The organism is Chryseobacterium gregarium DSM 19109, assembly GCF_000430845.1.
GTDB classification, from domain to species: Bacteria; Bacteroidota; Bacteroidia; order Flavobacteriales; family Weeksellaceae; genus Chryseobacterium; species Chryseobacterium gregarium.
Genome location: NZ_AUMU01000016.1, coordinates 1 through 115,343, shown reverse-complemented (window position 1 = coordinate 115,343; position 115,343 = coordinate 1). Strand labels below are relative to the sequence as shown.

The following is a 115,343-nucleotide window of genomic DNA, read 5'->3' as shown; positions in this document are numbered from 1 at the left end:
TCTCCTGCAGTTCCTTTCCGTTGTACTTATAGTTCTTATAAGCCGACGGACTGAAGAAAGCAAACCCGGTCTTCAGGTGGTTCATCCCGAATGGATAATAATCATTGCTGTCCGTGATTTCAAGAGCGCCTGCGCTACTTCTGCTAAAGCTCACTCGTATGTTTCCTAAGTGATCCTTGTACTGGTAAATATACTGATCTTTTATGTAATCGTAAAACCCTTCTTCTGTAGGAAAAAACTGGAGGTCACGGGTCTTCGATGCCAGTGTCGCTGTAGTAGCCATAGGTTCCACAGAAAATGCCTGCATTTCCAAAGCCCTGGAGGTTTCCAGGTTAGACATCATTTCAGCGCTCATCCCGATGATCCCGATATTTTCCGTTTTCAGGTACTGGAAGCCATCGAGGTAATCCGTTGTTTTTATAAGGGTGGAAGATCCCGAGCTCCCGTCTGCTTTGGTGGTATTTTGTTTCTGCAGTTTGCTGCCGTCCGATCCGTATTTGGTGTTAACGGTAACCGTTTCAATTCCTTTGGCGTAATTCAGTTGATCGGGAAGGTTTAGGTAATTGTATGCAATCTTACTGATTCCCTTGTCCGGCATATCGGTCATATTCCCGTTAAGGTCATATTTTATTTCCTGCCCGCCGCCTTCGTAACCTGTAGGGTTGTTCTGGATATCCACAATGTTGGTTAATCTATTGCTCTTGTTTCCTGAAGCATAAGTATATTCCAGGCGGTCAATGGCCGTTGCCGTATTGCCGGCTTCCATAATGGAAGTCCTGTACAGGTTGGTGATGTTCCCGTTCAGGTCATAGTCGATGGATTCGGTATTTTCCTTGCTGTTCGGGTTATTCGGGTTCTGGTAATAGCCTGCGCGCAGACGGTTCAGCGGGTCATAGGCATAGCCGTACCTTTTGGGAGTTAAGGAGGGGCTCTGGCCCAAAGTCTCTACCGCACGCCAGTCCACTTCCGCAATATTCCCGTTGTATTTTGCCGCTACGTTTTTTCCCGCGAACAAGACAGGGTCAGGATTGGCGATCCCTTCTTTCTGATTATATTTTATCGTATAGGCAAAGAGCTTCCCGTTCAGATTGGATACCGTCATCTCGGCTTTATTGATATCGGTAAGCCAGCCCCGGATATTGTAGGCATAATCAATGCTCTGAAGATTGTTCCCGACTTTTTTATTGCTCAGCTGGGAAAGTTCGTTGTAGGTATTTTCTGTCAGCAGCTCTTCGGGATTGCCGTCTACCTGGTGGAAGTGCTGTTTCAGCCGGTTCTGGTTGTCATACACAAAACGTTCCTGTACGCTCACCCCGACTTCGCCCGTCTTCCGCATGTGATAGGTATTGATCTTTTTAGGGACTCCCGCAAAATCCAGCAGGGATTCCGTTTTGGTATAGCCTCCCAGGTGGTTGATGGAATATGATCCTATCGACCTCCCTCTTTTATCATAATACGTATAATTCTTGGTCCAGTTGTCATTTTCAATATTTTTAACCAGGCTCATTACGGGAAGCCCTTTGGTACTTAAACCATCAGCAGTGGAAGTATCCGTCAGCGTGGTCTCTCCAAGAACATCAGCAGGGAAAGGGGGATTGAACCCATAACCCGGATACGTATCGTAATAATTGACGCTTAATACCTGAAGTATTGCCGTAGGAAAAGCATTGTTCCCGTAATAAATATCCATTCCGTTTTTTGTAAAACCAACAGAGGCTGTCCTTTCTTCTGTGAGAGAAGTTGCGGTAACAGAATGAAAGTTAACAGCGTCCTGAATATCCTTTCTTGTATAGGTATTTCCCAGACCTGCTATTGCCGTATAGACAACCCGTGATAACCTATCATACCTGGTCAGCAGCCAGTTTCCTAAAGGTCTTATATTAGCATCCTGTGTCAGAACTAACCGGTCTGCTTTATCATACACCAAGTACTCCCAGCCTTTCCCGGGTACTTTCTTTTCAACCAAACGATTTCTCCCGTCATATTTGTACTGGTAGCAAAGATCCGAAAGTACCGTATTGACATCCGCTACAGGAGCCGCCAACGGGGGAATCACAAAAGCCAGCTGGTTGTATTCATTGTACACATAATAGGTGTCCGCATTTTGTGTATCATTTAAAACTTTTCTTACTAATATGATCTGACCTTCATCATTTTTAAACTCGATCGTCTTATTGCCATCTTCATCCACAATAGTATTTTTATACAGCTCGCCATTACCGTAGTTAATACTCTGGCTGATCTCGCTTTTCGTCGCTTCCTGTTCCCAGGTGGTTACTGTACCGTATTTCTTAACAGCATCACCCGGTATATTGGCATTATAGCCAAACTGTACAGGCTTGTCGCTCCACGCAGTGCCCACCTGTTTCTGCTGAACAATACGGTCTAAAGGTGAGTTCTCCAATACCTTTTCAGCATAAATCTTTTCAGATCCGTACACCGTAGGCTGCGTGGCATTACCCAGAGGGGAAGTATAAATGCTCCCGTTCTGCGTTCCCTGTTGGGGAACGGGCAAAAAGTCTTTTGTCTGTCTTCCGAATCCGTCGTATTCTATATGAGTCACTACATCTTTTCCGGTTGGGGAAGCCTTCACATTCACCACCTGCTTGGGCCTGCCCAATCCATCAAAATAATTAACCGTGTTGAACTGTTTGGCATTAGGACTTGATATTGCTACAGGCTCCAAATAAGTCCGGATCTGGATGTAGTTTTCACCACTGCTTGGCCCAGTACTCTGCGCGTAAAAAAACACTGAAGTAAACAAGACACTAATAGGAATTACTATTTTTTTCATGATTATTAGATATTTGGAAACTGGAACGTAAAATTCAATGGATTGTAAGAGTTGTTACCTACAGAGCCTGATAATAATTTGGCAGATACAATTCCGGCTGTATCGATTCTTATTTGCCATGTCCTGTTGGCAGGAGTATTTCCAAAGGCTCCTCCTGGTGGTTCTTCAAAAGTAAACTCTACTATTCTGCCAGGCTTACAGTCTCCAACTATTGTCCCTACTGTGTGACCATTATTCCACCAACCCGAAGAAACAGGATAATTTCTAATACTTGCTTTGAAATGTGTATAAAAACCAGTTTTATATATTACCGGCCCAGAAGTTGTTAATGGTGCCATAACATTAAACGGACATTGAGAAGCAATACATTCTAAATTTTGATTGGCTATATTCTGACCATTTGCATTAATATCGTCTAACGCTTTTTGATTTGCATCAGATATATTTATCGTAGATGAATACACTTCTGCGGGAACAATATACAGGTATGTTCCGCTATCATAGCCTGTACCACAATTGTTTCTTACAAATGATTTGCTTTGTTCCTCATTATAGAATGTAAGAGAAACTGGTAATGGAGCATAGTTATATTTAAATTCTTTGATTATATTGTTATCTTTATCCAGGATTTTTTCTAGCCTGTTTAAAGAATCATATTTATATTTTTCTATAATTCCTGAGGATTGAAAAATCGTTTTTATACCTATTAAAGGATCATATACATATGATGTGACTTTAAAATCTTTTAATTCGTCTTTATTTCTAAAATTATTCAGTTCAGAAATAAAAATATTTTCAGATGAATCATCTTTATCTAAGTCTGACTTTTTGACAATCTCCAGTTGTAAATATGAGTTAGGATCATTAGGATCTAGGTTAAAAGCCTGCATAACCTGTGAATAAGAAGCACCTTCAATTATAGCTATAGGCTTGGTTTGATGATAACCCCAGATCGTAGTTATTGGAATACCTGATTTTGGAGTTGCCTGAATTAAATTTTCTTTATTATCATAAACTTCAAATTTTTCGGTTTCGAAAACATCAGTATCTTCAAAATTAAATTCATCAAAAGAAGAGTTAATTTTGTTTGCTCTTCTTGATGCTAATCTATACTTATTAGAATTTCCAAACTTATTATAAACACTTTCCGAAAGAGAATATTTATTATAACTATTTTTATCAATTACCAATAATGGAAAATTTATATTATCATCAATCATTTGCTTATAGGTGAGCAGCTGCTTGCCTGGTTTATCTATATTCGTGAAGCTGCAATTCCAACTGTAGCAGTTTGAGGCTTTTAACAGATCACCTGGATAAAATATATTTTTAACATTACTTTTACCTAAACTACTAGTCGTTACTCTTATAGGATTCAAATGCCGGTATAAATATTTATCATTATATTCAATCGTTTTTGTGGTTTCCAAAAAAGTTGAATTATCGGAAGTCCGTTCCTTTGTCACTATTTTGGAAGGAAGATATGGCATAACTGGCTGAGCAGTATAATAACCTGCATATGTTTGCGGATTAAGTATGTCTGTAAGTCGATTAGCTTTAATGTAAAATTGATAATCAGTTATTTTACAGTCTAAGCAGTTATCTGCAATTTCCTTTTTAGGATGAGCATTATTTAAAAAGTTTTTATATTTAATATTTTCCTGAAAAACCAAATCATTATTTGAGTTAAACCTATTGGTTTGATATAGTTTACCTCTTTCAATATTTTTATTAATATATTGTGCTTTAAGACCTAAAAAGCTTGCAGAACTATTAGATGCGTAGCTATTTACATTTAAAGAATCCGGATTTGTAACAAGATCTGTAAAGTAAAATATATTCTTCTCTTTGTTGGTTATTTCCTCCGATACTCTACTATATCGAACATCAGCATTGTACAAAGTTTCATAATATCCTCCATCACTTGAATAATATACAGCTAAAGGATCAGAAGCACTTCCCATAGGAGTTATTCGGTCAGCAGGTGTTATACCCGTAGACTTTCCATTGTCATAGCTATAAGAATATTTCTTTTTAAGAAAATTCGGACTGTTTGTATCGTATGTTGTAATTTCCTTTAGTCTTTGACCGGGAATTGTCTTATTCTGAATGTCCGCTAAGTAATAATCATTATTGCCATTATATCCATAAACTTTTGAAGCAGTATTTTGTTCATATCTAAAAAAATCAAAACCTCTGGTAGGATATATTATTTTACGGATCAAGCCCCCCAGACTGTTAATTCTGTCTTGACTATTTAAGTAAGTATAATAATCAAAAGAATATTCTTCCTGATTAACCATTGTTTTATCCAAAAATACCCGGCCATCTTTTATATTATAATTGAAATCAATATTTTTAATCGTTTTATCGCCAGATTTTATTTGGATTTTTTTAAGGAATGGTTTAGTGAGCTGATTATTTATGTCCTGATATAAAAAGTTAACACTCCCATAGTCGGAAATTTTAATTGAATCTAAGATTGCAATTTTATAATATGTGTCTGTCTTGTTGTCACTATTACCATTACTATTCGAAGTATTCCAATGGTTGGTGGAATTATAGTTATTAATTATATCCTTACCTACGAATAAATTATTACTCGCTAATGTAGCTTTTGAGGGAAATGTATAAGAATAATCGTTACCAAAATAGTATCCTCCATTGGTAAAAGGATCTAATATGTTCCTGTTTCCATTTCTGTAAAAAGCCTCGATAATTCTACCATTATTTAATTGTACTTTTTTTAAATAAAAGGCATTCACATAGTTAATATTCCTATAAGCAGTATATGATGTGGAATAAGTAGCTCCGTTACTATCAGACATGTTATCATATTGATATCTGTTTTTAACATAGTTAATATCAACAGAATTATAATCTCCGCCAAAATAGAATTTATTACCTTTGGTATCTTCCATAATTATTTCTGGAATTGTTGATCCTATTGGTGAATATATATTATAACATTTTTGACCATTAAAGGTTATTCTGAAATCTTCATTTTCAGACTGTATTAAAATATTGCCTATGTTATCTGATAAAAAAGTCCCATTATGCCCTAAAAATTCAAAATAAAATTCATTTGGATAGTAATTGTTAATATTAACATTAGGATTATCAAGCATTTGTTTTTTTGTCAGAGAAGTATTTTGCTCTTTAAGAAAACATGTATTTGAATTTGTTGTGTAGAAACCATTATTTTGCTTATTAGTGATAGGTCTTAAATGTGAAAATGGCTCTTTTACAATAATTTTACCAAATAGATTAATATTCCAGTTAGTGCCAACTATAGAGGGCTCTCCAAGCATTAAACCATTAGAGTAGTTCAATGAAGATGTTACATCAATATTTCCCGACTCAATCTTATATAGTGGAATATTTATATTGGGTTGTCCTGTATTATAATTATTAGAAACATTTACTTTTTTTGCAATAGAATAATCTTCCATAGGTCTGTCTTGAGAAGAAAATGTTTGAATGAATATTACTGAAAATAACAGTAATATATTTTTTAAAGTTCTTTTTAAAATCATTTTTTAATCACTTTTGCGTTAGCTGTTTTGTTATCATTTGTTTTAGTTTTTATCGTATTCGAAATATAATGTTGTTCCGCCTGATGGTGATGCCCCGCCGGTAGAAGTTAAGAAAACCATTCCTGTATTTGACATTGATACAAGCCATGAACCGCCTCCTGAAGCAGTTACATAAATATTTTTATAGGAGCTCGGTATGCATAAAGTACCCAGAGTTCCTATAAAAACCCCATTAGACCAGTTAGGCGCAGCCCCTCCACTTGTATTGGTTAGAGGCAGGCTTAAAATTGCTTTAATATGACCAACAGAAATCTCCTGGAATGAAGAATAATAGATATCAGCAAGAGAAGATGGCGTAATGGTACAAACATAAGAGTTGCAGGTACCGTTAGCATTGGCATAGTTCTGCCCGTTTAGAGCAATATCATCCAGTGCTTTCTGATTTGCATCTTCCACACTTATTATTGATGTATAAGTTGAAGGTGGGACAGTGTAAGTAATCGGAGGACCGGGAGTGGTTCCGGGCGGGCAGTTATTTTTTGTAAATGGTTTACTTTGAACTGCATTGAAATGCTGTGTATAAGGAATATTATATTTGTACTCTTTCAAAATATTCCCCTCAGTATCCAGCATTTTTTCTAACCTGTTTAAAGAATCGTAGGTATAATTGTCCTTAACCCCTGAAGGATGTATAACTGTTTTCACCCCTATTAAAGGATCGTAAACATAGGAGGTAATCTCAAAACCTTTTAATTCTGCCTTATTCCTGAAATTATTCAGTTCAGAAATAAAATTATTCTCCGATACATTATCCTTGTCTAAATCAGATTTCTTGACAATCTCCAGTTGTAAGTAGGAATTCGGATCATTAGGGGCTAAATTAAAAGCCTGCATGTTTTGTCCGTAAGTCATCCCCTTAATGGTGACAATAGGCAGACTTTGTTTATATCCATACAATGTTGTACTAGATATTTCTGTATTGTTCTTCGATTGCAGAAGATTACCCGCATTATCGTAGAGCTGGTAGGTCTCCTTTTCCTCAACCACTGCAGATGAAGGGGTGTTTAAGGTAAAAACTGAATTCAATAAAGATTTTCTTACGCTGCCTAATTGCAGTAAATTACTGGAAGAAGCATTTTTAACATACTGATATTCTAAAAGTTTAGATTTGCCTTTAGCATTGGTTTCAGCAGTAATAATTGGAGTCAGGATATTATTGTCTGCCATATATTTATAAATAGAGAATTTTCCACCTACAGCATCCGTATCCGGCGGGCAAGTTCCTGACACACAGTAAGTATTCCTTATTAAATCCTGAGCATAATACGTCTTTGTAAGTATCTTCCTACCTGTATACTGTGGCCCGCTACCCAAAAGATCCCATGGATAGGGCAAGTACTCTGTCGTCTCTATTACATTCGGGTGCCAGTATAATGCAGACGTATTATACTTCATGAATTTTTGAGATTCGAAAAAAGCGGGTGTACTACCCGGTATATTAGGGTTGAAATCAAGAATCTCCCTTGTAATTATAGAAGACGGTAAATATGGCAATACAGGCTGGTACTGATAAAAACCTAAGTAATAAGGTGTTGATCCACCTATACTCGGCTCATATTGAACCTTACTTGCCTGCACATAATATTTGTCATCTGTAATTTTACAGTCATTACAGTTGGGAGTAAAGATTTTTATAGGATTTGCATTATTTAAGAAATTGGTGTATTTTATCTCCTGAATAAAAACAACCATATTACCTGAATTAGATCTTTTTATCCTGTATATTTTACCCCTTTCAGTACTTTTTGAAACTTTTATCGGAAGTTTATTATTTAAGGCCTGATTTAAATTTACATTAGGGTTATCTGTATACTTTTTAGTAGCAATTGAGTCCGGATTGGTAATAATGTCGGTGAAGTAATATTCAGTCTTTTCTTTACCTTCTATTTCTTCCGTAACTTTACTATATTGTACAGAAGTAGATGATTTGACTCCTGAAGATAGCCCATTATCTCCATCATAATTATAACTCTTTATTAAGGCCAAAGTATTCGCATTATTATAAGTAATAATGCGTTTTATTCGATCTCCTATAACAGAAGTAGGAGGGTCATAATTAACTATTGCCTCAGATTCATTATAACCAATATAAGTTTTATATTCCTTTGAGGCATTATGTCCTTCATACATAAACTCATCCCATCCTTTTGTAGGGTAAATAATTTTTTTAAGTAATCCCCCTTTGTCATCATCAGGGTTGTAGCTGTAATATTCAAAGCTATATAACTGATCATTAGTAGTAAAAGCACGTAAAAAAACATGTTTATTATTAACTAAATAATCAAAATTTACTTTTTTTATTATTTTATTATTACTTTTAAGTTCTATTTTTTTTAAAAAAGGTTTTGTACTGGTACTGCTTAATTGATCATATGAAAAGTTTACTGTTGCGACATCTGATACTTTAATAGAATCTAGTACGGCAAATTTCGTATATGTATTAGTGGAAGTAGAAGTGTGAGTCCAGTTTGTGGTGCCCCCTGTATCTGTACTTGAAGAACCTCCTACACCTTCTAGGAATATATTATTATTAATTAATACAGTATTTGATGGTATATTAGCGTTAGCATTATAATCAGCATTTACATAAAATCCTCCGTTGGTAAAGGAATCTAAGGCTGATTTATTACTGTTTTTATAAAAAAAATCTATGGTTTTATTATTGGCTAATTTTATTTTTTTTAAGTAGAGTGTAGAAAGATAGTTTACATGTTTATTTGTAAAGAACTGCTCATTCTGTACAAATGTTCCATTATCATAAGATCTATTATAATCATATCTTGTCTTAAAAAAATTTATATTAATTGAATTATAATCTCCTCCAAAATAAAATTGGTTTCCTTTGCTATCTTTCATAATAATTTCAGGAAATTCGTTGATCGGGGAGAAAACATTATGGCATTTACTGCCATTATAAATAATTTGGAAAACATCACTTTCAGAATTCACTAAAAAGTTCCCGACATTATCATAAACAAAATATCCTTTGTTGCCCATAAAATCAAAGTAAAAGATATTTGGCTCAAAGGTTGTTAAGTTTGAATTTGGATTTTCTAAAATTTGTTTCTTAGAAACAGAACTTATTGTTTGTGGTATTAAGCAATTATCATATTGCTCTGAAAAAAAACCATTTGGAGTAAGATTAAGTCTTTGAGGTGATGTAACATTTTGCAAGCTTGCATTGGAAATTACTATTTTTCCCATTAAATTTAAGTTCCAGTTGGATCCCGCAATCGTAGTTTCTAATTTCTGAGGTTCACTTATAAGTCTATTTTGCAAATACTCTAAAGAAGCCGAAAATGAATAACCTGGAGCAGTGATATCATATAAGGGAATACTTAAATCAACTTTTCCTATATTGTTTGAATTTGATGTTTGTACTTTTTTTTGTAATATATTATCTTCTAATGTTTGACTCTTGAATATAATAGAAATCAGTAATAATATAATAGTAATAAGTTTTAATTTTTTCATTACTATTTTTTAATCAATTTAGCACTTGCTGTTTTATTGTCATTAGTTTTTATAGTGATCAGATAAGCTCCCTGAATAAGTGCCTGCGTATTGATCTTCGTCACCTTATTCTTAGTTTTCAGGCTCTGCAACTGCCTTCCGCCCATATCATATAAAGTAATATCAGCTTCCTTGAACTCAAACCCAATCTCAACATACGCGTAATCACTTACCGGGTTCGGGTAAATCTTAATATCCTGCTTCTCGATCAATTGGTCAATTTGTTTATCCCCAAGCTTTACGATCTTCCAGTTCTCTTTCCCGAGCTCTTCGGCACTGGTCCCGGCTAAAATGATCGAGCCGTCCCGGTTGAGCTTAATATCTGACAGCCGCTCCTCTTTTTGTCTCTTTTCCCCCTTCACATGCTTCCGCCACTGCTCATTCCCATTCTGGTCAAGGTACAGCATCCAGAACGTCTCGTCATCCGTCTCCATCCTGCCTTCCGCCTGCGTATACCCGCCAATCAAAATTCCTGTGGTAACGTCTTGGCTCTTGGCTCCTGACTCTTGACTCTTGATTCTTGTATCCTGCCTCTTCGTCACCACACTCATCCCCATCAGCACATCCCGGTTCTTAAAGCTGTATGACTTCTGCCACATCTCTTCACCCCTTTCATCCAGTGAAATCAGCCACAAGTCAGTCCTTTCTTCTATGCCTACCGTTTTATTGCCCGATCTTTCCGACCTGGATTCCCCGCCGATGAGATATCCGGTGGAAGTCAATGCTAAAGTCCGCAGATGGTCATCGCCTTTGCCGCCGAAATTCTTTTCCCATTCTACCTTGCCGTCTTTATTGAGCTTAATGATCCAATAGTCTCCCTCTCCATAGTTCTCGGTTTTCTTTGATACGCCGGCACTGCTTCTTGAATAGACGCCCAGTAAAGCCCCGCCGTCTTTGGTAGGAACCATCTTTTCCACTTCATCCAGGCCTTTTCCTCCTAAAATGAGCTGTGAGAGTTCCTTCCCGTCTTTATCGAGTCTTACGATCAGGACATCTTTTGAACCGTAGCCTTTCGGTGAATTCTGTACATTCCCTGCTGCAAAGAACCCGAAGTCCGTGGTCTGGATCACGGCTCTTGCCTCTTCATCAGAAGCGCCGCCGATGGTTTTCTGCCACAGCTCGTCGCCGAACTCGTTGATCCGGATCAGCCAGAGGTCTGAGCCGCCTTTGGAATCCTCCTTTTTATCAAGACCTTTATTGCTGTACGAAGTGCCTGACAGAAGGAAACCACCCTCCTGGGTATTGACGGTGGCGGATAAGAAATCATGATTTTGTCCGGAAAAGTATTTTTCCCAGACTTCTTCGCCCTGCGGGTTCAATTTTATCAAATGAAAATCATAACCATTGTTCTGCTGCCCGTTGCCGGCTGCCGTTTTTTGGCCTGACTGAATGGAGCTTCCGGTAATTAAATATTGCTGGTCAATGGTGGTGGTCACCTGCGAAAGGAAGTCCTGGGTAGAGGATTTGAGGTCCTTCTGCCAGACTATATCCTGGGCATACGTCCCCAGGACGGCACACACGGTAAGTGCACTCATGTAGAGTTTTTTCATGCTTGGTATAATTTGAGTAATTGTTGTTATTGATTTTTAAATCGCTGCAAAAGTATTGTTTTTAATTCACTATAAGGAAAGGTAAAACGTCAATTTAATGTGAATAATATCAGCTGTAAATTTTACATTATTCTTATTTATTTTTCTGAAGCAAAAGTATACGTGCCATGCGACAGAACGTGTCGTGTTAAAATGAAATCATTCTTGTCTGTTTAAAAGAACATATCTCCGTATTGATTTTTGATTTGCAGGAATTTATATTTTGGTATTACCGGTCATCTGATTCGCACTTAATCAGCTCATTATCAAACCATACAGGGATTCCACACCCTGCCTTCACACCCGCAGTCATATTGCCCCTGTTGATCTTACTGGCTCAGGCAAACAATCTGTATATTTGTCTCTCCTGAGGGATTGATGCCGGCAATCCGATAAACCTGATGAATCGGAGCCAAAATATCGGCAGTAAACCTCCTGAACCTCAGCTGACAGAATATGAGCGAAGAAAAACATACCGAAGCACCCGTCATCAACGGCCTGGTCCTGGCCGGCGGGAAGAGCACCCGGATGGGGACATCCAAAGAGGCCATCCGCTGGCACGGAAAGGAACAGCGGTATTGGGCTGCAGACCTCCTGGCGACGTTCTGCGATCAGGTGTTTATTTCCTGCCGGGCGGATCAGGCGGAACAGGCAGATCCCGCCTACCGCATGCTTCCCGACAGTTTCCCGGATTGGGGCCCGCTCGGCGGCATCCTGTCGGCTTTCCGTTTCCGGAAAGATGCCGCGTGGCTGGTGGTAGCCTGCGACCTGCCCCTCCTGGATCAGGAATCCCTGGACTTCCTGGTCCGGTCACGGAACCCTGATAAAGTAGCGACCGTCTATGAAAGCCCTGCCGGCGGGTTTCCGGAACCTTTGGTAACGGTCTGGGAACCTGCAAGCTACCCGCTCCTGCTGGAATTTGTCCGTTCCGGGAAACGGTCGCCGAGAAAGTTCCTGATGGAGAATGATATCGTGATCGTAAAGCCGGAAAATCCCCTGGCCCTGATGAATGTGAATACGCCTGAAGAGGCTGAAGCAATACGGGAGATCCTGAAACGGAATCCAAAAACCAAGTAGAGTTTTTGAAAGTTATTCGCTTATCTCATACCCCATTAAAATCTTACGATCCGGTATTCGCTGGCTGAGCGAAACCGGAGTTCCCCATGCTCAGTCCACACTTCTTGTAATGGATCGCAGATTTTACTTATTATGTAGATTGATCTCTGTGACAGGATAAACCGAAGGTTTTTTATGCTTACAGGTCCTTCTTTTCAAACCGGTTGCCTTCAGCATTTTTAATTATTGAAACTTTTCTACCTTTTGGCTCCGCCGGACCTTGGGACCGGGGTTACCGGTCCGGATCATTCACCGGACCGATTTATACAGCATAAGATGGCAAAGCGTGAATCTGCAACGCTGACTTGATTAATCATAGGTTTACAAACCTTTGAGCAGCTGTACGGCAAAGCCCTGCTTCGGTCCACGCATTCAGGTTCTACTATGCCGGACTGGTTCCGGCAGCGGCAACGATAGGACGATCAAGTTTCTGAAGGGCCTCAGGGTTGTGCTTCCTGATTTTGATGCGGACGTATTTGGACGCCGGCATATTGGCACCGTCAACGACATTGTTGATGGATACCAGGACATTGGTTTCAGGGAAATAGGTCATGGTGCTTTTCTGCGGAATCCGGTACTTGACCACGATGAACAGCGGAGCCACACGCTCGATACCGTCATCGTAATTGAACAGGTCCACTTGATCGCCCTCTTTAAGTCCGGCTTTTTCAATATCGGCTTCATTCATCATAACGATCCTCCGTTCGTTGAAAATACCGCGGTAGCGGTCATCCAGGCCGTAGACTACGGTATTGAACTGGTCGTGGGTGCGCGTGGTCCCCATCAGGTATTCGTCATCCGCGAGGGAATTGTCGGGGACCGGCGTGATGTTGAACGCCGCCTTTCCCGGGAAATGCTCGCTAGTGAACTTCCCGTCCCTGGGAGGGTTCGGGAGATAGAAGCCGCCTTTCTGCACCACCCTTTCATTGTAGTTTTCAAACCCGGGCATGCATTGGGCCACGTCATCGCGGATGGCGTCGTAGCTGTTGATGAACCGGTCCCAGTCGATAACGGAACGTTCACCGAGCACGGCTTTCGCCATTCTGCATGCCACATGGGTTTCGTTGATCAGGTGTTCCGAAACGGGTTCGAGGACCCCTCTTGACCATTCCACCACGCCCATGGAATTCTCCGTGCTGATGTGCTGGAGCTGCCCGTTGACGATGTCTTTTTCGCTCCGGGTAATCACCGGCAGGATCAGGGCCTCTTTCCCGTGGATCAGGTGGCCGCGGTTAAGCTTGACGGATACCATCACCGACATCTCCAGCTTTCGCATCGCCTCTGCCGTATAGGTGGTATCCGGAGCCGCAGACAGGAGGTTCCCGCCCATGCAGAACATGAATTTCACTTTCCCTTCATGCATTGCTTTGATGGCTTTTACCACATCATACCCGCCCTGCCTCGGCACTTTGAATCCGTAAAACCGTTCCAGCGCATCCAGCTGTTCTTCGGTGGGCTTATGGTTCACCAGCAGCGTCCTGTTTCCCTGCACGTTGCTGTGGCCGCGGACCGGGCATACGCCGCCGCCCCTGATCCCGATGCTTCCTTTCATCAGGAGCAGGTTGACGATATTGTAGATCATGTCTACCCCGTTGTGCTGCTGCGTAATGCCCATCCCCCAGCAGACGATAATCCGTTTCCCGGAGGCCACCATAAGGGCCGCTTCCCTCAGTTTTTCAACAGGGATGCCGCATTCCGCAGCGAGAAAATCAAGGTCGTACCGTTTGAGTTCTTCCGCCAATGCTTCAAAGCCGGCGGTTTTTTCATTGATAAAATCACGGTCGATCACCGTGCCCGGATGCTTTTCCTCTTCTTCCAGGACCAGCATCTGCAGGGCTTTTAACAAAGCCATATCCCCATTGATCTTCACGGGAAGGTAAAGGTCAGACAGTTCAAACGGCTTGCTTATGGCCGCAAGGGGCTTCTGCGGATCTCTGAACCCCATCAGTCCGGCTTCCGGAAGCGGGTTGATGGCCATGATTTTCGCGCCGTTTTTCTTTCCTTTGGTCAGGGCCGAAAGCATCCTCGGGGAATTGGTGCCCGGGTTCTGGCCCATAATGATGATCAGGTCGGTATCATACAGGTCTTCCAGCTTCACCGATCCCTTTCCGAAGCCGATGCTCCTGGTAAGGGCGTAACCGGAGGTTTCATGGCACATATTGGAACAGTCCGGGAAATTATTGGTCCCGAATTCCCGCCCGAAGAGCTGGTACACCCAGGTCGCCTCATTGCTGGTTCTCCCCGAAGTGTAGAATATCGCTTCATCAGGGGTCTCCAGGCCGTTCAGCTGTACGGAAATTCTGGCAAAGGCATCATCCCAGCTGATGGGCTGGTAATGGGTTCCGCCTGCCGGAAGGTACACCGGTTCCGAAATCCGTCCCAGCTGGCTGATCTGGTGGTCGTTCATCTTAGCGAGGTCATACACCGAGTGCTCCCTGAAAAATTCGGCGCCGATCTTTTTGGCCGTTGCCTCTTCGGCAAGCGCCTTGGCCCCGCTCTCGCAGTATTCTGCAACGGGTGAGCGGTCGCGGTCAGGGTCCGGCCAGGCACAGCTCGGGCAGTCGAAGCCGCCGAACTGGTTCATGCTGAACAGGGCCCGCCCGCCGCGGAGCACCGAGGCATCCTTAACCAGCTGTTCCAGGGAGTGCATCACCGCCGGAATACCGGCAGCCCATTGTTTCGGGACGGCCAGTTTCAGGTTCATCAGCCGGTACGGCGATTCTGCTGAAGGCAACCGGCCGGGAACCGTATCTTTCATTTTATTCAAACCTTTGTTTTCCATACTCTTGTTATTTGGCGTGCCTCAGCATTTTGCGTTCGGGTTCGGGTACTGGTCGCTCTGGTCTTCCAGGGTATTGTCCAGGCAGACAAAATCCTTTTCCACCAGAAGGCTGATCTTCCCGGACTGCCCTTTGAAGCCTACCGCCTGGGTAGATACCCATTCCTCTACCATGGCAGCCGGCATTTTAAGCACCATCCGGTTATCTGTGAATGCAGCGGAAAGCGTTTCCTCTTCCGTCCTTTCAATGGCATATACAAAAGTCTGACCCGGAAATTCCGTAGACCCGGAAACGGTTCCGTTTGTCCCTAAGTCTGCTACTTCGGATTGGGTGAGACGCAACCGTAAGCTGTTGTCTTTAATTCTTATTTTCATGACTGTAAATCCTCAGCAATTTTAATAATATCCATGATATCGTGTTTGTTACTTTTAAGCAAAGTTCTGTTTTTTTTATGCTTCTTTTTTTAACGCAAAATGAAAGCAAAGCGTGAACCGGCAAAGTTATTTATAAAACTGCGGTTGGCTTCAGTCCTTTTCATGATGCGGCTATACGTTTATTTCATTCTTGTCAGCCCGTTTTTATCTCCAGGCGGCGGCTCTTAGCATAGATATTGAACCTGTTGTCCCGGAGAAAGCCCAGTAAAGTCATGTCAGATTCCTTCGCCAGGTCTACTGCCAGGCTGGACGGCGCCCCTATGGCTGCCACTATGGAAATGCCTGCCATAGCGGCTTTCTGGATCAGTTCAAAACTGGCTCTGCCGCTGAGCAGCAGGATATGGCTGCTCAGCGGCAGCTGCCCGGCCATGAAAGCATTCCCGATCAGCTTATCCAGTGCATTGTGCCGCCCCACATCTTCACGCAGGGCCAGCAGGTTCCCGTTCAGGTCAAAGATCCCTGAAGCATGGATGCCGCCGGTCGCACTGAAATTGCTCTGGAACGTCCGGAGTTTTTCAGGCAGGTGGCACAAGGTTTCAGCAGCTATGGAATGCGGTTCTTTTTCGAGGTCCCGGAACATGCTGACCGTCCTGATGGATTCGATAGACCCTTTCCCGCACACCCCGCAGCTCGACGTGGTATAAAAATTACGGTCGGCATTCATCAGTTCCGGCATATGGCCTCCCGCCAGCTCAACCATGACGGTATTTTCACCCGTCCTTGAACATGCGGCCTGCGGATGGCAGACCGTTTTTACCTGTTCCGGGGCTGAAATAATGCCTTCGGTAAACAGGAAACCCACCGCAAGTTCGGGGTCATTCCCGGGGGTCCGCATGGTGACGGAGATGTTCCGGCTCACTTTCCGGGATTCCGCCTCATAGGAAATCCTGATTTCCAGCGGTTCTTCTACGGAAACCTCATCGGTACACGCAAAGCTCAGGCGGTCCTTTACTTTCACTATCTCTATTTTTTGTACGGAATTGTTTTGCACGGTGCCGGCTTTCATGTCTTACAGGATTTTATCAGATAAGGGCTGTGCCCGTCTCAGGAGCACTGTGAACTATCAATCTTGATACCACATCAGGTAAAGATACAAAATTTTATGCGTTGAATGACAGAGGCAACCGGGAACATGCCTGACTGAGGGTCTATTTTAAATATGCCGGCCTACGCCCCGCTTTATCAGAAAACCTTAAGCTGTCAGCACTTTTACCTTGTACAGGTCACCAAAATAAATTTTAATTCCTTTTTTTATGATACCTGTACCAACTTATTTTCCAACTGTCTCCGGAAAAACGAAAAGAAATTCAGCCTGAGTGGCAGCCCGTATCGTTTATCCGGGCCTGCGGTTACGGATAGACAATGATCTTCCCTAAAACGGAAATGAATATTGAATTACCCCCCGGATAGGGCAAAAACCGGGGTAATTTATTCCGTTTGTTGTAAATAATACATTAGATTTCTATACATTCGTATGATAATTACAACACCTAACCACTAAACAAATGAAAAAATATGCTTTTGTGCTGGCTTGTGTCATGCTCACGTTTTGTATCTCGTGCCGGAATATCGGCAAGCCGGTTGACCGGCAAAAATCAGGCTCCTATTTTATCGATTCAAAAGGAAAAATATCCTATTGCCAGAACGGCAACTGGTTCAGCCTCGGGATATTGCCGATGCAGGCTGATGCACAATCATTCGAGGTGCTGGCAGAGGATATCGCCCGGGATAAAGACGCGGTGTACTTTCGAAGTACGGAACAAAAGCTGGCAGACCGGAATTCCTTTTATGTGGAAAACCAGATCCCCAAAGACCGCTTTCATGCCTATTATATCGACCAGGCCCTGGGCTTTAACATCATCAAAGGGGCAGACCCCAGGACCTATGAACCGGTAAAAGGACATATGAACTGGACCAGGGACAAAGACCATTACTTCTACGCTTATGATAGGGTGCCTGCCGACCGGAAAACTTTTGCATTTGTCAATGGCTTTTTTATGAAAGACAAGGACTCTGTTTACACCGTCACTGATACCGGGAAATTTAAGTCCATCCTGCCTAACCCGGGACCTGTTGAAGCCGTTAACCCGTATTATATGAGAATCGGGAATACTCTGTACTACCCTTCTTTCCGCGCAGATTCAGAGGTGGTCGCCAGGTCTTTCGATGCCATCGATACCATCCGGGTGCTCGATCAGCATATTATTTGTGTCAATAACAAAACCCTTCTGGTGCAGGGTAAAAATTTCAGGGATGCGAATGTTGATGCCGCTACCTTTCAGCTGCTGACGGTGGATGATAAAGATGACCTCTATGCGGGCAATTTTTATGCAAAAGATAAAAGCCATGTATACTATGACCAGGAAATCATTCCGGGTGCAGATACAAAGACCTTTATCCTGATCGGCCGTGATTTCGGGAAAGATGCAAAAAATGTGTATTACCGTAAACAGAAGCTGAAAGGCGTGGATGCGGCCAGCTTTAAGAAAAAAGGCAATTATTACCAGGACAGATCGGGCAATAAATTCAGTGTCCTGACCGGAAATAAAGTTTAGTTTTTATTTTTGCCGGTGAATTCAGGTTATGGAGAGAGCGTCCCGCCATCAATTATACAGGGCAAACAAATTATGTATGGCATATTAATTGCATCCACGATACTACCAATCACTTTATTATTTTGAAAATAAAATCCTTGACTTTCCGGTTGAGGATTTTTATTTTACATGTGATGGCAAACGCTTTGGTACACGACAAAATAAGTACGTTTATTATCTCCTTATTGAAAGGATGAGGGCAGCAAATAAGATCCGTTTTTAAAACTTTATCAGATCATTTTTATTGATTTTAACGGATTCATCCTGAAATAACAGGGAATATCATGACTATTAAAACGGTGTCCAAAAATCGTATTTCTCTGCTGTCCGCTTCAGCTAGGTATGGAATTTGAAGGTCTTGAAAACAACGCAACAGCGCTTACAGCAGCATGCCTGTTGCTGACAGTTTCATCTAAAAAAATAAATTATGAAAATACTGAACAATTTTTGGGGAATCCTTAAGGGCACCTATAAAGACTGGAGCGCGCGGGATTTAGGTACGGAGGCAGCCAGCCTGGCGTACAGCGCTATTTTTTCAATTCCGGGACTTCTCATTATCGTGATTTGGATCACCGGGATTTTCTTCGGCGAGGAAGCGGTACGGGGCGAGATAACCAAACTCATCGGGAGCATGATGGGGAAAGATGTCGGGAAGAGCCTTGAAGAGATGGTGGTAGGAGGCATGGTGGATAAAAAGAACGTCGTGATGAAGATTATAGGGATTGTCACGCTGGTGTTCGGGGCCACTTCCTTGTTTTTTCAGTTCCAGAAATCCCTTAACAAACTTTGGGACGTGACGGCAGCTCCGAAAAAAGCTTGGGAAAAATATCTTCTCGACCGGGCGAATTCCCTGGGAATGATCGTTGTCATCGCATTTCTTTTGCTGATTACGCTGCTTTTAAGTTCTTTTATCGGCCTCGCCAATGATTGGGTCATCCGCCGTTTCGGGCTCGAGACGCTGATCTTAGTGAACATCATCAATATTGTCGTGGGCCTGCTGGTGACGCTGTTCCTGTTCGCAGCCATGTTTAAAATTCTGCCGGATGTTGAGCTGCAGTGGAAATCGGTTTGGGTAGGGGCCGCCGTAACAGCAGTGCTCTTCACGCTCGGGAAATACATCCTGACTTTTTATTTCGAGACCTTCAACCCCAGTTCTTCTTTCGGTACGGCAGGAACCATTATTTTACTGCTCCTCTGGATCAATTACAGCTTTCAGATTATTTTTTTCGGGGCGGAATTTACCAAAGTATATACGAAAACCATGGGACATACACTCAAGCCCTCAAAACATGCAAAATGGAGCCCGCAGGTCGTCCCGGCTGAAGATGCCAAAGAGGTCGTCGCCGGTGCCGAGCCGGTGAACAAACGTACCGGACCGACAAACACATCGGCAAACGAAACCATGATTTAACAGTTCTGCCCTTTCCTGCCGGCAGCACTTTGCCCTTGTGTTCATTGAATATTCAGGCAGCACCGGATTCATGCAGGGTATTGCAAAAAAAGGAAATCCGGCTTATCCATTAGATATTGTAAAACAGGTAACCCATTTACTTATAGGAATTAAAATCCCCGGTTTTCAGCACTGGGGATTTTTATCGTATGCCCAATAGCGGGCTCTGTTCCGGGAATGGATGCTTGTCTTATAGGGAAACAAAAGGTTTCGCCGGCTTGCTTCCATGGACAGTTCAGATTAAAACAGGGCCTTCGGTTTCCGGGCTTTAGCCTCATTCCTGAACGGTATTCCGATTCAAAGTATTCCTTTTAAAATCTTCTGCAAATTTTTCAATACTGTTTTGGCATGCATTTGGTTCAGAAGGAAAAAAAACAATACGTATTATGATTAAAAAATTCTTTACCCTGGTGTGGTCTTTAGGCTTGTTAAGCTGTATCTCTTTGGTAAGCTGTGACAAAGATGATATCGAAGTCCCCGTCCCTTTCGATATCCCGTTAACCGTTGAGCAGGAGCTGCCCTTTGCGACCGTGCCTACCACGTCTTACCTGCGCTACCCTGAAATTGCCCTGGATCTGGATCTTGATGCCATTATCAAGGAGAAATACTCCAAGCTGTCCGTCAATAACCTGAAGAGCGCAAAGCTTACCGGTTTTTCCATCGACTACATCAGCTCTGATCTCGGAAACAAGCTGGACATTATCAGCGGTGCGAAGATCTATATCAAGGCCCCTAACTTGCCGGAAGTCCTGGTCGGTACCGTTGAAAACAACACCAATCCGAACCAGCTGGTGATCAATACCGTCGATACTGAACTGATCGATTACCTGAAGTCTAAACAGAATTCACTGATCCTGGAGGTAAAAGGGTCAACCGTAAGCCTGGATAAGCTGAAAGTCAACCTGAAGCCTGTTTTTAAAATTACCCTGGGATTATAAGCCTTTTATTAAATCTCCCGATTTGATATATATGCAGGACGACAGTCCTGCATTTTTTGTGGCCGGAAAGGCCTGTTTCCGTATCCTTTGGCCTGCCTTTTGCCGGAAACTGTAAACGGAAACCGCTTTTGTCAACAGCCCACCGCTTTTACAAACCCGGTAATTCTATGATCTATGTGTAACCTTTAAAATCATCAGCTATGGGAATAAAACCGGGACCAAAGAAAACGGCAGCCACTACCGGTGAAACGGATAAGCGCCAGAGAGACAACAAGGAAACGCCTGAAAACAATCTGTCACTAAAGCCCCACAAACATAAGAAGGGCGACTGATAGGATTAACGATGGTATCTGATCCAGGATCATCCGGAAAACCATGGGACCGTGATATGATCCTGCTTTTTTCATCATCATAAGATGATACACCCAAACAATACCTCCTGATTGATATCAATCAGGAGGTATTGTTTTAGCAGCGAGGCAGCGGCAGAACCGGTATGGGAAAGGGCATTGCGCAATCCATTGACTGAACATGGAGAAGGCCGCAATATTCCTGCCCGTACTTGCAGCAGAATTTCTTTTATTCCTGTAAAAACAGAAGTTGGGACCCATACAGCGGATTTTTTAAACGGCATCTTTCATAAGAAACTACCGGATATTCCGTTTAATTCTTAAATTTGGCCCATGCAAAAGAATCTTTATCTCATCATCATATTATTTTCTCTCAGCAGCTGCTATACGTACCAGGTAAAAAAGCAGGCAGATCCCGAGGCCGGCAGCCAGCAGGATTCCAAAAAAGGCACCGCTCCCGGTCAGGCCGCACCTGCAGCGGTGAATCCACCGCAAACCCCTGTTCCGGTCAACATTCAGGAGAAACTTGCCCCGAATAAAAATTATAAGATCAATGCTGAAGGCAGGTCATATAAAATAATAGTTGACCGGTGGGAAAACGACAGCCTGGTCGCCCACCCGGTCCGTCATCCTGAAAAAATCCTGAAATTCCATAAGAACCAGATCAATGGCGAGAAAATTGCGGAAAAACGCTTTTCACAACCCATTGCCGATATTATTACCGTAATTGCCTATGCCGGAATCGGGGTGGTCATCTATTCTCTGGTCCGATGATTTTTTAAAGGTTCCCGGTCATTATACTGTATTTTTATTCTTTACCATATTGTCGGGAAATTAGGGACACCTCCTCCTGAAAGAATTTATCCGTAAAGGATGGATGGCAAAAGAAAAACCTGATGCCCAATATTTTTATATGACTGAAGAGGGCGTGAAGGGATTTACAACACTGGGTATTGACCTTTCGCAAATACCGTCAGAAGAAACCCAAGCGTCATAACTGCTTACTACATCATGAGTACCTTAACCCTGGTCTTTAAAGATTGTTAAAATAAGACCGGCCGGAGCCGGGGTTATCCCCTTCTCAGTTCACCGATTTCCCTGACCAGCTTCGGGTACATCGCCTGCAGGTCAGCGCCGCCTTTGGGTTCACGGTTCATCTGCCGCTCCGGGCTGTCATAATGATGATGCGGATAGCGCTCGTCAACCGTATCCCGTATTTCTGATTCATCTTCATTGTCATGGTATTCGGAATAGGCTTCATCCGATACATATAGGAGCCCTTCTGCCCAGCAGTCGCCGATGTTGAAACTGTATTTCCCGCTGACGAATGACTGGATGTCTTTCTGAATGTCCTCAAAAAATTCCTTTCCCTTTAACAGAAGCCAGCACCGGAAATAAATAAACCCGTCATCAGAAAGGGAATCGTTAAAAACATAGATTCCGTTATCCCGTGTAAATTCACATTCCAGAATAATGGAAAGCTCAGCGATTTCTGCAGTGTACAGGGCACTCAGTTTTTCCTGCAGGGTCTTTTCAAAAAGAACCAGCCTTTCCTTCCCGGATCCTGAAAGGTAAGCCGTCAGATTTTCCAGATGCTCTTCCGCATCATATTCGCTCCAGTGGGCTTTTTTTTGTTTATTGGATTTTTCAATGGCTTCCCAGAAAAAAATATCCGCTTTTTCATGTTCAGAAAGTTCTTTTTTCTGCGGCGTTTCGTCATCTTCCCGGATTTCGGTATAGCCTTTTTTTATCTTCTGGCTGATCAGCTTTTCAGACTCGCGGATACATTCTTCTTCATCGGTAAATTCTTTGACGGTTTCCCGGCCTGTGGTTCCGGTCTTGCCGAACAGGATGGTCTGGGTGGTGCCCCTGTATTCTATAGTCCAGAATTTATCGGAAAGCGCATTTTGGTTGATCAGGTACTTTTTCATAAAGTAAATAAAATGGAATGGGTGTTTTCAGTGGTTAAACTACGAAAAAAATAAAGAATCCGCCGGCCTTCTCTACCCGTTATTTTCTGATTTCGGCTGCCTGAAACCCATGACAGCAGATTATAGAGGCCGGTAATAAGGTTTTTGTCGACCGTTATCACAGCGTATTTTTAATCCGAAACATTATTCAATTTTTCCGGGTGATTTGAATGATAAAAAGATATGGTCTTAATTTTTTCATCGGAATCCTTTAGGATTGCTGTAATGGTATCCGTTGTAATTTTTTTTAAGGTTTTATCCCTGCTTTCCCATTCCATATCCTTCAGATACAGATGATCAGCCTTACCGGTAAAGCTTTTATTAGGATAAGGTTCTAACTTCCCGTATATTTTTGACTGTACACTGATGACCTCTATATGCCTTGATACCTGATGTTTATCATGAACATAAAAAACCAGACAGGATCCCGGTAATTCATTTATTTTTGGTTTGTGATTGACTAAATACCCCACCTGGAAATAATAGTCAGCTATCTCAAGACTACGGCTTTTATACCCTACAATGCCATATTGTGTACAGCCATATAGGGAACAACAAAGGATCAGGTACGCTATTATTTTCATCATCATGAAATTTAATCAATCAAAATTAACAATTTAATAAAAGCCTGGGGTTTTTTAAATGTTTATTTATTTAATAATCTATATTTATAAGTACTTGACAACCAATTGCGCGATCCAAAGCCTCCCTGCTTTGAAGTTTGGCATTACTGCCAGTTATGATATTTACAATAGGTTACAGCCCATGGAGAAGGATATCTCAGCATTCCTGTTCACAGATGAAGACACGGTAAACCTGGAACTTGGGATGCCCGGGTGAGTGGTGACCTGGACGGTTTCATTCTCCTGGACAGCCGGCAAAACCCGTAACCATTCATTTAAAACCCGAAACAGTATTTCCGGAGAACCTAACCAACATTGTTGTTGAAAAGAGATTTTATTGAGCTTATCCTATCGGAAGATCTTCTGTGCAAACTGATACAGGCAGCGTCTCCAGGTGAGCCATTCGTGGTACGTGCCCTCTGATGGGTACTGAACGTATGGATACCGGTGTTGGTCAAGATAATGGGTGATGAGGGTATGGTAATCCTGGAACCGCTGGTCTTCCTTGGTTCCGATGCCGATAAATAAAAAAGGTGTCTTCTTCGATTTCAACAGGTTATCCAGGGGAAGCTCTTTAAAAGGCTGAAGCGCTGTCCCTTCATAAATGACAGGACTGAAAGCCCCGATCGCCGAAAACAAATCCGGATGCCGGGCCCCGATCAGCATGGCTTGGTAACTTCCTCTCGAAAGTCCGGCAACCGCCCTTTTCCCGTCGGTTTTATACTTCTTTTCGATGTAGGGAATCAGTTCATGAACCATGATTTGGTCCAGGTTCCGGGATGAAAGTACCGTTCTCGCATAATCGTCCGGCAGTTTTTCTTCTTCAGCAGTCAGGGCCACGCCGTAATCCATCACCACGATCATTTCTCTGGATTTTTTCTCTGCAAAAAGATTGTCAAGGATATTATTCAGATAGCCTTGTTTTTCCCAGCCTGTAATATCTTCGCCCGTTCCGTGGTAGAGGTATAAAACCGGGAATTTTTTGGTGGCATAGCCCGGCGGCAGGTATACTTTGAGGTTTCGCTGGCCTCCGGTAATTTCGGAATGTAGGCGGTCATTGATGATTTTCCCGTGTTTCACCTTCTTTTCAAAGAAGAAATCTTCGCCGGAACCGATCTCGATCGCGCTTGTGGGCTGGCCGTAGCCGAAGTACAGCTCTGTATTCGGGTCATTGGTCCGTTGGCCATCCACCTTGAACCAGTAGTAATGAAAACCGGGTTCCAACGGTGAAGTGGAAACGTTCCAGAAGCCATCCCGGTCTTTAACCGTCGTTGATGTGATATTCTGCATGCCGTCCCCGCCTTCCAGAACTACAGATTTAGCACCTGGAAAATAAACTCTGAATTCCGCTTTTCCTCCGGCATCTGCTTTTGGGAATTCCTTCCCCTCTTTTGCGGTGACAGAGGTTTTAAAATCCTGTGAAAATACAAAGGACGAGCATAGTATAAAAACAGCTGATATTCTTATAAGGTTCTGCATGGGTTTCAATTTAAAAGCCTGGATCATGGTGTAATTTAAGAATTCTTTTGGAACTGTTCACCAGACAGAATGGACTTTTAAACTAAGACTTTCATTATACTCCATCTAATTTTTAAACCGTATTCATGCTCCGCTGATGTTAGTCACATCAAACACATTATTATTTAATTCCTTCTCCTGATAATAGCCTCGCTAGACAAGAAGCCGTTTTTTATTTTGAATTGAAAAATTTTACGGTTCTAGCAGGAGGTTTTTGCTTTTCAGCCTTTACCATTTCTTGAACACTCTATTTATTAATAGCCCTGATTTAGATGAAGTTTAATACTTCGATGATGAACCATGTATATTTATGAAAATCAGGCGATGTCATTTTTATGAAAAAATGAACAATATCTTAAAAATCAATTTCAAAAAAAATAGTCAAATGATCGGCTTTGAAATTATTGTTAAACGAAATTGAAACGGGCACCGATAAAAATGACTTTGATATCAATTAAATTACATTCTAAAAGCCAACTAACAAACATAGTCTTCTCTCTGATATTTTTTATCTCAAGTCGTTTTATGAAAGGAGCCGGAGGTCAGTCTGACCAATTCAGTATGGTCGACAGGAAAATAATCTGATAAAGATATAGAAAAGTAGAAGGTTACTTTGGGATTTCTTTCCATGACTGAGTCAAAGCCAATATTTTTGATATGCAAATCTTTAAACGGAGCCAAATGAGCATATACTTCATCTGTAAGTATCGGCTGAAAACTATCCAATATCCATTTTAATGTCGGTTTGGATGGAAATGAGAGATAAATTTCACGTACGCTGTCTTTATTTTCCTGAACCCAGTTTCCGAATAAACGATTGTACTCTTTCCCATTTTTTAATGCATGATAGAACTCTTTCAGGTCAGGGTGTATAAAACTGCTATTTTGCTCCACCTTATTATTTAAACCAAATCGATAAAAATATCGATCGAAATTTTCTTCATCTTTCCAGCGATAGGAATGAATATAAGAATGATCTTCTTCATGTATATAAAGGCACTTATAATCTCCTTCGGATTCAGGGATCCGGATTCCTTGGTACATTGCCGTTAAAATACTTTCTTCCTGGATCTTTACCAGCCTCTTCGATGTCCCGACTGATTTCAACAGCTTGCTTAAGCTTTTAAAAGTTTCTTTTTGTCCGTCCGGATAAAGATATATTGTAGGCTTATAACGGGAGATAAACTCATCTCTGCTAAATTGTATTGACCATTCCATCAGCTGTTTTATATCCTTGCGATGTAAGGTTCTGAGCAGTTCATACGTATTTTTCATAATTCAACGGATAAAAGAGACTGTCTGATAAAGACAGTCTCTGAATGTTAATGTTATGACCAATGATCCCAGTGTGAAACGGCATGCCAGATACTGGATGCTGCAGAAGCAAAAGCTCCTCCAATGGATTCAAACGCAGATTTTATGGCATCATCTGCATATCCTACTCCCAACATAATATCACGGACTGCCTCAGGTGCCAGCCCGAAAACGGTATTCAGCGCCTGTGCTGTCTGCTCTGCTCCGATGCCGATTTCCTGAAAGGCTTCCGCCACTACCTGGCTGGTTGCACCATACCCTTCTTCCATCGCTTGTGCCACCTGTGTCGCAGAATATGAAAATGCATTCCCTATCTGGCTTGCAATGGTGCTCGCTTCATATCCTGCGGCATTCATAATATCAGCCGTTTCTGCCGCTGTTTTATTATAAGCCTGTTTCAATCCCTGGGCAACATCTGAAACGCCGTTTACCACAGCATTTTTTACATATCCTGCCCATTTTTCCGCATCATTGATAATATCCCGGAAGATTGCCGATGCATTCTGGACAATATAGGTTTCAATAGTGCTTAATAAGGCTGAAATACTGGAAATATTAATGTCTGCCTCAAACGGTCCGAAATTCAGGCTTAAACCTTCAAAATTAAATCCTCCTGACACCTGAAATGAGATTTCAGAAGCTGAGGTATTCAGAGCTACACTTACTGCGCAGCCCGCATCTAAATGAATGGATCCTAAAGAGAAGCCTGCAATGGACGGCAATGAAACATCAAAATCCAATCCGTATGAAAAGGCTCCTGAAAAATTGTGGTAGTCGGCCAGTTTGCAGGACATTCTGGTTTCAAGTACCGCGCCGTAATCCATCTCAAAACTTATTCCGTCATTAGCGACGACAGCATCTATTTTATCATTCACCAATCCGAAGAGGCTGGCTGCTGCGTCCAGGGTAAAATACGGTGAAGAAGAGGTGCTGACACTCATTTCCGGCCCGCCCGCAGATACAACTGTTTTATCTGTTGCTTCTTTAATGGTTTGCTGATCCTGTTTTGTTTTCGGTACTGCATTAATAGGGATCGGATTGCCGTTTTGATCTACCTTAATCGATGCTCCTTTACCGTCTCCCGTAATACTCAGGATGTTTCCGAAATTCAGCGGTGCCATAGTGATCGTACCATGAATTCCCGTGTTCAGGTCAACCTGGAGATATCCGTAGAACTGTAACCCGAACAGATCCATCACGGCATTGAATCCGTATCCCATCGGGGCAAGTGAGCCGTCGGGTAAGACAACAGGTTCCATAGGGTTTTCAGCCCATCTGAAGGAAAGATCTGTGAAGGAAACCGGAAGATCGATATGGTATGATGTATTGGTCAATAATGTTATAATTTCATTAAAATCCAGTTTGGGAACGTAAAATGCGATATACAAAGGATTAGGGATTTCTTCTTCCATTTCGAACACGACTGCAAAATTATCATCCGTTAAGGGTATCTGTCCCTGATCTCCGATATGAAATGTTCCTTCCACTCCGACGGCAAAACCCGGCGGTTCAAAAATGACGCCCAACCCTACCCCGAAAGAATCGAAATGTAATCCTTTGATTCCGGGAGGGGTGAGCAGGCTGGTGGTGTTGCCTCTCAGGTTCACCCCGATTTCCGCCTCAATATTATCAATAGTCATGGCAATATCTGCATCAATTTCCGGACTTCCAAACAGGTTAAACGGAATGGTAGCCTTAATTTCAAAAACCACAAACTTGAAAAGCGGATTTAGCGACAGCAGCATGGTAGGCTTGTCAATATCAAAGGTATTTCCTCCTCCGATCGGAATTTCCACTTCATCCATACTGAATTTCAAACAGGTCATACCGGTTGCCAATCCGTCATTATAAACAAATTCAACTCCGAAATGAATAGCCGGATTTCCGATAAAAGACTGAATGATCCCCAACACACCGGTATCAAAAGTAACATCCGTAATGTTTAATTCGCCTCCGATAAATAGTGCCGTATCTGTTTCGCTGCAGGTAAAGTGAGAAATGGTAACATCCGGAATGGATGAAGGCCAGCTGAAACCAAAATAATTGACTAATGTACTAAGGCTGTATACCTGATCCTGCGGCGGTGATTTTTGAGTCTGCGGGTTTCGGGCCAACGCCACCACAGCCAGCATATAGGTAACAAAAGTAACTGGTTTATAATCTGTTGTAGACTGGAAAAACTGGTTTACCTGTGCCGCAGTGGCCTTGCCGTTTTTTATGAGTGCCTGAAACTGCACGACTTCCGGCTGATCCGGCTGATCCTGCATCAGCTTAATAAATGCCTCCGTGGTGTTCATCGTATCCACATCACTCTGCTGTACTTCAAAAGAAGCCGGCTGAGTGCCCAGCGTAAAAAACCGGGTAACAGGATTATTCTGATCATCAAAAACAATGAATGTTGAGATCGGCCCGTGAACCGGTGTGAACTCCTGGCTGCCACCTGCCGGTACAGTAACCAGCGGTGTCAGGGTTCCAAAAAAGTTGGCTAGACTTTTATCATCTTCGTTATTTTGGAAAGCATCAAAAATCTGGATACTGCCCGACAGATCATTTTTGATCGTCACTGATGGATATGTAGTGCTCATTGATTTGTATTTTAGGATTTATAATACTTCTGTTTCTTCAACACCGATCTCCGTTTCGTATTCTTCTATTGAAGCGGCATTTTCCAGATTTTCATACTCCAGATCAATATTTTCCCATGTTGCGGCATCGGAAACGGCGGCATCAACAGCTGCATCGGTATCGTTTAACTGAACTTCCAATCTGTTGTAATAATCTGCCTCGAGCGTTTTTGATTCGTTCAGTAACTGATTTTTGGCAGCCTGAAATTCTTCCATCGCTGCTTTTACAGCGGTACCGCTTTTTACGGCATCATTTGCATTCATGTATTTTTCAATAAACTTAGAATAACTTTTGCTGAACTCTTCCGTAGGCACCATTCCTTCATCTGTAATCTGTTCTTTGATCGAATCAATAAGCGTGTCCGCTTCTTCTAAGCTTGCGTTTATGTTTTCTTTCGAGGGGTCTATTTCATTTTGTTTAATCTGAGCCACCTGTTTTTGTAAAGTTGCCAAAAGGTCCTCGTTAGTAATCTCATTGAAGGGTTTTCCCACTACTCTGGCAACCTGACCTTTGAGTACGGCAGACAGTTCAGCGCCGGAAGCTGCAGACGAGGTCAGGACAACTCCTTTTCCTTCCAATATGGCTTCATTAGCCAATACGCCCAGATGTTTGTTTTGAATTCCTTCCGGAAAGTGAGGGTCACTGGTGACAGGGTTGCCACGATGAATATTTTTCACCTTACCAAAGGAGGTATCGTATGTAGTTGCTCCTGTTTTTGGTTCAGTTGGTAAATGTAGATATTCGTCCTTTTCAAGCTCATAACGAAGCTCTCCGCCATCGACGCTCCATCTCTTAATATCGGTGGATAGGTCATTATCTGTAGTAAAACCCACATATCTGTTTTCTCTGTAAAAACTACCCGTATCCCCTCCATCACTTCCTCCTCTTCCCAGTTCCAAACGAATTCTTACAAATTTATGTGATACCGTATCGTATTGGTAATAAGAAGAATATTTTGTGCTTCCGGGTGCAAATGTACCCTTGGAAGGATCTGTATTCCATGATATAATCATTTTTTTTATTTTTTAAATTAATATTATTGCATTAGGAACCTGTCTGAAGTTATATACATCAATGTATTCTTAAACTTTCTTACAGGTTCCTGATTTTTTACAGTTCGGCCATTTCTTCTGCTTCAGGCCATTCCGAATCTTCATCTGCATCATATCCCGAATCATTTTCTTCATCGTTCATATCATTTTCGTAATCTTCCTGTGCCGTATCCAGTGCATCGGATGCTTCAGATGCTTCGTTGACCGCATCAGCCGACTCCTGTAAAGATTGACTTTCCCATTCCTGTAAGCTGCTTTCACCTTTCTGGATTGTCTCTTCCATATTGCTGGAAGCTGATGAGAGTTCCTTGCTGGCATCAGAAAAATTTCCTTCCTCAAGCTGGGTGCCGGCATCTTTAAAAGAGGTTTGTAAATCGGAAACTGCAGATTCGTATTCTTGTGTCGGCGTCAATCCGTTTTCCAACTGCTCACTTATTTCATTATTGATATCGAACATGGTATCTTCCATGGTCTGTGTCATGACGTCCTTCTGCATAGATTCTGAAATTTCAGAATAGGAATCCGTGACAGATGAAGCGCTGGATTCAAATGAAGGCTGTTCGGCAGATACTTCGGAAACGATATCCGGATCAGGGGTATTTTCAATTTCATTGTCTTCATTTTCGTATTCCTTTTCTGAAGTTGCTTTTTCTTTTGCTGACGCTAGTTTTTCCTTAGCACCATCAAACATCTTTTTCCCGAATTCACCCAGCATCAGCAGTCCAACTAAAAGCCCTACACCCTGACAGATTTTTCCGAAAGTCGAATCAAATGAACTTTGTTTGTTTTTATCTGCCGGTTTACCCGGAATCTGCCGGGCGGTCTGTGAAGAAACAACGGTTTTATTCGCGATGGTTCCTGTCAATGTCGGACCTGCCAAATAGGTAGAAACAGGCTGGCCATCTTTCATCGACGTTTGAATTACATTCATCCATACAGGTGTCAGACTGACCGAAACATCACCTCCCGGATTGCTGTCGCCCATGGTGCCGTCTCCGTTCATTATAATGGAAGTTGGTTGTGTATTATCCGTATAGACCGGATTTCCGCTGGCATCCTGGGTGCATAATTTTAAGGTAGCTGAATTTTCACTGGCTGTAGAAATGATGTTCATGGTTCCTACTAAAACCGGCACATATCCGGACGGAGCAGGATTCGGAGCCTGTTCATATAGGTAAAAAGGTCCTTGCCAGCCTGATGTGAACATCTGTAACCAGCTCATTACGGCATTCCATGAGCTTAAAGTACATGCTTTAAAGTTTTGCGTGGAAGCAAAAAAACTGTTTACCGAAGCTGTACTGCCCCCTTTTAAAGCGGCATATAAATTTTTTGTCAGCGCCGAATTCGGGTTGGCCATCGCATAGCGGTGAAAAAGGAAAGACTGGATCATCGAATTCTGATCGTCAGCGGTAATTGTAAAAACCAACGGCGGCGGATTGTCAAATGAGAATTGTACAGCTGCCATTACTTTAATCGGAAACTGGTAAAAATAAAGACTGCTTAGCTTTTCGATCGTTCCTGTATACATAGCCTGTAATTGCGATGCCGTACGGATAGTCTGGATCGTCTTGGTGCTTCCCGCAGGGATCGTATCCAGTTTTGTATAGGTATACGGCACTGTTTGTCCGGTTGTACCCGGATTGAAAACATCATAAATATCAACCGGTATGGTTGAATTGTTTGTAATTTGAACAGTAGGGTTATTAGTATTCATAATTAAATAGATTTGGATTAAAAATTATTATGGATTAAAATTACAGAAGTAGTGATTTTTATCTTTCAGTAGTATTACCTGTTTTTATATTTTAGTATTTATACTGATTTATCATTCAATAGTGAATTTTGCGTAAGAATCATAGACACTGCGAAAAGTAATGATTGTATTTAATTGTCTTTTATCCTTTTACCGCAGACAGGTCATTTTAATATGTTCTTGGCGAGGCTCTTAATTTTTCTAAATGATCATATTATTAATCACAACCATGAAATTAATGTAGAACTCGGGTATTCAATAGGAATGTGCCTGAAATGCAAAGAACTAAAGTAGGTTTACACTAAGTATTATGCAGTATGAAAATTTATAATTTTGCTCATGTGAAATATCTCATCGAAAATTTTGTTAATTTTTTTCCTGATTTATTTGAGCAAGATCTTAATAATTAATCTCAAAAAACGATTATATAAAACATTAATGATGGCAAATATATTTACCAAATCAGGAATATCAATCTAAATAAAATTTAAAATAAAAAATAATTGTGATACTAAATAGTCAAATCGTAAAATAAATTTTAAATTAGTGGCATAGATAGCTTTACGAGTTATATAAATTGGATTGATGCAATGTGTAAATCTGGAAGTTAAACGTAATATCACAAACAATAATGCAATGAATTATCTAGTCATATTTACTTTCATTATTTTTTTTATCATTATTTATCTGGATCGGTCCTATTCTGATAAAATTGTTCGAAAGGAATTACAAAAATTAGTTGAAATACATAGTAAAATATGTTTAGAAAAATTTAATGTGAAATGTTCGAATTTTACATCTGGTAGAAAGAATTTAGGTTTTCATTATAGAAAAGCTGATTTATATTTTATTGAAGATGCGTTTATTATAGTTGGGTTTTACACGTTATGTACAAAAAAGATATATCGAAGCATGCTTATACTGACAAATGAAATGGAGTCCTATAAATCAATCTTTGACAGAGCTGATGAAATTACAGCTCCAAACCAATTGAATATTAATTCTTCAAACGGAGAGGTTTATATTGATTTTGGAAAATCTTCTTTTACTTCAACTAATGTTTCAATACATTTGAAAAACCTATCTGATTCAGAAAAGAAATTAATTACAATAGAAAGAAACTAAGGCTAAAAAGGATTTTGCATCGGTAGGGAAAATTGCAAAATCAAGTTTTATCCTTCTATTGAACTTTATTTCAAAATTAAGAACTTTTGTTTCGACTGTCCCACTGGTTTAGTATATAATATTTTATGTCCCTGGATTTAGATAAATATTAACAAAATCTCTATCGTATATGATAATTTTGTATATTTAGAATAATAAATCAACTAACTTATAACCATGGAAACAAAAAACAACATCGGAGAATGGTCAGCTACCGTGACCAATGAAGGTAAAGCACCACAAATTACTATAAATGGCAAATTTCCTACGAATGGAAAAAAACCACGTTATCATTTAATTAAGAATGACCCGCAAGGTATTAATGACTCCGAATTATTGCTAACCTTGGCTTTTGGAAGTTTAGCGACTGCAGAAGGCACTGTTTTTTTCTCTGTCCATTTTAATGAAGCCATTACTTCTGTTGATCAGTACAAAACTGTAGCAGTGATAGATGATAATGGCAGAAGCATTGCAAATATTGGTGTAAACAATTCTTAGACTGATGCAGCCTCTGCTAAGGCTGATTTTTAATTTAATTGTTAAATTTAAAAACCCAAAGCACAGCTACAGATTTCCGTAATGAATCTCATAGACAAACATTTATTTTTGAATCTGATATTAATTATTTTGATATTAAAAATAATGCTTAACTAATTTTTTTGCAATGAGTATCATTCAGGTGATCAAACCGGGGCCAAAAGCAAATAAACCCAACGGAGAAACAGACAAAGAAGGAGGGTAAATCCTCCCAATCAGCCTAAACAACCAAAGGTAAAGCCTCATGACCATGAGAAAGGCGACTAATATTGGATAACAATGAATAAGCAGCTCAATGAGCTGCTTATTCATTTATCTGCTATGGCCTTTAGAGTTAATACCATTATTTTAATGATTTCTTTTTAATTACTGTCCATACTCCGCTTTAGGATAATCGGCGTATCCATGCTCACCGCCGGCATAGATAGTGTCCGGATTGCTTTCTGAAAGGGGAATATGATCTCTGAAACGTTCTGCCAGATCGGGATTGGCAATGAACGGTGCCCCGAAAGACACCAGATCGGCAGTCCCTTCTTTCAGAATCGTGTTGCCGCTTTCCCGGGTAAAGCCCAGATTGGCCATAAGCCGGCCGCTGTAATTTCGGCGGAAATGCATGAAGTAATGATCCTGTAATTCCGTTACAGGGGTACCGCTCAGATCTTCTGCCGGCCCGACAATGTGCAGATAGGCCAGATCATAGCCACTCAATTTTTTTAGGATATATTGAAACAGAGGGATGGTTTCTTTATCGGGGGTCATGATTCCTACGCTGCTTAATGCGGCCGGGGAGAACTTGATCGCGACCCGGCTGCTGTCCCAGATTTCAGTGACCGCATCCAGGATCTCAAATATGATCCGGGCACGGTTCTTAATGCTTCCGCCATATTCGTCGGTGCGCTGATTTGTGGCCAGGCTCAGGAATTGCGGGATCAGCATTCCGGCTAGGGCATGCACTTCCACCCCGTCAAACCCGGCCTCCCGGGCATTTTTTGCGGCCTGCTGATAATCCTGTACGGTTTGTTTAATCTCGGCAACCGTCAGCTCCCGTGGCGTCAGGGAATCTTTAAATCCTTCGGGCGTAAAGGAACGGGTCTGCGGATTGACGGCTGAAGGTCCGGCAGGCAGCTCGCCGTCAAAGAAATCCGGGTGTGACGCGGACCCGATGTGGCCCAACTGTGAAAAAATCAGCCCGCCTTCAGCATGGACCGCCCGGGTCACCAATTTCCATCCTTCCACCTGCTGCCTGGTGTAGATTCCCGGAACATTGATAAACCCTATAGATTTCGCATTCACCCAGGTGCCTTCACTCAGAATTAACCCGGCGGAAGCGCGCTGGGCATAATATTCAGCCATTAAAGGCGTAGGGATGAGTCCCGGATTCGTGGCGCGCCCACGGGTAAGCGATGCCATTACGATCCTGTTTTTCAGCTGCAGATCGCCCAATTGGTATCCTTCCAACAAAGGCTGTATTGTATCTTCCATTATTTTTTTTTAACAAATTTCCGGTATCTGCCACGCTAAAACAATATAGGGTAAATGAATACCATAGGGATAAATTTATCCCTACCTGCAGATTCGGTTAAATGCGTATGTTTGTATAAACAAACGTGCTATGTACGAAAGAAAGATTCCCCTTACCATAGACTGCGGCCTGCATCTGACCCGCGAAGTGCTTAACGGCAAATGGAAACCGGCACTCCTGAATGCGATATCGATGAATGTAAAGCGCCCGAGTGAAATCCAGAAGCTCTTGCCCGATGCCACCCGCCGGGTACTGAATGTGCAGCTGAAAGAACTGGAAGATCATGGGATGATTGAAAAGAAAATTTACCACCAGTTACCTCCGAAAGTGGAATATTCTTTAACGGAAATAGGATGGTCATTAATGCCTATTATTGATGCGATGAATGTGTGGGGAGATACCCACCGGTCTTTTTTAGAACAGGTGATTACCCAGGACCCCAGGATTACAAAAACCTCAAAATCAGCATGCGATATGCTTCAGAGGATCGATGCGGCGCAAAAAACTTAATGAATTGCTGACTTTAAAACTCAGGAATCTTATATCCTGTAATCTCTCTCGTTCAGAATACGTTAGGATATGTTGTCTCCTGAATTTTCTCTTATTGTAATCACAGCCTCTTCAGTCACACTTAAAAATAAAGTTTTGGGTTAATAAAGTATGGATATCCTATCCTGGCGTTATCCTGTATGCGGTTTCCAGCAGGACAAAAAAATCCGAAGAAAAATGATTCCTTCGGATATATTAATGTTAATAGGCGTTAGCCTGTTTTGTACAGATCCAGCTTATTTTTTGACAAATTTTTTATTGATGAACCGGTCTTTTATTTTTGTCGTTAAAAGATAAGTCCCATTGGGCAGTGACGATACAGATACCTGATTGCTTCCGGATAAATCTTTTAAAACCAATTTACCTGAAACATCATAAATCTCAATAGACCCTATTTTATCCTGAGTCCTAACGTTAATATAGTCTGATGCGGGATTAGGGTAAATGTTTATGTTATTATCATAATGGGCATCGGAAGTGGCCAACAGGTCCGAGTTTACTATTTTGATATTGTCTACCGTAAATCCGGTGCCATAGTCATCGTACGCAAAATCAATGATTCCGGGATTGGTTGTTGCAGCTGAAATATCTTCACTTCCTAACAGCATATTGTTTAAGAAATATTGCACAACATTGGTGGCCTTATTGATTACCATTTTAAAATGATACCATGTATTTGGTGTAATTGTAACGGATGTAACATCTACTTCATCAGTTATCCCATTATAAACAGCAAGATTCCCTTCCTCATAGTCTATCACAAAAGCTCCTATGATGGCATTACTGTTGTCACGGACCGCCATAAAATAATCTGAGCCTTCAATATTTTCGATCTTGTAATCAAAGGAATATTCGGTTGTGGCAAACCCGGTAATGTTCTTTCTGACGCCTCCGTCGTCGGTAGTATCATTGCTGACCACCTGTAAAGCGTTTGATCCTGCAGTAGCAGCAGCAGTATTGACGATCATTCCGGTGTTAGGGCCGGAGCCTGTACTTCCCCAATAATTCCATCCCTGCTGGTTGTTAATGTCCCCCAGTGTATATCCTTCTGAGGTTTCGAAGGATATCGTCTGGCTGAAAGCCAATAAACAAAACGAACCTGTTAAAGCTAACGAAAGTAATTTTTTTATCATCGTATTTTTTTAATCCGGCAAATATACATAAAATTAAAAAGTGTATTGAACAGCAAAGTATACCGTAAATAGTTGACAATCTTTATATGATCTGCAGTCCTAAGGCATCCGGATCTGCAATTTGGTAATGCCCGTCAGCTTCTTTTTCCCATTCAAAAGTAAAAACCGGGAAACGGTCCGTTTTCAGTTGGTAGCGGATGTTCTTAGAGGTTAAAAATTCCTGTATCGTCATGACAAGGTTCTGAATAACCCAGGTGCACATAGAAGCCGCCTGATCTTTAAAAAGGTTTATCCTGTCCAGAATTCTTACAAAGGTCAGCTGGACGATTTCTTCTGCATATTCCTGTGACCGGACCGCATGGATGGCCAAGCCGTATAAAGTGCAGGAATATTGCCCGTACAGCTCATCAAAACCTGCTTCCGGATCTTTTTTGATCAATGATAAAAGAGCTTTATCTGAACCTGCTTTTGATTTATCTTTAACAATAGTCGTTTGCATAATGACTGTAACGTTTAATTAACCGACCAAAAGAGTAGTAAAAATACGGACAAAATAAAAGCAAAAGATGATCAACGCCTCCGTACAAAATTCCTTGACGGTCATAAAAAATGATCCTGATCTTTGTTTTCTTTTCCCGAAAAAAACGGCCGGATATTTAGTTTTAGCAAACGGTATGCTATAAACAGCAAACAGATCAATATTTTAACAATAAAGCTTTAAAGCAAATGAAATCCCCTTTCATCAGAAAATGGGTCCCTGCGTAAACGGGGCTGGATCTGCATGGGCGGTAAACGTTTTCCAGAACCGGGATTACCCGTCTGCATCGGCCGGCGGATGCAGTCACCGGACGCTTTCCCGGCCGTTTCTTTCTTCTACAGGACCACAGGATCTGCCCGGGCCATATCCGGGCAAAGCATAAATGATGAATTTGATTATATTTTTTTAATTAATTAATGTTTTACGATAATTAATTATATATTTGCATTATTAATTATTCGTGATATTATGAATCAGACCAAAACCATTTCCAGGATCCTCTACTATGTATGCCTGGTATTATCAACAGCCTATCTGCTGACCTTTGTGTATTCAGTGTTCTGCCTGGCCACCGGTTTTTCCACAGCTCCGTATAAGGAAAACCTGTATCTCCACATCCATTACCCTTTTACGGAACAGCCGTTTATCAACATTGAAAATAATTATCCCTATATTATATTTTCATTTTTAACGGTACTGTTATGTTACGGGATTTTTTTCTGGTTCTCAGCAAAAGTGTTCCGGGTTTTTTTTCAGACCAAATTATTTGCCGAAGAAAACATCATGCGGTTAAAAAGGTTTTATGCCTATAATATTTTCTTCCCTCTGCCTATGGTCATTACCGCCAGCTTCTTTGTAGAAGTGGAAAGCATCATATGGGGGCTGGTCTTCATCCATTTTATGCTGGGGATTTTTTGCCTTTTTCTGGCCAATATTTTTAAGCAGGGACTCCATTTACAGAACGAACAAGACCTATTTATCTAAAATGCCGATTATCATTAACTTAGACGTCATGCTCGCCAGGCGGAAAATGCAGAGCAAAGAACTGGCAGAGAAACTGGGCATCAGCACGGTTAACCTCTCTGTTCTGAAAACAGGAAAAGCAAAAGGCGTACGTTTCGATACGCTGGAGGCCATCTGTAAAGCCCTGGAATGCCAGCCCGGAGATCTTCTGGAATATAAAGAAGAATAATTACCCGTTAGAAAAACCTTTATGGCTCTGCAGCGGCATCAAGCTGTACCCGATATTTTTTAAACGCAGTCTGAAAAGCAATGGAAACGTTGCCGGGATGCCTGCATCCTAAAATCAATCTTATGAATACCTTACGCATCAGCAACCTGAACCTCACGTACAAAAACGGCTTCCGGGCCATTACGGACATCTCTCTGGAAATCGGAAACGGAATATTCGGCTTATTGGGACCCAACGGCGCCGGAAAATCATCCTTGATGAAAACCATTGTGGGCTTACAGAAAACGACTTCCGGAAATATTATGTTCAACGGAACCGATGTTTCTGTAAATCCTGATCCCATTAAAAAGAACCTGGGATTTCTTCCCCAGGACTTCGGGGTTTACCCCAAAGTGTCCGCCTACGACCTTTTACAGCACATCGCTGTCTTAAAAGGCATCGGAGATCGTCCGGAGCGGAAAAAACAGATTTTAAACGTATTGGAAAAAGTGAATCTTTCCGATTTTAAGAATAAGGAAGCCCACACCTTTTCGGGAGGGATGAAACAGCGTTTTGGGGTTGCCCAGGCTTTACTGGGAAATCCCAGAATCATTATCGTGGACGAACCTACGGCGGGTTTGGATCCTGAAGAACGAAACCGTTTCAATTCTTTGCTCAGTGATATCAGCAGCGATGTCATTGTCATTCTTTCCACCCATCTGGTGGAAGACGTCAGAAACCTGTGTTCAGAAGTCGCCATTATCAAACAGGGGCAGCTTCTGAGACAGGGAAATCCCGCCGGGCTGATTGCCGGTCTGGAACATAAGATCTGGTCCAGGAAGATTGATAAAACCCAGCTGGAACATTACCAGTCCCATTATCACATCATCAGCCAGCAGCTCATCGAACGAGCATTATACATCACCGCATTCTCGGAACACCCGCTTCCTGATTTTTCTGCCGTGCATCCTTCGCTGGAACACGTCTATTTCCATACGCTCACTCAAAAACCATAAGTATGAACGCTTTCTTTTTATTTGACGCCAGACGCAGTATCAAGCATTGGCCGGCCTGTGTTATGGCCTTACTTTTAGTATTGACCGGCATTTTTTGCGGAAACCAGTTCAACCTTACGGTTGGGGAAGGGATCTATTTAAATTCGCCCTACACTGTTGGTTTTATGACCGGAATGCTGAGCCTGGTCATTATCTTTTTGGCGATCATTTATGCCATCCGGATTCTTTTTAAAGACTGGGATTCAAAATTCAGTGCACTCATTTTTTCTTACCCATTTTCAAAACAGACGTATGTAAAAGGGAAGTTCCTCACTTTTTTTCTGCAGACTTTTTTAAATTTTACGTTGTTGATGTCCGGTTTTATCATCGGGCAGAATCTGCGCACAGGAAGTGAAATCCAGCCTTTCTTTAATTTCCGGCACTACCTCTACCCTGTTCTGGTTTTCGGCATGGTGAACAGCATGGTGGTCTGCAGTTTTTTATTCTTCATCGCATTCACCACGAGGAAAAAGCTTCTGACCGTTATCGGCGGACTGTTTCTTTACGTGGTTTATATGATCATCATGGTTTTTTCCGATTCTCCGTTTATGGCAGGAAGCCTGCCGCAATCTTTAGCCACCCAGCAGTTTTCGGCACTGGCGGATCCTTTCGGCATCTCATCCTATTTTCTTGAAGCAAAAATGCTGACGGTTAAACAGAAGAATACCGTTGTGGTGCCTTTTTCCGGATACTTACTGATCAACCGAACGGTGTTCCTGGGTATTTCAATCCTGTTATTATTGTGGTCCTACAGGTTATTTTCGTTTTCCGCATATGCCCGGCATCCCAATAAAAACAAAGATAAAAGCCGGGTTGCCCGTGCTTCCGATATCGGGATTACGGGAAAATTCACCACCGCAGAACCAACATTCGGGTATGCGGCCAAGGTAAAATCCGTTGTGTCACTCGCAAAAATCGACCTTATTTACCTTTTTAAAAGCATTACCATGGCAGCCGTTTCCGTATTGCTGTTGTTCTTTATAGGAATGGAAATGTACGCCGAAATCGAAAAGGGAATCCGTATCCCTCAGAAATACGCAAGCTCAGGGCTGATGGCCACCACGATCTCAGAAAATTTCCACTTATTCGGAATACTGATCTGTATTTATTTTACCAACGATCTGTATTGGAGGAGCCATTCATCGGGGTTTTCAATGATTGAAAAAAGCACGTATTTTTCTAAAAGCAAGCTGAGCGGACATTTTCTCAGCGCCGTTATTTTAATGTTCTTCCTTACCGCCATTCTTATTGCGGAGGGATTGGGATTCCAGCTTGTTTACCATTATTTTCACATTGACTGGAATGCGTATTGGGGAACGGTTCTGTTCAATACGTTTCCGCTGATCCTTTTCTCAGCTTTTATGCTGCTGATTAATGATGCGGTCAAAAACAGATTTGTCGCCCTTGGGATTTCCCTGATGGCCGGCCTTACGCTGGCCGGACCGCTCTCTGAAAAAATCATTGCGTACCCATTATTGCTAATTTTTTCAGATTACAAGGGCGTATACAGTGATTTCAACGGATATGGAATGTATGCCCTGGCTTTTGCCGAACGTCTTGCCTTTGGAGCGGGGCTGATTGTTTTTTTATGGCTGCTCAATGCATCGTTCAAAACCCCGAAACCCGGTATCAAATCAATCATTCTCACCGTCATGATAATATTATCCGGAACTTTTGCAGCAAGCCTTTTCATAAAAGGTTACCTTCCGCAGAATAAAGAGGGGGAAATCCTGCAGTCCGTGCGCTACGAACAGAAATTCAAACCCTATGAAAGGCTTCCGCAGCCTATGGTTACCGACGTTATGACTTGGATTGACCTGTATCCGTCTGAAAATGCCTATAAAATCACCGGGACCTACCGGCTGGTGAATCCGACTGATACCGCTATTAAAAATGTTCTGATCAATTTCCATCCGGATCTCAGGATGGTATCAGCCGTTTTCAAAACGCATTCAGAATCAAGGAAGATCAACCGGGAAGTCACCGAAATTAAGCTCAATCAGCCTTTACAGCCCGGTGAAACCGCCCGTCTTGATTTTACCATTTCTTATGACTGGTCGCCGGTGAACGGCCACAATCCGTTCAACGCCATCATAGAAAACGGGTCTTTTATGAGGATCAGCCGGTATTATCCGTTGTTTGGATACCTTAAATCCAATGAAATTGAAGACGAAAACAAGCGTGCGGAATTCAGACTGGGAAAAAGGGCCGGCTTAAAGAAAGCGGATGATCCTGAAGTCTTCATAAAGGATTTTATTAACCTGGACATGACCGTGTCCACGGAAAAGGATCAGACGGCCATCGGGACCGGAGACCTGAAGAACCGTTTTACAAGAGGGACAAGAAATTATTTCCGGTATAGGGCCGGTAATATCCCGTTCCGCTTTGCGGTTTCTTCGGCAAGGTATCAGACTAAAAGAATGATGTACCACGGAACAGCCATCAACATTTTTTACCATCAAAAACATGCTGAAAATGTAGACCACCTGATGGAAAGTGCCAAACTTACGCTGGATTACTGTTCCCTGAATTTTGGGAACTACCCTTATAAAACCATCAACTTTGCAGAAGTTTCTTCCTTCTCCAACGGTTTTGCCGCCACCGCTTACCCTTCATCGGTTTTTATGGCTGAAGATATGCTGTTCCACGCCAATATCCATACAGATCAGAACCAGGATGTCATTAATGAACTCGCCGGCCATGAACTTTCCCACCTCTGGTGGGGAAACAGCCGCATCGATCCGGATGACCGGGAAGGAGCCGTGATGCTTACGGAAACCTTGGCCATGTACACTGAAATGATGCTCTACAAAAAGAGACACGGCAGAGAAAAAATGATGGAAAAAGTAAAGATGCACCAGCAAATTTTTGACAGCGGGAAAGGCCTGTCCGAACATCAGGCGCTGTACAGGGTAACGGGCGAAAACACGCATATTTCCTATTCCAAAGGTGCGGTAGTGATGGTTAAGCTAAGTGAACTGATCGGTGAAGACAAGGTGAATACAGCACTAAGGAATTTTCTTCTGCACAACCGTTATCCTAAAAAGCCGGCCTCTCCGGATCTGATTAAAGAATTTTATAAGGTAAGCCCCGATACCGAAACTAAGAAGAAGATCGATGTTCTGTTCAGGTCAGAATAGCTTCAGGCCTCCTGAACAACTGTTTTGACGGTGTATCCGGACCTCTTCCTGCAGCATCCCGTAAAACAGCCGGAAGGAATTCTTTTTTTGGTTTGATAATTGCTAAACTTTTCTTACACCAAAAAATATATGATATGATTACCTTACTTAACGATGCTCCCGAAAATGTTGCGGCATTCAATGCCAGCGGTGAAATTAATCAGGAAGATTTTGAAAATATCGTCATTCCCCATGTCAGGAACAAAGTGGCCAAGTTTGACGAATTGAATTATCTGCTGTACTTAAATATGGATGCAGCACATGCTGATGTAGATGCGTGGATGACACAATCACTTTCAAGCCTTAAAAACATCTCCACGTACAACCGTGCAGCCATCGTAAGCGATGACGCCGGAATACAGAAGCTGAGCGGCCTGAATAACAATGAAAATCTTAAGTTCTTTCCAAAGGACAATGTCTACAATGCCCTGTACTGGTGCAATAACGGCGGTGAACCTGACTATCCTGAAAGTTAAAAACCAGGCTTTCAGACAGCACCGTTACAGAGTATACAATATCTTTTTTTCAATACCATCACAATACTCCGAAGCCTATGGCTTCGGAGTATTTATTTAGAGAATAGTACCTGCCTTAGTTTTGTTCAGAACCTGATCAGTTCTTCAGGCATCGTCCGGCGGGATATTTTCTAAAAACGGATCGGCAAATAAGAACAACTGAACGGTTGATTGGTGAAACTCGTTAGCCTCTGAGCAATCTTAAGGCGGTTCATCTCTTAAAATAATGGTTCGTCGGTGTAAAATAAATATATATATTTTTTTTTACTTTCTATTCACTTTTGTCCAGAAGCCGGGCGATTTCACCTACATCCTCATTAGAGTACATCATCATAATTCCCTGCGTTAGAGCAGCCTGAGCCAATATACAGCCCTGGTTTTGAGTACTAACAGCATTTTGCTGGGCATCACTGATAGCCTTGATGAGATTGGCATAAAAGGGGTCACTTTCCTCAGATACCGGATTTTCAGTACCGGCCGCCTGAACTGCAGTTTCTGTATTAAGATTTTTTTTGGCCGGATCAGATTTAGTATCGGCCAGCAAAGTGCTGATTTGCGATGGGTCTGACGGAACATTACCATTGATTTCCCTCCTGACAGTGATCGCCTCCTGCAATATCTGCATTCTTTGCTGATGGGCCAAATCATTTAATTGTGCTAAAGAGGCGACAAATACATCATTGTACGCTTTGATCTCATCCGGTGATAATAATTTTGTTTGTGACATAGAAATGATTATTTAGTTTTGTATCCAAAGATAACAATAATATCCGCCTGTCAGAGTAAATAATGCAATGCCTACCCATAGGGTAAAGGATTTAAAGGACTATTAACGAATATCTGCAGCTGATATTTGCACAATGATTATATTTGGACTTCAGAAAAATTACTTAAAAACTTCTTAATCAATAAAAATGAATGCACTGAAAATATTTTTAACTTTTGCATTAATTTCTTTTTCACTTTCTGATGCAGCGGCCCAAAATATAAAAGGAATCCATTCCATGGTCATTTTCGAATTTAAAGGAAACGGAATTGTGAAAATTGACCGTCACGGAGAAACCAATTCCGGAGAAAAAGTTGATCTTAAAAACCTAAATGAAAAAATTGAACGGTTTTTAATCGCTGACGGATATAAAAAGTCCGAACCCAATAATAATCCCCCATCTCCGGTTTAAAAACCCACCGATGGAGCTAAAAACACGTATATCACCGTGATTATGGAACGCGATTATCTGAAGGACAAAGATTTTGCCAACAAGACCCGGTTTATTAAAGAATATAAAAACGTGGAACAGGACTTTAACCAGTATGAAATCCTGAATTTTTTCCCGGAAAGCGACAAAGAAAAAATTCTGAACACCTTACAGAAAAAGTAAGTTCGCTAATAGGGTACTGATAAAATGCGGATGCAATCCGTTGTAAATAGATATTGATCCATCCTTAATTTTCCTTCCGATGGGTTTTAACATTTCCGACATCAAATTCCTGTTCAGATACTATCAACACTGTCTTCAACTTTATATTTACCGTCGGTCATCATATTAATTCACCTGTTCTCTTCAATTTTCATAAGGCGAAAGACCGGAATACAAATCCAACGCCTATATAATGGCTTTACAGGCATCAGGCATCTTTCGGTAAAGTAACAACGGCCGCCTCTTTGCCAAATTTTTTCAGCGTTAGAAAGTGCGAGCGCAGTGCGGATAAAAAGGTCTTATTTTCAATATAAGGCAAATTAAATTCCATTGCAGTCTGCTTTACAATGACAGAGATCTCTCCGTAGTGTATATGGCAGACTTTAGGAAACAGGTGGTGCTCGATCTGCCTGTTCAGTCCGCCCAGAAAAAATGCCGCGAGCTTATTGTGCGTTGCAAAATTCGCTGTTGTACGCATCTGGTGCTCCGCCCAGGCCTCTTCCATCTGTCCGCTTTCGTTGGGCACCGGGAAACCGGTACCTTCAACAACGTGGGCCAGCTGAAAAACCAGTCCCATGGTCAGACCTTCGGCCATATGCAGAAGCAGGAAGCCGGCCAGAAACTGCCACCAGCTTACATCCAGCACCAACAGCGGCAATACGATAAAAAAAAAATAATAAAGCGCTTTATAGAAAAACAGATTGAAATACTCCCGCTTGGGATGCCTGTTCTGGTGCGCCCCGATTTTTTTCTGGAAAAACTTCACATAGTCTTTACGGAACACCCATGACAGGGAGGCCAGGCTGTAAAGGGGAAAGGCATACCAGTGCTGGTACCGCTGAATGGGATTTACATCATCTTCTTCAGCAATCCGGATCAATCCCGGGGCTACCTCAATGTCCTCATCGTGCCCGGGGATATTGGTATAGGTATGGTGAACCACATTATGGGTAATGCTCCAGACGTACGGGTTGGCTCCGATCAGGTTAAAAATAAACCCGAACATTTTATTCACTTTTTTATTGCCGGAGAGCGCGCCATGTATGGCATCATGGCAGACATTGAAGCCTACAAAGGCACTGAACATCCCCAGTGCCGCGGCAAGCGGCAGGTTCATCCAGGCAGGCAAAAGGCCCGTCATGATGACCAGGTAAATTCCGGTAAACCCGGCAAGAAAAAAGACAGTCTTGCCCCACATGCGGGCATTGGCATGCGGGCTTAACTGATGCTGGATGAAAAAATGATCTACCCTACTCCGGATGGTTGAATAAAAACCGGAACCGGAAGCTGATGAGAATTTTACTTTTTGTGACATAAGACATAATGTTTGATGTACCTGACGCAAACAAACAGATGTGCTAAGATCGGGTGTCGGAATAAGGAGGGTATTGAATTTTCCGGCACATTACCGGATTGTATACAAAGATAACTTTTTAATTGTTAATTTATTATAGTTCATCCAATGCCACATCTGCCGGGTTGTTTTGCCGCCCGCTCTCCGAGGTCAGGAGACTTCGGGGATTGTATTTCAAGTAAACAATAATGATGTAAGATATATTCTATTATTAATAATTGTATGAAAAAAAGAAAGTTATTTCCTGAACGGCTTGGGGATCTAATTTTCTTAAAGCCTTTCTGTAAGTGTGTTTACGCTGGTTTTTTTTTAATATTTAGCCTATGTAAATACACATTGAAAATCTGTGTCATTTCCATCATCTGCAGGAAAATATTTTTTTAAATAAATTTAACAGTTCCAACTTTCTCAACATTATATTCCGCTAATGTTTAATTATGTATATTAGATATATATTTTTTTTCTAAAATATTTTAAACCTTAACACTCTATTTTTATGAAAATTTTAAAAACCCTATCGCAAAAACTCACCAAGGGAGAACTGAAAGAAATCTTTGGCGGAAATAATCCTGATGTCTCCCTTCCGATGTGCAAACCAAAACAATGTGAAACTTTTAATGCCCGATGTGATTACCACAGCTGCCCTCCTTTATACCCTGATCCGCAATAATATAAAATACTGCCCAGGAAAATACATTGCCCGCAAATATCAGTCTTTATTTGCGGGCATTATGTATAGAGGGGATAGCGGAAGCATACAACCTGATTCAAGGTAAAGAGTATAAAGAAAATAAAGGTTCTCTTTTTGGAATTAATGAAGCGTTGTCATACCATCCCACGCTCCCACCGCTCCCTAGCCTTCCGAAATCGCTGACTTTGGAGATTTATTTTAGATATAGGATATTTGAAAATCAATGAATAATGGGTTTCATGCTCATGAATTCATGGGGTGACAATATTTTAATTTCCTGACGACATGTATACTTATTGCCCTTAAAAATCTTGTATATCCAAAAATTTAAAATAAGTTTTATAAACTTCTGATATAAAATTTAAATTTCACTGTAAGAAATGAAAGCAACGGACTACTAATGAAGGAAAGATCCGATATGAAAGAATCAATTTTAATTTTCTCCCAGGTTTTAAATGTGGCGGGTTATGTAAATGCAGACTGTTCGAACAGAACTCTTAAAGGGCAGATGAATGGTAAAGGGCAACCCACATTGTTTTTACCCGGCTCCGCCGGTAGTGATGAGAGTCGTGGTCGTGATATCCCAGATACGATAACATCGAAAGTTATCCCTTCATCAGGTTTCACAGGATATAAAGAATCTCCGCACAATATCGGTTTTACCCATAACAGCTGTAGATGGCAAGGCAGTAATGTAGGGCATTCTGTAATGACTGATGGACCACTCCGGATGCTAAAAACAACGGATCATCTCATCACCCCATTATAAACGCACCGTGAAAGAGAACAACCGCGATCAGCAGGAATATTTTAATGAATTGGTCAGGACCAATCATGCCAGCATTTACCGGATTTGCAGAGCCTATCTGTATGATGCTTCTTATGCCGACGACCTGTACCAGGAAATCCTTTACCAGATCTGGAAAAGCATTCAGAGTTTTAAAGGGCAATCGAAAGTAAGTACCTGGATTTACCGTATTGCGGTGAATACCGCCATCGGTTTCAATTATAAGAACAGGCACCATGATCATGTGCCTATTCCTGATGCCTATCAAATGCCTGATATCGGATCCATTCCGGAAAAGATCGAACATGAGGCACAGCTGGAAAAACTCAGGTTTTGTATCAGCCGGCTTGCTCCGCAGGACCGGATCATCATTTCGCTTTTACTGGAACAGAACAGCTATAAAGAAATCGCCGAGATTACCGGGGCAAGTGTCACCAATACCGGTGTAAGAATAAACAGGATTAAAGAACGACTGCTTACCCTAATGGAGAATAAAAAATGAAAAATTTCGAAGAACTTCAGAACAGCTGGCTTTCACAGCCGGTAGAAAAAAATACGGCAGACCCTGTTGCCCATATTGTACAGGATAAATTTGACCGGCATCAGCGTAAACTTCGGAAATCCAACCTCTGCATGAGTGCCGGCTTCCTACTTGCCGGTTCAGCGCTTGTCTGGGTATACAGTAGCTATCACAGTCAATACCAATGGCCTTTTGATGTAAGCATCGCTTCGGCGTTCAGCCTCATGATTGTTTTTGCCGTTTTAAGCTGGAAAAGTTACAGCTTCCGGAAAGACCGGCGCGATAGGGCAGGCATCGATTACCTGGACCATCAGATCGGGAAACTGAAATGGCAGAAAAAAATGATCACCCGTTATATATGGATATATGCGGTACTGTTATGGATTTCACTGGTTGGGTATATTGTAGAAATCACAAAAGGCGGCAGTCTGCTTTTAACCCTTACCGCTCTGGGGATTACCACGCTTTATATTGCAGGAATGTCTTTACGGAGCAGGTTTTACAAGCAGAAAAAACAGTTGAAAACCATTGACGGGCTGCTTCAAAACTTTGAGCAGATCCGCAGCGAAATCGCATAGGTTAAAAATAGGTTTCACGAAAAATACCCCTTCCCCATTTCTGACTGTTAAAATGACGTCGTACAGTTTCTCCGGTTCAGATGAATGAACTTTGCGGATCTCATTTTTTTACCGCTCTCCGAAGCCTCCCGGCTTCGGATTTCCGTTTTATCAACCGCTGTAAGCAAGTGATCATTATTTATAATAAACCCATCTGAAAAATGATATTCCAGATTTAAGACCTGTTTAAATGTATTTCAAAAATTCATGTCCCGCAGATAAGGCCCATCACGCAGATTTTTACGTGCATTTACCTCCGCTGCATCTAAAAATAATTGAATAGAGTTAAAAATTAAGCTTTAAAACGCCTACAGGGGTTTCAATCCTGAAATGTACACTTTCCAATACCGTTTTTATTTTACCTCCCTGAATTTGCGGTGGTTCCACTGCCTTCTGAAAGCCTTTCCGTCTTCAAATTTATAAAAACACGGTTCTTTCTCTTTTTCACCGGGCCTGATCAGCGTAAAGCATTCGCCTTCCGGGAGCTCGATGATTTCATGGACCGTATGTGCCGATACATAATGGGCAGTGCCTTCCTTCCTGTGATGTATTGAGGAATCATACGTTCCGTCTTCATGGATTTCATAAATCCTTTCCACATAACTCCCTTTTAAAATATGCGTTGTGAAACTGAACGGATGGTCGTGGATATGTTCATTCTGATCTTTTTCGCTGAAATGGTGAATTACCGCATCGAAAGGCAGGCCTTTCAAATGATGTTTCATAAATACAGCATTCATTTTTTCACGTCTGATCTTTATCGTAATCATGTTTTTTTAAATTTATGGATTGGTTTATCTGAACTTTAATCCAATCTTAATGGAATCCGGGTTCAGAATGCGGGAATAAAGAATCAATATACAGATATTTTCGTCCCTGGTCTTGTGTTATAGGGTATAAAATTAATAAAAAAACCGAAGTTTCCATTTTAACCCCTGTTTCTCGTATTAAAATTCAATGGTTCCGAATTAAGAAAAAACTCTCTACAAGTTCAAAGATAGTGAATAATTATCCGGGAAGAAAGGGGTCGTGACTTCTGTTAGTACATAGCAGGGTTAATGCCCGCAAGTTTCAGTATGATGAACTTTTCCGAAAAAACCCTTTATGACCTGTTTAGTAAGCGTCATTGGTATCAGAATTGCAAATACCTGACTGATCCCCGGTTTAAGAGAATGCATGCCACAGCCCTTCTTTATGACAGAGGATGAGATATGATAAATATTGAAAGAACCTGCAGTTGAGCTGCAATCAATATAAAGACGTACTCTACCTAAAAAATTATTAAATGACCCATCCTGTAGAACATGGCAGTGATTCCTTTTTCTCGAGATTTGAAATTTCACCGAAGGTCAAATCATGTATTGTCATTCCCGTAAAGGATGAAGAAGCCTATATTTTAAAAACGCTGACTGCGTTCCTTATGCAGGTTGATGTTTTTGGCGAACCTTTTGATAGTAGGCAATTTGAAATCCTGGTCCTGGCCAACAACTGTTCTGACCATTCAGTAGCCTGCATCAGAGAGTTCCAGCATCAGCACCCACATCTTAATATTTATCTGGAAGAAGTGACCTTACCGCCAGGCCAGGCCAATATCGGGTATGTACGAAGAAAATTAATGGAGTGTGCCTACAGCCGGCTGTGTAAAAACGGCGGAGGAATTATCATGACGACAGACGGGGATACGACGGTATCCCCGGACTGGATCGGGCAGACCCAACGGGAAATACATAACGGAGCGGATGCCGTGGGAGGCAGAATACTGTTGTACCCTGATGAACTGGCAGGCCTGGATGAAGTTACCCGTTTATATCATGGTAAAGACGAAAAATACCAGCTTTTAATTGCCGAACTGGAAGGAAAAATGATCAGCTCCGGTTTTGATCCTGTTCCGAGGCACCACCAGCATTTCAATGGCAGCTTTGCGATTACCACGGAGTGCTATGAAAGATCCGGAGGTGTTCCCGTGGTAAAGTATCTTGAGGACTGTGCCTTTTTTGAACGGCTGGAAAGCATAGATGCCAGGATCCGGCACAGTTATCAGGTAAATGTCCATACGTCTGCGAGATGCATCGGCCGTACCGAAGTGGGCCTTTCCTACCAGCTCAATGTCTGGAAAAATTTAGGGCATCCTGTTGGGGATTATCTGGTGGAGTCCTGCGCATCCGTTATCAGCAGGCTTACCCAAAAAAGAAGCCTGATGGCTTTATGGGAATCCAGGGATCAGACGAACAGACCTGACTTTTACCGGATCATGAAACAAACCGTCCCGGAAATTCCGGCCGGCGAAGAAATATATAATTCATTCAATACCAGCCTTTATTTCGGAGAATGGTATGCCAGGGTCAACCACCTGAAACAGATGCCATTCCACAAAAGATATCCTGATGTCCCTATTGATACAGCCATCAAAGACCTTCAGACCAGGCTTCATGACCTTTCTTCCAATCATAATTTCTCCCAGACATCGATTCTGTAGCTTTCTGCCCTGTCGGCAAAAACATTGGCCATTTTTTCCTTCATCATTTTTTCGAAACGGTCATGTACCGCATCACCGGTCTGTGGATAATCATGAACTTCGGGCAGCCAATGCACCATTACAATAACTCCGGCGGAAAGCAGCCGGTCATACAATCTGCCTATGGCAGATTCCCATTCAGCGGGTGACAGGTAATAGGCCACTTCGGAGACCATGATCAGGTCATATTGATCTTCAGGAAGTTCATTCGGGAAACTGAGCTTTTGAAAGGATATATTGGGTAAATCCTTACAGCGTCGGGCAGCGGCATCCAAAGCCTTTTGTGACACATCAATGCCCAGTAAATGACCGCTTAAGGGGGCTAAGAGCCGGGTAAGGACTCCGATAGAGCAACCGATTTCCAATACGTTCCGATAATGTTTTCCAGGCAGGGCCTCGATGGTGGCAGCATACTTTGCCGCCTCGTATCCGCTGGTTTCAAAATTCCAGGGATCGTCATTGGCCGCATATACTTCTTTGAAGTATTCAGGACCTAAAGATTGTTTTCCGTCCATTATTTTGAGATAAAAAAGGTTTCATAGGGTACATTGAACTGATCAAGCATCTCCCGGGAAAGCTGAAAGCCTTCGGGATCATCGCTGATAAGACCGGTAGTCTGGGAACGGTGCTGCGAAATGGCTTCCTGCTTTTTAGAGAGCACACTGCTTATGTTCAAACGGAACGGCATCGATTCTTCCTGGGAAGGCACATCGCCGGGTTCCCCCAGGGTTTCCAGCCAGATCGGATATTCATATATTTTCGCATTCAAAGTATCAGCAGCATTAACCAGTTGAAAAGCCGCTTTATGGTCGGGGTGCAGATCCCTTCGCCACGGTACGAAAACACTCTGCGGCTGCAGTATACCGAGCATTTTGGAAATACTGGCGACGGCATCTTCAAATCTTTCGTCGTGGAGAGAGGGCACATTTCTGTCCGGGTACCGGCAAAAAATAATATTTTCCGACGGTACACCGAGGACGGCGGCCGCATCAAGCATTTCTTTCTCGCGCAGGTCTCTCAGTTTTCCGGCAGGGTATTCCCTGCTGTTCGGGTGCGACAACGTTCCGTCACTGAGCAGTACAATATAGACCGTCTGGCCGAATTTCCGCAACAGCGAAATAACGCCTCCGCATCCTAAACTCTCATCGTCTGCATGTGGAGCAACAATAAGCGTTGTCCCGAACCCGGTGACACATTGTTCCGGTGCCACCGGGATGGTATCAAAATTTACCTGATTCATTTTTTTTCTTTTTATTAAAATTCAGATTCCAGATTTCGCCGGCAGGAGTACCGGACTGTAATATATGTCCGCCCACGTCTGCCAATACCGCATCGGGTGCAGGCTGCCTCAGATAGGTGCTGAGATCACGGATGATCCTCTCAAAATGGTAAGGGGCATTGAGTCCGCGGGCACCCACACATTTCTGGCAAAGGGCCATGACTTCAGTGCAGATCTGCTCAATGGCCGTGCGCATCATATTGGCATAAATGATGAACCTTTCTCCTTCATCTGCTGTCGGTTGTTCCATATAACGGTCCATCCTTACAGCTGCGGCATTCAGCCATTGATTTCCCGATTCTACGGCTATGGCCATCTGACCTAACCGCATTCTCTGAAAAGGGTCCTGGGTCCTGTTTAAGTTTGTGAGGTACTCCTTTGTTTCGTCTAACAGCTTTTCAGCCGCTCCCAGCTGAACCGCGGCAAAGCGCACGGCGCCGCCGCTGAAGCCGGGCTGCAGGTAATACTCCCCTGCTGATCCCAGCAGATTTATTTTTGAAATAGGGGTTGTCAGAAATGTCATTTTAAAACTTCTGCTCGCCTTCATGCCCATAGGGTGCCACCAGGCAGAATCACTTATTACGGTTGACTTATCTAACGGCACCACACACATTTGCCAGGATCCGTCTTCCATGGCAGCAGTCACAATAGGCCTGTTCACATAACCGGTACCTGTTGCAAACGTTTTTGCCCCGTCTAAATAGTAAATGCCTTTTCCTTTTTTTGACAGGAAAGTACCATCTTCAGCCTGCGTGTTCCAAACCCCGAACAATTTACCGTCGAACGCATCTGCCGCAAAAAGTTTTTTTTGTTTTTTATCACCGAACTGGCTGATTAAAATCTGAGCATTGAGGTGCCCTTCCAATACCCTTCCCATGACTAAATTCCCTTTACCTATATTTTTGAGAATGGTAAGCAGTGCTAAATTTGTCCCGGGAACCAATCCTAGGTTCAGGCCCCCGTATTTCACGTCAATACCAGCCGTCAGGAGATTTGCTAATTTCAGTTTTGCCAAGGTTAATGCAGGGAAAGAATCCACGGAATCCGTATCGGCAGCTTCGGCAACAGATGCCGCCCCGATCATATGGGCAGACCTTATTAAATCTGCCAATCCGGATTTATTTATTTTATGATGTTTGTTTTTCAAATTTTCAGCTATAAAAGTTACTTGTGCAGGACTGTATAAAAAGAATTGATCCTCTTCTTTGTAATGGACTTTCTATTGCCATATTAATGCCATTATACTGCCGTATCGGTTTAAATTCACCGGCTCCGTAAAATAATCAATAAAACGCTTCACCTCCGAACCGGCTTTCTGTGCTTCATATTCCCGTATGCTAAATTGCACTGATCTATATCGCTATGTCAGTCAAACTATAGATTTAGCGGTTTATCTTATGATGGGCCGATATTCTTTACACCGGTCAGCGCATTAAAATGCTGGCCATAGTCTATTTACAATTGCATTATACAGCATTTATGTTCACTCAAACTTAAATAAACAATTATTTATTGAATTAAAAATAACTATATATCGTTTTAGCAATGTAAAACAATCATTATTTTTCTTTAATGGTTATTCATGTATAATCAGAAGTATAGAAACAGGAAAAGAAAACCCCGGATAATGACCCGTATTCTCAATTGATTTTACAGAACATGCTTAAGGAATTTAAACGAAAAGCTGAATTTGCATTGCCTTGGATTCATTTTACCAACCGTATTCTGTACCTTTACGGATCAACATCCTTTGTCAATCTACAGCCGATTATGATTCCAGCCAGAATTTTTATAGCCGAATTCGGAAATGCGCATCCCGACCTTGCCAGGAAAGGGGCATTTTCCCATTTTATATATACTTCCGTAATCATCAAAGATCCCGATACGGAAAAAGCAAGGAAGGTCATGAAGGAGATCGGCGCTAAGTATAAGCTTGGGGAAAACCTGCAGTCCGGGACTCTGAAAAACAAACACTTCAAGAAAAGAAAGGAAATCCTGCTTGAGCTTATTGAAAAGCTGGATTTTGTGGTGGATGTGATGGTGGTGGATAAATCGAAGCTGTCCGGGGACGGCTTAAAAATCAAAAAGACGTTCTATAAATATTTCCAGTCCCTGTTTGTGGAGAAGTATAACCACATTTATGAAAGCTACGCGATCCATGCGGGCGAGGCAGACGAGGAATTCAGGCAGGAACTGCAGGATTACGTACGAAAAAAAAGCATTAGCAGGGACCTGTTCCATCCTGACCGGAATTTTGAAATATCTGATGACCGTGATGAAAAGCTCGTCCGGCTTACTGAATTTATCTCCGGATGCCTGGGAAGGGTGTTCTGTACCAGCCATTTTGACCGGCATTATATTGAACTGTTCAACCTCCTGCATGCCCGGACCTCCATTGCCTACTTCCCTTTTGAAAGCTACATTACCAAAGAAATAGAAGGCAAGCCTGAGCTGGACAGGCAGATCATGAAAATGAACTACCAGCTGATTGAAAAATTCTTTGATTCCACAAAAGTGCAGAAAACCAAAGAAAAGGCCAGGCTCCTGGAATACCTGAGGTTCCAGTCTGAACTGAATCCTGACCGGCTGGTTTCCACTGCGGAACTGCTCATCTACCTGAACAATTTCTTTCCCAACATCAAAAATGAAAGAATCAGGATCTTAATCCGGGATTTACGGTATGAAGGACTGTTTATTGTCAGCCATTCCGGAAAACCGGGCTATAAGCTGGCCACCAAATATTCCGATGTTTCGGAGCACTTTAACCATTTCTTAAAATACGTGGTGCCCATGCTCCAGAAAGTGAAGATCCTGAACGAGACGCTTTCCCAGCATTCTTTCAATGACATCAACCCTATTGAGAAAGACCCGAATATGCAGAGGCTGAAAGAGCTGATTGCAGGCATTTAGGGTAAAAGCCAATTGTTTTTATATTTGTATTATCTGTAAATTTAAGTATCAGCTGCTTTACTAACACCACGACAAAATGACAGATGCTTATCCAAATCCCTGGAACTTCCACAACACCGACAGCATACTTGTCTCACCGGATCATCTTCATAAGGCGGTCTATTACAATCTGAACGAAATTGCAATGGGAGCCCCCATCGGCGGACCCTGCTTTTTAGAAACTTCTGACGGTAAGAAAGTAAAGATACACGACTGGTGCGGTGGGCCACCGGCCTGGGAAACAGATAGCCGGTTAATTGCCATCCCTGTCTGGACACGGAATTTATTAAAAGGAACGGTTCAGCAGATCGGGCTCGTAGACACCGGCAGCCTGGAACTTACCCTGTTTGCTGAAACATTCAGGGTCCTTCACATCTGCTCGTTCAGCAAGACCATAATCTATGGCTTTGACAGTCCTATATATGAGACAATACCTGTAACTTTTGACATTGAGAAAGAAGCAGTTGACACGGTCATCCGGCTCACTGAATAAATAAAAACAGAGCCGCCCACAAGACAAAAACGTATCAAAAATGCGATCCGGGTCATCCTGTTTTCTATTTTCATTATTTCCTGTAAGAATATAAGGTACAAGTATCTTACTCGCTGCCGTCAAATAAAGTATACGTCTATAAAGCCCTGCTTGTAATAATTATGATACCCTTTATCAGGATTTATCAGACCGGTTCAAAAGGAATTTAAAAAAGAAGAGATACACAGAATCGGATTCGGACCGGAATTATTTGAATATGAAGAAAGACCAGATTGGTAAAAAATCCCTGTGAATAAATGGCAATAATACGAGATTTCCGATAAGGATTAAATAAATATGATGGCAGATAACTATTTTTAAATCAATAATTCGGAGTTAAACAAAATCCTTTTACTGATAAGTAAGCAATGCACAGCAACTGTTTATATTGGTTTCACACATCAGCTTCTGAACAATCAAATGAATAACCCTTAAAAAGGCTGAAGAATTTTATTTAGCAATGCCTATTAAATTTATTTTGATTAATTCTTACCGACTTTGTATCTTAGTAAGATAAAAATTAATAAAAATGCTAAAAAAATCTACAAGAGAAATCTTATTGGAAGATTTGCTGGAGACGAAACAGCTTCTGGTGGATACTTTTGATGACCGCACAGTGCCATTCATTAAAGGCGGGGCAATTGACCAGTTTTTCACCGATAAGGCCCTGGAATTCCAGAGAAATGTAATCCTTTACGATGCCCTTATGAATCCCGGGGCTGTGGAAGACCGTGAAGGGAATACCTCTGATTCTAAAGGATCTGCTTTGGAAAAGATTGCCGGTGAGCTTGCTGAAATAAAATCAAGGCTTGACAGCCGGCCATAGGCTTACCGCTCATAATAAAAAAAGAGCAGATAATTGCTTATCTGCTCTTCATATAACCTATAGGGTTGTTAACCTCAATTACGCTATTTTAACGTTAACGGCGTTAACCCCTTTGTTTCCATTTTGTAAATCGAATGTTACGACATCGTTTTCACGGATCTCATCCACTAAACCTGAAGTGTGTACGAAAACATCCTGTCCACCTGTTGATGGGGTAATAAAACCAAATCCTTTGGCATCGTTAAAGAATTTTACTGTTCCTTGTTGCATTGTATATGTATTAAAAAATTATTGTATTCTGTTTGTTAAAGGATTCCATATCCCGGTGTCCTGATTCGCATCAAAACGATAATAAATTTTTGAGAGAAAAATATGGATGTTTGGAATTTAAGAGTGAAAATCGAACGTCTTAAAGAGAGTGCATCTAAAAAATTAATGACAAAATTGAGCGTCTGTGTGGCAATACATGAAAATGAGTTTCATGTCTACCCAGGCAGCAGCCTTATTATTCTACAAATGTAAGCATAATAATCGGATGCTGCAAATTATTATCAATTAATTATATAATTACCAATCTTACTTAGCTGATTAAAGTAAAGTTTTACGGTTGATTTGGATATTACCGTAATGAAACCCGGCTGTTTCAGAACCTGTTTAAACGGATTTCAAAAAAATTAATTTTCCCGCAGATGTGGGATTGCGCAGATTTTTTTGATTTTGTATCCAATATTTCCCACTCCCCTTTTATTCAAATTCCCATACATGGGTTGGATGAAATGTTTAACTTAGTGGAATGATCAGATCAAACCGAAATGATATCGCCCTGATGGAAATGAAGACCATCGGCATCCTGTATCCCGGCGATATGGGAGCTGCCATCGCTGAAATATTGCTGAAAAACAAATTCCGCGTAGTGACGGCCGGTGCAGGGAGGTCCCTGAAAACGCTGAACCATATCAACCGGGCAAATATTGAGGATTTACAGTCCCTGGAAAAGGTTATCGACGAATCTGATATTTTACTGTCGGTCAACAGCCCGAATAAAAGCATTGAAATCGCTGAAGAAGCAGCCCGGTACATGGGAAGCAGCCAAAAGCACAGGATTTTTGTTGATCTGAATTCCAACACCCCGGAAGCTGCTGTAAAAATCGAACAGCTGTTCTCATTAAAAAACACATCTTTTATCAACGGGGCAGTGTTAGGATCTTCAAAGGACATGGAGAAAGATTCGGTGATGGTTTTAAGCGGCCGGCACAGGGAATTGATGATCACGATGCTGGACGGGATGTTCAATATCAAAGATGCAGGGGGACAGACAGCGTCTGCTTCTGCCTATAAGCTGCTTTTTTCGCTCGTGAACAAAGGCATCAATGCGGTATTCTTTGAAACGATGGCAGCTGCCTCCCACTACGGAATTCTTGATGAACTCAACAGCAGCCTTGAACAGTACCTGCCGGGGACTTATCTTGACCTGATGAAAACAACGCCCACCTATACCGATCATACTGAACGGCGGATGCATGAAATGAAAGGCCTTGCAGAAATGCAGCGGGCTTCAGGGCTGCCGGATTACATCTCTTCAGCGGCAGCTGAAACCTTTGCGATGGTCAACCATTCCGGTATCTTTAAAAATGCAGCGCCTTCCACCGTCCTCGAAACGTTTCAGCTGTTCAAGAAGCTGAACAGGAAATAAAATAAACTTCCGGCTGGATTTACGGAAATGGTTTTTTACCGTCAGCTCTAAGAAATCATTTCTATTTTATTCTGCCAGGCAAAAGTCCCTACCCGCTTTTCCACAAACCACTGATTATTGATACGGATGTAATCATCCTGATAGGTCGCGCCAATGGTGGTCATTATTTTCTTCCCTTCTTCGGTGCCGGTTAAAGTAATGAGGCAATAACAGATCCCGGCAGCATGATCTCCCTGTATGCTGAGCACCTGCTGTCCGTTACAATGGTAAACGGTCTCAACATCCTTAAGGAGCTCTGCAAATGCATTGGCCATCCGTTCCCTTCCCTGAACCTTTAAAACGGTTTTGCCTCCGGCTATGGTTTCCGATATGGCATGTTCCGTAAAAAGCCGGACCTGTCGGGTAAAATCTCTTCGGTCGCCAAGGACGGAAATCCGGTCTACGAGTTCTTTAAGCTGAATTTTGTCGTATATTAACTGATGGGTCATCTTTTTATTTTTATGGAATGATACCATAAAGGCTTCCTGTGTATCAGGCAGCCTTTATTTTCTACTATTGGTATTTTTGATTTCAACTGGGCGTTAATCAACAGTCAAAACGATCTTTCCCTGTATATGTCCTTCTGCGGCACGCTCATGAGCTTTGCGTGCATCTGAAAGAGGAAAAGCACTGTCAATCACCACCCGGATGGCACCGTTATCAAGCAGGTGTGCCAATATAGCAAGCTGTGCGCCGCTGGACCGCACCTGTGTCGACGAAACGGTTACCCCTGATTTCTCCGCTTCTTCCGTACCGGAAAAACCTAAAGGAAAAACCGGGAATAATGCCCCGCCCCGCTTCAGCGTCTTGATAAACCGGCCGGTCTTCGGCCCTCCTACCGCATCAACCACCAAATCTATATTCCTCACCACCTCTTCAGCATTTGCTTTGGTATAATCAATGAATTCATCGGCCCCCAGCTCATACAATAAATTCTCCTGCTTACCGGAAGCAACTGCGATTACTTTTGCCCCTTTCCATTTCGCGATCTGAACGGCAAAATGGCCGACTCCGCCTCCCGCCCCGTTAACCAATACCGTCTTGCCGTTAAGATCTACGGGTACATGCTTACCGGGCTGAAGCGGGTTTTGCTCATTGTGCCCTACGTCTACCAGAAACTGCCATGCGGTAAGCAGCGACATCGGTGCTGCGGCTGCCTGTTGATGATTTAATTTTTCCGGTTTAAGGGCAAGTTCCGAAACGGGGACATTGACATACTGGGCATAAGCCCGGCTGGGCCCATAGCTTGGAAACCGGACCATGGAATAGACCTCATCACCGGCAGAAAACCCTTCAACATCGTCGGCAACAGCCTCGATAACCCCTGAAATATCCGTCCCTAAAATAATAGGAAAAGGGACCTTAGGCTGCCATTCCGGAGGGAGCATCTTATAGCCCTCCCGCAGGTACCAATCCGGCGGGTTAAGGCCTATGGCATGAACCCTTACCCTCACCTCCCCTTTATTTAATTCGGGAACAGGGGCATCCTCATACCTCAGGACTTCAGGGCCCCCGAACTCATGCTGGCGCACCGCCTTCATTATTTTAGGGTTTTCAGAATGATTTTTTCTATTGCTTAATTGTTCCATTGTTGTCTCTTTTAAATGATAGTACAAAAATAATTTAATGGTATATTTGCCGCAAGTATGTACCGTTTGGTATGCTATAGACTTAAAAGTATGTATTGCTGGAAATCAATTCAATAAAATTCAATAAAGATGAAAAATAAATTAACGGATCCTGAAGCTATACAGCAGTGCGGCGTAGATTATGCCTTTAAACGCATCGGCGGAAAATATAAAGGACGGATACTGTGGCACCTGAATTCAAAAAACGTACTGCGATACGGTGAGCTGAGAAGGACCCTGCCGGATATTACCACTAAAATGCTGACCCAAACCTTGCGGGAGCTTGAAGAAGACCGGTTGGTTACCCGAAAAGTATATCATGAAGTCCCTCCGAAAGTAGAATACGCCCTGAGCGAGACCGGTATGGAGCTGATCCCTTTTATAAAACACCTGCACCACTGGGGAAACAGGCAATTGAAAAAGGAATCGGTTTCCTGCGAAAAATAATAACTATTGATTCATTTCCAGCAGTTTAAACATTTAGAATCATCATATTGATCTTGTTTGCTATACTGCGAGAACCTGTTTTTTTGAATGAAGTTAACAACCGGATCTTCAATAAAGGCTGCAAAAAATTATTTAAATACAGAACCTGATGTAATAAAACCTTTCCGTTAAGTGTCTCTTCATTGGATCAGCAGTCTTTTCATTGCTTATTATCAGAACCAAAAAAAATTCCATGAAAAAAATTATTTTAACGGCGGTCATCTTAACGGTTATTTCCTGCGCTGTCGCAGCACCTGTAAAAGAAGATTTTGATTACGGAAAAATTGAGAACATCTCCGACAGTATCCAGATTGAGAATATTACTATTGTGAATCTTTTCAAGCATCAGATACTGGCTCATAAGAATACAGGATTTGATTCTGCCATGATAAGCAGGAAAGTCTACCGCCCCCAGCAAAAATTATGGGACAGCTGCTATGGCGTAATTTTCGGTGATGAGAACGGAAAGAAATTCAATAACCCGGCAGGAATGGTCAAATGGAATAAAACATTACTGGATGATCACAGGCAGGAGCTTGTTAAACGGGCAAAAATCATTACGGATATTAACCTTAACAGATTAATCAGGAATAACCTGAGGAAATTCAGCAGGCTTGTCCCCTACCAGCCCAAGGCAAAAATAAGCCTGCTTTTTACACCCATTACGGGAATCGGGTTCGGAGGATGTAACGCGGAGCAGTTTGCCCTGGAATTGAACAACCCGGAAATTGATATCAGCTACACGTTAAATAAGGGATTGCCCCATGAGCTGAACCATTTGGTGTATGAAAAATTCCGGAACAGCGACCCTGACAGAAATACGGCGCTGAGCCAGACCATCGACGAGGGATTTGCGTGCTATTTTACCTACCTTTTTTTCGATAAAAAAATTTCACAGCATGAGGCTGTTGAGAACATGACCAGGGAACAATGGGAATGGTACCTCCGCCATGAGAAAGAAATCTTCAACAAGGTAAAACCTTTCTTTACGGATTCTTCAGGAAACAATCCACTGCTCAGAAATGACCGGCTTAAACTTTTCCCCGATGCCCCGAAAACCCTGAACTACTGGTTGGGTTTCAGGATTATCTCAAAATACGTAGAGAAACACGGAAGCCATTCCTGGAAAGACCTCTATACTTTAACGGCGAAAGAAGTGTTGGCCGGCAGCGGCTATCAGGAATATATTGATACCCTTTAAATACAAATGAATTCCTGTCGGAAGATGTATGTGTTTATACATCAATTCAGTTCGGAAACGGACTTTGTCAGCTTTTGCAATACATTAAAAACAGTTCCATATCTTTTCTTACCGCGGACTGAGGCTGAAAATTAAACTTCCCGGAAGCTGAAAGCTTCCGGGAAGTTGTATAAGGTCAAAATTGACCTCAGATCATTTTCAATAACTCTTCAGCCACTTTTTCAGATGACGCAGGGTTTTGTCCGGTGATCAGCCTTCCGTCCACCACGGCATAGGGGCTCCAGTCTTCTATTTTACTATAGGTTCCGCCATTCGCTTTCAGCATATCTTCAACCAGAAAAGGAACAATATCGGTCAGCTTTACGGCATCTTCTTCCGTATTGGTAAAGCCGGTCACATTTTTACCTTTTACCAGGTATTCACCGTCAATTTTAACATCTTTCAAAACGCCCGGCGCATGACATACAAATGCCACAGGCTTTCCGGAGGTATAAAAATCAACAATCAGCTGCCGGGAAACCCCATCTTCAGCCAGGTCCCAAAGAGGCCCGTGCCCGCCAGGATAAAATACCGCATCGAAATCCCCGCTTCTGACCTCTGATAAAGGATGGGTATTTTTAAGTTTCTCCTGTAAAACAGGATCATGGTCCATTCTGCGCGTGGCGTCCGTCTGAGCATCCGGATCTTCACTTTTTGGATCGATCGGCGGAAGCCCTCCTTTCGGTGATGCGAGGGTAATTTCAACTCCGTTATCCGATAACTGATAGTATGGAGCTGCCAGTTCTTCCGTCCAGAATCCGGTTTTCATCCCTGTGTTTCCTAATTCATCGTGGCTCGTAAGCACGAATAAAACCTTTTTGTTCATTTTGATATGGGTATTTAAATTAATATAACAAAGTTGAACCTATTAAACGGTTAAAAACAGGACCTGCGTCACTATTTTACTGTGACCTGCATCACACTTTTCTCTGTATCCTGCTCAGGGTTTCTCTTGAAACGCCTAAATAAGAGGCAATTATGGTTTTAGGGATCCTTTGGAGAAGCTGCGGGTACTGGCTGGAAAACTGCTCGAACCGTTCTTTTGCATTGGTGGTAAGCAGAGACAGGATCCTTTGCTGTAAAGCAACATAGCCGAAACTGTTTTTGATTCTGAAAAAATGTTCAATTTTATGATTTTCCGAACACATCTTTTCTAAATTCTCTTTTGAAATGCCGCATACTTCCACCTCTTCAAGGCAGTGGATATTAGTCACGGACGGTACATTATTGTAAAAGGCCTGGAAATCTGAAATCCACCAGTTTTCAACCGCAAACTGTATGATGTGCTCTTTACCTTCTTTATCGGTCAATGAGGCTTTTAACAGTCCTTTGACAACGAAGAAAAGGTGGGTCACCGACTCGTTTTCCTGGATCAGGTATTGATGTTTCTTAAGCTTTCTGGTTTTAAAAAAAGAATCAAGATATCCAAACTCTTCATCCGTGAGAGGTATGATTTCTTCAAAATGTTTTCTCAGTTCAAAATTCATCAGTGTATTGAATGGTTTTACTCATCCCAAAGATAAGGATACTTTTATTGTGCATGGATTTTTGGTAACGCTTACATAAAAACTAATTTAACAGGCAGAAATAAACTTTAGATTTCTTTCAAGATGATTTAATCTTATATCATTGAATATCAGTTAATATAACAACCTTCTTTGAAGGACAGCTTTCCTTTTTACAGCAGATTTTTCCTGTCTGATGAAGACCCTGTTACAGGCATTTTAAAAACAATTTCTCGACAATGGCTTTAACCATGCTGATTTTTATGTGCATTTACCTCTGCGATTCCAAAATGTATAAAAAACCGGGCCTTGTCCCAAAAGCCAGATCCTTTTCGGGAATTTTTCCTGTTAAAAATCATGCGCATCGGAAGTTTTCCTTACCGTCAGGAATACAGACTTTACGCAAAAAGGTATTGTCAGAGTGGTTATTTGACCCTATCTGTGCCCCAAAAGATCCTAACAGGTAACTGCAGGATAGCAGAGATTCAGGATAAGCATACTTTTAGGAAAATAAAAACATGATAAATATCATATGGGTACCGGTTATACGCTTCCCACCTTGTAATTAACAGAAATCATATCAGTAATCTTTTATAATAACCATCAAAGAATGAAGAAATCTATATTTATGCTCGGTCTCTTAATGGCTGCCACAGGTTTTGTCTCCGCACAGGAAAAAAAACCGCCCCGTACAGTCAAGGATACAGTACAACAAAATCCCAACAACAAAACAACGGACATTGAAGAAGTGGTCGTTATCGCTTACGGCACACAGAAAAAAGGAGAGGTTACCGGTTCTGTCGGAAAAGTGAATGCAGCAAGCTTTAAAGACCGTCCCATCGCAAGGGTCGACCAGGCATTAACCGGCCAGATTGCGGGGGTGAAAACCCGGGCTACTTCAGGAAAACCGGGAGAGCCGCTGGAGATCAGGGTGCGTGGCTCAGCGTCTATATCGGCAGGCAACTCCCCTCTTTACGTAGTGGACGGAATGGTGGTGGATGATATGGCCAATATTTCCCCGGACGATGTGCAATCGATTGAAGTACTCAAAGATGCCGCGTCAACGGCCATGTACGGATCAAGAGGTTCCAATGGGATCATTATTGTAACGACCAAAAAAGGGATTTCAGGAAAACCGTCATTTTCATTTTCCCAGTACTACGGTGTTCAGACCATCGAGAAAAAACTGGATATTATGAACAGCGCGGAATGGATTGATTATGCTACCGAGTCAATTAATAAAAGTTGGGTGGCGTTATCTCCGGGCCATTCAGCTTCTGACAGCTATGCGGTGCGGGCAAATTATTTTAACCTGGCCAACACAACCGATTATAACCTTGCCAATATCACCTATATGGTCGATCCAAGATGGGGAACCAGCCAGGTTGCCAATATTGACTGGCAGGATGCATTTTACAGGCCGGCCGCTATTCAGAATTACCAGTTATCGGTAAGAGGCGGCAGCCAGAATGTAAAATATGCAATTTCGGCGGCGTATTTTGACCAGGAAGGCATGGCGCTTAATACCGGGTTTAACAGATTTAACTTAAGTGCGGTTGTTGATGTGAATATTTCCGATAAATGGAAAGCCGGAATTACCTTGCGCCCGAGTTATTCCCAAAGTTATGGTGCTGCAGTAGACGGGAAAGACAACGAAGCGCACAAAATGCTTTCCATGGTTCCGGTAGCAGAATTATCAGCCGGTCTTTATACCAATTTCTGGAAAAATATAAGATACCGATGGGCGGGTTCTACGGTAAGCCCGATCGGAACTTTGGAAAACACGACGAATGATACCAATGAGTTCAGGTTGTTGTCCAGTATGTACATGTCTTACGATATTTTACCGGGATTAAATTTTAAAATTTCGGGAGGGGCTACTCATAATTTCAACATCAATACCGGCTACATACCAACCTTCAATCTGGTTACCAATATTCCGGGGCAGGTAAGTACTGCGAGCCGAAGAACCGTTAATTATAACCGGTATTTAGGCGAAGCTTTATTAAATTACAAAAAGACTTTCGGAAGTCACAGCATTGCCGCACTTGCAGGTTACAGTGCAGAAAATTACAGAACGGCTTCGCAATACAACCGTAACAAAGGTTTTGCCAATGATGACCTGAAAACATTCAATTTCACACAGTCTGCATCGGTATTAAATTCAGAATATACAGCTTCAGAACGGATGCTGATCTCATTATTTGGGCGTGTAAACTATGACTACCAGAAGAAATATATGTTATTTGCCAGTATCCGCAGAGACGGTTCTTCCCGATTCGGATGGAATAATCTTTACGGAACTTTCGCAGCATTTGGAAGTGCATGGAAAGTGGATGAGGAAGAATTTTTAAAAAATAAAACCTGGTTAAGCAACTTAAAACTAAGATACAGCTGGGGAGAAAACGGAAACGATAACATCGGGGATTACCGGGCTTTTGGCACACTGGCCGGCGGAAACTATTCATTTGGCGGAGGTTTATCAAACGGTTTGGTGCCCAATACGATCCCCAACCCTTATTTAACGTGGGAAAAAACACAGTCCTCCGATTTTGGTTTTGAACTGGGACTGTTCAACAGAATAGATTTTACGGCAGATTATTACATCAAAAAAACCAATGGCCTTCTTCTGCAGCAGCCCATTCCTTACGCAACAGGTTACAATATCATGTGGAAAAATGTAGGCTCAGTGCAGAATAAAGGTTTGGAATTCGATCTCAGTACCAAAAACTTAACGGGAGCATTCAAATGGAATACCTCAGCGAATATTGCATTCAACAATAATAAAGTTCTGCAGCTGGGAAGTGACAATGCACCGATCTATACAGGTTTCAGCAGCAGTACGAACATTATTAAAGTGGGTGAAGAGCTCAATTCATTTTATTTGTATGAAGCCATAGGGGTTTTGTCTACGGCAGATATTAACAATACGGGGGTGGCAAAAACCAAGGGTGCTCTAGCGGGAGACGTTAAATATAGGGATGTAAACGGTGACGGTGTTATCAATGAAAATGACCGTCATATTATCGGAAGCCCTACTCCTGATTACTACTGGGGCTTCACCAACACATTTTCTTATAAAGGATTTGACCTTTCGGTATTTTTCCAGGGGCAGAAAGGCGGATACAGCTATGCTTTGCTCGGACGCGCCATTGACCGCACCGGAATGGGAACCACAACCAATGTAATGGGGAACTGGGCCAACCGCTGGCGTTCCGATGATAATCCGGGGGACGGGAAAACACCGAGATTGGACGGCACAACAGGAAGCCTCCTGGATACAAGATGGCTGTATGATGCCACTTACATTCAGCTGAAAAATGTGACCCTGGGATATAATTTTGAACAGGAACTGGTGAGTAAATTAAAAATTTCCAATCTGAGGGTGTATGTCAGCCTGGAAAATGTCTGGAGGAAAGATCATTATTATGGCGGCTACAACCCTGAATCCGTACAATCCGACGGCACCGATTACGGGGCATACCCTAATGCAAAGGTGTATATGATGGGCTTAAACTTTAACTTCTAAACTTAAAAAAATGAAAATTACGTATAAAAAAAATACCTCCTCTCTGAAACTGAATATCAAAACTTTAGGCAAGGTCCTGATTTTCGGAGCATTAACACTGGGAACGGTGAGCTGTAAAGATGATCTGTTGCTGGAACCGGAAAATAATATTACACAGAACTCTTTTTACACCACTGAACTTCAGATCAGCCAGGCCCTTTCAGGCGTTTATTCTGCCATGATCAATGCTTCTTCAAGAGGAGGTTTTGACGTTAACTTTTATTTACTGGCATCAGAAGTCCGTTCCAATAATTTCAATGCCATTTCACAGAACGGGAACAGGGATTATTACGCCATCAACCGTTTTCAGGATACGTCATCTACTGAAGAGATGGAAATTCTCTGGGAAGATGGCTACCAGCAGATTTCTTATGCCAACATGCTTCTGTCCAGGATCGATGCGGTGCCTTTTGCAGATCCTGCAACCAGGGAACAATACCGTTCCGAAGCCCGTTTTCTGAGAGCGTATGCTTATTTTGAGCTGATGCGGAGTTTCGGGAAAGCCCCTTTAATAACTCAGCCCCTGAGCCCTGAAGAAGCCGCTAAAGTACCCAGAACCGATCTGGCGATGCTCTACAATTTCATTACGTCAGAAATTGAATCTTCCGTAGCCGGTTTAAAGAATGTGTATGATGCGGCAAATAAGGGAAGGATAACCAAATCTGCGGCCCATGCCATGTTGGGCAGGATTTACCTTACCGGATCCGGTTATCCGCTCAATAACGGTACCTATGCAGAAAAAGCAAAAGACCATTTATTCGCGGTTATCCAGGGAGAAGGCCAGTTTGTTACCTTTGCCCCGAATTATGCCGATTTATTTAAAAGTGCCAACGACAACAAATACCATATTTTCGAAATTCAGCACATCAGCGGAGGCTTGTCACAGGGCTCTTATCTTCCGAGTTATGTTTCGCCTAATTTCGGGACAGCCGATCCCTACTATAACGCGCAGGGCAGCTTATTCAGTTCTGCTGAATTGGGGGTTTCCCAGTCGCTGATTAACACTTATGAACCCGGAGATTTAAGGCTTCCTTTAACCATCAAAACCAGCTTTATAGCACAGAACGGGCAACCGGACAATGCCAATTTCTTCGTGAAATTCCGTGAAAAAGGCATGGTGCTGACCAACCGGTATGACTGGCCGATCAACTTCCCGGTTATACGGTATGCCGATGTTCTTTTAATGTATGCTGAGATTTTAAATAACCAGGGAAATACCAGCGCGGCGGTTCCTTATTTAAACAGAATCCGCCAGAGAGCGGGGCTCACTCCGGTTTCTGCGTCAATATCAGCTTCTGACTTTACCACGGCACTCCGGAAAGAAAGAAGGGTGGAATTTGCCGGCGAGGGGATTTACTGGCACGATCTGGTTCGCTGGAACACAGCAGCAGCGGTGATCAATCAGGCTGCTGCACAGCTCAACTATAATTATACGATTACCACAAATGATTATTTATACCAGGTCCCTTTATCCCAGATCCAGGTAGCCGGATATGATCAGAATCCTTAACCTGTTTTTGTAAAAAGGTCAGAGCTTGTTTAAGCATTTAACAATAATTTCCCGCAGATTACAGTAGATTACTTATAGATCTTAAACCTTTTTACTAAAGATTGTTATGCTTGAAATCATCTTGTGCCTGATATATTATCGTTAATTATGTAATAACCAAAAAAATATTAGATATGCCGAAAAATGAAAAAGGTGATTACGTATGCACCAATCACGGGAGTGAGCTTTTAACCAATATGACATTCATCAATTTACCGAAACTGGATTTTGACAGTGAAACCAAGAAGCTGAATGAATCTTCACAGTCATTTCCCGCAAAGTTAATGTTCTGTCCGGAATGCGGATATATTGAGTTTTACACGATTAAACCGGAACAGGACTTCCCGGATCACAACGCCGAACAGTAAAGAATAAATAAGCAGATAGGAGAAGCCCGGTAAATTTTACCGGGCTTTTGGTTTAAACAGTTTTATCATACTGAATAGGAATTTATCAAGGATGGACTGTGAAAAATTATTCAGGTCAATTACAAGTGGGGTCACTTGTCTTTTCGGTTGCCACCAAAAAATAATCTCCCCGGATATCTGTTTTTTTCAATTTCTTCACATCTGGAAACCTCAACAACGAAAAGCAGCAAAAGCAGAATACATCTCTGTTGTGTGAATAATATTCAAACATTGGTTTGTAATATATTAATCTAACGCAAGAAAATCTATCTCAGACTAATGACAAATATTAAAGTCAATATCTTCAAATTTATACTTATGAATTTGTATACAGATTAGTTTATAATATTAATAATAGTTAGCTAAAACAGAGGTTTAAATGGAAGACTTAATTTATCATCTTGTTAAATTAAATCTTCCTTAAGAGATAATAATTTCTATTTAAGACAGCTTGGTTCTTTTAAGGTAACCGATATAATTTTTTTATTTCAAAATAATTAGACTCAATAATTTAAGTATATCAAATAATTAACAGTTCATAATATTAATAGTATTCCTCTTTATTTTTTATAAGGTATTAATTTTAATTAATTGATTATAAGTTATTATTTTATAGTAGCCTGGGAACTAAGGATAAGATAATTGCCAACATCATCATCATGAATAATATAGTTTCCCTTTTTATAAAAACTAAATAAAATTGGAAAAAGATCTTCTTCTTTAAATTTAGATGCGGATAAACTATATATATTATTTCCTGATTTTACTAAATGGAGTTTAACAGCCAATTGTTCTGTTGACAGCTCTTTAAAAGCTTCAAAGTATTGGTTTGCTTTATAATTTTTTGAAAAATAAAGCATTTTTCTGTCATTTGTAGTAAGATCATCCAGCTTCGTTAATAAATTCTCGAAATTTTCATACTGAAAATTATTTTTCTGTTCCTTATAAAATCCTTTTAGAATATTATAATTAACCATAGATATACTGTCATTATTATAGCTAAATAGAAGGGCACTTTGTAATTCCTCATTATTTTCAATATTATTAAAATAAATCGATTGATTATTATTTTTCGAACAAGAAAAAAATAAAAAGAAGCCAAATAATGCTATAACACCTGTAATAAAATTATTTTTTTTCATTTTTTGGTATTATATTTTTAAAGTCTATTTTAACATTATCATAGTATAATCTCGGGCTTGTGTGTTCGATACGCCGATATTTGTTTTCCATGATAACTCCTCGTACTTCACTTGGAGATTCTGCACCGTCAACCTTGCTTTCGCCTTTCATATAACCTTGATCAAAATCATACGAATGTTTTAATTCATGAACGATAGTTGCTCCATCTGAATTGGTTGTTTTTTCTGTTGTCAGATATTGTGCATCAGCTATTTTCTCACCTTGTTCCAAATCAAGAAAAACACCTGTTCCTACTCTTTTTCCTAACTGATATGCTTTGTGAGCATTATCACTTGAAATTATAGTTTGGCTCCTTCCAATTTTTGATTCTTGAATCCGGTGTGTTTTATCACTTTTTTCAAGAGTCGAAATCATTCGTTTCAAATACTTATCGTCAGAAGAATTTATTTTATCAAATGTGCTTTGTATCTTATCTAATGTTTTATTACCTCCAGTATATACTTTGTTTGTAGAGGTATTATAAAATTTGCCATTTTCATATTTATACTCAACATCTCTATTATCTCTAAAAATTATATCCGTCCCTTGTCTTCCGTCCGGATCAATAAATCGGATTGGGTTATTGAAAGCATAGGTATAAGGTGACCAACGACGAGACGTTTCTGCCAGCGGATCTGCGACGCCCCATCTTCCGATATCCGGCATATAAAACCTTGCCCCGTAATCATACATTCCTGACTCCTGGATTTCTTTACCATTATATTTGTAGTTCTGATAACCTCCCAATAAACTTTTCATCCCTCCGATATGGTTCATTCCAAAAGCATAATAGTTATTCGTATCTGTAATCTCGGGAACATTCTGGCTGTTCTTCACATAGTTTACCCTGGCATTCCCCAGGTGGTCCCTGTACTGGTAAATATACTGATCTTTTAGGTAATCGTAAAACCCTTCTTCTGTAGGAAAAAACTGGAGATCACGGGTCTTCGATGCCAAGGTGGCTGTAGTAGCCATAGGTTCTACGGAAAATGCCTGCATTTCCAAAGCCCTTGAAGTTTCCAGGTTAGCCATCGTTTCAGCGCTCATCCCGATGAGTCCGATATTTTCGGTTTTCAGGTACTGGAAGCCATCCAGGTAACTGACTTATCTTATTGATAAAAATAATAACATTCTAAAAGCATGATTGTAGTAAATACTACAAAACCTCAAATATGAGGCTTTGCGTTTGTAAAAATATGATACTGTTATTTATACAATTTTAGTTTCTATCCAAGTAGGTTTAATTGTAGTCACTTCGATATTGTCATATATTTTGTTTAAAGTAGAATATTCAAAAAGTATTATCGTATTTTTTCTTTGAGGATTAACTAAAAAGTATAAAATGAAAATTAAATAAAGTCTAGTTCTTTCACTTAATGCTTCTAAAGATATTAATAGACAGTCATAATGCAAATTTTCGGAAATTGACAAAAGAATTTTATGTTTTACAGATAATTTACGTATTAGAACATCCTTCTGATTTTCATAAAAATATAATAAGCCCTTATCTAAATTATATTTATGAACATATTCATATAGTGTTAAATGACCGTATAATTCAACATCTAAAAAAAAAAAAACCATCTACTATAGGAGAAATACTATTAAATAAATTTAAATCTATACAATCATTTATGTATTCGGCTATATCATTTTCTGATGGTAGATTGATTTTGTAGCAACTTTCTTTTTTTATAATAAATTTCCTCATTCTTTAATCTGTATTTACCGTAAATTTATATGTTTTTGACTTAGGAGTTCTATTATCCCAACTCCCAGTTTTTAAAAACTCATTTACATATTTTGAACTTCTTGTTTCAGCTTGATATTCTAACGCAGCAGCCATTCTATGATTACCTTCACTAATATAATTTACACCTTCTGAATAAATCTGATTATATGTTCTCTTAGCTGTACTGCTGTATATATAAACCATTCCAAAAACCTCTATTAATAAATAGATAGTAAAATTTATAACAAATATTACTAATAGAATAAAAGCAATTTTAGATATTTTTATTTTTTCCATCCCATTTGGTTGCATTATTTATTTTTTTAAGAAAAAAAAGTAAATAAAAAATATAATTAAAGGAAGTGATAAAATCATATTCAATATGTTTGCCTTTATAGATTTTATCCCTTTAACTAATACAATTATCGATAAAATAATACCTATACCAATAATTGGCAATATTATAAAACTAATTAATCTATTATCAGCTCCATATGGGCTAATTAATTTCTCAATATTTATAAGATAATATTTAAGAATATTAATTATAAAAATACTAAAAGATACTATCGCTAGTGATTTAAGATTTATTTTTTCCATCCTACTCTGTTATAATTATAACCAGCTGTTATTGCTTTCTGGTCTGATGCAGTATCAGGTCCATTTAAAGTTGCTCTACTGCTTATATCAGCACCTGTTTTTACCATATTTAAAGGATATCCCACCATTTGGAAGGCTTTACCAGTCATAAAATTCCCAGCATCATAGACATTGTACAATGTATTGCTTCCTTCAAATTTTATAAAACCTCCCGCACCATCTGGAGGAGTAGCACCACCGCCCTGAATGGGATTATATGCATTATCGGTTTTTTGAACAAGAGCAGACATATCTCCTGCAAAATCAAATTCTCTGTGTCCTAAACCAATGCCATAAGTAAAATACGTTAAACTACCTGTTCCCATTATATTTTTCCTATATTCAACATCACTTTTTATATCTCCTATTCCTAATTTATTAAAACTATCTGCCATATCTTGAGCTGAATATGGAGCAAACAATCTTACTTCTGCATCCTGTACTTCATAATCAGTCATTGTTCCCGCATAGTCAACAAGTGCCTGTAATTGCTCTTGGTCAGCAGTGGAATCATTGGTATTTAACTGATTGCCTTGTTCATCCACCACAACGTGTGGTCCTTCTTGAGGGGTAATAGATTGAACGTAACCCTGTGCATTAACTTTAATAATATCCTCATTTGCCCTTCCATCAGGATCTATGAATCGGATAGGATTGTTGTAGGCATAATTGTATGTTGACCAACGACGAGAAGTTTCCGCCAGCGGATCCACTACGCCCCATCTTCCGATATCCGCCATATACATCCTTGCTCCGTAATCATACATTCCACTTTCCGTCTGTAATTCCTTTCCGTTGTATCTGTACTGATAAGGTTTCCCGCTAAAAGGTTGTAGCCTTCATGCTTCAATCCGAACGGGTAAAATGATTTTACCTCTTTATTTATTTTATTTTTTTATGGAATCGGCGAGTCTCCTTCGTCGATTTCTTCAAGAACTTTTGACCCATTTCTTTACAAAACGTGTTTTATAAAATTAGGATATTGAGATTCCAATATCCTAATTTTTCAATATTAATTCAATTTAAGAGTATAAGGAGTATAAACTTTTTGTCCTAAAAAGATATCAACTCCAGTTTTGTTGTATAGCTAACGGATTACAAGTCCGCGACATCGGATTATCTTACCTTTAATTGATGTTCTACTATAATTAAATAGGAAAAAATAAAAATTCCTATAATATTTAATACAATAAATATATAATTCGATAATTGCTTTTTATCTCCTATATATATGAGATTTATAAGTACTAAAATTGCCAATATAATACTCATATATAATACTTCATTATTTAGCAATCCATTGGTCGACATATAGAAAACTATAATCGCTAATATTAAAACTAAAATATTCAGTACTTTTTTATTACCGTTGTTTTTCATTAATAGGGACTGTTTTATTAGTTGGGGGTTTATTACGTGTGTTTAACTCTTTGACTACTGCATTGTATGCATTATTACGATATTTATTATCAATTTGAGTATGTGATGCGCTAACAGGATAATTAAATATTTTAGTTTTGGATGGGTCTTCAGCTTCTATGTCTTCGCCTCCAACCGAACTTCCCATGAACCCATCATTTTTATTGTAATAATTAATAGCGGTTTTAACATTTGGAGGAATATTATCATCATCATAAGTATCCGCAATATCGAGTGTAAAAAGAAGATCAATTTTTATATTAGGATTTTCATTTGCTAATTCTTTAAGATTATCTGCACCTCTACTATGCCCAACCATAATTAACTTACCATCTGGACTTTGTTTTCTAAAACTTTTTATCGTAGCTAATATATCATTTTTCGTTATATTACCTTTTGAAGAACCGAAAACACCAACTTGATTAGTTGAACTATTTAAATTATTAATAATTCCGATACCCTCATAATCTATACCTCCGTCTTTATTAGTTTTTACAAAATTTTGTGCTTGGGTACCTCCTTTAGGAGGATTTCCAACATATCCCTGGTTTACAATAACTAAATTTTTAGTCGTTTTATTTATTTCTACAGGTTCTAATCCTTCCAATTCTCTTGCATCAATAACTCTGTTTCCACTAAAGGCATAAGGAGTCCAAGTATTATATTTTTCAGCAAGTGGATCAATATTAAAGAATCGTCCTACATCCGGCATATAATTTCTCCATTTAAAAGAATAAAAACCAATTTCTTGTAGTTCCTGTCCCTGATACTTGTAGTTCTTATAAGCCGAAGCCGGGCTAAAGAAAGAAAACCCGGTTTTCAGATGGTTCATCCCGAAAGGATAATAATCATTGCTGTCCGTGATTTCAAGAGCGCCTGCGCTGTTTCTTCCAAAGCTCACCCGTATGTTTCCCAGGTGGTCTTTGTACTGGTAAATATACTGATCTTTTAGGTAATCGTAAAACCCTTCTTCTGTAGGAAAAAACTGCAGGTCACGGGTCTTCGATGCCAAGGTGGCGGCTGCCGCCATAGGTTCAACAGAAAATGCCTGCATCTCAAGGGCCCTTGAGGTTTCCAGGTTAGCCATCGTTTCAACGCTCATCCCAATGATCCCGATATTTTCGGTTTTCAGGTACTGGAAGCCATCCAGGTAATCCGTTGTTTTTATAAGGGTGGAAGATCCCGAGATCCCGTCTACGGTGGTGGTGTTTTGTTTCTGCAGTTTGCTGCCGTCCGATCCGTATTTGGTGTTAACGGTAACCGTTTCAAATTCTTTGGCGTAATTCAATTTCTAATTATAACATTATAAAACAAAAAACCTCGCAAAATGTGAGGTTTTTTATTATCTGCCACACGATACAATCGTGCGGTAGCAAGGGTTCTTATTACTGCTCACGAATTACAAAGGATTACAAAGCCGCGTGATCGGGGAAGAACTATAAACTGGCTGTTGTTTAACTTGTTGTTTATATCCTGAGGATTTAAAAGTTATTGCACCAATGTCTGTTAATATTGAATAATCCCACAAGGTAACTTCTCCATTTGCAGATAATCGAGGATTTGAGCGATTAATATCCTCAATATTCAAACCTATACTATTTTCAAAATTTATATTAATTTTTAGATTTAAAACATCCATAAATATTAAGCTACAAGGTGATACCCAAAAATTATAAAAACCACTTTCTTCATTTAAAACCCATTTGAAAATATAGTCTATATCTAATACTAATTTCAACCTTTCATCAGGAAACAAAATGCTATAAATATGACTGTCATGCCATCCCATTTCTTCAAAATCCATATCTGTCCATATATTTTTCACTTCCATATTAATTAGCTTTTCTTTGTTCAATAACTTTTTTTACAGTTCTTATATCTTGCTGATTCATTGGTCTAACATCCTTATTGTTTTTATTCAAAAAAACTTCTCCTGTCTTAGGGTTTTTATTATATGCTGATGTCTGAACATGTGGAGTTTCAACTCCTTTGTGTGTAGCTCCATCTAAATCATATCTAGTTTCTCCACTAACTGTTTTAATTTTAACAGAGTTTCTTCCACTATTCAGGTTACTCTTAATACCTAATGCTTGTTCTTTTATTGTAGGTGCTCCTTTACCTGCTTTACCTGTAGTGGCAACTATAGTAATAGCTTCAATAGTATTAGTCCTGTTTTCTACTGCGGTAGTATCTCTGCCTGTAGTTTCTAAAACTCTAGAAACCATCACTCCGCTTTCTCCGTTCTTCCAGTAGTTTATATCATCAGCTTGTTTTCCAGGCATCAAATCATATGTATAATCATACGAAGAATCAGGAAGCATGGTTTTTCCATCATAGCCTGGAGTTCCTCCGGTATTTTTTGTATTTACAGATTGATATCGGGAACCTGACAGAAAACCCATCAAAGCACCGTCATCTTTATACCAAGTTCCATTTTGATTAACAAAATCACCATCACTATCGCTCCAAGTTTGTCCATCGGTTCCACCTTCAGGTGGCCAAACTTGCATTCCATCGGGATCAATAAATCTAATTGGATTATTTACAGCATAGTTGTATGGTGACCATCTACGATATTGTTCCGCCAACGGATCCACCACACCCCATCTTCCGATATCACTCATATACATCCTTGCCCCATAATCATACATTCCCGTCTCCTGCAGCTCTTTGCCGTTGTACTTGTAGTTCTTATAAGCCGAAGCCGGGCTGAAGAAAGAAAACCCGGTTTTCAGATGGTTCATCCCGAAAGGATAATAATCATTGCTGTCCGTGATTTCAAGAGCGCCTGCGCTGTTTCTTCCAAAGCTCACCCTTGCATTTCCCAGGTGGTCTTTATACTGGTAAATATACTGATCTTTTATGTAATCGTAAAATCCTTCTGCGGTCGGGAAGAACTGGAGGTCACGGGTCTTCGATGCCAATGTCGCTGTAGTAGCCATAGGCTCTACAGAAAATGCCTGCATTTCCAGGGCTCTTGAAGTTTCCAGGTTAGCCATCGTTTCAGTGCTCATCCCGATGATCCCGATATTTTCGGTTTTCAGGTACTGGAAGCCATCCAGGTAATCCGTTGTCTTTTTAACGATGGAACCGTCCACGGTGGTGGTGTTTTGTTTCTGCAGTTTGCTGCCGTCCGATCCGTATTTGGTGTTAACGGTAACCGTTTCAATTCCTTTGGCGTAATTCAATTGATCGGGAAGGTTCAGAAAGTTGTAGGCAATCTTACTGATTCCCTTGTCCGGCATTAAGGTCATGTTGCCGTTAAGGTCATATTTTATTTCCTGCCCGCCACCTTCATAGCCTGTCGGGTTGTAAGCATAATCATTAATGTTCGTCAACTTATTGCTCTTGTTTCCTGATGCATAAACATATTCCAGCTTATCAATCATTGTTGCTGTTGTTCCCGATTCTACCACGGAGGTTCTGAACAGGTTGGTGATGTTCCCGTTCACGTCATAGTCGATGGATTCTGTGTTTTCCTTGCTGTTTGGGTTGTTTGGGTTCTGGTAATAGCCTGCGCGGAGCCGGTTCAGCGGGTCATAGGCATAGCCGTATCTTTTTGGGGTTAAAGAAGGGTTCTGTCCAAGGGTCTCTACCGCACGCCAGTCCACTTCCGCAATATTCCCGTTGTATTTTGCCGCTACGTTTTTTCCTGAAAATAAAACAGAATCAGGATTGGTGATCCCATCTTTCCCGGTATATTTTATTGTATAGGCAAAGAGCTTCCCGTTCAGATTGGATACCGTCATCTCGGCTTTATTGATATCGGTGAGCCAGCCCCGGATATTGTAGGCATAATCAATGCTCTGAAGATTATTTCCTACCTTCTTGTTGCTCAGCTGGGAAAGTTCATTATACGTATTGTCTGCAAGCAGCTCTTCGGGATTGGCGTCTACCTGGTGGAAGTGCTGTTTCAGCCGGTTCTGGCTGTCATACACAAAACGTTCCTGTACGCTCACCCCGACTTCGCCCGTCTTCCTCATGTGATAGGTATTGGCCTTTTGAAGGGCTCCCGCAAAATCCAGCAGGGATTCCGTTTTGGTATAGCCTCCCAGGTGGTTGATGGAATGGGTGAAAACCGCCCTTCCCATCGTGTCATAATAGGGGTAGTTTTTGGTCCACTTGTTATCCTCGATGTTCCTAACATAGGAAGCGGTCGGAAGGCTGTTGGTAGAGGCATCATTCGCCGCATTGGTTGCCTGGCCCATAGTATATTGTCCAAGGACCGTTCCCGGAACAGCCGGGGCTTCCGGCGGATAGGTGTCATAATAGTTAATCCCGAGCAGGATCGTCCCGGTGGAAGGATACGCCAGGTTCCTGTAATATACATTCATGCCACTGATCACTACAGGATTCGGGACACGGTCTTCGTTATTCAGGGTAGTGGCAGGCAGGCTGTTTAAATAGTCCTGCACCGCCGTACGCGATTCGGTATTGGGGTAGAACCCGGTAAGCACGGTACGGTTGTAACCGTCATACTTGGTGAACAGCCAGCCCCTGGTGTTAAAGGTGTTGACAGCGGTTCTTAAGATCCCGTCCTGGCTCAGTACCAAACGGTCCTGTTTATCATAGACCATCCATTCCCAGTCCTTGCCCGGAAGCTTTTTCTCTACCAGGCGGCTTCTTCCGTCATAGCGGTACTGGTAACACAGCTCATTGAGGACAGCTTCCGTTACCTGGTTATTGGCCTGGGCAATCTGCTGCACGGCTTTAGGGGAAAGCACATAGGCCAGCTGGTTGTAGTCGTTGTAGACATAATAGGTATCCACATTCTGGCCGCCGTCATTCCTTCTGACCAGAAGGGTCTGTCCCTGACCGCTCTTAAACTCCGTAATCGGGTTCCCGTCTTCATCCGTTACGGTGTTCTTATACAATGTAGCAGCCGGATAATACCCTGAATTCTCTGTAGAAATCGACAGGACGGAAATACCGGTAGACACATTGTTAACAGTACTGGGAGAGGTAACCGCCCTGAACTTCTTTACCTCGTTTCCCAGGTTGGCATCATAGCCAAACTTTATGGTTTTCCCGGAGCTCATCTTCCAGGGCTCCCCCGGGGCAGCCTGTTGCAGGACCCGGTCCAGCGGAGAGTTCTCCACCTCTTTCTCAGAATAGGCATTGCTTACCCCGTAATAGGTATTGGCAGTGCTTTCATTTACGATCCCGGTATGGATCATCGAGTTCTGCGTAGCAGCAGGGACCGGAAGGATATCCTTTATCTTCCTCCCGAAGCCGTCATAGGTCACCGCCGTGACCAGGTCTTTCCCGGCAGGGGTGGATTTGACGCTGACAATCTGCTTGGCCCTTCCCAGGCCGTCAAAATAGGTGATGGCTTCAGAGACTTTCGTACAGTCGTCATTAAGGCAGGTTCTGGACTGCACATAGTTCTCCGTATTGGTCTGGGCATAAGACATCGATGACAGCGCGATGGCCAGGACCGGAAGTGTCTTGGTTAGTATATCGGTTCTCATGGTTAATTATGGCTTATAGTTGTATTTGTATTCGGCAGCCTTCTTATCGGTGTAGGCTCCCGCACTGTTCTTGCTTCTCACTTTGGTTTCCTTGAGCCTGTTCGCGGTATCGTAGGCAAAAACCTGGCGGATCCCCGATGGCGGGGTGATCGAGGTTACCCCGATCAGCGGGTCATAGGTATAGGTCGTGACTTTCTTATCCGTCAGCTGGCTGTTTTTCCTGAAGCTGTTCAATGCTTCCAGAAGCAAACCTTCTTTGGAAGGGTCTGCCGCATCATTATCGGAAGCCGTGACAATGGCTGTCGGGGAAGCCAGAGAAGTCAGCTGGTCATAGGTGATCCCTTCAATCTTGGCAATGGGCTGGGTCTTGTTATAGCCCCAGACTATCGTTACCGGAATGCCGTCCCTGGTGGTGTACTGAAGAATATTGCCTTTCTCATCATACTTATCGTAAGAAGCTTCCGTGGACATCACCCCTGTAAGCTGGTCTGCTGATTTTACAGATAACGGAAGGAGCAGGCTGCCGGCCTGGGCTGTCGGGTAATTGTTCTGGTCCGGATATACCACTTCAGTCTTAGAGACTATTTTACCGGCATCATTTGCATTCTGTTTTTTGATTGTAGTGGTTTCTAATGGAATACCAATCATATTGGCTGTGATCAGTTTTTGGTTGCTCTTCTCATGGGCATATAGGTAGCTGGTTTCCAGAATAGTATTGTCCTGCAAAACAGTGCTGTTCTTTGAAAGCTGTTTTTCCGGGTTGTCATAAGTATATTCCGTAGTAGTAATTATTTTTTTATACGGACTGTCATCTGTTGTCATAACAGGGACGTCTTCAAGATATTCCTTGGAAACAGTAGTGTTCAGAAATGAAGAGTAGGAAGGAAGAGAAATAGCACCAACATAATAATTATCGAGTGAAGTCCCCAAATTTAATCCCGAAGGAATAAGCATATATTTATAAAGCTCAGCACCTACGATACTGGAAATAAATCCTGTTTGTAAAGAATTAAAATTATTTTCATAACTATTTTTAATAAAAAGAGAATTTTGCTTATTTATGAAAATTTTGTCGGAAAGCATTCTTCCACTGAGATTACTTAATGGAAAATGCTTGGAATATCTATTTTCCATAGATCTCAGAAGCTTAGACAAGATATTTGTGGTAACTCCGTCCAGTTCGTCTGGCTTGGGATCTCTGAACGTATAACTATTTAGAAAATTATGCCCAAATGTGTCAAATTTCTTTTCTTGTCCTCCTTTTTCAAAGTTGTCCCCACCATAGCTTATGGTAACCTCCGGATAAATAGGATCGTCTATGCCATACAAATATTCGCTGTCAAGAGAATTGAAATATCTATAATTCAATGTGGGCGTAGAATGAAGTATCGTTTCTGCTGCACATATAGGTTCACCCATAGCGGGAGGAAGCTGACCTGAGCCTACAAGTATATTATATATGGTTTGCTTACTAGCAAAGGAGTAAAAATAAGGTTTGTAAGAATCAGGTAAATTTTCCAAATTATTTATTTCGGAGTACTTTGTATAATAATACCTTTTAATATTAAATATATTATTATCCGAAACATCATACTGTTTTTTAAGCCTTATATTTCCGTCATCTACGGGCTCCCATCCATTTTGATATTTTATGGTAGCAGTTCCAAAGCATTGATTACATATATTATCAGCAATTCTAAACTTCAATTGGTATGCTTTTCCCGGTTGGGCTGTAAAATCTGTAGAAAAGGTCATATCATTCGAAGCGTAAAATTGAATTTTAGGTATCGTTATCAATTTGGTGTATGCTACCTGATTAGTAGAACTATCTATGATATCAAAGATCGCTTTGGCTCTTATACCTACCCAACTAGTGTCGTCAGTATGTAAATTCAGAGTGATATACATTTTATCATCTGCTACCATTTCAGAAGATGATAATGTAGTTGAACAATTATAAATTACTGGTATGCAGGAAGGATTTGCAAATTCTTCATATCCTACAGCACTTGCTGCGTCACCAATAAGTATATTTTGTTCCATATAAGCCGCTTTTCTCGCAAAAACGGGTTCATATTCAAAAACTGTTTTCCCTTTTGTAGGATAGGTAATAGCTTTTAGAGTTCCTTTTTTGGCAAACTCGAAATTGGGTCTTCTGTCTGCATAATTATAAGGATATTGATTTTGATGTAGACTAAAGGGATCAGCCTGATTTATCCCATTAAAAAGATTAAGGTTTGGCAGCAGTGAATTAGTATTGAATACACCATTATAATATCCTAGATAATCTATAGAATTTGAAAGGTAAACAGGTAAGTCCAATGGATCATCATACTCCAAATTATACTCCGAAGCAAATGTTTCCTGATTATTTTTTATTATGTATTCTTTAACAGCACTCAAAAAGAATCTTTTCTGGCTTTTTACAGTCGTGTTGTTGTTTATATAATCAAAAACTATTTTTTTAAGAATAATTCCACTTTTAAGAATATTCAAACTGCCTAATTTTGGAAAAATTTCATATTGGTCGGTATCATAATTAAAGATAACTTCTTCATTATCTGTTTTTATTTTTTTTACAGATAAAGGATAAATTACATGAAGGTTATTTAAAGATTGGCTATATGGTGTGGTCTGCAAGGAAAAAACGTCAGAATTACTGCCAAAAAATGTTGTGGTAGCGATTCCCTTTTGCTCAGATTTGCTTAAATTAAATACTTTTGAATTATTGTGAATGTATTCAAATTCTATCTTATTGCTTTGGGTTTCAATTTTGGAAAGATAAAAACTTGTAACTCCTCCTTGTAATGGGTTTTCTCTTACTAGCGTTTTTTCAGTAAATCCAATATCACCAAAAAAATACTTCGTACCATCATTGAGTGTTATTTTAAAGCTGTAGCTGGTTCCAAAATTTCCTACGGTTTCTATTTTCAAATCATTATTTTTTGTAAATAAAACAGGTTGGAAATTGCTGTTTAAGTAAAAGCTGCCACTATATCCCGGAATAGAATAATTAAAAATATCTATTTCATTATCTATATAATTGCCCAAATCATGGACATATGTTCCTAAAGTTTGCTCACCATTTGTTGTCGTAAGAAAAGATGCCGTATCTGAATTATTTAACAATAATCTTTGTGTGGCGGCTTCATCGCTAATATCATAAATAGTTCTTGTAATTACTCCACCTGCTTCCAAGATCCAGTTCATTCCTACAGAGTTAGGTACATCATTCACCTTTACCCCTGCTTTAGCATAACGTAGAGATAAAGCATGTTTTAAATCTCCAGCAATGACAGTATGTAATGGAATATCAACATTGGGATTACCTTTAAACTCGTTTGCTTCTAAGTTCCCAAACTGCGTCCTGAAATAAGATTCAGGAGAAGGAGGAGTGATATTGGGTAATTCTGTATTTTCACCAGCATTATTTATTAGGTTGCTCGTTTCCTGCCCATATATAAAGATACCTGCAGCCAGAAAAAAAGCACTTAGTAATATTTTAGTATTATATATTTTTTTCATTGTTTTTTGTCTTTATTTTTTAATCAGTTTAGCACTCGCCGTTTTATTGTCATCCGTCTTAATCACCACCAGGTAAGCGCCCTGAACCAATGTCTGGGTATTGATCTTCGTCACCTTATTCTTGGTTTTTAAGTTCTGAAGCTGCCTTCCGCCCATATCATACAGCGTAATATCTGCTCCCTTAAAGTCAAATCCTATTTCCACATAGGCATAGTCACTCACCGGGTTCGGATAGATCTTAATATCCTGCTTCTGGATCAGCTGGTCAATCTGTTTATCCCCAAGCTTCACAATCTTCCAGTTCTCTTTCCCCAATTCCTCTGCACTGGTCCCGGCAAGTATGATGGAGCCGTCCCTGTTCAGCTTAATATCAGACAATCTCTCCTCTCTCTTGCTCGATTCTCCCTTCACGTGCTTTCTCCACTGCTCATTTCCGTTTTGATCTAAATAAAGCATCCAGAATTTCTCATCATCCGTCTCTATCTTTTCTTCGGCCTGGGTATAGCCTCCGATTAAAATTCCTGTGGTAACATCTTGGCTCTTGGTTCTTGTATCTTGTGTCTTTGTCACCACACTCATCCCCATCATCACATCCCGGTTCTTAAAGCTGTACGACTTCTGCCAGATCTCGTCACCCCTTTCATTTAAAGAGATTAGCCACAAATCGGTTCCTTCTTCAAGACCCACGGTTTTATTGCCCGACCGTTCTGAACGGCTTTCCCCGCCAATCAGATAGCCTGTTGAAGTCAGTGCTAAAGTGCGCAGATGGTCATCGCCGCTGCCGCCAAAGTTCTTTTCCCATTCTACTTTGCCGTCTTTACTGAGCTTAATGATCCAGTAATCGCCCTCGCCGTAGTTTTCGGTCTTCTTTGATCCGCCGGCACTGCTTCGGGAATAGACTCCCAACAGAGCTCCGCCGTCTTTCGTAGGGACCATCTTTTCCACTTCATCCAGGCCTTTTCCGCCTAAGATGAGCTGCGATAATTCCTTCCCGTTTTTATCCAGCCTGATGATGAGGACATCTTTGGATCCGTACCCTTTTCCCGTTGCCTGAGCGGAGCCGAAGGCAACATTCCCCGCTACAAAGAACCCGAAGTCTGTGGTCTGGATCACCGCCCTGGCTTCTTCATCGGAAGCGCCGCCGATGGTTTTCTGCCATAATTCATCACCAAACTCATTAATCCGGATCAGCCAGAGGTCCGAACCACCTTTAGAATCTTCCTTTTTATCCAGACCTTTTCCCGAATAACTCGTACCAACGGCGAGAAACCCGCCCTCCTGGGTAGCAACAGTCGAAGAAAGGAAATCATGGTTCTTTCCGGAGAGGTATTTTTCCCAGACTTCTTCGCCCTGCTGGTTTAATTTTATCAAATGAAAATCGTAACCATTATTTTGCTGCCCGTTGCCGGCTGCCGGCTTTTGGCTGGACTGAATGGAGCTTCCGGTAATTAAATAGTGCTGGTCAATGGTGGTGGTCACCTGCGAAAGGAAGTCCTGGGTAGAGGATTTGATATCCTTCTGCCAGACCAATTCCTGAGCCGAAATGCCTAAGATAGAGCATAAGAATAATGCTCCGGAGTAGATTTTATTCATATTTATTTTATTCGAGTAATTGATTATTAATTTATAAAACGCTGCAAAAGTATTATTTTTATTTCACGATTAAAAGGTCTACCCATATATTTAATGTGAATAATAATACTTTACCTGTTAACTATATCTCTGCTTATATTTCTTAAATATCTTCTGAAGCAAAGGTATTGTGGCAATGCGACAAATCGTGTCGTAATATAATTACCGTTTGATATAGCTGTTCTTTGAACTTATGTCTTTAATATAATTAAGAATAATACAGCCTGGAGGTTTAATTTCTATTTACTTCATATAATCTAATACTTAAATGCAAAGATATAATTATAGGGTTATGAAACAATGATTTATTTATAATTTACAATATTTAATTGTTTATATTCTAATCAAATTATAATTAAAAAAAACAGTATGTGAAATATTAATGTTTATTAAACAGTTGGTTACTATATTTTCAATCCTTTTTCTTATTTAAGTGATGTGTGGGGGAACATAATTTTAAATTTGCAATATCAATATTCCATAAAGGCTCACTTTTGTTAATGATGACAATGGAACGGTCATTGAGATCGAATTTTTTGACAAAACAGTAATAAAGATATTTGTTCAGTCTTATCTTGATCCGTTGGCATTTATGACTTAAGCTGGCATATAAATAATACTTTCTATTAAAAGAGGTATCCAGAAAAAGAGAAATGATGTTTTCCCTGAAAAGAGTTTTATTTTTATTCTCAGACCATGTATCCAGCCGTTTGATCCTTCCTTTATTGGATATGGCAAAATATCCTTCAAGATTGGGAATCGGCTTCCATCTTTCACCGGGCAGATCCTCAAGTGATAAATTCAGGCAGGCAGGAGGATTATTCTGATCAACAGGGGGCTCACCGATCTTTTTCCACAGGCTTGTATTGAATATTTTTTTGGATTTACTTTCAACATCAGGCATAAAATCATTTTCATTGGGTATATAATCTTTAGCAAACCACCGGAATGTTCCCGCGGTAGTCCTTTTTTTATTGATAACCGCAATGATATGGGTATGATGAACTCCCAAAGCTTTACTTGCAGCATAAATAGTGTCATAACTATCAACAAAATTTCCGTCAACGGTATATTGGCTCACGGGCTGCCGGTAATTTCCCTTTTTTCCTCTCCCTGCATCCAGTACTTTGTTGCGGAGCTCAATGGCTGTGATCTTTACGAGATTACTGAAGTGTACATTAAAGCGATTTTCATCTTTAAAGGATATGCGGAATGAAAGATCATCCATATCAAATTTTTCCACAAAATGATAATACACCAAACGGGCTGTTGATCTTCCATGTAATTTTCCCTCAAGACAGAGGTTGCATCTCACGTTATAAAAGTGAGCCTTAAGATGCTTATTGAAATATCTAAAGACTTGCGGCTTTATAATCCTGTCTGATATCTTCTGTTCTCCACCGTTAGGGGCCGGAACCATGCGTTCCAGGCTTTTCACACGTCCATAATTTGAAATGGCGTAATTCTCAAATCCTTCAATAAGTTCCCACCGTTCATCAGGAAGATCTTTTAAGGAAAGGTTGGAAAGAACAGTATCGATATACTTATCTCCTAATTCTATAGGCAACTTCATAATGGTAAATATTTCTTTTAAGTGATTTTTTTATTGGTGTCCAATCAATGTAATATAACAAAAATATAAATTTGAGATTAAAAATAGTCCTGTATGGTTATCCCATAATTCTTATATTAAGATTTCGATCCACATAGATTGTATTGATTTATAAAAACGTCAGTTTGCTTGAATCAGTTATTGATCTACTACCGATAATTTTCTCTCATTGCAATTTTCCCCAGTTGTCCATTAACCCGAATTAATGTGCAGGAGTAAAATTAAATTGGAGGATGAAATAAACTATTAAAACTATTGAATAAAAAACGGTCGTTTTTGCCGGTATAAATTCTGTTGTTAATTTTTCTTATGTATTAATCGGAATGTCAGATTTATCCGCTCTTTCATTGGAAAATTAGATTTGGCAATCCGGTGCTCCCAATTCTCCTGGAGGTCACCCTTCATGATAAGAAGGGAACCGTGTGGGAGCGGCAGGCTGTATTTGCTTTGGTGATGATCTTTTTTTCTGAAATCAAAATTGCGGGTCTGTCCGAGACTGATGGAGGCGATGACCGGGCGGCTTCCGTACCGGCTTTCCTTATCCCTGTGCCAGGCTACGGAATCATTGTGGTTACGGTAAAGATTAAGCAGCACGCCATTGAAAAGGTAACCGGATTCTTTTTCGATTTTTTCTTTCAGGGATAATAATTCCGGGGTCCAGGGGTGGGTGCCGGATGTATTGTTATCTGCCGGTTCATAAGATTTATCGCTGCCGCCAAACCATGCCGTTAACCGCGGCGTTAATACCGTTTTATCGTACATTTTCTGCATACGCTGTTCCCACGGTGCCGTATGCAGGAGCCTATCTTTAAGTTGATCGGCCTCTTCCCTGTCCAGGAAATTCTCCCGGTATTCCAAAAGGTCTTTCGGAAACTCGTAAAATTCTTCGGCATTAAATAAACTCAGCTGACCCATTCTTTTTTCATGTATAAGATTTATCGTTACAACATTCCCGCCCGCAGAAATATTTTTTTATCATTTGTATTTACTTTCCTCCGGGAAAGTTTTATTTTTAGTGATTATCTCATATGTATCTGATAATAAAAATCCTTGTCTTACGGTTGATGATTTTCACTTTACGACAAATCCGGTGAACTGTACTCCCAGGTCTCGTTGCAGATCAAATCGGTAAAACAGGATCTATCCCCGGTTTTTTCCTCTAAATATCCGATTCAAATCTGATCTTAAGTTCCCAAGTATCCCACCTGTTTCCTTATTCCTTCATGCTAAGGACTGAAGCTGCATTTAACTTCAAAGTGCTGATTTTTGAATTCCCTAAAAATTCTCCAGTAATGCTTTTCGCATTGATGCCATCCTTTCCCGTATCGTTAGTTTGAGTTTCATTCACCATTATTTCCAAAGCTAATGCGGTAATGCGACAAAAGTTGTCGTGTTTTTATTATACTCTTATCGGCAGTACGATTGGCTTCGCTTAACCCTAATTCAGAAAAATCTTTGTAATCCGACCTTTTGAAAATTACTGTTTTTCTTATCTATTCCAAATTTAAAATTATATTTTTAAATGCTCTGCTTTTTTTTGAAAGGTCAAGATACAAATATGGCCCTGACATGAGAGAAAAATATTCAGAAGATAAATTGGATTTTGAAGATGGCCGATTGATTATTGATTAAAGATGAAAAGAAATGGATGTAACGGAAATAGAACTGCAAAGCCAAAAGCTGACTGATAAAAATACCGATATCAGAACAAAACTTGATCAGGTGCTAAAAGTATTACCAAATCTCTCTCAACTCTATATTACTGGGGATAATGACACTAAAAAAAAATAATGAGTTCGTTTTGCTCAAAAGCTCGAATTTTCCGAACACTTCAGATTAAGTCTGCACGATTTCCTATCTCCCCGATGAACAAACCCTTTACTAAATATAAAAAAAGGAAAAGCACTCCTAAAAGTGCTTCTTCCTCTGGGTGACCGCGAAGGGATTCGAACCCCCAACCCTCAGAGCCGAAATCTGATATTCTATCCAGTTGAACTACGCAGCCCTCATTATTTATTTAGAAAGTGATCTTCACGCCTCCCAAAACCTGTGCACCGAGAACTTTGTATCCTTTGTACGTCTGGTATTTTGAGCTCAGAAGATTATTTCCGATGGCAAAAATACTGAAATTTTTGTAAACTTTATACTCTGCGGAAAGATTTAAATCGGCATACCCCCCAACTTTGTCATGCGTATCCTCGGTGGACTGGTATACCAACGGGCTCCCAACTCCCTCAAGCACAAATGAATTCGTGGTTCTGTCGCTCGCAAAAATCCCTTTGAAACCGAGCAATAATTTTTGGTCCAGCATGGTATATTTTGCCCCGATTGAGGCATTAAACAGGGGAATATTATAGATATCCTCATAATTTTTAAGGTCAAACTTGGTGAATTTCACCTCTGCATCCAGCAGTAAGTTCGCGAGCGGGAAATACTGAAGGCTTCCTTTGATGTCGCTTACGTTCCCGTCATCATAGATGGCAGAGAACGTATTTGCATAATTATAAGCAGAACGGTTGACGGAAGTATAGTCGAATAAATCATTTGCCTTAAAGAACATGATATCCCTCATTTTTCCGTACCCTGCGGAAACATCGTATTTAAAAGTCTCATCGATATCCCCTTTTAACCCCGCATAGAAATGATACTTGGTTTCAGTCGGCCTCAGGTACTGGTCGGAAACAATGAATGGGTTCTGCTGTAGTAAATCAGCATAGGTATTCAGTTTCAGGCCTCCGTCAACACCTCCGTAAAACTTGAATTCCTGGGCAGCGGCATATTGAAATTCCGCCTGCGGAAACCAGTAGGTCTTGTTGTTTTTCATCTGTTCTGCCATCAGGGCATTTGAGTTCTTCGAGTTCAGGAATGAAAATGACGATCCCAGCATCAGGTACGACTCCCCTTTTCTGAAGGTTACTTTCGGCGCCAGGCTGGTATTGACGAAATTGGATGCGTTTTTATCAACGATCGCAAACTCACTTTTTACCGCTTCGAGTCCTACCCCTAAATCCGCATTCAGGTTAATCCCGGATTTCCCGAGTTCCACCGCATGCTTGGATAAGTTGGCTAATACCGAAACCTGGTTTTCCTGGGCATCGAAATGGTCTTTTAAAAACGACGATTTCACCCTGACATCATTCAGGATCTCATTGGAATAAAAATCGTAATAGCCGTTCACCTTAAACTGGTTTACCCGCTGGTCCAGGTCCACATCGCCGGGTTGAAGCGCATAAATGCCGTAATAATTATAGCTGTTCAAGCCGTATTCAGCATTTAGATTGAACTTTCCTTTGTCCCCGTAAGAATTAACGAAGGCTCCCAGGGTGGTTGAACTCTGTTTGGAGTCCCAGGGATAATCCTTTTTCAGGCCCTGGGTAGAAAGAAAATGCGCATCCGCTCCCACTTCAATCTTATTTTGCAGGGTTTTGGAGATGTTGGCATCCCCGAGGATCTTCCCGTAATTCCCCATTCCGAACTGGATGTAGTTATTCTGTAATGAACCTTCAAATTTCGGTGTCACGTCCTGCCCCTGAATGGTAGAAGTCTTAAAATCGGATACTGCAGGAACATCCGTAATTTTATACTGTACAGGATTCTGCGATTTCTCTTCCGGCGGATAGTTTTTAATGGTCTCCACCGAAGTTTTCTTTTTTTCGATCTTCTTGACCTCCGGTTCCCTTTTTTTATTAAGAATCAGTTTCTCTTCTTTGATCTGGGAAAACGCCGCCGACGAGATCCCTAAGAATAATATAGATAATATTTGAATTTTCCTGTTCATTTTTATGGTTGTATTAATGTCTGGTGTATCATGTATTTCAACGGTATGTTTTACTTTTTACATTCTACGGTGTACACTTTATACTTACTTTTTAATCGATTTTTTAACCTCTTTTGCTTCCGCTGCAATCTCCGGAAAGTCTTTGTAGTTTTCAATGATCTGGTCACAGGTATAGCTTGCCTGGTAATTATCTTTTAAGCCTACATAATTTCTCGCCATCAATACGAGCGCACGTGCCCCCCAGTATTCTTCGGAAGCGTAATTGTTAGCCAGTTTAAAGATGGTTTCATTGGAAGACTTAAAGGCTTTTGCTTTATTCTGATAATAGGCTTTGGCATACAAAGCTTCCGACGCTACCGACGTATTCGAAGATTTCTCCAAAGCCGTATAAGCAGCCTGTGCCTCTTTATCCCTGCCGGAATTCATCAGGCTTCTCGCTTTGATCACTTTAGCCGTTTCAATGACTGCAACGGAATTTTTGTTATTCGCAATAACCGCATCCGCTAATTTTTCAGCTTCTGAGAAGTTCTTTTCCTCGGCATACAGCTTCATCAGTTCTACATTGGCGTAATTTTTTATACTGACGTCAGAAGAATTTCTCAGGTTTTCCAGATAGGTCCTGGCCTGGGCACGGTCTCCCTGCGCCATATAGATCTGTGCCAGGCGGGTCTGTGCATCATCCTGGTAATCATTCGCAACACCGGCCACTTCCTGTAATACCAAAAGCGCCTTGGTTGCATTCTTGGTCTGGTAGTAACTTTCGCCCAGTTCATATTTGGCCTGGTACAGCCCCTCTCCTGTCGGGTTCTGCGTCAAATATTTTTCATAATAAGAAATCGCATTCTTATAGTCTTTTTTCGTGAACAGCTGCTTAGCGGTCGATAGGTTGATTTCATCAATTTCAGAGGCGTCTATATTGACGCCGATGCTTCGGGCAAAGCTTTCATATCCTGCCACGTCACCGTTCTTCGTAAAAATGGGCTTTGCAGCCTGCACGATCTTCTCTGCATACGCTGTATTTTTATACTGTTCCCCGAGCGATCTTAATTCAGAAAGAGCCTTGTCGCTCTGGTTCTGGTCGATGTAATTCTGGGCCCTGTAAATGGAAGCATTGGCGACCAGATCTTTATCCGATGAAGTTTTAATGACCTTGTTGAAGAAATCATTGGCATTGGAAAAGTCATCCTGGGCCGCATAGGCCGTTCCGATTTCGTACTGGGCATCATCATAATAATCGGAATCCGGGTATTTCGATAAAAGCGTCTTAAGGTTGGTGATCTTAGCCTGGGTATCCCCTTTAAATCCTAAAGCCATGGATTTCTGGTACAGGGTATAATCCGTTGCCTCTTCATTCCGGTCATAGATGGCAATGGCTTCATTCAGGTTGTTGTTGGCATAATTGATATCGGCCAGACGAAGCTCCGCGTCATTTTTGAACTCCGGTTTCGGATTGCTCAGGTACTGCCTGAAATAGGTTTCCGCCTGGTCAAATTTCCTGGATTTGAAATAAGCGTATCCCAGATCGTAAGGCAGCTGCTGCTTTTCAGGGAAAGTCTGGGTCAGCAGTTTTTCATAACGGGCAATGGCCGACGGATAATTCCCTTTCTGGTAATACACTTGTCCTAACCAGTATAATGCGCGGTTATTGAATTCTTTATTGATGTTGAATCCTAAGCTTCTTAAGAAATACTGCTCGGCTTCGTCATAATTCCCTTTATTGAATTCTTCGGTGCCCAGCAGATAAGAAACTTCCTGGTCGATCTTATCAATGTCAGGGGAAGAATTCTGAAGCCTGTCGATGGCATTCAGGGTCTCCTTATAGTTCCCGGAATACAGGTAAGATTTCACCAGCAGCGACCTCATCTCTGCCCCGTTGGTACCGTTCGGGTTTTCGTTGATATAGTTCTGGATTACCGTTGAAGCACTTTCAAACGGGTTCCCGATATCATAACTTAATTTGGCATATTGTTCGTGGGCCAGTTTTTTAACCTTCGGATCATAATTCATCTGGTAAGACGAACGGAATGCGGAAAGGGCCTCCTGCTTTTTGCCAACCGCCAGATAAGCATTGCCAAGCTGGTAATAGGCATTCTGGGCCAGTGCGGAATTGCTGTTCAGCAACTGGTTATAATAAGAAACCGCTTCATCATATTTTTTAAGCTGGGCAGCAACAAATCCCATTTCATACAGGTCATTTTCAGACGGGTTCTGCTGAACGCTCAGATAGTCTTTCAGATGCGGATACGCCGCATCATAATCCCCCTTCATAAATTCACTCTCCCCGATGATCTTGTGGACCTCTGCTTTGTAAGCTTCCGAAATGTCTTCATTAAGCAATGCTGTTCCTTCAGATATCGCCTTGTCATAATCTTTGTCATTATAGTACATCTGTACATAATAAGGGCGCACGAGCTTGGCATATTCCGGACGGTCTTTTACCCTGTCGAAATACTGGAAAGCCTTTTCATTCTGCCGGTCCGAGTAATACAAGTGCCCGAGCATGTAGGCAATGTCTCCTTTCTGGGATTCGTCAGCCGTCTTATAGGCTTCTTCCAAGGCATCCGTTGCGCCTTTGGAGTCGCCCATCATGAATTTAGCGTACCCAAGTTTCAGGATATACTGCGTATTTTCTTCTTTGGAAAGCTGGTACTGGTTGATCTTTTTCAGGGTTTCCAGGGCTTTCGGAAAATCTTTTTTCGCCAGGTAATAATCAGCCAGCGGGAGGTTGGCCTGGGCGAAATAGGCAGAATTGGGATACTGCCTGATAAAAGCCGTCAGCCCTTCTTCCGCATGGTTTTTCTGAAGGATCACACCGATCACATTATCAAAAAACTGCGCCGCTTCCTGTCTGGATCTCGACAGGTTTTCATTATAGAAATATTGTCTTGCATATTCGTATTGTGAAGCATTGTAGATCTTGGTCTGATAAAGGTTTTCGGCCAGATTGAACCTGTAATTTTCTTTATGCGTAAAGTATTGAGACTGTTGGGCATCGGCAATACCGAAATACAGAACAGCAGTCGCAAGGAGTATTTTTTTCGAGTTCATTAATTGTAAATTTTAAAATGGGCGAGCCTGAAAACCAGGGCTAAATATTTAAAATTCTGCAGAAATTATCCACAATTGGTCAACGAAAATATTGAAAAGATATTGTATAAACAAGCCTTTTAACAGATTGTTAATAAGTGATTCCGATTTTATGACTTCTTAACTTTTGATAAGAAACCTTAAGAAAAACAAAATTATTTCAGAGAAATAATTACATTTGCTTCTTTCAAATAAAATATAGTTATTGAATGAATCAGCTTTTTAGAAGGAAAATCTATTCAGATTCCGATACATCCACCGGCCTGCTAAGGGTTCTGGGGGTCTGGGACATCGTATTTTTTGGTATCGCGGCCATTATCGGGGCAGGAAGTTTCAGCAGTCTCGGAGAAGCCGTCTTTAGGGGAGGCCCGGGCGTCATTTTACTATATTTAATCTGTGGCTTTGCCTGCGGCTTTACGGCGCTCTGCTATGCTGAATTTGCAAGCAGGATCCCGACGGCCGGTTCCGCGTATACCTATGCCTATGCAAGCTTCGGGGAACTGATTGCCTGGATCATCGGCTGGGCCCTCATTATGGAATATTCTTTCGGGAATATCTATGTGGCTTTTTCCTGGTCCGATTACTTCACGAGCTTCCTGGAACGGATGGGCATGCATATCCCCGATTACCTGACCTGCAGCTATACTGAAGCTAAAAAAGCATTTATGAACGGCTCTGAAAACAAGGAACTGATTAATGCATGGAGCCATGCGCCTCTGATCGGGAGCCTGAGACTTATTGTGGATGTGCCCGCTTTGGTGATCAACGGACTGATTACCTGGTTATGTTACGTAGGCGTCAAAGAAAGCAAGAACTTCAACAATGCCTTGGTTATCTTAAAACTGGCCGCTATCGTGCTGGTTATCTTAGTCGGATTTTCTTATATCAATACCGACAACTGGACACCCGTTAATCCGCAGACCCATGTGGCCTCCTTTATGCCGAACGGTTTTGCCGGCGTGATGAGTGCCGTTTCAGGAGTCTTCTTCGCCTATATCGGCTTTGATGCGTTGAGCGTACTGTCTGAAGAAACCAAAGATCCGCAGAAAACCCTGCCGAAAGGAATGATCATTTCGCTGGTGCTGTGTACTGTCATTTATATTGCCCTGACCCTGGTATTGACCGGAATGGTGGATTACAGAAAGTTTGACGGAGTCGGAGACCCGCTTTCCTTCATCTTTGAAAAGTCCAATGCCAACGTAGCCTGGATGGAGCTCGCCGTTTCTTTCGTTGCGATTGTTGCCATTACGACCGTATTGCTGGTTTTCCAGATGGGACAGCCGAGAATCTGGTACGCCATGAGCCGTGACGGACTGATGCCGCAGAAATTCCAGACGGTGCACCCTAAATATAAAACCCCTTCTTTTGCCACTGTTGTCACAGGTATTGTGGTGGGAATCCCGATTTTGTTTACGGATAAATCCTTTATCCTGGACTTTACGAGTATCGGAACTATCTTCGCCTTCGTGCTGGTGTGTGCCGGAGTTCTTATGCTGCCTGCCAAAGAGAAAATTAAAGGCCGGTTCCATCTTCCGTATATCAACGGTAAATTCATTTTCCCGATTATTTTTATCGGATCACTTGTGGTATTTTACTTCTGGCAGCCTGGATTTTTCAGTACGTTAATGGATTGGAAAGACCCGGCGGAAGGTGAATTCAGGGCTTCCATATTCTTCTTTATTCTGGTTAATTTAGTGCTTTGTGTCCTGACCTTTATTAAAAATTTCTCCCTGATCCCTTTAATCGGATTAAGCTCATGCCTTTACCTCCTGACCGGAATGAGCCATGACAACTGGTTCTGGTTCGGGCTGTGGTTTGCTTTCGGGCTTATCATCTATTTCTGTTACGGTTACCGGAACAGCAAGTTGAGAAAGGCCCAGGCTTAATCACCTTATATCATTTAAGTCCGGACTGTAAAAGCAGTCCGGACTTTTTGTTTCGGATTGGCGGACTTATTGCTTTAGTTTTTTTGAAATACCAAATTAAAAAGCCATGTCTGAAAGAATCAAAACCTTCAAAGAATTTTACCGCTTTTACCTTACCGAGCACAGCAAGACCGGAACGAGGGTCCTCCATTTTATCGGCACATTGATGGTCTTTCTGGTCATCGGATACGTGATCAGTTCAGGAAAGGAACGGTTTTTATGGTACGTCCCGATTTTCGGCTACGGGTTTGCGTGGCTGAGCCATGCCGTTATTGAAAAGAACAAACCGGCAACCTTCAGATACCCGGTCTGGTCTCTGATCTCGGACTTTAAGCTGTTCTTTGAACTGCTGACCGGAAGACAGAAGTTTACCGGGAATTCCGTTTCAAAAAACACGGACCCGGAAAATCATTAATTCAATGCTTTCAAATAATTGCCGGTATCAATACTCTGTTCTGAACCTGTTCAGTGCTGACAGAATCAAAAAGAAACTTTATAAAATTTCAGTACTAAATCTGAATCAGGCTTTTCATTATTAAAGATTTCACTTCCCAATCCATAATAAAATCCGGGGGCTTGCTTTGCAAGCCCCCGGATTTTGTTTAACCTTCAGTGAAGCATCCCTGCGGATTACATGAAGCGTTTTTTAAAGTTGAACTTCAGCATATTCATCAGGCCGGGCTCAATGATATCGATTCCTAAGCCGAAGTTGCTGTCGGCTATCGTATGGTGGTCGGTCCTGAACTTCTCAAAATCATTCTTCGGGATTTCGAGATTCACCAGAGGCTTGTATTCTATATTCACGGTCGCGCCGTTTTTCGTTACTTTCTTACGGCTGGTAAAGTTAAAATACGGGTTGTCAATCGTGCTTTCCTGAACCGTATATTTTTCTTCGGTATCGATTTTCTGATCGGTATACAGATTAATATCATACTTTTCGCTGTCGAAATTATGCCAGAAAGAAATGTCTTTATGCATAAAATCCCGTGCGCTCGCTTTGATGACATTCCGGTCAAAATACATCAGGAAACGGTTGTTTTTCGGATCCGTAAAATACGGATTGTCTACCGTAGCTTTGTACCGGATTTTAAATTCATTCATTTTCTTATCATCACTGATGATCTCAATGGACGGGTCTTTGAACACATTCCTGATATCCGTCCCGTTCCGGTCTCCGGAATAGTTCAGGCTGTAAAAAAGGAAGTTGTTCCAGCTGTCTATGATTTCTCTCTTATTGGTATTTTTAAAATACCGCCTCATGGCATTGGCACGGTTGCCTTTGTAAGAAGTGCTTAAAGTCAGTGTTCCCGAAGTCCCCTGCACAGTAAAGTCCACTTTCTCATCCACACAGAAATAAGGGTAACGGTAAGGTTTCCTTTCCTTTAATTCCTGATCGGGCTTTACCTCCAGATAATGCATGAAATAAATGAAGCCGCGGTTTTCCAGCACCCCGAATTCCTCACGGGTCGTGGCATCGATAAAGAAATCCTCGCCTTTATAATTAATTTTCACAATCGCATGGTTGAAAGTAAGCAGCGAAGGCAGGTAGTATTTAATATAAAAGTCCGTATGGAAATTCACCAGGACCACTGAAGATTCCACCCCGATATAATCCAGGATTACTTTTAACAGAACGGATTTCGCCTTACAGTCGCCCTGTTTGTTTTCATAGGTAACCGCAGGCTCCTGAGGCTTGTGCCCGTTCATTTCATCAGCGTTGAAAATATAATAAACATTGTTCTGGACGTACTCTATGGCAAACTGAATTTTTTCATCCGGGTGTGCAATCAGGTCAAGCTTTTCAGCCAGGTCCGGTGCAAAGCCTTTGAGTGAGGTTGTATTAAATATTTCATCGTAGATGGGCGCAATATAGTTGGAAAGGTCTTTCCAGCCAGCCGCGGTGGCAAAATCGATGTAAGGGAAAATTTCGCGGTTCGCATCTACCGGATTAATGTAATCTTTTTCTTCAGACACAAAACGCTCGCCTTTATTCAGGTAACGGATTTCGGGCTCCAGGACATTTCCGTTGTCATCCCTGAAGAAGGTCTTTTTACAGGCAATTTTCTCTTCCCTGTCATTGATGAAGGCAAACGTGTAGCTTCCGTAGGCCCAGTAGTTATCCGGGCTTACCCAAATGTACTTTGAAAATTCTTTCCTGAGGAAATCACGGTCCGTAAACGTCTTCACCCTGGAATCTTCCATGATCAGGATATCATACAGCCTGAGGTCTTTTATGGTGATATTGATTTTTTTGTTACTGCTTAAAATCCCGCCGCTGCTGTGGTTTTCGCTGTCCAGCACCTTTATTTTGGTATCCGGGATTTTATCAATCAGGACGCCGTCCCTCAATACACTGATCCTATGGATATGGTACACCTCATTTTCTTCAACCACAATTTCCGAAACCGAAGCCCGCTCAAGGTTGGCCGGCTCGTTCAGGGTATAGGCCATACAGATGTACTCGCTGTTTTCGGTATTGCTGGTACGGTATTTCTTATCTAAAAAATAGCAGAAATCTTTTCCGTCACTGATTTGCTGTTTTGAAAATTCAGACTCCTGTATCTTATTTATAAGCTCCTGATCATCAATATTCCCCGCCCATGATTCCGACTTCTGGATTTTGTAATTTTCAATTTCAATCTGATTGTCCATATTATATTTTACTATTTTGTATTACTCTGGTATAAAATGCAAGGTCAAATTAGGTATTTAAAAGCTAAAAAACAAGAGCAACGGAATGAAGATATTTATGTAAGCTTCCGGAAGCGGATGTATGGCATCAGACCGCATCCATGTGAGGCCGGAACATAAAAAATCCCTTCCGATAACTGAAAGGGACCTGTTTTTAAAAAATAGTTTGACTATTACTGCTTTTTAGGAGGGTTGGTCAATGCATTGTTATATTCATCCATTTTCTGTGTAGCAGCCATGGAAACCAACAGGTCATTCAGCATCGAACTGGCGGCGGTCGGCGAATTGGGAAGCAATACCAGGTTGCTTCTGTTATTGGCCCCGATGGAATTCAGGGTATCATAATGCTGCGTTACGACGATCAGTGCAGAAGCTTCCTGGGCATTGATATTCGCGGCATTCAGCATTTTTACCGATTCTTCAAGGCCTTTGGCAATCTCCCTTCTCTGGTCGGCAATCCCCTGCCCCTGGAGTTTTTTGGATTCGGCTTCAGCTTTGGCTACTGCTACAATCCGTATTCTTTGTGCTTCAGATTCGTATTCTGCGGCGGTTTTTTCACGTTCTGCCGCATTGATCCTGTTCATGGCATGTTTCACCTGCTCATCCGGATCAATATCGGTGACCAAGGCTTTGATAATATCGTAGCCGTAACTCTGCATAGCCTCCTGCAGTTCACTTTTAACCGCAATGGCAATGTCGTCTTTCCTTACAAAAACATCATCCAGTTTGGTTTTCGGGACTTCTGCACGGACCACATCAAAAACATAGGACGTGATCTGGTTTTCAGGGTTTTCCAGACGGTAATATGCATCTCTTACATTCTCCCTGATCACCTGGTACTGTACGGAAACCTTCATTTTAATGAAAACGTTATCCAGAGTTTTCGTATCAATAATCACATCCAGCTGCTGGATCCTGAGATTCAGGCGTTTGGAGATCTGGTCCAGAAACGGGATTTTCAGGTGCAGGCCGGCATGGCTGACCTTGAGAAATTTACCAAGTCTTTCCACAATAGCCGCAGATTCCTGCTTCACGGTAAAGAAAGAAGCAAATAATGTGATCAGCCCGAAAAAGACTAAAATACCTAAATAAATCATATTGTTTTAATTTGTCAATTAGCTGATAAGATACAGTTTTACAGGCTAAAAATCAAATAAAAACGAATAATTCTACACCGTCATCCCGATGTCGATTCCTTTGATTTTCCGGTACAGGTCCGTGGCATAGTTGTCGGTCATGCCCGAAACAAAATCAATCACGCCCAGGACTTTCTGATAATCGGTGCCTTCTTCATACAAAAACTGTTTCGGCAGAAGTTTCAGAGCCTTTATATCATAAGATTTCCTGTGGTCGGCAGATTTTAGAATAGACGGGATGAAATGGTCCAGCAATTCGTACATCACGTTGTAGCCGGCATTTTCTATCTCCACGACCGCTTTATGGTTGTATATTTTTTCGATGGAGAAGGTTTCTATATCCTGTAAAGTCCTGTTTTCAGATTTATAGAGATCCAGCAGCGCTTTGTCCAGATTCCCCTCAAGAATGGTATCGAAATGCTGCTTGTACATCTCAAGCGATTTGTTGATCAGCGCGTTGATCACCTTGGCTCTTAAATAAGAGATCTGTTCGTTTTCATTGGAAATCGAAGCCAGCTTCCTATCGATCCGGTTCACGTCATCCGTTTCAGACTTTACCAGTTCGAAAAACAGGTTTTTGCAGTCTGCCGTCGAAACGATTCCCAGCCGGTGGGCATCTTCCATATCAATGATGTTGTAGCAGATATCGTCTGCCGCTTCTACCAGCCATACAAACGGATGCCTTTTAAAAATATGCGGCTCTTCGCTTTCTGAAATCAGACCCGTTCCTTCGGCGATTTCCAGGAAGATCTCTTTTTCATTCTGGAAAAAACCGAATTTTTTCCGGTGGATGATCCCTTTCTTTTTGGCAATGGCCTCACAAGGATATTTGGCAATGCTCGCAAGTGTGGAGAAGGTCAGCTGGATGCCGCCTTCATCCTTTCCCTGCTGCTGCTGGGCCAGCACCCTGATGGCGTTGGCATTCCCTTCAAAATTCACCAGGTCTGCCCATTCCTTTTCATTGAACTTAGGCTTCAGGTCGTTTTCATTCCTTTCAAAATAGCTGGCGATGGCATCTTCCCCGGAATGCCCGAAAGCCGGATTGCCCACATCATGGCACAGGCAGGCCGCTGCAATTACGTGCCCCAGGTTATGCAGGTAAAAGCTTCCGGCTTCTTCCGTTAAATCATTTTTAAAATGATCGTGAATATGCTCCCCCATGACGCTTCCCAGGCTCCTTCCTACCGATGATACTTCCAGCGAATGGGTCAGGCGGTTGTGCACGAACACGCTTCCCGGAAGCGGAAAAACCTGGGTTTTATTCTGCAGTCTCCTGAAAGCCGATGAAAAAATAATTCGGTCAAAATCCCTCTGAAAATCCGTCCTTGAAGCCTTGGTATGGGGGTTGTTGCCTGTACGCTGATTGGTGAAAATCCGGTTTAAGTTCATCATTTTTCAAAATTACTTCAAAATTTTATTTTTACGGAATACTATTTGAACTTTTATCCTAAAAATAAAGCTATGCCAGAAGGTCCGTCCATATTTTTAATGAAAGAAGATCTCCGGAAGTTCGAAGGGAAAAAAGTCCTGGAAGCCGGCGGTGACGCCAAGTTCGAAAAAGATATTTTTGAAGGGAAAATTTTAAAGGAAATCAGGACGTTCGGCAAACAGACGTATCTGGTTTTTGATGATACCGCAGTGCGGATCCACCTGCTGATGTTCGGATCTTATGAGATTGACGAACAGACAAAACCTGACCGGCAGCTTCGTCTGTCATTGATTTTCAAAGAAGGTGCCATGTATTTCTATACGTGCCATGTAAAACTTGTCGACCTTGAATTCTTGTCCGGCATAGATTGGGAAGCGGATATTATGAGTGATGAATGGAATCCGGAAAAAGCCGCCAAGAAGTTAAAGGCAAACCCCGATATGATGGTTTGTGATGCCCTGATGGACCAGGATATTTTTTCCGGGGTCGGGAATATTATAAAAAATGAAGTCCTGTTCAGGATCAGTGTCCAGCCGGAAAGCCTGGTCGGGCACATGCCTCTGAAAAAAATCAAGGAACTCGCCGCCGAAGCCAGGAACTACAGCTTTGATTTTCTGAAATGGAAACGTGATGGCGTCCTGAAACAGCACTGGCTTGCCCACACCAAAAAAATATGCCCGGAATGCGGCGAAAAACTGATTAAGAAACAGACCGGCAAAGGCAAAAGAAGAAGCTTTTATTGTGAAAAGGACCAGAAACTTTATTAAGGAGCACCGATAACCATGAAGTTAACGTACGTTCCGCTTATTGTTCTGTTATTCTATTACTGCAAACAAAATGAGCTGAAAATAATTGTTTTGAAAACAACAAAAAGGAAAATACTCTTCATAAAAATTTTGAATTTGATACCCCTGATAAAATTTTAAAAGCCAATCCTGACCATGTACAATTTTCCATTGACTTACATGTAAAAGGCTATGATGATGAATTCAATGATAACCGAAATACAGCCCTGGATGAAAATGCATGGAAGGAAAAAGAGAAAAGACGCGATAAAATATATGAAGACCTTTCAGAGCATTTCGGCAGACCATTCAATTATCTCAATATTCAGAAGAAAGGCCATTCGATCTATGGAATGGGCGAAAACCAATTCGGATACTGGTTTCTTGAGGTTAAAAATAACATACCGAATGCCTGTTTTCTGGGATTAAGCGAGTTTACGCATCTTAATGATCCACAACCTGAAAATTTTGTATCAGGCCATAAAATTTCAGCCTATGGAAGCTTTATCAGAATAAGGGAAAGCTGGGGCTACCCTTTCGGGCCTCAACTGGAAGCCGTAAAAGACCGGCTGCTTTTCGCTATCGATCTCAATACGGTAAGAAAAGACAGTGACCACGACCGGTTCAATGACCTTTTTGAACGTCTGGTTTTATTAAATCCCGATTCTGCAGATACGGATCATGACGGAATTCCGGATTTTACAGATCGTAATCCGCTGTACGCCTCTGAAAAATCAAAATTCACGGATTTATATTCCCGGGTTATTGATCATAATTATAAAAACTTTTATTTTTCCAGGAGCCATTACTTTTTCACCGGATATTTTTCAGACTGTGATTACTTTCAAAAAATCAGTCCGGGAAATGTTAAGGTGCTTATTTATCCTGAAAAAGAACGATATCATTTAGATTCTGATTACCGGTTAAATAAGTTTCCTGAAAGTATAGGGAAAATTGAGAAAGATAAGGACGGTAAAACGTTCAGAATCAATTACGGGAGCGGTACGGGAGGCGGCTTTATTAAAGCTGTTGACGAAAACGGGAAATGGGTTTTGTCAAGACAACCGATGTATAGTATTTGATCTATTCTCAAATTAATTATATGAATCATGCTGGTCTGTCATCTGCACTGATCTGAAAAATAAGCAATAAATTTAAAAACCGGCTTTACCGATTGCACCCGGTTTCAGTACTAAATCCGGAAATTTTCTCAAAACTAAACATAACCTTCCTGAACCGGTAAAAATTCACTAAAAGTAAGCTGGAGAATAGAAAAAGAACCGGGAATCCATTACGATAACAGGCTATTTTGAACCCTCCATATACCTTCTTTCAGCAACTTTCAATTAAATGATCCCGTACTTATTTCCTTTTAAAATGATATAATGTACCTGATATTCTAATACCATCCCTTTCATTCAGACCATTAAAACAGGATTATCAATAAAAAATTGAATTCATTATATCACTATGTTTTGAACAAGTGTTAAATTTTGTTAACCCAGATCAAAATCAGGTGATTTATTTCTGTCTTTCTCTACTCTTATGCTGCCCATCATTTTATTTTTGTTTTTGTCAATCTCTAAATACAAGACCGCAAATGATTAACAGATCAATAATATTTTGCGAATAAAATAACAAATACGATATATAAATAATTAAAACACATTAAATAATTGTAAACAAATGCCTACGAAATCCTGAATAAAAACCACCTAACCTACTGATAAACATCATGATTATTTCATTTGGAGTATTATTTAAAAGTTGTAATATTGCAGTACAGAATTGACAATAAATAATCAAATAATTAAAAATACAATAAAATGTTAACTTACATCGGAATTGCAACATGTTTAGTAGTTTTCTCTTCTTATTTCGCAACAGTAAAAAGAGAAGAAAGAAACTAACCGTAATTTAATTTTCAGTGCTGGACTATTTTCAGCAGACAGAGTACACAAATGAATGATACGGTTTATGCTTTCATTCCTCATCAGACGGACAGTCCCTTATATTAATATCCGTAAGAAAGCATAAGCAACAACACTAAGGAAATCTTTAATTTTTATTATAGCCTACAGCGCCGAACTTTTTGTTCGGCTTTTTGTTTGCATTTTAAAGGGTAATAATTCCTATGTTTGCCCTTAATTTAAAAAGGTACTGATGATAAAAGAGCTTGAATTGATCCGGCACACCGTTTTTGACAGGCTGGAATTGCCTGTTACCGATTTGAATAAAGAGGCAGAATGCGAGGAATATTCGGGATATAATTTCAAACTCGGCCCATTCAGCATAAAATTCCGGAAAGCCAAAATCACCCCTAAAAAGACAGGGCAGTTTGTGACATTATGGAAAAGGAATCCTCACACCAAGGAAACAGAACCTTTTACATCAGATGATACTTTTGATTTTGTTATCATCGCTGCTGAAGATACAGACCGCCAGGGCTTTTTCTTTTTCAGTAAAAATACTTTAGTTCAGCATAAAATTTTAACGACTTCATCACAAACAGGAAAACTCGGGTTCAGGGTATACGCTGCCTGGGATACCCCCGGAAACAAACAGGCAGAAAAAACGGGCATCTGGCAGAAAGAATTTTTTATTGACCTTTCCGATTCTGACGGTCTTGAAAAATGCAAAGCGATTCTGGAGACAAAAACTTGAATTTTTAAGCTTTATCTTTGCGTATAATTTCAAAATACCATGAATCTGTATAACCTTATTATTCAGGATAAAGAAGAAGTTACCCTTAATGATGTATTTCTGGAGCCGCAGAATAAGCAACATTTTGTACAGCTCATCAAAGAGCATACCTACAGTAAAGAACTGCAGGAATACGGCCTCCCGGTGAACAATAAGATACTGCTCCGGGGAAGTTCAGGCTGCGGAAAGACCATGACGGCAAAGGCCATTGCGAATGCTCTGGGCAAAAGTATCATCATTCTTAACCTGAGCAATATCGTTTCCTCAAGGATCGGTGAAACCTCACAGAATATCAAGATGATCTTTGACAAGGCCGCCCGCGAACGTTCGGTCCTTTTCCTTGATGAACTCGACCAGATCGGGAAAGCCAGGGGCAGTGATGATAAGGATGTGGGAGAAATGAGGAGGCTGGTCAACACCCTGCTGCAGTTAATCGATTATTATCCCGAAAATGCCCTGCTGCTCTGTGCAACGAACCATGCAGAAATCATAGATACCGCTTTACTGAGGCGTTTCCAGCTGAAAATTAATTACGGGATGCCTTCCGAGCATTTCCTGGATGCGTTTTATGACACGGTTTTGTCAAAATTCCCTGAAGACCTGAGAAATATCAGCCGGAAATACGGGATTTCCTTTGCGGAAGCGAAAGACCACGCCTTGACGGTAGTCAAAGGAAACCTGATTAAAAAACTCGAAGCCGGACCTGTTAAAGAATAATGGATTGCTGACAGAAAAACAGTTGGTCATCATGCCCGCGGACTGTAACAATTTTCACGATAGCCCGACCCATATTTCAAAATTCTTATGAATAAAAATATTATTCTTTTACTGTGCTTTATCACTTCCGTTACCTGCTTCAGCCAAAACCATCAGAAATTTATCGAATCAGCCGTCCGGAAACAGTTCAGCAAATTTCCCGGTGTCGGTCTCGTAATCGGTATTTACGAAGGTTCAAAAACCCGTTATTATACATACGGCAGCCTGCAGAAAGACGGAAAGGCAAAAACAGACAGCGCTACCCTTTTTGAAATCGGCTCCGCTACCAAAACGTTTACGGCCCTCTTATTGGCGCAGGAAATAAATAAAGGCAAGATCAACGCATTTGATTTTATCGACAGTTATTTGCCGAAAGAAATACCATTTGGCTGTGCGCTGAAAAAAAGAATTTTACTTACCGACCTGGCCTCGCACCAGTCGGGATTACCGAACCTCAGCAATGACCGGTATTTCTCAGAGCTTATGAAAAGGGATCCTTCAAACCCGTTCAGGTTTATCGACAGAAAGTACCTGTATGATATTTTAAAGTCAACCGATTCCCTTTCTTCTTTCAGGCAATACCAATATAATAATTACGCATTCGCCCTTTTAGGGAGTATCCTCGCGGATAAATCGAAGATCAGTTATGAGCGTATGGTAGAAGATCAGATTCTGAAACCCCTACACATGAATTCCACTTTATTCAGTGTTACAGACAGTAAAAACCGTGCAGGTTTATACAACCAACAGGGCGAACCCCAGAAACCCATGATCTTAAACCAGGCAAATCCGGCAGGCGGGCTCCATTCCAATGCGGTAGATCTGCTTACCTATTTAAAAGCCTTTTTACAGCATAAAGATTTCATACCCCTGAGAAAACTTACGGAGAAAACCTATTATGAAGATACTCGTAAAAAAATCGGACTTGGCTGGGAAATCGGGAATGGTTTTGTTGAAAAAGACGGAGATACTTTCGGCAACTCCAGCCTAATCAGGTATTCCCCGGACCACCAGGTTGCCATTGTCGTGCTTTCCAATCACCAGAACGGAAAACTGGTCAGGGACCTGATGAATGAAATCTACATTGAGATTACAAAATAAAAGTATACGGCTCATAATCTGTATCCATTCTGTTTTATTCATAAAAGTGAAAAATATTAATCTGATGTGATCCGATTTATATCTGTAATTTTGCCGGCAACTCCTTTAGAAGAATGAAAACATTATTAAATTATTTAAAACCCCATAAATGGCTGCTGATCTTATCATTGGCCTTAGCCACGGTGAACCAGGTATTTTCCCTGTTCGGGCCTGCGATTACCGGGAATATTTTAGACCAGCTCGTTACCCATCCCAATTTTTTTGACAAGCAGAAGACACTGCCCAGAAACCTGGACCAATACCTGTACGGAACCGATGTCTACCACGGTGTTTTCTATTTTCTGGGACTGCTGATCGGGACTGCGATGGTAAGCCGCATCGCCAAAGCCTTCCAGGATTATGTAGTGAATGTGATTACCCAGAAATTCGGCGCCAATATTTTCACGGACGGGCTCCAGCATTCGATGGCCCTGCCCTACCAGGAATTTGAGGACCAGCGAAGCGGCGAAACCCTTTCTGTTTTAACCAAAGTACGGGAAGATTCCGTGAAGTTCATCACCAATTTCATCAACATATTTTTCGGGATCCTGGTGAGCATCATCTTCGTGTCTGTGTATGCAATCCGCCTGCACTGGTCGATCATGCCGGTATATGTCGTAGGAATTTTTCTCATTGCATTTATTACGAACCTGTTAAGCAAAAGGATTAAAAATATCCAGAAAACAATTGTTAAGGAAACCACCGGCCTGGCCGGAAGCACCACGGAAAGCTTACGGAATATCGAAATTGTAAAAAGCCTCGGGCTGACCAAACAGGAAGTCAGGCGGCTGAACAACAATACCTATAAAATCCTTGGACTGGAGCTGAAAAAAGTAAAAAGCATCCGCTCGCTGAGCTTCATCCAGGGAACCATGGTGAATTTCCTGCAGCAATTGATTACCCTTACCCTGCTGTTTTTAATCTTCAGGAATATTGTCACGCCGGGACAGTACCTGTCCCTGATGTTTTACGGATTCTTTATTTTCGGGCCGATGCAGGAAATCGGGAACATCATTATTTCTTACCGGGAAGCCCAGGCCTCGCTGAACAATTTCGATAAGCTGATGAAGAAACCTGCCGAAGAAAAACCGCTGATGCCTAAAACAATCGGGGCTATCGGGCAGCTGGAATTCACAAATGTTTCGTTCCGGCACCAGACCGCTTCCTATAAAGCGCTGAGCGATATTTCCTTTGGCGTAAAGAACGGGGAAACCATTGCTTTTGTCGGCCCGAGCGGTTCGGGGAAAAGTACACTGGTCAAATTACTCGTAGGTTTATACCGCCCGAAAGAAGGTTCTATTTTCTACAACAGGGTAAATGGGAATGAATTCGATTTTGATGAACTCCGGAACCAGATCGGCTTCGTTACGCAGGACACCCAGCTTTTTGCGGGCACCATTAAAGAAAACCTTCTGTTCGTCAATCCCGATGCCACGGAAGAAGACCTGCGGATCGCTTTAAAGAAATCCAGCAGCACCGCGCTGATCGAAAGGGCTGAAAAAGGAATCGATACCGTGATCGGCGAAGGCGGATTAAAATTAAGCGGCGGCGAAAAACAGAGGATCGCCATTGCCAGAGCTTTATTGAGAAAACCGCACCTGCTGATTTTTGATGAAGCCACTTCCGCACTGGACAGCATTACGGAAGAGGAAATCACCTCGACCATCAGGGAAATCTCTGAGGAAAAAAACCAGATTACCGTACTGATTGCGCACCGCCTGAGCACCATCATGCATGCCGACCGGATTTATGTCCTGGAGCGCGGCAAAGTGATTGAAACCGGATCCCATGAAAACCTGCTGGAATTAAAAGGATTATACTATGCGATGTGGCGCCAGCAGATCGGGGAACGGAAGATGGTAAAACCGGGTTTATAATCCATACTTCATTCCGGGAGCAGAAATGAATAAGCTTTCTATATGCATAAGTAGTGATCAGGAAACTGCGGTTAAGAAGGTGCTGCCATTGTAAGGGAGGGAACCGCAGTTTTCGGTACAAGGGTGTATCCGGATTCTTATTATCGGGATAGGGGGAATAGTTAGTTATCGAATAGAATTATGTTTCCATTTATTTATACTTCTGTTAAAGAGAAATTAATTATCTATGAAATTTACATCTGCCATCTTATTGATAATGTTGATTTCCTGTTCTAAAAAATATTCCGGTGAATTAAGTTTCAAAACCTGTACAATACATTATCCTCTTCATGATGAAGAAAAGGAAAGAAAGTGCTATCCGGATCGGAACATTCCGAACCAGTGGGAATATGAATCTGCAATGCAAAAGTTAGCACTTTGCCTTTGTGAAAAATACATCCAGAAACCAGATGCAGAAATTAAAGAAAAAATTACAGAAATCTATAAAAATAATTTTGACTATTATCCCAGAGAAGTTTCCTTTAAAAAATTGAATTTTGATTCTATCTTAATGAACAGGCAGGAAGTTTTTAATTCTGAAATTTTAATCGATTAAAATAAGATAAAAGCCCGAAACAGAAAAAATGCAGGCGAATCAAAGTCAGCTTGGGAAAAAGCAGATCCCTGATTATGTTTTGTAAATTTGAATTGGTAATATATTCGTCATCAACCTTTAAAAAATGTCCGGCCTATCCAGATCTATTCCGTTAAATACTTTTCCTGACGCGCAAAGTCCAGGCATTATTTTCGTGAAAACATCCGTTAAAGATTTGGAAATCGATAAGATCAGGGAAGCCCACAGGGATGATTACCATATCTTTTTTATGCTTGAAGAAGGCAGTGGAATCTTTGAAATTGACTTCCAGCAATATGAAATCAATGCACACTCGGTGATGTATATCCAGCCTTTTCAGGTGCACCGGGCTATTTCTATTCATGATGCGACTTTTAATACCTTGCTGGTCAGCAGTGAAAACATAAACCCCGAATACCTCAAATTATTAAAAGAAATGGCACCTGCCGGACCTCTGAGGTTGGATCCTGAAACTTTTTCTGTAACATCGGAAATCGGAGCCGTCTGCAGGAAACTCTATCAGCGTAAAGAGGAAAAACTGTACTACCTGATGATGAAGGATGCCTGTAACAGCCTGGTCGGTTTCATGATCTCGCAGTTTTTGGTTCAGACCCATCGGGCCGATCCGCCTACTAGGCATGAAGTTATAGCCAAAGACTTTAAACTTTTACTGGACCAGGATTTCACTACCGTGAAAAGTCCAAGCCAATATGCCGGAAAACTGAACATTTCCACCGCCTACCTGAACGAATGCCTGAAAAAATCAACCGGACAAACCGTTTCCTATCACATTCACCGGCGGGTTATTCTTGAGGCGAAGCGCCTGTTATTCCATTCCAGCAAATCGGTCAAAGAAATTGCAACGGATCTCGGCTATGACGATTATCCGTATTTTTCCCGGCTGTTTACAAAAATAACGGGAATCACGGCACTGGCATTCCGGAATAAAAACCTTGAATAGTCCAATACTTACCGCTTCTCATCCATTTCAAAACGGGATGCTTTGTCATTTCTTTGTATCATAAATTTTAAGATATGCCGACAGTACCAAAATGGATCAACGATACCCTTGAAAAATTAGCACCTTCAATGCTGAGAATGGTCAAAGTGGAACAGGTTACCTACCTTAATCCCGACATAAAAATCATCCGGCTGAAAGGAAACTTTTCGGCATTGCATTTTGCACCGGGATTCACGGTTTCGTTTCGGGTAAGCCCTACGGAATCGCGGCATTATACGGTGTCCCAGGTAGACCCTTCTGCCAGGTTCATTGAATGTATTGTACATATCCACGGCAATGCGCCCGGTGCCGGTTACATCAACCAACTTCAGCCCGGCGATGAAAAAATAAAACTGGCAGTCCTGGGAAGTGATAAACAATATGATGCAAAAGTTAAAAAGCAGATCATCTTTGGCGATGAAACTTCTTTAAGCCTGATGTTGAGCTTTTTGCCGGTGCTCCGACAGAATGAACATGACTACCGGTTTTTCATAGAGTTGGATGAAGAAAACAGGAATATTCCTGACCAAATCGGGTTAGATAACTGCACTATTTTTTCTAAAAATGATATTTTCCGCGATCAGGATAAAATTCAGCAATTATCTTTATTCAATGATGAAGAGTGGTCAGATGCCAATATGGTATTGACCGGAAACGTACGCTCAGTACAGAATTTCAGGAAGGTACTGAAGGAAAACGCCCACAAAGGGAAAATCTATGCCAAAGGATACTGGCTTGAAGGAAAAAAAGGGTTATAGCATCTTATGAAATATATTCTTATTACAAATCAGGAAGAAAAGGAAGATGATGTATCAAACGACATCGCTGAATTCCTTTGGGATGCCGGTCACGAGGTCGATGTTGCAGACACGACTCAGGTTTTTTCTGAAAACAAAAAACTCCATGCCGATTATGACTGCCATATTTCGATCATTGGAAATCATGATGCCGGCCAATCAGTTTTAGACATGCACCGGTCTGTTTTCAAGAATTTTAATGCCTGTAAAAAGGCCGGCAGTATTTTGATTTTTTCAAATACCGGCGTGTATACCGATGCCATTCCCTACCCTCACAGGATTTTTGATTATAACCATTTAGACCGGGCATCATTACAGCGTTTTTTTCGGTGGTGCAGAAAAATCAGCCTCTTTATTAAAGCTTAATCCGGATAGCGCGGATTTGAAATCCATATCTGCTTCATTAAACTCAAATTTAAAGTTCCATAGAAAGTTCCGGTATTATTAATTATCTTTAAATCAAAAGTTTTATTTCATACATTATGCCCGACAAAGACGAAACCGAACGACGCAGACAAATCAAAAGAGAACTTAGAGAAAAAGCAAATCTTAAATTCGAACAGAGCCTTCCTGTTTCCCGTGAAATTTTTAAAAACATCTTTGATTTTATTGATAAGCATCTTCTTGAAAATGAATGTGATGACACACTAAAATTAACCCGGAAGTTTTTGGAAGAAAATCAGATTACAAATACGGATGAAGTGGTCAGCTGGCTTCAAAATAATGGCGGATATTGTGACTGTGAGGTCATTTATAATGTTGAAGAACAGTTTGATAATGTAATCTGACAGAGGATTTAAACTTTGCTGATTTTAAAATATCAGATGATACATGAACTACTAAAAACAGATAAATGATGGAATACAATTATTTTTACGGAGCAATTTTGATCGATCGTGATTATGAAAATTCTAAAAATTTCATTTCTCAAAAAATGATGGAGAAAAAGTACCTTTATTTTCATCCCAATATATTTTCCTCAGGAGAACCTGAATATCCTTACTACTATGAAAATATATTAATTTCATTCGGAAGAACGGCAAAGTACTTTTGTGATGATGTTTATGAACTCAAAGCATTTTTACGTGAGTTTGAAGATATCTTGTCTAACCTGGATTTTGAAACTGCCCAAATAAAGGTTGAAGCAAGCTATGCGGAGTACAAATTATTCTGGATTAACAAACAAAAACTGAGAAGTAGTGACAGAGATTCTTTACATGATACATTTAATGAAGAACAAATAAGATATTATGAAACAGAAAATCTTTATTTCGGTTTTGGAGAAGTTGATTTATTTTCAGGATACGTTGACAAATATGAAGAAGAGAAACTATTGGATTTCGACAGGAAATATCCAGGTTTCATCTATCCTTAGATAAGTATTTAGTACAGATGCCATCACTGTCCTTCAAATCACAACATCACCACCAAATGAAAGAAAAACCATGATAACAGAATTAATTCCTGCCATAAACACGATCATTACGTTTGGACTTGAACCTGATCTAACCGTTAATAAAAGTGACCGGGATAAATTGCTGGAGAAATCTTTAGTGAAAATTTACAGTTTATATTTTGACATTCAGTATGACTATGACAATACGGATTTCGGAGAAGATAAAGAATACAGATACGCTGAAATAAGAAAGAATATTGAAAGCAATTTCCCGGATTTCGGTTTTTATAAGACCATTCCTGACCTTATGGATCCTGATAATAAAGATCATTTTGGAACGGGCGATGCAGCGGATGATCTGACCGATATTATCCTTGACCTGCTGGAAATAAAACGGAGAATAGAAAACAACAGCCCGAATGACGGACTCTGGTATTTTGAATTTATTTTCTCAGGGCATACCCGGCAACATCTGATTGATTTACTGAACTATTTAAAACAGAAAGATTGACATAACAAAGATTCCTTACTCTAAGGTTCACCAATACTTTATCGACATACAATCTGTCTCTCTAAAAAAAATATTTTATCCGATAAAAGCAGATACCGTAATTTTGCAATCGTACTTCCCTGACGGTACTCATTAGAATCCGGGTATAATACCATTAAACTAGTCTGAACGATCAATCAACAACTTCTCGATACACTCCGCTTTGCTTCGTTACTCGAAGTGACGTGCACTAGTGTACCTCCGTCAGTTCGCGTGTTTTTCATAATGAAATGAAGAAAAATGTATCGGGAACCGGTGAAATCCTAACCTAAAATCTTACTATAAATAATTTCATATCGAAAATTTTATATTTTTAAACATGCAAATTTCATTTGTCTGCCTATTGCTCTGTTCTGATCATACGTTCTATACGGGCGTGACAGAAAATGTGTATAAGCGTTTTGAGGAGCATCAGGACGGCAAATATTTTGGATGCTATATATTTTCAAGACGTCCTCTGCAGTTGGTTTATTTTACCCGTTTACTGATATTGAACAGGCTATTGTCTTCGAGAAAAAAATCAAAAAGTGGTCTCATGCTAAAAAATCAGCATTCATTGAAGAAAAGTATGAAGATTTACCTAATCCTGCAAAAAAAAAGAAAAGCCTGATGGCGCAGATTGGAATTCAGGCATCAGACCATTAAACTCATCAGAACAGACCAATCCAAAAAAAATTTCCCGATAATCGATAAACAGTATGAAGTATATTTGCACATCAGAGCCTGGTATCAGCCGCTCATCACCATCAAATCAGCATAACAATAAAAAATCCGCATCCGGAGAGTCCTTTTAAATCCGGATTATTATATCATGAAACCCATAGAACTATTACCCAACCTCAGAAAAAGACTGATCCTGCTCTGCCTGGTCATTGCTTTCGGCATTATAATAACAGTCATTACTCCCTTTCCCAGCAGCTCATTTATCCTCTATTTCGGCCTCACCCTGGCTGCTTTCTGCTATTGCTTCGTCCAGCTGTTCAACCGTAAACCCGTTCTGATGCTATCTGAAGCCGGCATCTTTTCCAGAATGACCATTAATGCCGGAAAAATCGGACTCATTTACTGGTCAGACATTACCGAAATCCGTGAGACCAAGAGCTTTTGGATTATAAAGGGCATTGAACTTCACACCGGCGAAAAAGTAGCAGAACAGTACAATTCCAGGATTGACAAAAAATACAGGTCCGGGCGCAAAACCCTGTTAATATACCTTTCCAATGATGAAATCAACATGACCCATCAAGAGCTTTTTGCCCTGGTCAACAAATACTGGGATCATTACAGAATCAATAATTAATGAAAGCATGCAGGCATAGTAATTGACCTCACCAAAAGCAAACGAAAAAAATCCTGAACAGGAAAGAAAAATTCAATATTACTTTTAAATTGGAATGTATAGAACTTCACAGGAATTCTTATCGTTCGATTGAATCTATAGGATTTAAAGAGAGTAATCTTCGCAAGTGGCTCGGCTTTTATAAAGGGTATAGAATACCGGGATTAGAGCCGGGAAAAAATAAAAGCTACTCTGTAAAGTTTAAGCTTAAGATTTTGAAAGCCATCCCTACGGAGTTTATCTCACAAAGGGAAGCGTATATCAGATTTGATATCCCTGCCCAGTCTGCCGTTTTGAACGGGCATCGGGATTACGAAAAAAGCGGTATTTCAGGTTTGGAAAATAAACCCGGAGCAGGACCCAAGACCATGATTGATTACCAACGTAAGAAAAGGAAGTCTGACAAGCCACTGACCAAAGAATGAGCGCTTTATTGGAGAATGAAAGGCTGCGTACCGATAATGATTTTCTAAAAAATCCGGACGCCTTAACCCTCAAAAAGAACAAGGTGGCTGCATTTTTAAATTCACACTATTTTCAATAAATTTTTAAATTTATTTCAATCACAGTCTATGGGATACCGATAAAAATCCGGCCCTGCCACCACGCGCTGTAAAAATCATTTTGGCGAATCATTTGACACAAATTCGGTTCTGAGAACCCCTATTCCCTATCTCTGGATCCTGATCCGCACCAAAACGGTAATCAATTTTTGAGAGAAAAATATGAATATTTGGGAGTTGAAGAGGGAAAACCGCACTTCTTAAAGAGCGTGTATCCAAAAATCAATGACAGAAGGGAGCGTCTATTTGAGCTGGAAATGAAAAATAGTTTCAGGTTTGCTGAGGAATCAGCCTTATAATTCTGCAAACGTAAGCCTCATCACCGGATGCTGTAAAGCCATGGTATTGCCGCCAATTCTGTTCAATCCTAATCATATATCACAAGGAGTACAAAAGGGCTGAAATTAGGCAAAACACTGTGTTTAAGAACCTAAAAACCTTTAAACTGACCGCACCCCGGGATCCTGGAAGCGCACAAAAAATCCCCGCCTCTTAAGGTGGAGATCAGACTAAATCAGGATCTGTATTAAATCAGGGTCAGGGCGCCAGGGTACGCACTGTGGGAAGCCGGTGCCTGTCCGGCATGGTTGCCATATACACGGACCAATCCCGGATTTTCCTGCCACCATCCTCATCCGGCAGCGTACGGTCTGCCGTTAAACCCGTCCTGGCAGAAGGCGCTCCGGAGATTTCAAGCGTGACTGAAGTTTTACTGCATCAGGCTGCATGGGCTTTTCCGTTGCCGGGAGGATCCTGCCACCCCGGACAGACCCCCTTTTCGGTCTGCAGAGCCGTGGTGATGCTCTTCAGCGGCTGGGGAAATCCGCTCCCCATCTGAACTTCGCCTGTCGGAGCAACGCCTTCCCGCAGCCCGGCGGCCCCTGGGCCTGCTCCGGATGAGGTCCTGTCCGTGCTGGTTGGCGACTGCTGCCGTTCCTGCTTTTCCTGAAAATCTGCCGGGGTCATTTTTGTGATTGGCGCCATGGGGTTGCTTTTTTGGAGTTACCGGAACAAAGGTATCACCGGTTTTTGAATGGGCCATGGCCTGAACACGTTTTGGCAGCTTGTGTCCGGTTTTGGCAGGTTTTGGCAGGTTTTGGCAGCCAATGACCGGTATCATCCGGCATTTCTTCGGGTCCGCTTCGGGTCTTCTTCGGGTCGGCTTCGGAAAATAGGGGGTTTTTCCGAAGAACTGTCGAAGAAGACCCGAAGAAGGGTCGAAGAAACCCTGTAAAACAGGGCATTTCCGGCAGCATATTGATACATTGTTAAATTTTTATGTGTTTATTTGCCTATTTCGTAAATGGATAATTTCCTGTTTTCGGATAAATCGGAAGGAATTTTTACTGCATGAATGCTGGCGTTTATACCGTTTGAAATTGCGGATCGCTGGGGGTGAGATGCCCATAAAATCGGCATCATTTGCCTCATCTGCGGAATATTAAAAACTTGTGTTCGCTTACTATTATTCAATTTTGCTTTTTTTACTTGTTCTTTTGCCTTGATGCAAAAGAACCAAAAGATCAAGACTTAAAACTTTCTTGACGCTACAAATTGAGCCAACGCTGAAAAGTTTAAAACTTGCGCGGAT

Annotated in this window: 95 protein-coding genes, 1 tRNA gene and 3 pseudogenes (1 of these 99 running past the window's edge); 52 read left to right on the top strand and 47 right to left on the bottom strand. The window is 41.2% G+C overall.

Features of this window, described 5'->3' with window-relative positions; genetic code table 11:
* The 4 genes in view from H561_RS22710 to H561_RS0117090 are tightly spaced (at most 42 nt apart) and all read right to left on the bottom strand, a layout consistent with a single transcriptional unit that may run on beyond the window.
* Positions 1–2,794, bottom strand: the 5' portion of a protein-coding gene (locus H561_RS22710) for a DUF6443 domain-containing protein (protein ID WP_051349429.1). Its footprint begins 884 nt before the window's first position; the window shows 2,794 of its 3,678 coding nt (coding positions 1–2,794); it begins with the start codon at positions 2,792–2,794; its stop codon lies off the left edge, out of view.
* Positions 2,795–2,799: 5 nt separating this feature from the next.
* A complete protein-coding gene (locus tag H561_RS0117100) occupies positions 2,800–6,330 on the bottom strand; it encodes a DUF5977 domain-containing protein (protein WP_155845833.1) in 3,531 nt (1,176 codons plus the stop codon).
* A 42-nt stretch (positions 6,331–6,372) separates the two neighbouring features.
* Positions 6,373–9,864, bottom strand: a complete 3,492-nt coding sequence (locus tag H561_RS0117095) for a DUF5977 domain-containing protein (protein ID WP_155845832.1) — start codon at positions 9,862–9,864, stop codon at positions 6,373–6,375.
* A 2-nt stretch (positions 9,865–9,866) separates the two neighbouring features.
* Positions 9,867–11,453: a T9SS type A sorting domain-containing protein gene (locus H561_RS0117090; protein WP_027388113.1), complete on the bottom strand. Its 1,587-nt coding sequence runs from the start codon at positions 11,451–11,453 to the stop codon at positions 9,867–9,869.
* 495 nt (positions 11,454–11,948) lie between these two features.
* Between H561_RS0117090 and H561_RS0117085 the strand changes: the two genes are divergently transcribed.
* Positions 11,949–12,569, top strand: coding sequence for an NTP transferase domain-containing protein (locus H561_RS0117085; RefSeq protein ID WP_027388112.1), 621 nt, complete (start codon positions 11,949–11,951; stop codon positions 12,567–12,569).
* Positions 12,570–12,990: 421 nt separating this feature from the next.
* On the opposite strand, the gene H561_RS0117075 is transcribed toward H561_RS0117085, so the two are convergent.
* From H561_RS0117075 to fdhD, 3 genes are all read right to left on the bottom strand, one after another.
* The gene (locus H561_RS0117075; protein ID WP_027388111.1) at positions 12,991–15,390 is read right to left on the bottom strand and encodes an FdhF/YdeP family oxidoreductase; all 2,400 of its coding nucleotides are present in this window, start codon (positions 15,388–15,390) and stop codon (positions 12,991–12,993) included.
* A 21-nt stretch (positions 15,391–15,411) separates the two neighbouring features.
* Positions 15,412–15,762 carry a DUF7009 family protein gene (locus tag H561_RS0117070; protein WP_027388110.1) on the bottom strand — a complete coding sequence of 117 codons (351 nt, stop codon included), beginning with the start codon at positions 15,760–15,762 and terminating at the stop codon, positions 15,412–15,414.
* A 193-nt stretch (positions 15,763–15,955) separates the two neighbouring features.
* A complete protein-coding gene (gene fdhD, locus H561_RS0117065) occupies positions 15,956–16,828 on the bottom strand; it encodes a formate dehydrogenase accessory sulfurtransferase FdhD (RefSeq protein ID WP_027388109.1) in 873 nt (290 codons plus the stop codon).
* A gap of 499 nt (positions 16,829–17,327) precedes the next feature.
* Here fdhD and H561_RS0117055 point away from each other — a divergent pair, with 499 nt between their 5' ends.
* The 5 genes from H561_RS0117055 to H561_RS0117015 all read left to right on the top strand — a co-directional run bounded on the left by H561_RS0117055 (position 17,328) and on the right by H561_RS0117015 (position 21,928).
* Positions 17,328–18,377 carry a DKNYY domain-containing protein gene (locus H561_RS0117055; protein WP_027388107.1) on the top strand — a complete coding sequence of 350 codons (1,050 nt, stop codon included), beginning with the start codon at positions 17,328–17,330 and terminating at the stop codon, positions 18,375–18,377.
* A 466-nt stretch (positions 18,378–18,843) separates the two neighbouring features.
* The gene (locus tag H561_RS22705; RefSeq protein WP_081411684.1) at positions 18,844–19,827 is read left to right on the top strand and encodes a YihY/virulence factor BrkB family protein; all 984 of its coding nucleotides are present in this window, start codon (positions 18,844–18,846) and stop codon (positions 19,825–19,827) included.
* A gap of 425 nt (positions 19,828–20,252) precedes the next feature.
* On the top strand, positions 20,253–20,804 hold the full coding sequence (locus H561_RS0117035; RefSeq protein ID WP_027388106.1) for a hypothetical protein: 552 nt from the start codon (positions 20,253–20,255) through the stop codon (positions 20,802–20,804).
* 200 nt (positions 20,805–21,004) lie between these two features.
* A complete protein-coding gene (locus tag H561_RS24400; RefSeq protein WP_262486246.1) occupies positions 21,005–21,136 on the top strand; it encodes a hypothetical protein in 132 nt (43 codons plus the stop codon).
* A gap of 351 nt (positions 21,137–21,487) precedes the next feature.
* Positions 21,488–21,928, top strand: a complete 441-nt coding sequence (locus H561_RS0117015; RefSeq protein ID WP_027388105.1) for a hypothetical protein — start codon at positions 21,488–21,490, stop codon at positions 21,926–21,928.
* A gap of 296 nt (positions 21,929–22,224) precedes the next feature.
* Here the strand turns inward: H561_RS0117015 and H561_RS0117005 are convergent, their stop codons facing one another.
* The 7 genes from H561_RS0117005 to H561_RS0116970 all read right to left on the bottom strand — a co-directional run bounded on the left by H561_RS0117005 (position 22,225) and on the right by H561_RS0116970 (position 31,970).
* Positions 22,225–23,085 carry a DUF4240 domain-containing protein gene (locus H561_RS0117005; protein ID WP_027388104.1) on the bottom strand — a complete coding sequence of 287 codons (861 nt, stop codon included), beginning with the start codon at positions 23,083–23,085 and terminating at the stop codon, positions 22,225–22,227.
* A 170-nt stretch (positions 23,086–23,255) separates the two neighbouring features.
* Positions 23,256–23,708, bottom strand: coding sequence for a hypothetical protein (locus tag H561_RS22700; RefSeq protein ID WP_155845831.1), 453 nt, complete (start codon positions 23,706–23,708; stop codon positions 23,256–23,258).
* Positions 23,709–24,095: 387 nt separating this feature from the next.
* Positions 24,096–25,226 carry an alpha/beta hydrolase-fold protein gene (locus H561_RS22695; protein WP_162143031.1) on the bottom strand — a complete coding sequence of 377 codons (1,131 nt, stop codon included), beginning with the start codon at positions 25,224–25,226 and terminating at the stop codon, positions 24,096–24,098.
* Between the two features lie 552 nt (positions 25,227–25,778).
* Complete coding sequence (locus H561_RS0116985) at positions 25,779–26,540, bottom strand: hypothetical protein (protein ID WP_027388101.1); 762 nt, start codon at positions 26,538–26,540, stop codon at positions 25,779–25,781.
* 53 nt (positions 26,541–26,593) lie between these two features.
* Positions 26,594–29,164 (bottom strand): phage tail tape measure protein, encoded by a 2,571-nt coding sequence (locus tag H561_RS0116980; RefSeq protein WP_027388100.1) that lies wholly within the window; start codon positions 29,162–29,164, stop codon positions 26,594–26,596.
* Positions 29,165–29,182: 18 nt separating this feature from the next.
* Positions 29,183–30,217: a hypothetical protein gene (locus H561_RS0116975; RefSeq protein WP_027388099.1), complete on the bottom strand. Its 1,035-nt coding sequence runs from the start codon at positions 30,215–30,217 to the stop codon at positions 29,183–29,185.
* A gap of 97 nt (positions 30,218–30,314) precedes the next feature.
* On the bottom strand, positions 30,315–31,970 hold the full coding sequence (locus H561_RS0116970; protein WP_027388098.1) for a hypothetical protein: 1,656 nt from the start codon (positions 31,968–31,970) through the stop codon (positions 30,315–30,317).
* A 675-nt stretch (positions 31,971–32,645) separates the two neighbouring features.
* Between H561_RS0116970 and H561_RS0116960 the strand changes: the two genes are divergently transcribed.
* On the top strand, positions 32,646–33,134 hold the full coding sequence (locus H561_RS0116960) for a hypothetical protein (RefSeq protein WP_155845830.1): 489 nt from the start codon (positions 32,646–32,648) through the stop codon (positions 33,132–33,134).
* Between the two features lie 216 nt (positions 33,135–33,350).
* Positions 33,351–33,671 carry a hypothetical protein gene (locus H561_RS0116955; RefSeq protein WP_027388096.1) on the top strand — a complete coding sequence of 107 codons (321 nt, stop codon included), beginning with the start codon at positions 33,351–33,353 and terminating at the stop codon, positions 33,669–33,671.
* A 405-nt stretch (positions 33,672–34,076) separates the two neighbouring features.
* Here H561_RS0116955 and H561_RS0116950 read toward each other — a convergent pair whose 3' ends face one another.
* Entirely contained in the window at positions 34,077–35,192 is a 1,116-nt protein-coding gene (locus H561_RS0116950) for an alkene reductase (protein ID WP_027388095.1), read from the bottom strand.
* A gap of 130 nt (positions 35,193–35,322) precedes the next feature.
* Here H561_RS0116950 and H561_RS0116945 point away from each other — a divergent pair, with 130 nt between their 5' ends.
* Entirely contained in the window at positions 35,323–35,742 is a 420-nt protein-coding gene (locus H561_RS0116945; protein ID WP_027388094.1) for a winged helix-turn-helix transcriptional regulator, read from the top strand.
* A 275-nt stretch (positions 35,743–36,017) separates the two neighbouring features.
* Here the strand turns inward: H561_RS0116945 and H561_RS0116940 are convergent, their stop codons facing one another.
* Both H561_RS0116940 and H561_RS0116935 read right to left on the bottom strand, forming a co-directional pair.
* Positions 36,018–36,914: a T9SS type A sorting domain-containing protein gene (locus H561_RS0116940; RefSeq protein WP_027388093.1), complete on the bottom strand. Its 897-nt coding sequence runs from the start codon at positions 36,912–36,914 to the stop codon at positions 36,018–36,020.
* An 82-nt stretch (positions 36,915–36,996) separates the two neighbouring features.
* Entirely contained in the window at positions 36,997–37,413 is a 417-nt protein-coding gene (locus H561_RS0116935) for an RNA polymerase sigma factor (RefSeq protein WP_027388092.1), read from the bottom strand.
* A gap of 250 nt (positions 37,414–37,663) precedes the next feature.
* Here H561_RS0116935 and H561_RS24025 point away from each other — a divergent pair, with 250 nt between their 5' ends.
* The 6 genes from H561_RS24025 (at position 37,664) to H561_RS0116905 (ending at position 43,333) form a co-directional block, all read left to right on the top strand.
* Positions 37,664–37,834, top strand: a complete 171-nt coding sequence (locus H561_RS24025) for a hypothetical protein (RefSeq protein WP_155845829.1) — start codon at positions 37,664–37,666, stop codon at positions 37,832–37,834.
* Positions 37,835–37,920: 86 nt separating this feature from the next.
* The gene (locus H561_RS0116925; RefSeq protein WP_027388091.1) at positions 37,921–38,436 is read left to right on the top strand and encodes a DUF2975 domain-containing protein; all 516 of its coding nucleotides are present in this window, start codon (positions 37,921–37,923) and stop codon (positions 38,434–38,436) included.
* A gap of 1 nt (position 38,437) precedes the next feature.
* Positions 38,438–38,644, top strand: a complete 207-nt coding sequence (locus tag H561_RS0116920; RefSeq protein WP_027388090.1) for a helix-turn-helix domain-containing protein — start codon at positions 38,438–38,440, stop codon at positions 38,642–38,644.
* Positions 38,645–38,766: 122 nt separating this feature from the next.
* On the top strand, positions 38,767–39,639 hold the full coding sequence (locus H561_RS0116915; RefSeq protein ID WP_027388089.1) for an ABC transporter ATP-binding protein: 873 nt from the start codon (positions 38,767–38,769) through the stop codon (positions 39,637–39,639).
* 2 nt (positions 39,640–39,641) lie between these two features.
* On the top strand, positions 39,642–42,818 hold the full coding sequence (locus tag H561_RS0116910) for an ABC transporter permease/M1 family aminopeptidase (RefSeq protein WP_027388088.1): 3,177 nt from the start codon (positions 39,642–39,644) through the stop codon (positions 42,816–42,818).
* A 134-nt stretch (positions 42,819–42,952) separates the two neighbouring features.
* Positions 42,953–43,333, top strand: a complete 381-nt coding sequence (locus H561_RS0116905) for a SpoIIAA family protein (protein WP_027388087.1) — start codon at positions 42,953–42,955, stop codon at positions 43,331–43,333.
* Between the two features lie 310 nt (positions 43,334–43,643).
* Here the strand turns inward: H561_RS0116905 and H561_RS0116900 are convergent, their stop codons facing one another.
* A complete protein-coding gene (locus tag H561_RS0116900) occupies positions 43,644–44,099 on the bottom strand; it encodes a RebB family R body protein (RefSeq protein WP_027388086.1) in 456 nt (151 codons plus the stop codon).
* A 187-nt stretch (positions 44,100–44,286) separates the two neighbouring features.
* Here H561_RS0116900 and H561_RS0116895 point away from each other — a divergent pair, with 187 nt between their 5' ends.
* Together H561_RS0116895 and H561_RS24020 are read left to right on the top strand one after the other, a co-directional pair.
* Positions 44,287–44,550 carry a hypothetical protein gene (locus H561_RS0116895; RefSeq protein WP_027388085.1) on the top strand — a complete coding sequence of 88 codons (264 nt, stop codon included), beginning with the start codon at positions 44,287–44,289 and terminating at the stop codon, positions 44,548–44,550.
* A 42-nt stretch (positions 44,551–44,592) separates the two neighbouring features.
* Entirely contained in the window at positions 44,593–44,751 is a 159-nt protein-coding gene (locus H561_RS24020) for a hypothetical protein (RefSeq protein WP_155845828.1), read from the top strand.
* Positions 44,752–44,998: 247 nt separating this feature from the next.
* Here H561_RS24020 and H561_RS0116885 read toward each other — a convergent pair whose 3' ends face one another.
* On the bottom strand, positions 44,999–46,105 hold the full coding sequence (locus H561_RS0116885; protein WP_027388084.1) for a fatty acid desaturase family protein: 1,107 nt from the start codon (positions 46,103–46,105) through the stop codon (positions 44,999–45,001).
* A 535-nt stretch (positions 46,106–46,640) separates the two neighbouring features.
* Here H561_RS0116885 and H561_RS24130 point away from each other — a divergent pair.
* The 4 genes from H561_RS24130 (at position 46,641) to H561_RS0116865 (ending at position 48,720) form a co-directional block, all read left to right on the top strand.
* A complete protein-coding gene (locus H561_RS24130; protein ID WP_162143030.1) occupies positions 46,641–46,814 on the top strand; it encodes a hypothetical protein in 174 nt (57 codons plus the stop codon).
* 439 nt (positions 46,815–47,253) lie between these two features.
* Positions 47,254–47,604, top strand: coding sequence for a hypothetical protein (locus tag H561_RS0116875; RefSeq protein WP_155845827.1), 351 nt, complete (start codon positions 47,254–47,256; stop codon positions 47,602–47,604).
* Between the two features lie 7 nt (positions 47,605–47,611).
* On the top strand, positions 47,612–48,124 hold the full coding sequence (locus tag H561_RS0116870; RefSeq protein WP_027388082.1) for an RNA polymerase sigma factor: 513 nt from the start codon (positions 47,612–47,614) through the stop codon (positions 48,122–48,124).
* Complete coding sequence (locus H561_RS0116865; protein WP_027388081.1) at positions 48,121–48,720, top strand: hypothetical protein; 600 nt, start codon at positions 48,121–48,123, stop codon at positions 48,718–48,720. The genes H561_RS0116870 and H561_RS0116865 overlap by 4 nt, the downstream gene beginning before the upstream one ends.
* Before the next feature lie 392 nt (positions 48,721–49,112).
* On the opposite strand, the gene H561_RS0116860 is transcribed toward H561_RS0116865, so the two are convergent.
* Positions 49,113–49,529, bottom strand: coding sequence for a hypothetical protein (locus tag H561_RS0116860; RefSeq protein ID WP_027388080.1), 417 nt, complete (start codon positions 49,527–49,529; stop codon positions 49,113–49,115).
* A 515-nt stretch (positions 49,530–50,044) separates the two neighbouring features.
* Here H561_RS0116860 and H561_RS22690 point away from each other — a divergent pair.
* Positions 50,045–51,235, top strand: coding sequence for a glycosyltransferase (locus tag H561_RS22690; protein WP_051349426.1), 1,191 nt, complete (start codon positions 50,045–50,047; stop codon positions 51,233–51,235).
* Here H561_RS22690 and H561_RS0116850 read toward each other — a convergent pair.
* The 3 genes from H561_RS0116850 to H561_RS22685 are packed head-to-tail and all read right to left on the bottom strand — an operon-like array spanning position 51,205 to position 53,664.
* Positions 51,205–51,789 carry a class I SAM-dependent DNA methyltransferase gene (locus H561_RS0116850; RefSeq protein WP_027388079.1) on the bottom strand — a complete coding sequence of 195 codons (585 nt, stop codon included), beginning with the start codon at positions 51,787–51,789 and terminating at the stop codon, positions 51,205–51,207. The genes H561_RS22690 and H561_RS0116850 overlap by 31 nt on opposite strands.
* A complete protein-coding gene (locus H561_RS0116845) occupies positions 51,789–52,514 on the bottom strand; it encodes a PIG-L deacetylase family protein (protein ID WP_027388078.1) in 726 nt (241 codons plus the stop codon). The genes H561_RS0116850 and H561_RS0116845 overlap by 1 nt, the downstream gene beginning before the upstream one ends.
* Positions 52,495–53,664: an acyl-CoA dehydrogenase family protein gene (locus H561_RS22685; RefSeq protein WP_155845826.1), complete on the bottom strand. Its 1,170-nt coding sequence runs from the start codon at positions 53,662–53,664 to the stop codon at positions 52,495–52,497. Before H561_RS22685 ends, H561_RS0116845 begins: the two co-directional genes overlap by 20 nt.
* A gap of 548 nt (positions 53,665–54,212) precedes the next feature.
* On the opposite strand from H561_RS22685, the gene H561_RS0116835 reads away from it, so the two are divergent.
* The 3 genes from H561_RS0116835 (at position 54,213) to H561_RS0116825 (ending at position 56,860) form a co-directional block, all read left to right on the top strand.
* Positions 54,213–55,463, top strand: a complete 1,251-nt coding sequence (locus H561_RS0116835; RefSeq protein WP_027388077.1) for a hypothetical protein — start codon at positions 54,213–54,215, stop codon at positions 55,461–55,463.
* 76 nt (positions 55,464–55,539) lie between these two features.
* On the top strand, positions 55,540–55,995 hold the full coding sequence (locus H561_RS0116830) for a hypothetical protein (RefSeq protein ID WP_027388076.1): 456 nt from the start codon (positions 55,540–55,542) through the stop codon (positions 55,993–55,995).
* Between the two features lie 568 nt (positions 55,996–56,563).
* Entirely contained in the window at positions 56,564–56,860 is a 297-nt protein-coding gene (locus tag H561_RS0116825; RefSeq protein WP_027388075.1) for a hypothetical protein, read from the top strand.
* Between the two features lie 78 nt (positions 56,861–56,938).
* Here the strand turns inward: H561_RS0116825 and H561_RS0116820 are convergent, their stop codons facing one another.
* On the bottom strand, positions 56,939–57,130 hold the full coding sequence (locus tag H561_RS0116820) for a cold-shock protein (RefSeq protein WP_027388074.1): 192 nt from the start codon (positions 57,128–57,130) through the stop codon (positions 56,939–56,941).
* 523 nt (positions 57,131–57,653) lie between these two features.
* Between H561_RS0116820 and H561_RS0116815 the strand changes: the two genes are divergently transcribed.
* Positions 57,654–58,553, top strand: coding sequence for an NAD(P)-dependent oxidoreductase (locus H561_RS0116815; RefSeq protein WP_027388073.1), 900 nt, complete (start codon positions 57,654–57,656; stop codon positions 58,551–58,553).
* 47 nt (positions 58,554–58,600) lie between these two features.
* Here H561_RS0116815 and H561_RS0116810 read toward each other — a convergent pair whose 3' ends face one another.
* Together H561_RS0116810 and H561_RS0116805 are read right to left on the bottom strand one after the other, a co-directional pair.
* The gene (locus H561_RS0116810; RefSeq protein WP_034762605.1) at positions 58,601–59,041 is read right to left on the bottom strand and encodes a nuclear transport factor 2 family protein; all 441 of its coding nucleotides are present in this window, start codon (positions 59,039–59,041) and stop codon (positions 58,601–58,603) included.
* A 93-nt stretch (positions 59,042–59,134) separates the two neighbouring features.
* Entirely contained in the window at positions 59,135–60,181 is a 1,047-nt protein-coding gene (locus tag H561_RS0116805) for an NADP-dependent oxidoreductase (protein WP_228372295.1), read from the bottom strand.
* A 129-nt stretch (positions 60,182–60,310) separates the two neighbouring features.
* On the opposite strand from H561_RS0116805, the gene H561_RS0116800 reads away from it, so the two are divergent.
* Both H561_RS0116800 and H561_RS0116795 read left to right on the top strand, forming a co-directional pair.
* Positions 60,311–60,667 carry a winged helix-turn-helix transcriptional regulator gene (locus tag H561_RS0116800; protein WP_027388070.1) on the top strand — a complete coding sequence of 119 codons (357 nt, stop codon included), beginning with the start codon at positions 60,311–60,313 and terminating at the stop codon, positions 60,665–60,667.
* A 232-nt stretch (positions 60,668–60,899) separates the two neighbouring features.
* Positions 60,900–61,907 (top strand): gliding motility protein GldB-related protein, encoded by a 1,008-nt coding sequence (locus H561_RS0116795; RefSeq protein WP_027388069.1) that lies wholly within the window; start codon positions 60,900–60,902, stop codon positions 61,905–61,907.
* A 187-nt stretch (positions 61,908–62,094) separates the two neighbouring features.
* Here H561_RS0116795 and H561_RS0116790 read toward each other — a convergent pair whose 3' ends face one another.
* Together H561_RS0116790 and H561_RS0116785 are read right to left on the bottom strand one after the other, a co-directional pair.
* The gene (locus H561_RS0116790; protein ID WP_034762573.1) at positions 62,095–62,772 is read right to left on the bottom strand and encodes a type 1 glutamine amidotransferase domain-containing protein; all 678 of its coding nucleotides are present in this window, start codon (positions 62,770–62,772) and stop codon (positions 62,095–62,097) included.
* Between the two features lie 91 nt (positions 62,773–62,863).
* A complete protein-coding gene (locus H561_RS0116785; protein ID WP_027388067.1) occupies positions 62,864–63,433 on the bottom strand; it encodes a Crp/Fnr family transcriptional regulator in 570 nt (189 codons plus the stop codon).
* Between the two features lie 628 nt (positions 63,434–64,061).
* On the opposite strand from H561_RS0116785, the gene H561_RS22680 reads away from it, so the two are divergent.
* From H561_RS22680 to H561_RS0116765, 3 genes are all read left to right on the top strand, one after another.
* Complete coding sequence (locus H561_RS22680; protein WP_081411682.1) at positions 64,062–66,980, top strand: SusC/RagA family TonB-linked outer membrane protein; 2,919 nt, start codon at positions 64,062–64,064, stop codon at positions 66,978–66,980.
* A 10-nt stretch (positions 66,981–66,990) separates the two neighbouring features.
* Positions 66,991–68,529: a RagB/SusD family nutrient uptake outer membrane protein gene (locus H561_RS0116770; RefSeq protein ID WP_027388065.1), complete on the top strand. Its 1,539-nt coding sequence runs from the start codon at positions 66,991–66,993 to the stop codon at positions 68,527–68,529.
* A 173-nt stretch (positions 68,530–68,702) separates the two neighbouring features.
* Positions 68,703–68,936 (top strand): hypothetical protein, encoded by a 234-nt coding sequence (locus tag H561_RS0116765; protein ID WP_027388064.1) that lies wholly within the window; start codon positions 68,703–68,705, stop codon positions 68,934–68,936.
* Between the two features lie 644 nt (positions 68,937–69,580).
* Here the strand turns inward: H561_RS0116765 and H561_RS0116760 are convergent.
* From H561_RS0116760 to H561_RS0116695, 11 genes and pseudogenes are all read right to left on the bottom strand, one after another.
* Positions 69,581–70,117: a hypothetical protein gene (locus H561_RS0116760; protein WP_027388063.1), complete on the bottom strand. Its 537-nt coding sequence runs from the start codon at positions 70,115–70,117 to the stop codon at positions 69,581–69,583.
* Complete coding sequence (locus H561_RS0116755; RefSeq protein ID WP_027388062.1) at positions 70,104–71,204, bottom strand: RHS repeat-associated core domain-containing protein; 1,101 nt, start codon at positions 71,202–71,204, stop codon at positions 70,104–70,106. The genes H561_RS0116760 and H561_RS0116755 overlap by 14 nt, the downstream gene beginning before the upstream one ends.
* Positions 71,205–71,871: 667 nt before the next feature.
* Positions 71,872–72,186 carry a ParB N-terminal domain-containing protein gene (locus tag H561_RS0116745; protein WP_155845825.1) on the bottom strand — a complete coding sequence of 105 codons (315 nt, stop codon included), beginning with the start codon at positions 72,184–72,186 and terminating at the stop codon, positions 71,872–71,874.
* Positions 72,187–73,151: 965 nt separating this feature from the next.
* Positions 73,152–73,405 (bottom strand): annotated as a pseudogene (locus tag H561_RS24515) (RHS repeat-associated core domain-containing protein); the annotation flags it as partial.
* 486 nt (positions 73,406–73,891) lie between these two features.
* Positions 73,892–75,034, bottom strand: coding sequence for an RHS repeat domain-containing protein (locus H561_RS0116725; RefSeq protein ID WP_228372294.1), 1,143 nt, complete (start codon positions 75,032–75,034; stop codon positions 73,892–73,894).
* A gap of 312 nt (positions 75,035–75,346) precedes the next feature.
* Positions 75,347–75,802, bottom strand: coding sequence for a hypothetical protein (locus tag H561_RS22675; RefSeq protein WP_155845824.1), 456 nt, complete (start codon positions 75,800–75,802; stop codon positions 75,347–75,349).
* The gene (locus H561_RS22670; protein WP_051349423.1) at positions 75,780–79,418 is read right to left on the bottom strand and encodes an RHS repeat-associated core domain-containing protein; all 3,639 of its coding nucleotides are present in this window, start codon (positions 79,416–79,418) and stop codon (positions 75,780–75,782) included. The genes H561_RS22675 and H561_RS22670 overlap by 23 nt, the downstream gene beginning before the upstream one ends.
* Positions 79,419–79,424: 6 nt before the next feature.
* Entirely contained in the window at positions 79,425–82,943 is a 3,519-nt protein-coding gene (locus H561_RS0116710; protein WP_027388055.1) for a hypothetical protein, read from the bottom strand.
* A 12-nt stretch (positions 82,944–82,955) separates the two neighbouring features.
* Positions 82,956–84,536: a T9SS type A sorting domain-containing protein gene (locus H561_RS0116705; RefSeq protein ID WP_027388054.1), complete on the bottom strand. Its 1,581-nt coding sequence runs from the start codon at positions 84,534–84,536 to the stop codon at positions 82,956–82,958.
* Between the two features lie 451 nt (positions 84,537–84,987).
* Positions 84,988–86,148, bottom strand: a complete 1,161-nt coding sequence (locus H561_RS0116700) for an NUMOD4 domain-containing protein (protein ID WP_027388053.1) — start codon at positions 86,146–86,148, stop codon at positions 84,988–84,990.
* A 336-nt stretch (positions 86,149–86,484) separates the two neighbouring features.
* A complete protein-coding gene (locus H561_RS0116695) occupies positions 86,485–87,102 on the bottom strand; it encodes an alpha-ketoglutarate-dependent dioxygenase AlkB family protein (RefSeq protein WP_027388052.1) in 618 nt (205 codons plus the stop codon).
* 729 nt (positions 87,103–87,831) lie between these two features.
* Here H561_RS0116695 and H561_RS24010 point away from each other — a divergent pair.
* Positions 87,832–87,978, top strand: coding sequence for a hypothetical protein (locus H561_RS24010; protein WP_155845822.1), 147 nt, complete (start codon positions 87,832–87,834; stop codon positions 87,976–87,978).
* Between the two features lie 140 nt (positions 87,979–88,118).
* On the opposite strand, the gene H561_RS0116675 is transcribed toward H561_RS24010, so the two are convergent.
* The 3 genes from H561_RS0116675 to H561_RS0116665 all read right to left on the bottom strand — a co-directional run bounded on the left by H561_RS0116675 (position 88,119) and on the right by H561_RS0116665 (position 93,013).
* Positions 88,119–88,192, bottom strand: a tRNA-Arg gene (locus H561_RS0116675).
* Between the two features lie 12 nt (positions 88,193–88,204).
* Complete coding sequence (locus H561_RS0116670; RefSeq protein ID WP_027388051.1) at positions 88,205–89,965, bottom strand: porin family protein; 1,761 nt, start codon at positions 89,963–89,965, stop codon at positions 88,205–88,207.
* A gap of 84 nt (positions 89,966–90,049) precedes the next feature.
* Positions 90,050–93,013 (bottom strand): tetratricopeptide repeat protein, encoded by a 2,964-nt coding sequence (locus tag H561_RS0116665; RefSeq protein WP_027388050.1) that lies wholly within the window; start codon positions 93,011–93,013, stop codon positions 90,050–90,052.
* A gap of 248 nt (positions 93,014–93,261) precedes the next feature.
* Between H561_RS0116665 and H561_RS0116660 the strand changes: the two genes are divergently transcribed.
* Complete coding sequence (locus H561_RS0116660) at positions 93,262–94,938, top strand: APC family permease (protein WP_027388049.1); 1,677 nt, start codon at positions 93,262–93,264, stop codon at positions 94,936–94,938.
* A 106-nt stretch (positions 94,939–95,044) separates the two neighbouring features.
* Positions 95,045–95,392: a DUF962 domain-containing protein gene (locus tag H561_RS22665; protein WP_051349422.1), complete on the top strand. Its 348-nt coding sequence runs from the start codon at positions 95,045–95,047 to the stop codon at positions 95,390–95,392.
* A gap of 215 nt (positions 95,393–95,607) precedes the next feature.
* Here the strand turns inward: H561_RS22665 and H561_RS0116650 are convergent, their stop codons facing one another.
* The 3 genes from H561_RS0116650 to H561_RS0116635 all read right to left on the bottom strand — a co-directional run bounded on the left by H561_RS0116650 (position 95,608) and on the right by H561_RS0116635 (position 100,193).
* On the bottom strand, positions 95,608–97,629 hold the full coding sequence (locus tag H561_RS0116650; protein WP_027388048.1) for a hypothetical protein: 2,022 nt from the start codon (positions 97,627–97,629) through the stop codon (positions 95,608–95,610).
* A gap of 212 nt (positions 97,630–97,841) precedes the next feature.
* Complete coding sequence (locus H561_RS0116640; RefSeq protein WP_027388047.1) at positions 97,842–98,765, bottom strand: SPFH domain-containing protein; 924 nt, start codon at positions 98,763–98,765, stop codon at positions 97,842–97,844.
* Between the two features lie 72 nt (positions 98,766–98,837).
* The gene (locus H561_RS0116635; RefSeq protein ID WP_027388046.1) at positions 98,838–100,193 is read right to left on the bottom strand and encodes a deoxyguanosinetriphosphate triphosphohydrolase; all 1,356 of its coding nucleotides are present in this window, start codon (positions 100,191–100,193) and stop codon (positions 98,838–98,840) included.
* Positions 100,194–100,265: 72 nt separating this feature from the next.
* On the opposite strand from H561_RS0116635, the gene H561_RS0116630 reads away from it, so the two are divergent.
* From H561_RS0116630 to H561_RS24005, 18 genes and pseudogenes are all read left to right on the top strand, one after another.
* Entirely contained in the window at positions 100,266–101,000 is a 735-nt protein-coding gene (locus H561_RS0116630; protein ID WP_027388045.1) for a DNA-formamidopyrimidine glycosylase family protein, read from the top strand.
* Between the two features lie 371 nt (positions 101,001–101,371).
* The gene (locus tag H561_RS0116625; protein WP_027388044.1) at positions 101,372–102,100 is read left to right on the top strand and encodes a hypothetical protein; all 729 of its coding nucleotides are present in this window, start codon (positions 101,372–101,374) and stop codon (positions 102,098–102,100) included.
* A gap of 1,081 nt (positions 102,101–103,181) precedes the next feature.
* Positions 103,182–103,682, top strand: coding sequence for a MepB family protein (locus H561_RS0116615; protein WP_027388043.1), 501 nt, complete (start codon positions 103,182–103,184; stop codon positions 103,680–103,682).
* Between the two features lie 39 nt (positions 103,683–103,721).
* On the top strand, positions 103,722–104,438 hold the full coding sequence (locus tag H561_RS0116610) for an AAA family ATPase (RefSeq protein ID WP_027388042.1): 717 nt from the start codon (positions 103,722–103,724) through the stop codon (positions 104,436–104,438).
* Positions 104,439–104,525: 87 nt separating this feature from the next.
* A complete protein-coding gene (locus H561_RS0116605) occupies positions 104,526–105,578 on the top strand; it encodes a serine hydrolase domain-containing protein (RefSeq protein WP_027388041.1) in 1,053 nt (350 codons plus the stop codon).
* A gap of 113 nt (positions 105,579–105,691) precedes the next feature.
* Positions 105,692–107,494: an ABC transporter ATP-binding protein gene (locus H561_RS0116600; RefSeq protein ID WP_027388040.1), complete on the top strand. Its 1,803-nt coding sequence runs from the start codon at positions 105,692–105,694 to the stop codon at positions 107,492–107,494.
* Between the two features lie 49 nt (positions 107,495–107,543).
* A pseudogene (locus tag H561_RS24320) lies at positions 107,544–107,659 on the top strand (YggS family pyridoxal phosphate-dependent enzyme); the annotation flags it as partial.
* Positions 107,660–107,720: 61 nt separating this feature from the next.
* The gene (locus tag H561_RS0116595) at positions 107,721–108,089 is read left to right on the top strand and encodes a hypothetical protein (protein ID WP_155845821.1); all 369 of its coding nucleotides are present in this window, start codon (positions 107,721–107,723) and stop codon (positions 108,087–108,089) included.
* 124 nt (positions 108,090–108,213) lie between these two features.
* Positions 108,214–109,068, top strand: a complete 855-nt coding sequence (locus tag H561_RS0116590) for an AraC family transcriptional regulator (protein ID WP_027388038.1) — start codon at positions 108,214–108,216, stop codon at positions 109,066–109,068.
* A 74-nt stretch (positions 109,069–109,142) separates the two neighbouring features.
* Positions 109,143–109,865, top strand: coding sequence for a ferredoxin reductase domain-containing protein (locus H561_RS0116585; RefSeq protein WP_027388037.1), 723 nt, complete (start codon positions 109,143–109,145; stop codon positions 109,863–109,865).
* Positions 109,866–109,871: 6 nt separating this feature from the next.
* Positions 109,872–110,270: a hypothetical protein gene (locus H561_RS0116580; protein ID WP_027388036.1), complete on the top strand. Its 399-nt coding sequence runs from the start codon at positions 109,872–109,874 to the stop codon at positions 110,268–110,270.
* A gap of 116 nt (positions 110,271–110,386) precedes the next feature.
* Entirely contained in the window at positions 110,387–110,692 is a 306-nt protein-coding gene (locus H561_RS0116575) for a DUF2695 domain-containing protein (protein ID WP_027388035.1), read from the top strand.
* A gap of 65 nt (positions 110,693–110,757) precedes the next feature.
* Complete coding sequence (locus H561_RS0116570; RefSeq protein ID WP_027388034.1) at positions 110,758–111,279, top strand: hypothetical protein; 522 nt, start codon at positions 110,758–110,760, stop codon at positions 111,277–111,279.
* A gap of 70 nt (positions 111,280–111,349) precedes the next feature.
* Positions 111,350–111,811: a hypothetical protein gene (locus H561_RS0116565; protein WP_051349421.1), complete on the top strand. Its 462-nt coding sequence runs from the start codon at positions 111,350–111,352 to the stop codon at positions 111,809–111,811.
* A 358-nt stretch (positions 111,812–112,169) separates the two neighbouring features.
* A pseudogene (locus H561_RS24435) lies at positions 112,170–112,265 on the top strand (GIY-YIG nuclease family protein); the annotation flags it as partial.
* Between the two features lie 17 nt (positions 112,266–112,282).
* Positions 112,283–112,495: a GIY-YIG nuclease family protein gene (locus H561_RS22660; protein WP_316929426.1), complete on the top strand. Its 213-nt coding sequence runs from the start codon at positions 112,283–112,285 to the stop codon at positions 112,493–112,495.
* A 166-nt stretch (positions 112,496–112,661) separates the two neighbouring features.
* Complete coding sequence (locus H561_RS0116555) at positions 112,662–113,150, top strand: STM3941 family protein (RefSeq protein WP_027388032.1); 489 nt, start codon at positions 112,662–112,664, stop codon at positions 113,148–113,150.
* A gap of 89 nt (positions 113,151–113,239) precedes the next feature.
* Complete coding sequence (locus H561_RS24005; protein ID WP_155845820.1) at positions 113,240–113,614, top strand: hypothetical protein; 375 nt, start codon at positions 113,240–113,242, stop codon at positions 113,612–113,614.
* Between the two features lie 855 nt (positions 113,615–114,469).
* On the opposite strand, the gene H561_RS0116540 is transcribed toward H561_RS24005, so the two are convergent.
* Positions 114,470–114,736, bottom strand: coding sequence for a hypothetical protein (locus H561_RS0116540; protein WP_027388030.1), 267 nt, complete (start codon positions 114,734–114,736; stop codon positions 114,470–114,472).
* A 132-nt stretch (positions 114,737–114,868) separates the two neighbouring features.
* Positions 114,869–115,018, bottom strand: a complete 150-nt coding sequence (locus H561_RS24000) for a hypothetical protein (RefSeq protein ID WP_155845819.1) — start codon at positions 115,016–115,018, stop codon at positions 114,869–114,871.
* Positions 115,019–115,343 lie beyond the last annotated feature (325 nt).

Excerpts from the sequence above, each read along its gene's own strand:
- H561_RS0117100 (WP_155845833.1), bottom strand. The coding sequence starts at position 6,330 with ATGATTTTAAAAAGAACTTTAAAAAATATATTACTGTTATTTTCAGTA.
- H561_RS0117095 (WP_155845832.1), bottom strand. The coding sequence starts at position 9,864 with ATGAAAAAATTAAAACTTATTACTATTATATTATTACTGATTTCTATT.
- H561_RS0117090 (WP_027388113.1), bottom strand. The coding sequence starts at position 11,453 with ATGAAAAAACTCTACATGAGTGCACTTACCGTGTGTGCCGTCCTGGGG.
- H561_RS0117085 (WP_027388112.1), top strand. The coding sequence starts at position 11,949 with ATGAGCGAAGAAAAACATACCGAAGCACCCGTCATCAACGGCCTGGTC.
- H561_RS0117075 (WP_027388111.1), bottom strand. The coding sequence starts at position 15,390 with ATGGAAAACAAAGGTTTGAATAAAATGAAAGATACGGTTCCCGGCCGG.
- H561_RS0117070 (WP_027388110.1), bottom strand. The coding sequence starts at position 15,762 with ATGAAAATAAGAATTAAAGACAACAGCTTACGGTTGCGTCTCACCCAA.
- fdhD (WP_027388109.1), bottom strand. The coding sequence starts at position 16,828 with ATGAAAGCCGGCACCGTGCAAAACAATTCCGTACAAAAAATAGAGATA.
- H561_RS0117055 (WP_027388107.1), top strand. The coding sequence starts at position 17,328 with ATGAAAAAATATGCTTTTGTGCTGGCTTGTGTCATGCTCACGTTTTGT.
- H561_RS22705 (WP_081411684.1), top strand. The coding sequence starts at position 18,844 with ATGAAAATACTGAACAATTTTTGGGGAATCCTTAAGGGCACCTATAAA.
- H561_RS0117035 (WP_027388106.1), top strand. The coding sequence starts at position 20,253 with ATGATTAAAAAATTCTTTACCCTGGTGTGGTCTTTAGGCTTGTTAAGC.
- H561_RS24400 (WP_262486246.1), top strand. The coding sequence starts at position 21,005 with ATGGGAATAAAACCGGGACCAAAGAAAACGGCAGCCACTACCGGTGAA.
- H561_RS0117015 (WP_027388105.1), top strand. The coding sequence starts at position 21,488 with ATGCAAAAGAATCTTTATCTCATCATCATATTATTTTCTCTCAGCAGC.
- H561_RS0117005 (WP_027388104.1), bottom strand. The coding sequence starts at position 23,085 with ATGAAAAAGTACCTGATCAACCAAAATGCGCTTTCCGATAAATTCTGG.
- H561_RS22700 (WP_155845831.1), bottom strand. The coding sequence starts at position 23,708 with ATGAAAATAATAGCGTACCTGATCCTTTGTTGTTCCCTATATGGCTGT.
- H561_RS22695 (WP_162143031.1), bottom strand. The coding sequence starts at position 25,226 with ATGCAGAACCTTATAAGAATATCAGCTGTTTTTATACTATGCTCGTCC.
- H561_RS0116985 (WP_027388101.1), bottom strand. The coding sequence starts at position 26,540 with ATGAAAAATACGTATGAACTGCTCAGAACCTTACATCGCAAGGATATA.
- H561_RS0116980 (WP_027388100.1), bottom strand. The coding sequence starts at position 29,164 with ATGAGCACTACATATCCATCAGTGACGATCAAAAATGATCTGTCGGGC.
- H561_RS0116975 (WP_027388099.1), bottom strand. The coding sequence starts at position 30,217 with ATGATTATATCATGGAATACAGATCCTTCCAAGGGTACATTTGCACCC.
- H561_RS0116970 (WP_027388098.1), bottom strand. The coding sequence starts at position 31,970 with ATGAATACTAATAACCCTACTGTTCAAATTACAAACAATTCAACCATA.
- H561_RS0116960 (WP_155845830.1), top strand. The coding sequence starts at position 32,646 with ATGAATTATCTAGTCATATTTACTTTCATTATTTTTTTTATCATTATT.
- H561_RS0116955 (WP_027388096.1), top strand. The coding sequence starts at position 33,351 with ATGGAAACAAAAAACAACATCGGAGAATGGTCAGCTACCGTGACCAAT.
- H561_RS0116950 (WP_027388095.1), bottom strand. The coding sequence starts at position 35,192 with ATGGAAGATACAATACAGCCTTTGTTGGAAGGATACCAATTGGGCGAT.
- H561_RS0116945 (WP_027388094.1), top strand. The coding sequence starts at position 35,323 with ATGTACGAAAGAAAGATTCCCCTTACCATAGACTGCGGCCTGCATCTG.
- H561_RS0116940 (WP_027388093.1), bottom strand. The coding sequence starts at position 36,914 with ATGATAAAAAAATTACTTTCGTTAGCTTTAACAGGTTCGTTTTGTTTA.
- H561_RS0116935 (WP_027388092.1), bottom strand. The coding sequence starts at position 37,413 with ATGCAAACGACTATTGTTAAAGATAAATCAAAAGCAGGTTCAGATAAA.
- H561_RS24025 (WP_155845829.1), top strand. The coding sequence starts at position 37,664 with ATGGGTCCCTGCGTAAACGGGGCTGGATCTGCATGGGCGGTAAACGTT.
- H561_RS0116925 (WP_027388091.1), top strand. The coding sequence starts at position 37,921 with ATGAATCAGACCAAAACCATTTCCAGGATCCTCTACTATGTATGCCTG.
- H561_RS0116920 (WP_027388090.1), top strand. The coding sequence starts at position 38,438 with ATGCCGATTATCATTAACTTAGACGTCATGCTCGCCAGGCGGAAAATG.
- H561_RS0116915 (WP_027388089.1), top strand. The coding sequence starts at position 38,767 with ATGAATACCTTACGCATCAGCAACCTGAACCTCACGTACAAAAACGGC.
- H561_RS0116910 (WP_027388088.1), top strand. The coding sequence starts at position 39,642 with ATGAACGCTTTCTTTTTATTTGACGCCAGACGCAGTATCAAGCATTGG.
- H561_RS0116905 (WP_027388087.1), top strand. The coding sequence starts at position 42,953 with ATGATTACCTTACTTAACGATGCTCCCGAAAATGTTGCGGCATTCAAT.
- H561_RS0116900 (WP_027388086.1), bottom strand. The coding sequence starts at position 44,099 with ATGTCACAAACAAAATTATTATCACCGGATGAGATCAAAGCGTACAAT.
- H561_RS0116895 (WP_027388085.1), top strand. The coding sequence starts at position 44,287 with ATGAATGCACTGAAAATATTTTTAACTTTTGCATTAATTTCTTTTTCA.
- H561_RS24020 (WP_155845828.1), top strand. The coding sequence starts at position 44,593 with ATGGAACGCGATTATCTGAAGGACAAAGATTTTGCCAACAAGACCCGG.
- H561_RS0116885 (WP_027388084.1), bottom strand. The coding sequence starts at position 46,105 with ATGTCACAAAAAGTAAAATTCTCATCAGCTTCCGGTTCCGGTTTTTAT.
- H561_RS24130 (WP_162143030.1), top strand. The coding sequence starts at position 46,641 with ATGAAAATTTTAAAAACCCTATCGCAAAAACTCACCAAGGGAGAACTG.
- H561_RS0116875 (WP_155845827.1), top strand. The coding sequence starts at position 47,254 with ATGAAAGAATCAATTTTAATTTTCTCCCAGGTTTTAAATGTGGCGGGT.
- H561_RS0116865 (WP_027388081.1), top strand. The coding sequence starts at position 48,121 with ATGAAAAATTTCGAAGAACTTCAGAACAGCTGGCTTTCACAGCCGGTA.
- H561_RS0116860 (WP_027388080.1), bottom strand. The coding sequence starts at position 49,529 with ATGATTACGATAAAGATCAGACGTGAAAAAATGAATGCTGTATTTATG.
- H561_RS22690 (WP_051349426.1), top strand. The coding sequence starts at position 50,045 with ATGACCCATCCTGTAGAACATGGCAGTGATTCCTTTTTCTCGAGATTT.
- H561_RS0116850 (WP_027388079.1), bottom strand. The coding sequence starts at position 51,789 with ATGGACGGAAAACAATCTTTAGGTCCTGAATACTTCAAAGAAGTATAT.
- H561_RS0116845 (WP_027388078.1), bottom strand. The coding sequence starts at position 52,514 with ATGAATCAGGTAAATTTTGATACCATCCCGGTGGCACCGGAACAATGT.
- H561_RS0116835 (WP_027388077.1), top strand. The coding sequence starts at position 54,213 with ATGCTTAAGGAATTTAAACGAAAAGCTGAATTTGCATTGCCTTGGATT.
- H561_RS0116830 (WP_027388076.1), top strand. The coding sequence starts at position 55,540 with ATGACAGATGCTTATCCAAATCCCTGGAACTTCCACAACACCGACAGC.
- H561_RS0116825 (WP_027388075.1), top strand. The coding sequence starts at position 56,564 with ATGCTAAAAAAATCTACAAGAGAAATCTTATTGGAAGATTTGCTGGAG.
- H561_RS0116820 (WP_027388074.1), bottom strand. The coding sequence starts at position 57,130 with ATGCAACAAGGAACAGTAAAATTCTTTAACGATGCCAAAGGATTTGGT.
- H561_RS0116815 (WP_027388073.1), top strand. The coding sequence starts at position 57,654 with ATGATCAGATCAAACCGAAATGATATCGCCCTGATGGAAATGAAGACC.
- H561_RS0116810 (WP_034762605.1), bottom strand. The coding sequence starts at position 59,041 with ATGACCCATCAGTTAATATACGACAAAATTCAGCTTAAAGAACTCGTA.
- H561_RS0116805 (WP_228372295.1), bottom strand. The coding sequence starts at position 60,181 with ATGGAACAATTAAGCAATAGAAAAAATCATTCTGAAAACCCTAAAATA.
- H561_RS0116800 (WP_027388070.1), top strand. The coding sequence starts at position 60,311 with ATGAAAAATAAATTAACGGATCCTGAAGCTATACAGCAGTGCGGCGTA.
- H561_RS0116795 (WP_027388069.1), top strand. The coding sequence starts at position 60,900 with ATGAAAAAAATTATTTTAACGGCGGTCATCTTAACGGTTATTTCCTGC.
- H561_RS0116790 (WP_034762573.1), bottom strand. The coding sequence starts at position 62,772 with ATGAACAAAAAGGTTTTATTCGTGCTTACGAGCCACGATGAATTAGGA.
- H561_RS0116785 (WP_027388067.1), bottom strand. The coding sequence starts at position 63,433 with ATGAATTTTGAACTGAGAAAACATTTTGAAGAAATCATACCTCTCACG.
- H561_RS22680 (WP_081411682.1), top strand. The coding sequence starts at position 64,062 with ATGAAGAAATCTATATTTATGCTCGGTCTCTTAATGGCTGCCACAGGT.
- H561_RS0116770 (WP_027388065.1), top strand. The coding sequence starts at position 66,991 with ATGAAAATTACGTATAAAAAAAATACCTCCTCTCTGAAACTGAATATC.
- H561_RS0116765 (WP_027388064.1), top strand. The coding sequence starts at position 68,703 with ATGCCGAAAAATGAAAAAGGTGATTACGTATGCACCAATCACGGGAGT.
- H561_RS0116760 (WP_027388063.1), bottom strand. The coding sequence starts at position 70,117 with ATGAAAAAAAATAATTTTATTACAGGTGTTATAGCATTATTTGGCTTC.
- H561_RS0116755 (WP_027388062.1), bottom strand. The coding sequence starts at position 71,204 with ATGAGCGCTGAAACGATGGCTAACCTGGAAACTTCAAGGGCTTTGGAA.
- H561_RS0116745 (WP_155845825.1), bottom strand. The coding sequence starts at position 72,186 with ATGGAAAAAATAAAAATATCTAAAATTGCTTTTATTCTATTAGTAATA.
- H561_RS0116725 (WP_228372294.1), bottom strand. The coding sequence starts at position 75,034 with ATGGCTAACCTGGAAACCTCAAGGGCCCTTGAGATGCAGGCATTTTCT.
- H561_RS22670 (WP_051349423.1), bottom strand. The coding sequence starts at position 79,418 with ATGAGAACCGATATACTAACCAAGACACTTCCGGTCCTGGCCATCGCG.
- H561_RS0116710 (WP_027388055.1), bottom strand. The coding sequence starts at position 82,943 with ATGAAAAAAATATATAATACTAAAATATTACTAAGTGCTTTTTTTCTG.
- H561_RS0116705 (WP_027388054.1), bottom strand. The coding sequence starts at position 84,536 with ATGAATAAAATCTACTCCGGAGCATTATTCTTATGCTCTATCTTAGGC.
- H561_RS0116700 (WP_027388053.1), bottom strand. The coding sequence starts at position 86,148 with ATGAAGTTGCCTATAGAATTAGGAGATAAGTATATCGATACTGTTCTT.
- H561_RS0116695 (WP_027388052.1), bottom strand. The coding sequence starts at position 87,102 with ATGGGTCAGCTGAGTTTATTTAATGCCGAAGAATTTTACGAGTTTCCG.
- H561_RS24010 (WP_155845822.1), top strand. The coding sequence starts at position 87,832 with ATGGATGTAACGGAAATAGAACTGCAAAGCCAAAAGCTGACTGATAAA.
- H561_RS0116670 (WP_027388051.1), bottom strand. The coding sequence starts at position 89,965 with ATGAACAGGAAAATTCAAATATTATCTATATTATTCTTAGGGATCTCG.
- H561_RS0116665 (WP_027388050.1), bottom strand. The coding sequence starts at position 93,013 with ATGAACTCGAAAAAAATACTCCTTGCGACTGCTGTTCTGTATTTCGGT.
- H561_RS0116660 (WP_027388049.1), top strand. The coding sequence starts at position 93,262 with ATGAATCAGCTTTTTAGAAGGAAAATCTATTCAGATTCCGATACATCC.
- H561_RS22665 (WP_051349422.1), top strand. The coding sequence starts at position 95,045 with ATGTCTGAAAGAATCAAAACCTTCAAAGAATTTTACCGCTTTTACCTT.
- H561_RS0116650 (WP_027388048.1), bottom strand. The coding sequence starts at position 97,629 with ATGGACAATCAGATTGAAATTGAAAATTACAAAATCCAGAAGTCGGAA.
- H561_RS0116640 (WP_027388047.1), bottom strand. The coding sequence starts at position 98,765 with ATGATTTATTTAGGTATTTTAGTCTTTTTCGGGCTGATCACATTATTT.
- H561_RS0116635 (WP_027388046.1), bottom strand. The coding sequence starts at position 100,193 with ATGAACTTAAACCGGATTTTCACCAATCAGCGTACAGGCAACAACCCC.
- H561_RS0116630 (WP_027388045.1), top strand. The coding sequence starts at position 100,266 with ATGCCAGAAGGTCCGTCCATATTTTTAATGAAAGAAGATCTCCGGAAG.
- H561_RS0116625 (WP_027388044.1), top strand. The coding sequence starts at position 101,372 with ATGGGCGAAAACCAATTCGGATACTGGTTTCTTGAGGTTAAAAATAAC.
- H561_RS0116615 (WP_027388043.1), top strand. The coding sequence starts at position 103,182 with ATGATAAAAGAGCTTGAATTGATCCGGCACACCGTTTTTGACAGGCTG.
- H561_RS0116610 (WP_027388042.1), top strand. The coding sequence starts at position 103,722 with ATGAATCTGTATAACCTTATTATTCAGGATAAAGAAGAAGTTACCCTT.
- H561_RS0116605 (WP_027388041.1), top strand. The coding sequence starts at position 104,526 with ATGAATAAAAATATTATTCTTTTACTGTGCTTTATCACTTCCGTTACC.
- H561_RS0116600 (WP_027388040.1), top strand. The coding sequence starts at position 105,692 with ATGAAAACATTATTAAATTATTTAAAACCCCATAAATGGCTGCTGATC.
- H561_RS0116595 (WP_155845821.1), top strand. The coding sequence starts at position 107,721 with ATGAAATTTACATCTGCCATCTTATTGATAATGTTGATTTCCTGTTCT.
- H561_RS0116590 (WP_027388038.1), top strand. The coding sequence starts at position 108,214 with ATGTCCGGCCTATCCAGATCTATTCCGTTAAATACTTTTCCTGACGCG.
- H561_RS0116585 (WP_027388037.1), top strand. The coding sequence starts at position 109,143 with ATGCCGACAGTACCAAAATGGATCAACGATACCCTTGAAAAATTAGCA.
- H561_RS0116580 (WP_027388036.1), top strand. The coding sequence starts at position 109,872 with ATGAAATATATTCTTATTACAAATCAGGAAGAAAAGGAAGATGATGTA.
- H561_RS0116575 (WP_027388035.1), top strand. The coding sequence starts at position 110,387 with ATGCCCGACAAAGACGAAACCGAACGACGCAGACAAATCAAAAGAGAA.
- H561_RS0116570 (WP_027388034.1), top strand. The coding sequence starts at position 110,758 with ATGATGGAATACAATTATTTTTACGGAGCAATTTTGATCGATCGTGAT.
- H561_RS0116565 (WP_051349421.1), top strand. The coding sequence starts at position 111,350 with ATGATAACAGAATTAATTCCTGCCATAAACACGATCATTACGTTTGGA.
- H561_RS22660 (WP_316929426.1), top strand. The coding sequence starts at position 112,283 with ATGCTATATATTTTCAAGACGTCCTCTGCAGTTGGTTTATTTTACCCG.
- H561_RS0116555 (WP_027388032.1), top strand. The coding sequence starts at position 112,662 with ATGAAACCCATAGAACTATTACCCAACCTCAGAAAAAGACTGATCCTG.
- H561_RS0116540 (WP_027388030.1), bottom strand. The coding sequence starts at position 114,736 with ATGGCGCCAATCACAAAAATGACCCCGGCAGATTTTCAGGAAAAGCAG.
- H561_RS24000 (WP_155845819.1), bottom strand. The coding sequence starts at position 115,018 with ATGTATCAATATGCTGCCGGAAATGCCCTGTTTTACAGGGTTTCTTCG.